Annotated in this window: 92 protein-coding genes, 2 tRNA genes and 3 pseudogenes (2 of these 97 cut by a window edge); 44 read left to right on the top strand and 53 right to left on the bottom strand. The window is 56.9% G+C overall.

The window, feature by feature from the left end; all coding sequences use genetic code 11:
• From HH216_RS16420 to HH216_RS16360, 13 genes and pseudogenes are all read left to right on the top strand, one after another.
• Window positions 1–771, top strand: the 3' portion of a protein-coding gene (locus HH216_RS16420) for a TldD/PmbA family protein (protein ID WP_169551784.1). 591 nt of this gene lie to the left of the window's left edge; 771 of the gene's 1,362 nt are visible here — the last part of the coding sequence; the start codon falls outside the window, past its left edge; the stop codon is at window positions 769–771.
• Between the two features lie 136 nt (window positions 772–907).
• Window positions 908–2,548, top strand: coding sequence for a TldD/PmbA family protein (locus HH216_RS16415; RefSeq protein ID WP_169551783.1), 1,641 nt, complete (start codon window positions 908–910; stop codon window positions 2,546–2,548).
• A gap of 112 nt (window positions 2,549–2,660) precedes the next feature.
• On the top strand, window positions 2,661–3,995 hold the full coding sequence (locus HH216_RS16410; RefSeq protein WP_169551782.1) for a TldD/PmbA family protein: 1,335 nt from the start codon (window positions 2,661–2,663) through the stop codon (window positions 3,993–3,995).
• Between the two features lie 69 nt (window positions 3,996–4,064).
• Window positions 4,065–4,736 (top strand): Uma2 family endonuclease, encoded by a 672-nt coding sequence (locus HH216_RS16405; RefSeq protein WP_169551781.1) that lies wholly within the window; start codon window positions 4,065–4,067, stop codon window positions 4,734–4,736.
• A 66-nt stretch (window positions 4,737–4,802) separates the two neighbouring features.
• Window positions 4,803–5,420 carry a DUF4159 domain-containing protein gene (locus tag HH216_RS16400; protein WP_169551780.1) on the top strand — a complete coding sequence of 206 codons (618 nt, stop codon included), beginning with the start codon at window positions 4,803–4,805 and terminating at the stop codon, window positions 5,418–5,420.
• A 48-nt stretch (window positions 5,421–5,468) separates the two neighbouring features.
• Window positions 5,469–6,457 (top strand): annotated as a pseudogene (locus tag HH216_RS16395) (AAA family ATPase).
• A gap of 90 nt (window positions 6,458–6,547) precedes the next feature.
• A complete protein-coding gene (locus tag HH216_RS16390) occupies window positions 6,548–7,402 on the top strand; it encodes a DUF58 domain-containing protein (protein WP_169551779.1) in 855 nt (284 codons plus the stop codon).
• 234 nt (window positions 7,403–7,636) lie between these two features.
• Entirely contained in the window at window positions 7,637–8,821 is a 1,185-nt protein-coding gene (locus HH216_RS16385; RefSeq protein ID WP_169551778.1) for a BatA domain-containing protein, read from the top strand.
• A complete protein-coding gene (locus HH216_RS16380; protein WP_169551777.1) occupies window positions 8,818–11,046 on the top strand; it encodes a hypothetical protein in 2,229 nt (742 codons plus the stop codon). Before HH216_RS16385 ends, HH216_RS16380 begins: the two co-directional genes overlap by 4 nt.
• 3 nt (window positions 11,047–11,049) lie before the next feature.
• Entirely contained in the window at window positions 11,050–12,702 is a 1,653-nt protein-coding gene (locus tag HH216_RS16375) for a hypothetical protein (RefSeq protein ID WP_169551776.1), read from the top strand.
• Between the two features lie 339 nt (window positions 12,703–13,041).
• A complete protein-coding gene (locus HH216_RS16370) occupies window positions 13,042–14,286 on the top strand; it encodes a hypothetical protein (protein WP_169551775.1) in 1,245 nt (414 codons plus the stop codon).
• Between the two features lie 62 nt (window positions 14,287–14,348).
• Window positions 14,349–14,720 (top strand): DUF1304 domain-containing protein, encoded by a 372-nt coding sequence (locus tag HH216_RS16365; protein WP_169551774.1) that lies wholly within the window; start codon window positions 14,349–14,351, stop codon window positions 14,718–14,720.
• 40 nt (window positions 14,721–14,760) lie between these two features.
• The gene (locus tag HH216_RS16360; RefSeq protein WP_169551773.1) at window positions 14,761–15,897 is read left to right on the top strand and encodes an acyltransferase family protein; all 1,137 of its coding nucleotides are present in this window, start codon (window positions 14,761–14,763) and stop codon (window positions 15,895–15,897) included.
• 64 nt (window positions 15,898–15,961) lie between these two features.
• On the opposite strand, the gene HH216_RS16355 is transcribed toward HH216_RS16360, so the two are convergent.
• On the bottom strand, window positions 15,962–17,563 hold the full coding sequence (locus HH216_RS16355; protein WP_169551772.1) for a SulP family inorganic anion transporter: 1,602 nt from the start codon (window positions 17,561–17,563) through the stop codon (window positions 15,962–15,964).
• A 108-nt stretch (window positions 17,564–17,671) separates the two neighbouring features.
• Here HH216_RS16355 and HH216_RS16350 point away from each other — a divergent pair, with 108 nt between their 5' ends.
• From HH216_RS16350 to HH216_RS16340, 4 genes are read left to right on the top strand one after another with little or no spacing between them, the layout of a single operon-like run.
• A complete protein-coding gene (locus HH216_RS16350) occupies window positions 17,672–18,898 on the top strand; it encodes a THUMP-like domain-containing protein (RefSeq protein ID WP_169551771.1) in 1,227 nt (408 codons plus the stop codon).
• Window positions 18,899–18,933: 35 nt separating this feature from the next.
• Window positions 18,934–19,092, top strand: coding sequence for a hypothetical protein (locus HH216_RS26070; RefSeq protein ID WP_254448467.1), 159 nt, complete (start codon window positions 18,934–18,936; stop codon window positions 19,090–19,092).
• Window positions 19,089–20,003, top strand: a complete 915-nt coding sequence (locus HH216_RS16345; RefSeq protein WP_254448838.1) for a PLP-dependent cysteine synthase family protein — start codon at window positions 19,089–19,091, stop codon at window positions 20,001–20,003. The genes HH216_RS26070 and HH216_RS16345 overlap by 4 nt, the downstream gene beginning before the upstream one ends.
• 29 nt (window positions 20,004–20,032) lie before the next feature.
• Window positions 20,033–20,701 (top strand): hypothetical protein, encoded by a 669-nt coding sequence (locus tag HH216_RS16340; RefSeq protein ID WP_169551770.1) that lies wholly within the window; start codon window positions 20,033–20,035, stop codon window positions 20,699–20,701.
• A gap of 81 nt (window positions 20,702–20,782) precedes the next feature.
• On the opposite strand, the gene HH216_RS16335 is transcribed toward HH216_RS16340, so the two are convergent.
• Window positions 20,783–21,313, bottom strand: a complete 531-nt coding sequence (locus HH216_RS16335) for a DinB family protein (protein ID WP_169551769.1) — start codon at window positions 21,311–21,313, stop codon at window positions 20,783–20,785.
• 215 nt (window positions 21,314–21,528) lie between these two features.
• Between HH216_RS16335 and HH216_RS16330 the strand changes: the two genes are divergently transcribed.
• Window positions 21,529–22,089: a Uma2 family endonuclease gene (locus HH216_RS16330; RefSeq protein ID WP_169551768.1), complete on the top strand. Its 561-nt coding sequence runs from the start codon at window positions 21,529–21,531 to the stop codon at window positions 22,087–22,089.
• Window positions 22,090–22,176: 87 nt separating this feature from the next.
• Here HH216_RS16330 and HH216_RS16325 read toward each other — a convergent pair whose 3' ends face one another.
• Window positions 22,177–24,630, bottom strand: a complete 2,454-nt coding sequence (locus HH216_RS16325; protein ID WP_169551767.1) for a bifunctional UDP-N-acetylmuramoyl-tripeptide:D-alanyl-D-alanine ligase/alanine racemase — start codon at window positions 24,628–24,630, stop codon at window positions 22,177–22,179.
• A gap of 15 nt (window positions 24,631–24,645) precedes the next feature.
• Window positions 24,646–25,767, bottom strand: a complete 1,122-nt coding sequence (gene corA / locus HH216_RS16320; RefSeq protein ID WP_169551766.1) for a magnesium/cobalt transporter CorA — start codon at window positions 25,765–25,767, stop codon at window positions 24,646–24,648.
• Window positions 25,768–26,067: 300 nt separating this feature from the next.
• Between corA and HH216_RS16315 the strand changes: the two genes are divergently transcribed.
• The 4 genes from HH216_RS16315 to HH216_RS16300 all read left to right on the top strand — a co-directional run bounded on the left by HH216_RS16315 (window position 26,068) and on the right by HH216_RS16300 (window position 34,304).
• Complete coding sequence (locus HH216_RS16315) at window positions 26,068–27,087, top strand: hypothetical protein (RefSeq protein WP_169551765.1); 1,020 nt, start codon at window positions 26,068–26,070, stop codon at window positions 27,085–27,087.
• A gap of 414 nt (window positions 27,088–27,501) precedes the next feature.
• Window positions 27,502–30,603 carry a SusC/RagA family TonB-linked outer membrane protein gene (locus HH216_RS16310; RefSeq protein ID WP_254448466.1) on the top strand — a complete coding sequence of 1,034 codons (3,102 nt, stop codon included), beginning with the start codon at window positions 27,502–27,504 and terminating at the stop codon, window positions 30,601–30,603.
• Between the two features lie 374 nt (window positions 30,604–30,977).
• Window positions 30,978–32,324, top strand: a complete 1,347-nt coding sequence (locus tag HH216_RS16305) for a RagB/SusD family nutrient uptake outer membrane protein (protein WP_254448465.1) — start codon at window positions 30,978–30,980, stop codon at window positions 32,322–32,324.
• A gap of 216 nt (window positions 32,325–32,540) precedes the next feature.
• Window positions 32,541–34,304 carry a hypothetical protein gene (locus HH216_RS16300; protein WP_169551764.1) on the top strand — a complete coding sequence of 588 codons (1,764 nt, stop codon included), beginning with the start codon at window positions 32,541–32,543 and terminating at the stop codon, window positions 34,302–34,304.
• A gap of 273 nt (window positions 34,305–34,577) precedes the next feature.
• Here HH216_RS16300 and HH216_RS16295 read toward each other — a convergent pair whose 3' ends face one another.
• Window positions 34,578–35,612 carry a LacI family DNA-binding transcriptional regulator gene (locus HH216_RS16295; RefSeq protein WP_169551763.1) on the bottom strand — a complete coding sequence of 345 codons (1,035 nt, stop codon included), beginning with the start codon at window positions 35,610–35,612 and terminating at the stop codon, window positions 34,578–34,580.
• 183 nt (window positions 35,613–35,795) lie between these two features.
• Here HH216_RS16295 and HH216_RS16290 point away from each other — a divergent pair, with 183 nt between their 5' ends.
• The 4 genes from HH216_RS16290 to HH216_RS26055 all read left to right on the top strand — a co-directional run bounded on the left by HH216_RS16290 (window position 35,796) and on the right by HH216_RS26055 (window position 40,256).
• Window positions 35,796–36,986, top strand: a complete 1,191-nt coding sequence (locus HH216_RS16290; RefSeq protein WP_169551762.1) for a hypothetical protein — start codon at window positions 35,796–35,798, stop codon at window positions 36,984–36,986.
• A 349-nt stretch (window positions 36,987–37,335) separates the two neighbouring features.
• Entirely contained in the window at window positions 37,336–37,866 is a 531-nt protein-coding gene (locus tag HH216_RS26065; protein WP_254448464.1) for a hypothetical protein, read from the top strand.
• Between the two features lie 47 nt (window positions 37,867–37,913).
• Window positions 37,914–38,549 (top strand): sensor histidine kinase, encoded by a 636-nt coding sequence (locus tag HH216_RS26060; protein ID WP_254448463.1) that lies wholly within the window; start codon window positions 37,914–37,916, stop codon window positions 38,547–38,549.
• Window positions 38,550–38,558: 9 nt separating this feature from the next.
• Window positions 38,559–40,256, top strand: coding sequence for an ATP-binding protein (locus tag HH216_RS26055; protein WP_254448462.1), 1,698 nt, complete (start codon window positions 38,559–38,561; stop codon window positions 40,254–40,256).
• A 423-nt stretch (window positions 40,257–40,679) separates the two neighbouring features.
• Here the strand turns inward: HH216_RS26055 and HH216_RS16280 are convergent, their stop codons facing one another.
• The 13 genes from HH216_RS16280 to HH216_RS16220 all read right to left on the bottom strand — a co-directional run bounded on the left by HH216_RS16280 (window position 40,680) and on the right by HH216_RS16220 (window position 51,188).
• The gene (locus tag HH216_RS16280; protein WP_169551761.1) at window positions 40,680–41,294 is read right to left on the bottom strand and encodes a hypothetical protein; all 615 of its coding nucleotides are present in this window, start codon (window positions 41,292–41,294) and stop codon (window positions 40,680–40,682) included.
• A 275-nt stretch (window positions 41,295–41,569) separates the two neighbouring features.
• Window positions 41,570–41,929 carry an NUDIX hydrolase gene (locus HH216_RS16275; RefSeq protein WP_254448461.1) on the bottom strand — a complete coding sequence of 120 codons (360 nt, stop codon included), beginning with the start codon at window positions 41,927–41,929 and terminating at the stop codon, window positions 41,570–41,572.
• A gap of 37 nt (window positions 41,930–41,966) precedes the next feature.
• A complete protein-coding gene (gene bla / locus HH216_RS16270) occupies window positions 41,967–42,722 on the bottom strand; it encodes a subclass B1 metallo-beta-lactamase (RefSeq protein ID WP_169551760.1) in 756 nt (251 codons plus the stop codon).
• A 69-nt stretch (window positions 42,723–42,791) separates the two neighbouring features.
• Window positions 42,792–43,247, bottom strand: coding sequence for a hypothetical protein (locus tag HH216_RS16265; protein ID WP_169551759.1), 456 nt, complete (start codon window positions 43,245–43,247; stop codon window positions 42,792–42,794).
• A gap of 224 nt (window positions 43,248–43,471) precedes the next feature.
• The gene (locus HH216_RS16260) at window positions 43,472–44,527 is read right to left on the bottom strand and encodes an alpha/beta hydrolase (protein ID WP_332871409.1); all 1,056 of its coding nucleotides are present in this window, start codon (window positions 44,525–44,527) and stop codon (window positions 43,472–43,474) included.
• 182 nt (window positions 44,528–44,709) lie between these two features.
• Window positions 44,710–45,567, bottom strand: a complete 858-nt coding sequence (locus HH216_RS16255) for a helix-turn-helix domain-containing protein (RefSeq protein ID WP_169551758.1) — start codon at window positions 45,565–45,567, stop codon at window positions 44,710–44,712.
• A gap of 42 nt (window positions 45,568–45,609) precedes the next feature.
• Window positions 45,610–46,644 carry a DNA polymerase III subunit delta gene (gene holA, locus HH216_RS16250; protein WP_169551757.1) on the bottom strand — a complete coding sequence of 345 codons (1,035 nt, stop codon included), beginning with the start codon at window positions 46,642–46,644 and terminating at the stop codon, window positions 45,610–45,612.
• A gap of 22 nt (window positions 46,645–46,666) precedes the next feature.
• Window positions 46,667–47,266, bottom strand: a complete 600-nt coding sequence (locus tag HH216_RS16245) for an acyl carrier protein phosphodiesterase (RefSeq protein ID WP_169551756.1) — start codon at window positions 47,264–47,266, stop codon at window positions 46,667–46,669.
• Window positions 47,263–47,784, bottom strand: coding sequence for a deoxycytidylate deaminase (locus HH216_RS16240; RefSeq protein ID WP_254448460.1), 522 nt, complete (start codon window positions 47,782–47,784; stop codon window positions 47,263–47,265). Before HH216_RS16240 ends, HH216_RS16245 begins: the two co-directional genes overlap by 4 nt.
• Window positions 47,785–48,143: 359 nt before the next feature.
• The gene (locus HH216_RS16235) at window positions 48,144–48,467 is read right to left on the bottom strand and encodes a nucleotidyltransferase domain-containing protein (RefSeq protein ID WP_169551755.1); all 324 of its coding nucleotides are present in this window, start codon (window positions 48,465–48,467) and stop codon (window positions 48,144–48,146) included.
• Complete coding sequence (locus HH216_RS16230; protein ID WP_169551754.1) at window positions 48,460–48,900, bottom strand: nucleotidyltransferase substrate binding protein; 441 nt, start codon at window positions 48,898–48,900, stop codon at window positions 48,460–48,462. Before HH216_RS16230 ends, HH216_RS16235 begins: the two co-directional genes overlap by 8 nt.
• Before the next feature lie 201 nt (window positions 48,901–49,101).
• Complete coding sequence (locus HH216_RS16225; protein WP_169551753.1) at window positions 49,102–50,430, bottom strand: ABC1 kinase family protein; 1,329 nt, start codon at window positions 50,428–50,430, stop codon at window positions 49,102–49,104.
• 77 nt (window positions 50,431–50,507) lie between these two features.
• Entirely contained in the window at window positions 50,508–51,188 is a 681-nt protein-coding gene (locus tag HH216_RS16220; RefSeq protein ID WP_169551752.1) for a TetR family transcriptional regulator C-terminal domain-containing protein, read from the bottom strand.
• Window positions 51,189–51,417: 229 nt separating this feature from the next.
• Between HH216_RS16220 and HH216_RS16215 the strand changes: the two genes are divergently transcribed.
• Entirely contained in the window at window positions 51,418–51,957 is a 540-nt protein-coding gene (locus HH216_RS16215; RefSeq protein ID WP_254448459.1) for a hypothetical protein, read from the top strand.
• Window positions 51,958–52,050: 93 nt separating this feature from the next.
• Here HH216_RS16215 and HH216_RS16210 read toward each other — a convergent pair whose 3' ends face one another.
• The 4 genes from HH216_RS16210 to HH216_RS16195 form a co-directional block, all read right to left on the bottom strand.
• On the bottom strand, window positions 52,051–54,159 hold the full coding sequence (locus HH216_RS16210) for a ComEC/Rec2 family competence protein (protein ID WP_169551751.1): 2,109 nt from the start codon (window positions 54,157–54,159) through the stop codon (window positions 52,051–52,053).
• Window positions 54,156–54,608 carry a GNAT family N-acetyltransferase gene (locus HH216_RS16205; protein WP_169551750.1) on the bottom strand — a complete coding sequence of 151 codons (453 nt, stop codon included), beginning with the start codon at window positions 54,606–54,608 and terminating at the stop codon, window positions 54,156–54,158. Before HH216_RS16205 ends, HH216_RS16210 begins: the two co-directional genes overlap by 4 nt.
• Window positions 54,609–54,775: 167 nt before the next feature.
• A complete protein-coding gene (locus HH216_RS16200) occupies window positions 54,776–56,062 on the bottom strand; it encodes a M43 family zinc metalloprotease (protein ID WP_254448458.1) in 1,287 nt (428 codons plus the stop codon).
• Between the two features lie 52 nt (window positions 56,063–56,114).
• Window positions 56,115–57,074, bottom strand: a complete 960-nt coding sequence (locus HH216_RS16195; RefSeq protein ID WP_169551749.1) for a PhoH family protein — start codon at window positions 57,072–57,074, stop codon at window positions 56,115–56,117.
• A gap of 358 nt (window positions 57,075–57,432) precedes the next feature.
• Between HH216_RS16195 and dnaB the strand changes: the two genes are divergently transcribed.
• The 9 genes from dnaB (at window position 57,433) to HH216_RS16150 (ending at window position 70,922) form a co-directional block, all read left to right on the top strand.
• Window positions 57,433–59,019, top strand: a complete 1,587-nt coding sequence (gene dnaB / locus HH216_RS16190; protein WP_169551748.1) for a replicative DNA helicase — start codon at window positions 57,433–57,435, stop codon at window positions 59,017–59,019.
• Between the two features lie 93 nt (window positions 59,020–59,112).
• The gene (locus HH216_RS16185; RefSeq protein ID WP_169551747.1) at window positions 59,113–59,340 is read left to right on the top strand and encodes a hypothetical protein; all 228 of its coding nucleotides are present in this window, start codon (window positions 59,113–59,115) and stop codon (window positions 59,338–59,340) included.
• Complete coding sequence (locus tag HH216_RS16180; protein WP_169551746.1) at window positions 59,325–59,714, top strand: type II toxin-antitoxin system VapC family toxin; 390 nt, start codon at window positions 59,325–59,327, stop codon at window positions 59,712–59,714. The genes HH216_RS16185 and HH216_RS16180 overlap by 16 nt, the downstream gene beginning before the upstream one ends.
• Before the next feature lie 196 nt (window positions 59,715–59,910).
• Window positions 59,911–60,507 carry a sigma-70 family RNA polymerase sigma factor gene (locus HH216_RS16175; RefSeq protein ID WP_169551745.1) on the top strand — a complete coding sequence of 199 codons (597 nt, stop codon included), beginning with the start codon at window positions 59,911–59,913 and terminating at the stop codon, window positions 60,505–60,507.
• Between the two features lie 253 nt (window positions 60,508–60,760).
• Entirely contained in the window at window positions 60,761–61,831 is a 1,071-nt protein-coding gene (locus HH216_RS16170; protein ID WP_169551744.1) for a FecR family protein, read from the top strand.
• Between the two features lie 122 nt (window positions 61,832–61,953).
• The gene (locus tag HH216_RS16165) at window positions 61,954–65,139 is read left to right on the top strand and encodes a SusC/RagA family TonB-linked outer membrane protein (RefSeq protein WP_169551743.1); all 3,186 of its coding nucleotides are present in this window, start codon (window positions 61,954–61,956) and stop codon (window positions 65,137–65,139) included.
• Window positions 65,140–65,158: 19 nt separating this feature from the next.
• Window positions 65,159–66,565, top strand: coding sequence for a RagB/SusD family nutrient uptake outer membrane protein (locus tag HH216_RS16160; RefSeq protein ID WP_169551742.1), 1,407 nt, complete (start codon window positions 65,159–65,161; stop codon window positions 66,563–66,565).
• A gap of 45 nt (window positions 66,566–66,610) precedes the next feature.
• Entirely contained in the window at window positions 66,611–67,516 is a 906-nt protein-coding gene (locus HH216_RS16155) for a glycerophosphodiester phosphodiesterase family protein (RefSeq protein ID WP_169551741.1), read from the top strand.
• Window positions 67,517–67,763: 247 nt separating this feature from the next.
• The gene (locus HH216_RS16150; protein WP_169551740.1) at window positions 67,764–70,922 is read left to right on the top strand and encodes a TonB-dependent receptor; all 3,159 of its coding nucleotides are present in this window, start codon (window positions 67,764–67,766) and stop codon (window positions 70,920–70,922) included.
• 70 nt (window positions 70,923–70,992) lie between these two features.
• Here HH216_RS16150 and rlmD read toward each other — a convergent pair.
• A pseudogene (rlmD, locus tag HH216_RS16145) lies at window positions 70,993–72,448 on the bottom strand (23S rRNA (uracil(1939)-C(5))-methyltransferase RlmD).
• A gap of 141 nt (window positions 72,449–72,589) precedes the next feature.
• On the opposite strand from rlmD, the gene HH216_RS16140 reads away from it, so the two are divergent.
• Entirely contained in the window at window positions 72,590–74,839 is a 2,250-nt protein-coding gene (locus HH216_RS16140) for a gliding motility-associated C-terminal domain-containing protein (protein ID WP_169551739.1), read from the top strand.
• A 27-nt stretch (window positions 74,840–74,866) separates the two neighbouring features.
• The gene (locus HH216_RS16135) at window positions 74,867–75,676 is read left to right on the top strand and encodes an SDR family oxidoreductase (protein ID WP_169551738.1); all 810 of its coding nucleotides are present in this window, start codon (window positions 74,867–74,869) and stop codon (window positions 75,674–75,676) included.
• Between the two features lie 84 nt (window positions 75,677–75,760).
• Here the strand turns inward: HH216_RS16135 and HH216_RS16130 are convergent, their stop codons facing one another.
• The gene (locus HH216_RS16130) at window positions 75,761–76,486 is read right to left on the bottom strand and encodes a hypothetical protein (protein WP_254448457.1); all 726 of its coding nucleotides are present in this window, start codon (window positions 76,484–76,486) and stop codon (window positions 75,761–75,763) included.
• Window positions 76,487–76,559: 73 nt separating this feature from the next.
• Here HH216_RS16130 and HH216_RS16125 point away from each other — a divergent pair.
• Window positions 76,560–76,632, top strand: a tRNA-Lys gene (locus HH216_RS16125).
• 45 nt (window positions 76,633–76,677) lie between these two features.
• Here HH216_RS16125 and HH216_RS16120 read toward each other — a convergent pair.
• Window positions 76,678–77,103, bottom strand: a complete 426-nt coding sequence (locus HH216_RS16120) for a DUF3127 domain-containing protein (RefSeq protein WP_169551736.1) — start codon at window positions 77,101–77,103, stop codon at window positions 76,678–76,680.
• A gap of 151 nt (window positions 77,104–77,254) precedes the next feature.
• Between HH216_RS16120 and HH216_RS16115 the strand changes: the two genes are divergently transcribed.
• From HH216_RS16115 to HH216_RS16095, 5 genes are all read left to right on the top strand, one after another.
• Window positions 77,255–77,336: transfer RNA gene (locus tag HH216_RS16115), tRNA-Leu, on the top strand.
• A 239-nt stretch (window positions 77,337–77,575) separates the two neighbouring features.
• Entirely contained in the window at window positions 77,576–78,037 is a 462-nt protein-coding gene (locus HH216_RS16110) for a hypothetical protein (protein WP_169551735.1), read from the top strand.
• 295 nt (window positions 78,038–78,332) lie between these two features.
• The gene (locus HH216_RS16105; protein WP_169551734.1) at window positions 78,333–78,701 is read left to right on the top strand and encodes a DUF7674 family protein; all 369 of its coding nucleotides are present in this window, start codon (window positions 78,333–78,335) and stop codon (window positions 78,699–78,701) included.
• A gap of 34 nt (window positions 78,702–78,735) precedes the next feature.
• A complete protein-coding gene (locus HH216_RS16100) occupies window positions 78,736–79,296 on the top strand; it encodes a GNAT family N-acetyltransferase (RefSeq protein ID WP_169551733.1) in 561 nt (186 codons plus the stop codon).
• A 41-nt stretch (window positions 79,297–79,337) separates the two neighbouring features.
• Window positions 79,338–79,523 carry a hypothetical protein gene (locus HH216_RS16095; RefSeq protein WP_169551732.1) on the top strand — a complete coding sequence of 62 codons (186 nt, stop codon included), beginning with the start codon at window positions 79,338–79,340 and terminating at the stop codon, window positions 79,521–79,523.
• 94 nt (window positions 79,524–79,617) lie between these two features.
• Here HH216_RS16095 and HH216_RS16090 read toward each other — a convergent pair whose 3' ends face one another.
• The 28 genes and pseudogenes from HH216_RS16090 to HH216_RS15975 all read right to left on the bottom strand — a co-directional run.
• Window positions 79,618–81,054, bottom strand: a complete 1,437-nt coding sequence (locus tag HH216_RS16090) for a TolC family protein (RefSeq protein WP_169551731.1) — start codon at window positions 81,052–81,054, stop codon at window positions 79,618–79,620.
• Window positions 81,047–84,211: an efflux RND transporter permease subunit gene (locus HH216_RS16085; protein ID WP_169551730.1), complete on the bottom strand. Its 3,165-nt coding sequence runs from the start codon at window positions 84,209–84,211 to the stop codon at window positions 81,047–81,049. The genes HH216_RS16090 and HH216_RS16085 overlap by 8 nt, the downstream gene beginning before the upstream one ends.
• Window positions 84,212–84,235: 24 nt before the next feature.
• Window positions 84,236–85,318, bottom strand: a complete 1,083-nt coding sequence (locus tag HH216_RS16080; protein WP_169551729.1) for an efflux RND transporter periplasmic adaptor subunit — start codon at window positions 85,316–85,318, stop codon at window positions 84,236–84,238.
• Window positions 85,319–85,412: 94 nt separating this feature from the next.
• Window positions 85,413–85,766, bottom strand: a complete 354-nt coding sequence (locus HH216_RS16075; RefSeq protein ID WP_254448456.1) for a hypothetical protein — start codon at window positions 85,764–85,766, stop codon at window positions 85,413–85,415.
• A 77-nt stretch (window positions 85,767–85,843) separates the two neighbouring features.
• Window positions 85,844–88,033, bottom strand: a complete 2,190-nt coding sequence (locus HH216_RS16070; RefSeq protein ID WP_254448455.1) for a PAS domain-containing sensor histidine kinase — start codon at window positions 88,031–88,033, stop codon at window positions 85,844–85,846.
• A 206-nt stretch (window positions 88,034–88,239) separates the two neighbouring features.
• Complete coding sequence (locus HH216_RS16065) at window positions 88,240–89,664, bottom strand: phytoene desaturase family protein (protein WP_169551728.1); 1,425 nt, start codon at window positions 89,662–89,664, stop codon at window positions 88,240–88,242.
• Window positions 89,665–89,728: 64 nt separating this feature from the next.
• Window positions 89,729–90,958 carry a sulfite dehydrogenase gene (soxC, locus tag HH216_RS16060; protein WP_169551727.1) on the bottom strand — a complete coding sequence of 410 codons (1,230 nt, stop codon included), beginning with the start codon at window positions 90,956–90,958 and terminating at the stop codon, window positions 89,729–89,731.
• Between the two features lie 130 nt (window positions 90,959–91,088).
• On the bottom strand, window positions 91,089–91,706 hold the full coding sequence (locus tag HH216_RS16055) for a c-type cytochrome (RefSeq protein WP_254448454.1): 618 nt from the start codon (window positions 91,704–91,706) through the stop codon (window positions 91,089–91,091).
• A gap of 14 nt (window positions 91,707–91,720) precedes the next feature.
• Window positions 91,721–92,598, bottom strand: a pseudogene (locus tag HH216_RS16050) (DUF1684 domain-containing protein).
• 255 nt (window positions 92,599–92,853) lie between these two features.
• Window positions 92,854–93,609 (bottom strand): hypothetical protein, encoded by a 756-nt coding sequence (locus tag HH216_RS26715; protein WP_332871408.1) that lies wholly within the window; start codon window positions 93,607–93,609, stop codon window positions 92,854–92,856.
• Between the two features lie 67 nt (window positions 93,610–93,676).
• On the bottom strand, window positions 93,677–94,453 hold the full coding sequence (locus HH216_RS26710; RefSeq protein ID WP_332871407.1) for a hypothetical protein: 777 nt from the start codon (window positions 94,451–94,453) through the stop codon (window positions 93,677–93,679).
• Between the two features lie 12 nt (window positions 94,454–94,465).
• Window positions 94,466–95,893, bottom strand: a complete 1,428-nt coding sequence (locus HH216_RS16040) for a DoxX family protein (RefSeq protein ID WP_254448453.1) — start codon at window positions 95,891–95,893, stop codon at window positions 94,466–94,468.
• Window positions 95,894–95,906: 13 nt separating this feature from the next.
• Window positions 95,907–97,187, bottom strand: a complete 1,281-nt coding sequence (locus HH216_RS16035) for an O-acetylhomoserine aminocarboxypropyltransferase/cysteine synthase family protein (protein ID WP_169551726.1) — start codon at window positions 97,185–97,187, stop codon at window positions 95,907–95,909.
• A gap of 228 nt (window positions 97,188–97,415) precedes the next feature.
• Entirely contained in the window at window positions 97,416–97,811 is a 396-nt protein-coding gene (locus HH216_RS26705; RefSeq protein WP_332871406.1) for a cyanophycinase, read from the bottom strand.
• Window positions 97,775–98,341 carry a cyanophycinase gene (locus HH216_RS26700; protein WP_332871405.1) on the bottom strand — a complete coding sequence of 189 codons (567 nt, stop codon included), beginning with the start codon at window positions 98,339–98,341 and terminating at the stop codon, window positions 97,775–97,777. The genes HH216_RS26705 and HH216_RS26700 overlap by 37 nt, the downstream gene beginning before the upstream one ends.
• A gap of 210 nt (window positions 98,342–98,551) precedes the next feature.
• Complete coding sequence (locus HH216_RS16025; protein WP_169551725.1) at window positions 98,552–99,898, bottom strand: RagB/SusD family nutrient uptake outer membrane protein; 1,347 nt, start codon at window positions 99,896–99,898, stop codon at window positions 98,552–98,554.
• Between the two features lie 179 nt (window positions 99,899–100,077).
• A complete protein-coding gene (locus HH216_RS26050) occupies window positions 100,078–101,874 on the bottom strand; it encodes a SusC/RagA family TonB-linked outer membrane protein (protein ID WP_254448452.1) in 1,797 nt (598 codons plus the stop codon).
• Complete coding sequence (locus HH216_RS26045) at window positions 101,778–102,713, bottom strand: TonB-dependent receptor plug domain-containing protein (RefSeq protein WP_254448451.1); 936 nt, start codon at window positions 102,711–102,713, stop codon at window positions 101,778–101,780. Before HH216_RS26045 ends, HH216_RS26050 begins: the two co-directional genes overlap by 97 nt.
• The gene (locus tag HH216_RS26040) at window positions 102,701–103,138 is read right to left on the bottom strand and encodes a carboxypeptidase-like regulatory domain-containing protein (RefSeq protein ID WP_254448450.1); all 438 of its coding nucleotides are present in this window, start codon (window positions 103,136–103,138) and stop codon (window positions 102,701–102,703) included. Before HH216_RS26040 ends, HH216_RS26045 begins: the two co-directional genes overlap by 13 nt.
• 157 nt (window positions 103,139–103,295) lie before the next feature.
• Window positions 103,296–104,114, bottom strand: coding sequence for a phytanoyl-CoA dioxygenase family protein (locus tag HH216_RS16015; RefSeq protein WP_169551724.1), 819 nt, complete (start codon window positions 104,112–104,114; stop codon window positions 103,296–103,298).
• A 178-nt stretch (window positions 104,115–104,292) separates the two neighbouring features.
• A complete protein-coding gene (locus tag HH216_RS16010; RefSeq protein WP_169551723.1) occupies window positions 104,293–105,519 on the bottom strand; it encodes a sterol desaturase family protein in 1,227 nt (408 codons plus the stop codon).
• A 666-nt stretch (window positions 105,520–106,185) separates the two neighbouring features.
• The gene (locus tag HH216_RS16005; protein WP_169551722.1) at window positions 106,186–106,587 is read right to left on the bottom strand and encodes a hypothetical protein; all 402 of its coding nucleotides are present in this window, start codon (window positions 106,585–106,587) and stop codon (window positions 106,186–106,188) included.
• Between the two features lie 231 nt (window positions 106,588–106,818).
• Complete coding sequence (locus HH216_RS16000; RefSeq protein ID WP_169551721.1) at window positions 106,819–107,652, bottom strand: sterol desaturase family protein; 834 nt, start codon at window positions 107,650–107,652, stop codon at window positions 106,819–106,821.
• 71 nt (window positions 107,653–107,723) lie between these two features.
• Complete coding sequence (locus HH216_RS25505; protein ID WP_174842693.1) at window positions 107,724–107,984, bottom strand: hypothetical protein; 261 nt, start codon at window positions 107,982–107,984, stop codon at window positions 107,724–107,726.
• Between the two features lie 339 nt (window positions 107,985–108,323).
• Window positions 108,324–109,685, bottom strand: a complete 1,362-nt coding sequence (locus HH216_RS15990) for an ATP-binding protein (protein WP_169551720.1) — start codon at window positions 109,683–109,685, stop codon at window positions 108,324–108,326.
• A 12-nt stretch (window positions 109,686–109,697) separates the two neighbouring features.
• Entirely contained in the window at window positions 109,698–110,369 is a 672-nt protein-coding gene (locus HH216_RS15985) for a response regulator (RefSeq protein WP_169553405.1), read from the bottom strand.
• A gap of 338 nt (window positions 110,370–110,707) precedes the next feature.
• The gene (locus HH216_RS15980; RefSeq protein WP_169551719.1) at window positions 110,708–112,435 is read right to left on the bottom strand and encodes a RagB/SusD family nutrient uptake outer membrane protein; all 1,728 of its coding nucleotides are present in this window, start codon (window positions 112,433–112,435) and stop codon (window positions 110,708–110,710) included.
• A 16-nt stretch (window positions 112,436–112,451) separates the two neighbouring features.
• Window positions 112,452–115,343, bottom strand: partial view of a SusC/RagA family TonB-linked outer membrane protein gene (locus tag HH216_RS15975; RefSeq protein WP_169551718.1) — the 3' portion only. The gene runs 417 nt beyond the window's last position; the window shows 2,892 of its 3,309 coding nt (coding positions 418–3,309); the start codon falls outside the window, past its right edge — the gene reads right to left on this strand; its stop codon occupies window positions 112,452–112,454.

Below are 115,343 nucleotides of genomic sequence, written 5' to 3'. Positions count from 1 at the left end.
CTGAACACCCGCAGCACCACCGAGATTGCCATGCAGAAAGCCTTGGCATCGGTCAACGCGCGGGCACTCGAACCGGGTAAGTACACCGTCATTCTCGAACCCACAGCATCGGTTGAACTGCTACAAAACATGGTCCGCAGCATGGACGCCCGCAGCACCGACGAAGGCCGCTCATTCCTGAGCAAAAAAGGCGGAGGAAGTCGGCTGGGCGAAAAACTATTCGACGAGCGCGTCACGATCTACACCGATCCGCTGAACGCTGACCTGCCGCTATCGCCCTTCGGCGGTGGAGGAGGTGGCGGGGGCGGTCGCTTCGGTGGGGGTGGCGGCAACGACGGCGTCCCGCAGGAAAAAGTAACCTGGATCGAGAACGGCGTGGTCAAGAACGTACCGGCGTCGCGCTACTGGGCCGACAAAAAAGGTATCAAACCGATTCCCAACCCGGCGGGGTTCATCGTGCAGGGCGGCACGCAGTCGCTGCTCGACATGATCAAGGGTACCGAAAAAGGCATCCTCGTCACGCGTCTGTGGTACATCCGCGCCGTCGACCCGCAGACGCTGCTTTACACCGGCCTGACCCGCGACGGAACGTTCTACATCGAAAACGGGCAAATCAAATTCCCCGTCAAAAACTTCCGTTTTAACGAAAGTCCGGTCATCATGCTCAACAACCTCGAAGCGTTGGGCAAGCCCGTCCGGGCGGGCGGCAACCTGATTCCGCCGATGAAAATACGCGACTTTACGTTCACCAGTTTGTCAGATGCTGTCTAGTTTTCGGTTTAAGGTTTATGCCGGGCCGCCGGGCGGTTTAACGTTTAATGTTGTTCGGGACCTGAAAGAACATTAAACGTTAAACCGCCCGGCGGCCCGGCATAAACCTTAAACTAACACACAAACCCCCACCCACTTGGATCGTCGTCAGTTTATTCAGTTATCGGGTATGGGCGCGGGCAGTCTGATGCTGCCGTCGTTGCCCGCCTTTTCCCGCGCCGTCGCGCCTGAAGCCCTGCTGGAGCCGGGTCTGGATGTCTCGGTGAAAAAACGGCTGGCCGATGCCGCCCTCAATGCCGCCAAAAGCAAGGGGGCTACCTACGCCGACGTGCGTATTGGCCGCTATCTTAATCAATTCGTCATCACCCGCGAAGACAAGGTCGAAAACCTGATCAACACTGAGTCGTATGGCGTGGGGGTCCGGGTCATCGCCGATGGCTGCTGGGGCTTTGCCGCGCTTGTCGATGCCCGGTCGGAGACGGACATGGCGAAAGCGGCCGAGAAAGCCGTTTCCATCGCCAAGGCCAACGCCACCCTGATGAAAACGCCCGTTCAACTGGCTCCGCAGAAGGGCTTTGGCGAGGTGAGCTGGAAAGCGCCCATCAAGACTAACGCCTTCGAGGTACCGATCAAGGAGAAAGCGGATTTGTTACTGACGGCTAATTCAGCGGCCCTGAAAAACGGAGCCAACTTCGTCAACTCGCTGCTGTTCATGGTGAACGAGCAGAAGTACTTTGCCTCGACCGACGGCACTTACGCCGATCAGGACGTTCACCGGATCTGGCCTACGTTCACCGTCACGGCCATCGACCCCAAAACAGGTAAGTTTGAAACCCGGCAGGCCCTGAGCGCGCCGATGGGGATGAGCTACGATTACCTACAGGCCAACCCGACCGACAAAGTAACCGGTATCACGACCCGCTACAACATGGGCTACGACATACTGGAAGACATTACCGCTGCTGCCAAACAGGCCAGGCAGAAACTGTCGGCCAAGTCGGTCGAAGCGGGCAAGTACGATCTGGTCCTCGACCCCTCGCACACCTGGCTGACTATCCACGAATCGGTGGGTCACCCGCTGGAACTCGACCGCGTGCTGGGCTACGAAGCTAACTTCGCCGGTACGTCGTTCGCGACGCTCGACAAGTGGGAGTCGAAAAACTTCAACTACGGCAGCAAGCTCGTCAACTTCTTCGCCGACAAGACGCAGCCTAACTCGTTGGGTGCTGTCGGCTGGGACGATGAAGGTGTCGAAACCCAGCGTTGGGATCTGGTGAAAGACGGCATTCTGGTCAACTACCAGGCCATCCGCGATCAGGTCCATATCATCGGCGAAAACCATTCGCAGGGCTGCTGCTACGCCGACAACTGGAGTTCGGTGCAGTTTCAGCGCATGGCCAACGTGTCGCTGGCAGCGGGTAAGACACCCCTATCCGTAGCCGAGATGATCAAAGGTGTCGAGAAAGGCATTTACATCATCGGCGACGGCTCGTTCTCCATCGATCAGCAACGCTACAACTTCCAGTTTGGTGGACAGTTGTTCTACGAGATCAAAAACGGGCAGATCGTCGGGATGCTCAAAGACATAGCCTACCAATCGAACACGCAGGAGTTCTGGAATTCCTGCGTCGCCGTCTGCGATCAGCGCGACTTCCGGCTGGGTGGTGCGTTCTTCGACGGCAAAGGCCAGCCCCCGCAGTCAAACGCCGTTTCGCACGGCAGCTCGACCGCCCGCTTCAAAGGCATCAACGTCATCAACACCGCAAGGAAAATTTAACTCTTGGTTTAAAGTTTATGGTTCAACGTTTAAGGTTACTGACGCCAGCACGGTTAGCGCTAGTGACGTTAAACATTAAACCACAAACTTTAAACGTTGAACCTGCCCGCCCATGGCTATTCTCACTGAAGCGGAGGCTAAAGCCCTGCTAACCAAAGTACTGAGTTACTCGAAAGCCGACGAATGCGAAGTTAACCTCCTGAGCGAGGAACGCGGGAACCTCCGCTACGCCCGGAATGAGGTGTCGACCAGCGGATCGGTGACCAATAAAAACGTGGCCGTTCAATCGGCGTTCGGCAAAAAAGTCGGTGTAGCAACCATCGATGAATTTGACGACGCATCGCTGGAAAAAGCGGTCCGACGGTCGGAAGAGCTGGCCCGGCTGGCCCCCGAAAACCCGGAGTATGTGGGTCTACTCGGCCCGCAACAGTACCTGAAAACAACCGGCTTCTTCGACTCGACGGCCAGCATTTCATCGGTCGACCGGGCCGCTGCCGCTGGTAAAAGCCTGTCCCTGACCCGCGACACGAACCTGGTTGGCGCGGGCTTTCTGGAAGACAATTACGGGGTTCGGGCGATGATGAATTCGAAAGGATTATTTGCCTATTACCCCAGCACCAACGTCAATTTCTCGCTAACGGTCCGCACGCCAAACGGCAAAGGATCGGGCTACGTGACCCGTGGCTACAGCGACTTCACCAAACTCGACACGGCCTCCGCGACCCGCATCGCTATGCAGAAGGCGCAGGCATCGGCTGATGCGCGGGCACTCGAACCCGGCAAATACACCGTCATTCTCGAACCAACGGCGGGTTCGGTGCTGATCGAAAACATCTACGCCGACCTCGACGCCCGCTCGGCCGACGAGGGCCGCTCCTACTTCAGCAAGGCGGGCGGCAAATCGCGGCTGGGCGACAAAATCGTGGACGACCGGATAACGATCTACTCCGACCCGACCAATCCCGAGCTACCCGCATCCCCCTGGTCGGGCGACGGGCGGCCGCAGGAGAAAACGATGTGGATCGAGAAGGGCGTAGTCAAAAATCTGGCGTACAGCCGGTACTGGGCGCAAAAGACCGGCAAGAAAGCCACACCGTACCCCAGCAACCTGATTATGATGGGCGGCAACGCGTCGCTGGAGGAGATGATCCGAACGACGCCACGCGGCATCCTCGTCACCAAGCTTTGGTACATCCGCCCGGTCGACCCGCAAACCATGCTCTACACCGGCCTAACCCGCGACGGAACATTCTACATCGAAAATGGGCGGATCAAGTTTCCCATCAAAAATTTCCGCTTCAACGAGAGTCCGATCATCATGCTCAACAATCTGGACGCGCTGGGTAAGCCGGAGCGGACGGTCAGCACGGAAACGTTCAACAACCACCTGATTCCGCCGATGAAAATCCGGGAGTTCACCTTCACGAGCCTATCCGATGCAGTATAACTGGCGGTTCCGCCGGATTCGTCGTATCTTCATCGTGTACAACGAATAACCACCGCCATTCAAATCACCATGATAAATAGCCGCGTTCACGACCTTCTTGAAGCCCCTGATGCCAAACTCGTTATTGAGCGAGTGCAGGCTATACTGGCCGATGAAGCCCAGCGTCGCCGGGCGTTCCGGGAATGGCTGCGCGACGACGTAAAGGCCGAATTCATCAACGGCGACGTCATCATGCATTCCCCCGTAAAACGCCGGCATCTGGATGCTACCAAGTATCTGGAAAATCTGCTCCTGAACTTCGTTATGCTCAACGATCTGGGCGCTGTCGATTCGGAAAAGGCACTTGTCGGGCTGAGTCGTAACGATTACGAGCCAGATATCTGCTACTGGAACAAGGAAACGGCCAGTTCATTTGTGGACGACCAAATGGAGCACCCGGCCCCGGATCTGATTGTAGAAATCCTGTCGAAAAGCACTACGGGCCGTGATCGCGGAATCAAATTTGACGACTATGCCGCGCATGGTGTCGGCGAATACTGGATCATCGACCCCGTCCGGCAATCGGTTGAACAATATCGACTCGATGACGCGACGATGGCGTTTGCCGTGGCCAACATCCTGTATAACGACGACACACTGACGGCGTTGACCGTACCCGGATTCACGATTCCGGTTCGCGCCATCTTCGATCAGGCAACTAATCTGGCCACACTTAAATCATTGATGAATACGGCAAGCTGAGGAGCCTGTCACTTTTTCTGCCTACGTACAGCGAACCCGTTTGCGGGCCTTACTCAACAAACGACCTTGAAACCCTTTTTCTTCACCCGTATTCAATACACCTCCGGCGACTGGGACACCGACCAGCGGATGCCGTCGAACCTGATGCATTCGCTGGTGGAATACACGACGCTGCCCGTCGATCAGAAGGAAAAGGTGGTACAGTTGGGCAGTCCCGATCTGTTTAAAAGTCCGTTCTGCTACCTCAGCGGGCACAAGCTGGTCGAGTTTTCGGCGAAGGAACGCGACAACTTCAAACGATACGTGCAGAACGGCGGCTTCGTCTTCGTCGACGACTGCAACCACGACGTGGACGGCCTGTTTGCCAAGTCGTTCGAGCAGGAAATGGGACGCACGTTCGGCCCCAAAGCCCTGCAAAAAATCCCGAACGACCACCCGATCTACACCTGCTTTTTCAAGTTTACCGACGGCCCGCCCACGACGTCTTTCGAGCTGAACGGCTGGGGTGACGACCTCGTACACGATTACCTCAAGGCCATACTGATCAACGGTCGCATCGGGGTTTTGTACAGCAACAAAGACTACGGCTGCGAGTGGGATTACGACTTTCGGAACAAGCGTTTTCTGGCCGAAGACAATACCCGCTTCGGCGTCAATATCGTTACCTACGCCCTGACGGCGTAACCTGTTTCAGTACGCGTACATCAACATACAACCTGAAAAATTAGCTCGTTGGAAACCGCAGACAAAACCCATTACAAAACGCTGGTGGCGAAACTGCCGCAGCTACGGAACGAAATCGGCAAGGTCATCATCGGGCAGCAGGAAGCCATCAGCGAAGTGCTTATCGCCTTGCTGGCGGGGGGCATTGCCTGCTGGAAGGCGTACCCGGCCTGGCCAAAACGCTGATGGTCAAGACCATGTCCGACGCCTTGGCGATGCGCTTCAAACGCATCCAGTTTACGCCCGACCTGATGCCCGGCGATATTGTCGGGACGGAGATTCTGGAGGACGACCACGAGACGGGCCGCAAGGTGTTTGTCTTCAATCAGGGGCCTATTTTCGCCAACGTCGTGCTGGCCGATGAGATCAACCGGACGCCCCCCAAGACGCAGGCGGCCATGCTGGAAGCCATGCAGGAATACCGCGTGACCTACGGCGGTAACGACTACCCGCTGCCGAAGCCGTTCCTGATTATTGCCACGCAGAACCCCATCGAACAGGCCGGAACCTATCCCCTACCCGAAGCGCAGCTTGACCGCTTTCTGCTGTACATCAAACTCAGCTACCCCGCCGAACACGAGGAACTGAGCGTCCTGAAGAGCACGACCGGAACGGACCGCCCGCAGCTACAGACGGTGTTGTCGGACGAAGAAATCATCGATCTGCAACACCTGACCCGGCAGGTCCACATCAGCGACGACCTCATTGCAGGTATCAACCGACTGGTACGCGCCACCCGCCCCGACGGGTCGCCCTCGGCCTATGTGAAGCAGTGGAGTCAGTGGGGGGCCGGGCCGCGCGCGGGGCAGGCACTGGTGCTGTGCGCCAAGGCCCGCGCCGTACTAAACGAACGATTCTCGGTCATTCCCGACGATATTCAGACGCTGGCGTATCCGGTGTTGCGCCACCGCATCGCCCTCAATTTCCGCGCCGACGCCGAAGGCATCACCACCGACCATGTCATCCGGCAGCTACTGACGGACGTGAAGATTGGATAATAGTTTTCGGTATACAGTTTTCGGTCCGCTGGCAGCAGTCAATCGGGCAGCTGTAAACTGTATACTGGAAACCGTACACTATATACCTGTATGCTCACGACCGAACTCATCAAACTAAACAACCTGCAACTGGCCGGGAAACTGGTCAGCGACGAGTTGTTGCTGGGTATTCAGACGAGTCAGCGGTCTGGAATCGGGACGGAGTTCGAGCAGTTTCGACACTACGTTCCCGGCGACGACCCTAAACGCATCGACTGGAAGCTGTTCGCTAAATCGAATCAGTATCTGGTGCGGGAATCGGCCACGGAAAGCAACCAGCAGATACGATTCGTACTCGATCAGTCGGGGTCGATGAACTACGCTGAGAATGGGGTTAGCCGGTTGAATTACGCGAAGATTCTGCTGGCGTCGCTGGCGTATCTGGCCAATCGGCAAAGTGATCAGATCAGCTTGTACACGCTGCACGAGGGGGCAGTTCAGCCGGTCGTTCCAGCGGGTCGAAGTGCGTTGCAAAAGATCATCGCTACGCTCGAAGGCACGACCGCGTCGGGTAGCTGGCGCAGCACGGCCACGTCGTTTCCGGAGTTTAGTCGCAAGCAAAGCGAGATGCTGGTGCTGGCGTCTGATTTTTTGCAGGTCGACGACGAGTGGGTGAACCTGATTCAGCGCGTAGCCGGACCCCGGCGGGAGATCGTCATTTTTCAGTTGCTGGGCGATCAGGAACTGGATTTCTCGCTGCGCGGCTTCTACCGGTTTCAAGACCTCGAAACCGGTCAGGAACTGGAAATCGAAGCCGACGCCGTCCGCGACACCGTCCGGCAGCGAGCTACGGAGTACCTAAACCAACTAGACGAAAAGCTACGCATCCCGCACGTCAGGCTGATCCGCACCCGCCTGAGCGATCCAATCGCGCTAGTGCTGAAGCAGTTCTTATTGGGTTCGTAGTTCGTGGTTGGCTGACGCATATGGTGTAGCCTGGACCGGTCCGCCGGTGCGGTCCACGTCCGGGTGCCCGTCAGGGCAATTATTCATGGCGGCAGCTTTTTGGCCGCTTCGCGTCCACCCGGACGTGGACGTCCAGGCTACACGCACGCGCCAGCCACCGTGCGACGAACCGCGCCACGGTGGCTGGCGTAAACTGTAAACCTTAAACGTTAAACCACAAACCTTGAACCCTCAATGAACGAGCCATATATGCTGTGGGGCGCACTGGCGGTCGTTGTGCCGATTGCCATCCATTTCTGGCACCGGAAACAGGGGAAGCTGTTGCCCTGGGCGGCTACGCTGTGGCTCGAAGAAAAGCAACAACAGCAAAGTCGCGGCCTCCGGCTCGACAATGTATGGCTGATGCTGCTGCGCTGCCTGCTGGTCGTGTCGCTGGCGGTGTTACTGGCGCAGCCGGTAATGCACCTGTTCCAGAAACCGCCCGTCGTGCAGCCGGTCCACCTCGTTCAGCCGTCGGCGGCTGTGGTCGATAACTTCCGGTTCGAGTTAAGCGAAGCTATCAAACGCAACGAGCGCGTTGTCTGGGCCACCCCTGCCCTGTCGACTGTGTCATCGGCACTGACGCCCCCCGATCAGGCCGAATACAACCCGCTGACGCTGCAAACGGCCATCACGCAGCTAAGCACCCAACCTATCAACCTGCACCTGTACGCAACCAATACACCGACGCTGGCGACCGTACCAACCATCGCCGTACCCGATCGCTTTGCCCTGCATACCCTTGTCGATTCGAATCAGCAGCCCCGGCCGTTCCTACTGGTCAAGGACAACCGACGGCTGTACATCAACCGGGTGGGTAGGCTGGTCAGCACCGCCACGCCCGACGCGTCGGTGCGGCTGGCAACCGCGCCCGCCCACACCGGACCAATCCCGACGCTGGTTAGCTACCGGAATGAGCGGGAAAAACAAACGGTACGGGCGGCTCTCGCGGCCCTGACCGACGTGTACGGCATCGCTTTCCAGATCGACAACCGATCCTCGCCCGGCCGCGTGTACACCTGGGTGCTGACCGATCAGCTTCCCGCCCAACGCAGCACATCGACGCGGTACATTGTTTCGCCCGGACGCCAGCCTGTCAGCGCGGCCAACGTTATCTATACGAATGAAGTCCTGACGCCCACGACCTCGGAGCGGGTCGAAACGGGGCAGCTACCCGAATGGCTGGGTACGCAGTTGCTGGCGCAATTCGACCTGAACACGCCCCCGGCTCCGTTGACCCAACCAGAAATACGGGGCCTGTTCACGACCGGTCAGCCGACGCCGAAGCAGGCATCGACCAACTGGCAACAGGTCTTCTTCCTGGTTTTCGTGGGTCTGGTTATTCTCGAACGCGGCATCGCACTGACCAAAAACGCATGAACGAACTCAAACGGCTCATCTCGTCGGTTACGTACCAACTGTATGCCAACGCCCTGCTCGGTAGTCTGATGCTGGCGGGGGCGGGTTATCTACTGGTTGCGGCCTTCGTGCCGGTACCCCTCGCGTGGCCGCTGCTCGCCGGACTGGCGGGTTTCGGGCTGGGCGTCTATGTCAAACGGCTGTATCAGAACAAGAAGCCGCAGGCGATTCAACTCATTCACCAGTCTATCGGCGACACCGAATACAGTCTGCCCCTGCTGACCAAGCCGCACCTCAATCTGGCCGAAGAACTCCAGCTCGACCGGTTGAGTCAACGGGCACAGCACGTCCAACCACCGACGGTCGTGTGGGCAAACATGGTCCCGTATAGTCTGGCGCTGCTGGTCGGGCTGCTCGTCTACGGGCTGTATCCTCAATTGACCCGTCGTACGCAGTCTTCTCCTAACCGAACCACAGCGACGGTGTTGATTGACAGCACCACCCATCCCACCCCGGCCCCAACGTTTGTATCGGCGCAGGTACAAGTGCAGCCCCCTGCCTACACCAACCTGCCCGAAACTCGTTCGGCTAATCTGAACGCGTCGGGCATCGTGGGTTCCGTGTTGACGTGGACAGTGCGGTTCAACGATACCCGGCGGCTGGCGCTCCGGCTGGTCAACAGTCGCGGGCAGGAATTGTCGTTTCGGCTCACGGCTGACCGTTTTGCGTATCAGGATAAGCTAATCAACTCCGGTCTGTACGCGATAAAAGCGTACTGGCAATCAGACAGCAAACGCGATTCCGTCGTCTACCAATCGGACTTTTACCGGCTGGATGCCCGGCCCGATCTGGCACCCAAGATTGAACCGACAAGCAAAGAGCTGTACCGCTATCACTACCTCAAAGACCCAAAAACGCTAACCGTGGCTGCGCGCGTGTCCGACGATTTCGCCGTGTCGCAGGCATTTCTGGTAGCGACGATAGCGCGCGGATCGGGCGAGAATATCAAGTTTCGGGAAGTGAAGATGCCGCTCACGCCCACCAACTTCCGCGACGCCCGCCTGACCAAAACACTGGACTTACGCGCGCTGGACTTTGCCCCCGGCGACGAACTGTACTACTATTGGTCGGCTTTCGACAACCGCCGTCCTGACCCAAATTTCACGAAGTCGGACACCTATTTTCTGGTTTACAAAGACACGACAAAGGTCGACGACAGCGAACTAGCCACGATGGCGATGAACGTTATGCCCGACTATTTCCGTAGTCAGCGGCAGATTATCATCGACACCGAAAAGCTGATTGCCGGGCGTAAAAGAATGGCCCCGAAGGCCCTGAACAGTCAGTCGAACGAGATTGGCTTCGATCAGAAAGCCCTGCGGCTGCGCTACGGTCAGTTTCTGGGCGAGGAGTTTGAGAACAAAATCGGGGCCGACGGTGCGCCCCCGGGGGCAGGAGCTAAAGAAGGAAGTTCGCTAGAGTCAGTCGTAGAATCGTACACACACAAGCACGACGAGGGCGAACACGAACACACGGCTGCCCCGGCGCACAACCACGACGACGGACACAACCACGGCGGGGGTGGTCATGCCGACGAGAATCAGGACCCGCTGGCCGCACTGATCGCCCAATATACCCACAACCACGACGATGCCGAAACCAACACCTTCCACGAACAATCGACGCGGTCACTGCTGAAGATGGCCCTCGAAAATATGTGGCAGTCGGAATTGCAGTTGCGGCTCTACGAACCCGAAAAAGCCCTGCCCTACGAGCAGGAAGCCTTAAAATACCTCAAGCTGTCGCAGCAGAAAGCGCGTTCGTACGTCCGCAAAACCGGCTTCACTCCGCCCGAAACGAAGGAAAAAGAAACCCGGCTGACGGGCGAATTTAAGAACGTAACCAACGCGTTTACGCAGACTCGGCAGTATACTCAACAGCAGATTGGCGCGCTGGTAGCCGGGGTTCTGGGGGCGCTCGATCAGCCGTCGCTCAGCGTGTCGCAACGGCAGCAGGCCCGCCAACTGGGTAACGCGCTGGCCAGCCGGACCATCAACAGCGGCCTGGCCAACTGGTCGATACTGGCGACGCTTCAAAAGCTGGTGGGTGGCAAAACGCTGACCGATACTGAGAAAACAAGCCTGAAAACGAAACTCTACGCCCTTACCGGCGCGTCGGAACGCACGGGGCCGTCGTACGTCAGCGACCGGTCGCTGCGGCAGGCCTTCTGGCGACACGCCCGCTAACTTATGCAACTAACTCTCAACTGGGCCGACCCGCTTACCTGGTTTAGCCTGCTGGCGCTGGCCGTTCTGCTGATCGTGCAGGGCTGGCTAATTCTTCGTAACACGTCGCTTTCTGCCACCCGCAAATCGGTACGGCTGGGCCTGAACGGGCTGCTGTGGCTGGTGCTGCTGGCCTACCTGCTGCAACCCCGCTGGCCCGTCGCCAAACCCACTACGCAGGTGCTGCTGGTGGGCGACGACGTACCCACGTCGGTAGCCCGGCGCGTACAGGACAGCCTCAACCTGCCCGACCGATTTACCAGCCGAACGCTCACCGGCTCCTACGACTCCGTTACGCTGGTCGGCAATCGATTTCGGGTGGCAACGCTGGCGCGGTTGAGTGCGTCGGCCCTGCGGCAGGTACCTTACAGCGCACCCGACGAATTGGCACGACTGAGTTGGAAAGCCGTGTTGCGACAGGGTGAAATTCAGCGCGTAACGGGGCTGGTCAACGCATCGACAGCGCAGCCGTTGCGGCTTCGCTACGGAAACAAAACCCTCGACAGCCTGAATCTGCCCGCTGGTACGCAGCCGTTCGCGCTTCAGTTTCCGGCGTTTGCGCGGGGTAAAAGCAGTGTCGAACTAGTGCTGGGCGATAACGTGCTCGATACGCTCCGTTTTTTCAGCCGTCCCATCGCTCCACTGACAGTACATTTTCTGCTTACCAGCCCCGACGTGGAAAGCAAAACGCTGGCAAACTGGCTGGGTCGGCAGGGGCACACGGTAACGGTATCGGCCACGCTGTCTAAAGACATCAGCAGCAGCGTCAGCATCAACAAACCGACGACCAAAGCCGCCAAAACGCCCGATCTGCTCATCACCGAACCTGACAACGCGGGGAATCCACAGATTCGCAAAGCCGTGGCCGACGGGCGGGCGGTACTGTTCATCAACCTGACCAACCCCGACGTCGACAGCCGGACGATCAATCAGGCAACCGGTAGTCGCTGGCAGGTTCGCCGAACAGCTGCCGACCCACAGGCACCGATCAGCAACGGCCTGACCGCACTCCCCTACCGCTTCGCCGACAACCTTAGTCAATTTGCCGTAACCGGCTTCCCGGTCTTCGTACAGCAAACCGCCGGAACAACCCAGGCAGGACGCGTCGGTGTTAGTCTGTTGAGCGAAACATATCCCCTCGCGCTCAGTGGCGACAGCCTGACCTACGCCCGGCTGTGGACCGCCGTATTAGCCCGCCTGTCAGGACCGCAACCAGACGAAGTGCAGGTCGACGCACCGCTGATACAGGGGTTTCAGCAAACCGTCGTCATCAACAATCCCACCCGCCGACTACCCACCCTACGCGTCGGCCCCGACACGCTTCGCCTGACGGATTCTCCGCTGAACGCGCAATCGGCATCGGGGCGTGGGCTGTTTTCAACGGCGGGTTGGCAACCGGTGCAGGATTCCCTCGCCCTCTACGTCGACCCCGCCCGACCTGACGATCCATTGGCCAGCCGCGCCCTGACGGCTCGTTTTGTACTGGCACATCAGCAGTTCCAATCGACCGCCGTAGCCCCGGCTTCGCCACCGGCCGCGCAACTACCCGACTGGGCCTGGTTCGCGCTTATCCTGCTCTGTTTCACCGCACTCTGGCTAGAGCCTAAACTCGGCTGAGTGTAGCCTGGACCCCGAAGCGTCGGCCCGGCCACGTTCGGGTGGACGCGAAGCGGCCTGTTAGCATTCGCCTTGCATAGTTGCCCTGACGGGCACCCGAACCTAGCGCGGTGGCCGGTCCAGGCTACACGTTGTCGGCTACACCTTCCAGGTGTGGGCGGGCGCGCCAGCGACCAACAAAGCGACCAACCCTGAACCAATTGGCCTATCGCCCACCGGACGGGGTCCCGCGACGGCGGACCGGTCTGGGCTACACCACAGAAATTTTCTTCGGCAACAGTTGCGTCGCGTGATTTTTTATTCAACTTTGCAACACAAAGTACTTTTAATTTAATCGATATGCGCGACGATATTCTGCTGAATCTGGACAATCCCCGGCAACTGGAGCACCTGTATCGCACCGACAAACCGATGTTCAAAACTGCCTTCGAATCGCTGTACCCGCAGATGCAGGGCAGCGTACTGGCGGAAGCGTGGCATCAGCGACTAACGTACAGCCGCGACCTGTCGGGCTGGGGAGCCGCCCGTGACCGGACGTTTGTGCTGCTGGCATCGCTCATAGCGGCTTTTCTGGCTAAACTGCCCGCTCTGTTTTCGCTCGACAACGAGCGCTTCTATTCGCGCAACGTGGGCTTCATCGTCTTTCCGGTGCTGCTGATCTATTTCGCCCGGAAAACTAACGTTTCCCGCCGAACAGGCATCTGGCTGGCCGGGCTTGTCGGGTTGAGCGTGGTCTACATCAACCTGCTTCCCCAAAGCCGGACCAGCGACACGCTGGTTTTAGCCTGCCTGTATAGTCCGCTGTGGCTGTGGTCGCTGCTGGGGTTTGCGTTTGGCGGAGGTACGTTCGGGAAACGCGCCGACGGGCTGGGCTTTCTGCGCTACAACGGCGATCTGGCGGTGATGTCGGCGTTGCTGCTTATCGCTGGTGGGCTGACAAGCGCCCTGACGATCAATCTGTTCAGACTAATCGGCTGGAATATCGCTGACGCCTATTTCAACTACATCGTGGTCTGCGGGCTGGCGATGGTGCCTGTCGTGGCTACGTTTCTTACGCAAGTACAACCAACTTTGGTCGGGCTGGTGTCGCCGGTTATTGCGCGGCTTTTTACGCCGGTCGTGCTCGTCATACTGCTGATCTACCTCGTCGCGATGCTGGCATCGGGCAAAGACCCGTACCACGACCGGGAGTTCCTACTGTTGTTCAATGCCCTGCTAATCGGCGTGATGGCCCTGATTTTCTTTTCCCTCACCGGCACCAACGTCGAACGCCCCGGCCTGATTCAACTCCTGATTTTACTGCTGCTGTCAATCGTGACGGTGCTGATCAACAGTATCGCGTTGTCGGCTATCCTGTTCCGCATCAGTGAATGGGGCTTTACGCCCAACCGGACGGCGGTTCTGGGAAGCAACCTGCTGATACTGGCGCATCTGCTGGTTGTGGGCGTCCGGCTCTGGCAGACCATCGCCCGGCAAACGGATCTGTCGCGGGTCAATCGGGCAATGACCGTCTTTTTGCCCGCTTATAGCGTCTGGAGTGCTATTGTTACGTTTGTATTCCCCCTGCTGTTTGGGTTTAGGTGAGGGTCGGGTTTTCTGGCGAATCTGCTACTTTCGCGGATTCTATTCCCCCAAACGATACCTCCATGCAGTTACTTTCCACCATCCTGATTGCCCTCGTGGCGCTGGAGCATCTGTACATCCTCTGGCTGGAGATGTTTGCCTGGACCACCCGTGGCCGCCAGACGTTCAAATCACTACCAGCGGAACTGTTCGAGCCAACGAAAGCACTGGCTGCAAATCAGGGGCTGTACAATGGTTTTCTGGCGGCTGGGCTGATCTGGTCGCTGCTCATCACCGATCCGCAGTGGCACACCAACGTCGCTACGTTTTTTCTGGGCTGCGTAATCGTGGCGGGTGTCTACGGGGCGCTCACCGCCCAGCGATCCATCTTTTTTGTGCAGGCGCTACCAGCCCTGATTGCGTTGCTGTTCGTGCTGATTACCCATTCCGTTTAGGAACAGACCTTACCAGCGCGTGCTATCAACGTTACGATCAATGTCGAAAAACGAACTCTCTGCTAACGCATTTGCGGATACAAAACCGCACTACCACATACTCGACGGACTGCGTGGCATAGCGGCTCTGACCGTTGTCTGTTTTCACTTGTTCGAAGCGTTCGCAACCAGTCATTTAGACCAGAAAATCAATCACGGCTATCTGGCTGTCGATTTCTTTTTTATCCTGTCCGGATTTGTTGTTGGCTACGCTTACGACGACCGGTGGCAAACGATGACCATACAGGAATTTATCAAGCGTCGTTTCATTCGTTTGCACCCCATGGTCGTCATCGGGGCCATTATTGGGGCGGTCATGTTCTATTTTCAGGGCTGCGCCACCTGGGATGTCTCGGCAGTGTCTGTACCTATGCTGCTGATAGCGACCTGTATCAATGCCTGTCTGATTCCGGCAGCGCCCGGCTTTGAAATTCGTGGCGTTGGTGAGATGTTTCCGCTGAACGGCCCGACCTGGTCATTGCTCTTCGAATACATTGGTAATGTTCTGTATGCATTCATTCTACGTACACTTTCTACCGGCGCGCTCGCTCTTCTGGTAGTACTGGCGGGGGGCGGGTTAGCCGCATTCGCCATTTGGGGGCCGCTTGGCGATATATGCGTTGGCTTTGCCCTGACGGACGAAAACCTTATCGGCGGCTTCTTACGGCTGTTGTTTTCCTTCTCAGCAGGGCTACTGCTTGCTCGTCTGTTCAAGCCTGTCGACGTCAGGGGTATCTTCTGGATCGGTGGTCTGACTATCGTTGTTTTAGCCGCAATACCCCGAATCGGCGGTCCTGAAACGCTGTGGATGAATGGTTTGTACGACACGTTCTGCGTCGTCGTTGTGTTTCCCCTGCTCGTTTACCTGGGTGCTTCAGAAAAAACGACCTCTAGAACGACTATCCGGGCCTGCAAATTTCTAGGCGATATTTCTTACCCGCTCTACATGGTACATTACCCATTTATTTACCTGTACTATGCCTGGGTCAAGAACGAAAACCTCACCTTCGCGCAGTCGTTTCCCGGCGCGCTTACGCTCGTTATCGGCTCCGTGCTGTTGGCTTTTTTGTGCCTGAAATGGTACGATGAACCTGTGCGAAAATTACTGGCAAAACGGCTGCTGCGTAGCCAGAAGTAGGATTCGCCAGGTAGCTAACCACGCACCGTCAGGTAGCCAGTCCGTTACCTGACGGTGCTGTTTTTTAGGCCACCAGCGGCTTGCGGGAGCCGCGACGCAGGGCGGGCGCCACGTTGCGAAGTTCGTAGCCGATACCCTGCACCCGCGCCGTTTCCCGGTAGTCGTACAGCATGGTTTGGATATCGTGGTCGATGAAGGGCGATTTACTACCGTCGACAATGACCTGATCGCCGGGTTGCAGGTTACCGAGAGCTTCCTTGAGCTGCGGCTTGTTCAGAAACGATACGTCTTTCTCGAACATAATCAGCACACTCCGATTGTCGCGCACGACGCGGAACGTCCGTTCGGTATTGGTGTACAGTACGAAGCCAATGCCGAATACGGCCCCCAGCGCTACACCCAGCAGCAGGTCGGTAAAAACGATACCTGCGACGGTGACGATGAACGGCACGAACTGACTCCAGCCTTCGGCATAAATCGACCGGAAGATCGCGGGTTTGGCCAGTTTATAGCCGACCACGATCAGCAGCGCGGCCAGACACGCCAGCGGAATACGATTGAGCAGGGCCGTACCCAGCCCCACGGCTACCAGCAGCAGCACGCCGTGGGTTATGGCCGACACGCGGGTGCGCGACCCACCGTAGATGTTGGCCGACGTTCTGACAACCACCGACGTAACGGGCAACCCGCCCAGCAGCCCCGAAATAATATTGCCGATACCCTGCGCCTTTAACTCCTGATTGGTCGACGAAACGCGCCGGGCCGTGTCGAGCCGGTCGGAGGCTTCCAGATTGAGCAGTGTTTCCAGGCTCGCCACCATCGCAATCGTAGCCGCGACGCCGTAAATCTTCGCATCCCGCAGGACGCTGAAGTTGGGAAAATCAAGGACCGACGTCAGCGACTGCCCCCGCGTCAGTTGCGGCACCTGTACCATGTGCTGATGCGCCGTATCGCCCAGGTACCAGTCGGGCATCCAGTACGGAAACGACTCGTTGAGCAGCACACCCACGACAACGACCAGCAGTGCCGATGGAATATTTTTGAAAAACGAGCGTGTACTGCGCCCCGCCAGCCGGTCCCAGCCAATCAGTAACGCCAGCGACACCCCACTGATCAGCAGTGCTCCCGGACTCGCCGTAACGATGGCCCGGTAGATTTCCGAAATCGTATTTTCGCCGTCGGCCAGTTGCTGAAACTCAAACTCACCTTCGTAGTCATTGTCGCGGCCGAGCGCGTGGGGTATCTGCTTGAGAATGATAACAATACCGATGGCCGAGAGCATTCCCTTGATGACACTGTCGGGGAAAAAGCTGCTGAACCGACCCGCCCGGAGCAGCCCCAATATCAGTTGCATGACACCCGCCAGCACCACGGCCGCCAGAAATGCTTCGTAAGACCCTACTTTTGCGATAGAATCGGCCACGATGACGGCCAGCCCTGCCGCCGGGCCGCTGACGCTTACCTCCGACCCCGAAAAAAAGCCAACCACGATACCGCCGATGATACCAGCCAGTAAGCCGGAAAACAGCGGTGCGCCCGACGCCAGCGCAATACCCAGGCAGAGCGGCAGGGCGACGAGGAAAACCGATACCCCGGCGGGCAGGTCGTAGCGCAGCAGCGACAGCCGGTAGTTTGATAAAGTACGAAGTGGACTAATGCGTTGCATGTCAGTAAGATACAAGTTTTGGTGGGTATAGTCGACTCAACACTTGGTCGCCTACGCAGTAAAATTAAATCCAGATTAAGAGACATACTATTTTTACTACTATTCCCAGTGAAAATCCTATCCGAAACTGACCGACTATTCATCCAGCAGCACCTAACCGACGACGTTGCCGCGCTATTGCTACGGCCACATTCGGCCGGGTCCGACGTGCGGGTGCTGGCGGCTCAGATCGCGGCCCGGCAAAAAGCCCGGTCCAAACTCCCGGCCTGGTACGCCAATGCCAGCCTGGTGTTTCCGCCTGCCCTGTCGGTTGAACAGGCGTCGTCGGAAGCCACGGCGCAGTACAAGGCATCGCTGGTGAGCGGGGGGCAACTGCTCGATCTGACGGGTGGTATGGGGGTCGACACCTGGGCTTTCGCGGGCAGCGTGGGTTCGGTCGTGTATGTCGAGCGCAACGCCGAACTGGTGGAACTGGCCGCCTACAATCTGGCCCAACTGGGCGCAACCAACGTACAGGTCGAGACGGGCGACGGGCTGGTTTTTCTGGATACGCTGACCGAACCTGCTGACTGGATTTACCTGGACCCACACCGGCGCGACGAGCGGGGTGGTAAGGTCGTATTGCTGGATGAATACGAGCCCAACGTGCTGACGTTGCTGTCTCAACTGGCGCAGAAAAGCCGGAAGCTATTGCTGAAAGTATCGCCCATGATCGACCTAAAACAAACGATCCGGCAGCTTGGTCCAGCGGAGATCCACATCGTAGCGGTACAGGGCGAAGTCAAAGAGGTGCTGCTTATCGTCGATCATACCACGCCACCGACCACCGACCCCACGTTCGTAGCCGTCAACCGACTGGCCACTCACGATGAGACGCTGCGATTTACGCTGACCGACGAGGAGCAGGCAATTGCCCCGTTCGGTGATCCGCAGGCTTACCTCTACGAACCCAACGCGGCCGTACTGAAAGCGGGGGCGTTCCGGCTGCTCGCCAGTCGGTTTGGATTAACCAAACTGGCACCAAATAGTCATTTGTACACCAGTGAGCAATTGGTGTCGGGCGTGCCGGGCCGGGCGTTTCGGGTGGACCAGCTCGTAAAGCCCGATCGCAAGTCACTGCAAGCTGTGTTGCCCGGTTTGAAGGCAAATCTGGCCGTACGCAACTTTCCGCAAACGGTGGCCGAATTACGCAGGAAGCTCAGCCTGCGCGACGGGGGCGACGCGTATCTGTTCGCCACGACCCTGCTGAACGGCGACAAACGATTGATTATTACCCACAAAGTCGATAAGTCGACGGAACCCCAGCCGGTTGATTCTGCGTTGGCTATCGATTAAGTCACCACCTTCGTTGAGGCACTTTACTCATCAGCATGCAAGCAACCACCGAACGTACTGATCTCCCCGCCCGGACGAGCGAGAAGTTTGAACACCTCTGGCATCTGGTCGGCAATACGCCCATGCTCGAACTGTTCTACACCGACCGGGGGCACCGCGCTCGCTCTACGTCAAGTGCGAGCACTACAATCTGACGGGCAGCATGAAAGACCGGATGGCACTGCACGTGCTGCATCAGGCTTATCAGCAGGGGCATATTCAGCCGGGCAACCGCATTGTGGAAGCGACCAGCGGCAGTTCGGGCATTGCGTTTGCCGCCGTGGGGCGCGCACTCGGTCACCCCGTTACGATCATCATGCCCGCCGGTATCAGTCAGGAGCGGATCGATATTATCCGCAGTCTGGGGGCCGACATTGTCTTGTTCACTAAAGAGGAAGGCGGTTTTCTGGGGGCCATTCGCCGGTCAGAAGAGTTGGCCGCCAGCGACCCGACGGTATTTCTGCCGCGCCAGTTTGCCAATCAGTACAACGCCGAAGCCCACCGCCTGACGACGGGCAAGGAAATCTGGCTGCAACTGCAAAGCGTCGACATTACGCCTGATGCGTTCGTGGCGGGCGTCGGAACGGGCGGCACGGTGATGGGTGTGGGTCGTTACCTCAAATCGCGCCGGGCTGACATTCGGATTCACCCGCTCGAACCGGCTGAGTCGCCGACGCTGTCGGTGGGTTACAAGACCGGTACGCACCGGATTCAGGGCTTTTTCGATGAGTTTATTCCCGACATTCTCAAACTGGGCGAACTTGACAAGGTAGTGCAGGCCAGCGACGGCGACTCGATTCTGATGGCGCAGCAACTGGCGATTCACCTCGGTCTGGCGGTGGGCATTTCATCGGGAGCCAACCTGATCGGGGCGATCAACCTGCAACGCGAGATGGGGCCAGATGCCCGCGTCGTAACGATTCTGTGCGACAGCAACAAGAAGTACCTGAGCACCGATCTGGTGAAGGCCGAACCGATTAAACCCGGCTACGTCTCGCCCGACATTCAGTTTACCGATTACCGCCCTATCAGCCGACTGACCATGAACCGGCCGGGCGTCTTTTAGTACTGTTTCAACTCAAACTAACCACCGCTATGCGCAACTACCTGTTTTTATTGCTCTGCGCCCTACCCGGCGCGTTACTGGCTCAGACCGTTTATTCGGGCGAAAGCACCATTGACAAAACAAAAGCGCAGGGCCTGTTTCTGACCGTACCCGGCGACGGTCGGCAGATCGAAAAAGACTGGGAAAATCAGCTAAAAAGCTACGGACGGCTCACCTCGTCGCGGGGTACGTACCGCGTCACGAACGCGGATGTTAAAGACGTGTCGTCAGAGCCAATCAACCTGATGAGTACGGTCAAAACGTCGCGCAACCAGGCCACGATCTTTGTGGCGTATGATCTGGGGGGCGGCAACTTCGTCACGACCGGAGCGCCGGGGTACTCAGCGGCCGAAAGCATGCTGAAAACGTTCGCCAGCCAGAGCCAGTACAATCAGGAGGTACGCACGGCGGAGGGCGGGTTCAACGACGCGCAGCAGACCCATCAGAAATCGGTCCGGGCGGGGGAACGGCTGCAACGCGACATTGAGCAGAACGGCAAGGAAAAGGAGCGGCTGCTGAAACGGCTGGACGAAAACGCCAAACAGCTCGAACAACTCACAAAGGACGTGGAAATAAACAAAACCGAGCAGGCCAGCGCTCTCACCGAACTCGAAAACCGCAAAACAAACGTCGAAGCGGTAAAGGCAAAGAAGCCGTAAGACCCATTTGTACTACACGGGCCTACCGTTTACAGCCATCGTGCAACGAAGTGCTGTAAACGGTAGGCCCAGAACTGATTGTTAGAACAACTTCTCCTGGGGTGGTTTGGCACCAGCCAGCCGAATGTACACCGTCGTTTGCCCGCGGTGGTGCGTCTGATGCTCAAACGCTTTGGCAAGGGCCGTTGCCTTCGTCATCTCGAAGCGGCCGAACAGTTTCGTTTGCTCCGCCAGTTGCGCGGGCGTCATTTTCTTCACCCCGTCAATAACGAAATCGTAACTGGCCAGCACCAGTTTGGTGATGTTAGCCTTCGATTTGTCGGTCGTCGCTTTTTCCAGTTCGCCCATGCCATCGGGACTTTTCTGGCCGGTGGCTCCCGCTCCAAATCCGTAGTTGGCACCAGCCAGGTGAAGCATCTGTTCGGCGAAGGACCGCATCTCCGGTGTGGGCTTGAGCGCGTAACCCGCTTCGGGCATCGCGTCCAGGTATTCTTTGGTGTAGGCTTTGGCCCGCTCCCACTCTTTTACTGTCTCGTCCGTGGTCTGCGCCTGTGCAAACTGAACGAAGCCCAACAGCAGGGCAATCATCGAAATAAGGGTAGTTTTCTTCATAGTCGATTGGTTGGTTACACAGCAGCAAAGGTGCGGGGTAATTTCGACGCTGGCAACCTGCCCTATCCACAGAACCGCCGACGTAGCACAGACAAAGATTCCAGGCAAACGATGTGAGTGGTTTGGGACAGTCTTTCAACAAGAAAGATTACCCCTATCGAACGACGCCGTTTTACCGGGCGTTTTTCGTATGTTCGTAAGCAAACAGCAACGCTATGATTCAGACAACATCGGCGGCACTTCCACATACACTCGACCAGTTTCTCGACTGGGAACCGACGGACGGTTTTAAATACGAGTGGAACGACGGGGAACTGATCCGATTTTCAGGCATGAAGAAAAAGCAATACTACATCTACGACGTACTCAACACCCTTTTCATCGAGAAGGGGTATTATACGATTGGTACGCTCATGGCTGAACCCGATGTCATGCTGACAACCATTCAGATGCGTCGGCCTGATATTGCTTATTTTACCAAAGATCAAATACAGGCTGGCCGAAACGGCGAAGACGTTATTCCGGCATTCGTCATTGAAGTTATTTCGGAAAGCGATCTGGCCTATCGAATCGAAGAAAAGATTGCGGAGTACTTCAAAGCAGGCGTACAGGTCGTCTGGAGCATTCTACCCGAACACGAGGTCGTGTACGTCTACACGTCCCGCAAGCAAGTCACGATCTGCCTCGACTACGATTTTTGTATGGCTAGCCCCGTTCTCCCCGACTTCACTATCAGCGTCAACACACTGTTTGCACCTTCTGTACCAGCCAGTTAAGATGGTTTAAGGTTTGTGGTTCAATGTTTAACGTTAGCTACACGGCTCGCGGCAGCCAACGTTAAACATTGAACTGTAAACCTTAAACTACTCCTTAAAAAACACCCGTTTGACGCGCTCGCTGACGCCGGTCAGGATTTCGTAGGGGATGGTGCCGATTTGCTTCGCCAGGCCGCTGATGGGCTGGTCGGGGCCGAAGATGACGGCATCATCGCCAGCTACGACCGGCACATTCGTCGCGTCGACCATCGTCATGTCCATGCAGACGTTGCCGACCGTGGGGCAGCGATGCCCGTTGATCCAGACCGCGCCGACGCCGTTCCCCAGCCGCCGGTCGAAGCCGTCGGCGTACCCGATGGCGATAGTGGCAATCTGCGCCGTATGGTTGAGCTGCCCGCTGCGGCTGTACCCCACCGACTCCCCTACCGGAATGGTCTTCACCTGACTTACCACCGTTTTGAGGGTTCCGACCGGCCGCACTGCCGACGACTCAATGCCGCTCGACTCAACGCCGTACAGACCGATACCCAGCCGGACCATATCGAGCCGAAAATTCGGAAAACGTACGATCCCCGCCGAATTGAGCAGGTGGCGCGTCGGGAGGTAGCCGAGTCCGGTTTGGAGCGCGTCCGTACAGCGGATAAACGTGTCGTACTGCTGCGTTGAGAAGTTGTTGAACTGCGCTTCGTCGGCCCCGGCGAGGTGGCTGAATACGGTTTCTACGTGCAATGTAGGGTGCGCCGTCAGGTAATCGATCAGGGCGGGCAGTTCGCTTTCCAAGAAGCCCAACCGGTGCATACCCGTATCAATTTTCAGGTGAATCGGCGGTACGTCACCCTTACTTTCTCCGGCAAAACGCCCCCAGTCGGTCAGTAGCGACTGACTGTAGAGTTCGGGCTGTAGCTGGTAATCGAGTAGCACCGGGAAGGTTTCGGGCGACGGGTTCATCACCATAATCGGCAGCGTCACGCCGTTTTGCCGGAGTGTCACGCCCTCGTCGGCGTAGGCCACGGCCAGGTAATCGACGCGGTGGTATTGCAGCAGCTGCGCCACTTCGGCACTCCCGCTACCGTAGGCAAACGCCTTGACCATCACCATGATTTTCGTGGCCGGACCAACCTTTTCCCGGTAGTAGTTGAGGTTGTGCGTCAGCGCGTCGAGGTCAATTTCAAGCCGGGTGCCGTGTACTTTGCGTTGCAGCCGGTTGACGATCTGCTCGAACGCATACGTCCGCGCGCCCTTTACCAGCACCACGCTTTCGTGCACCCGATCGACCGGAAACTCGGCCAGCCACTGCGCCGTCGATTCGTAGAACAGGCTGTCGGGCGGGAACAGATCGCGGTGGCGACTCAAGACGGGACCGACGCCCACAAACAAACTGATTTCGGCGTTGTGCACCTGATCGGCAATCTGCGCGTACAGGTCGTCGTCGGGCAGGCCCGATTGCAGCACGTCCGACAGAATCAGCACGCGCCGGTCGCGGCTCCGCTGCTGATTCATAAACCGCAGCGCCAGTTGCAGCCCGGCGAGGTCGTTGCTGTACGAATCGTCGATCAACACGCTGTTGCCGATACCTTCTTTCTGTTCCAGCCGCATCGACACCGGGCGCAACCGTTTCAGCCGCCGGTCGAGGGTCGAGGCCGTCAGCGGATGAATCGTTTGTACCGCCACCAGACAGTGCAGCAGGTTTTCGACCGATGCCGCATCCGTAAATGGAACATCTACCTCAATCGCAGGGCGTTCGACCTTGACCGCCGTCAGGGTCAGCCGGGTGCCGGTCAGCGTAGCGCGGTAGGTCGCGTCGTTGCCATTGAGCGACCAGGTTACGAGCCGGATGCCGGGATTTACGGCTTTGAGCAGCATCCTGACCTCGTCGGCAACGTCAGTCTGATCGGCGCAGTAAATCAGCGTGTCGGCATGGACGAACAGGCGCAGTTTTTCGGCAATCTTCTGTTTCCGACTCCGAAACCCTTCGTCGTGCGCCGGGCCGATGTTAGTAAAAATGCCGATGGTCGGCTGAATAATCGGCTCCAGCGTCTGCATCTCGTGGGGCCGCGAAATGCCCGCTTCAAAGATGCCCAGCGTATGGCGCTCGCCCAGTTCGCGCACCGACAGCGGCACGCCCAGCTGCGAGTTGTAGCTGCGCGGGCTTTTGGCAATCACGTAGTCGTCGGCCAGCAGCTGCGCCAGCCATTCCTTCACGATGGTCTTGCCGTTGCTGCCCGTAATGCCGATGACGGGCAGCGGAAACAAGCGCCGGTGCTCGGTGGCCAGTTGCTGCAACAGTGTCAGACTGCTGTCGACTTCAATAAATTCCGCATCGGCGTAACGCGTCAGTTCGGCGCGTCGGTCGGGTGTCAGCGCACTGCGTTCGATCACAAACTGCCGGACACCCCGGTCATAGAGGTTGCCGATGAACGCGTGGCCGTCGTGGTGTTCCCCCCGAATGGCAAAGAACACTGATTGGCTATTGTCGCCGGTAGCCTGCCGGGAATCGGTCAGCCAGCGCGGACGGATGTGTTGGGTTGAAAGGGTAGTCATAAACAGGACGCGTCGCTACATCCAGCCGCGCCGTTTGAAATAAATTACTTCGCCGATGGCGATAAGGATCATCAGCCCCCAGACGTAGAAATACCCGTGCGGGGACTTCAGTTCGGGCATAAACTCGAAATTCATCCCGTAAACACCCACGATAAACGTCAGTGGAATGAAAATCGCCGAGACGATGGTCAGCGTTTTCATCACGGTGTTCATGCGGTTGTTCACGATGGAGTAGTACACGTCCATCAGTCCCGACACGCCTTCCCGGTACGCGTCGAGCGTTTCGAGGGTCTGGTTGATGTGGTCGGCCAGGTCGCGCAGGTACGGTATCGTCGTCGGTTTTATCAGTTCCGAGTCTTCGCGCAGCAGCGCCCCCACGATGTCGCGCGTGGGGTTCACAACCCGGCGCATGTGGGCCAGCTCGCGCTTGAGGTTGTACAGTTCGGTTAGGGTCTGCTGCCCGGCCCGCTCCTTCACGATCACCTCCTCCAGCTTATCCATACGCTCGCCAATGTACTCGGTCAGCACCAGGTAATGGTCGACAATCAGGTCCAGCAGGGCGTAGAGCAGGTAATCGGGGCCGCTGCGCCGGGTCTTGCCCGCCGACGCCTTAATCCGGTCGATCACCGGCTCGAAAATATCCTTTGTACGCTCTTCCTGAAACGATACCAGAAAATTACGGCCCAGCACCAGACTGACGTGCTCCATGTCGACATCTGGCTGCGCCCGGTGGTGGTGCAGCATCTTCAACGTCACGAAGATCACCGGCCCGCTCCCCGGCATCGGGCTCGGGCTGGTATCGGTCATCTCATCGTAGAAGTCGATTTTGGGTTTCTGGTCCGTATTGACGACGTCTTCCAGCAGCAGCGGGTGGAGGTGATACCGCTGCCCGATACCCGACACCACCTGCGGTTCGTGAATCCCATCGACGTCGACCCAGTGAATAACCGGCGCCTGCTCGTCGGGGGGCTGGCACTGACTGAGCTTGCTGTTGTCATCGATATGATACGTATCCGTATTGTAATCGATGCGTTTGATTCGGGTCGCGTGCTGAATATCGTCGCCAACGTAAGTCAGCGTACCGGGCGAGGTGCCGAGCGTTTTCTCGGCCGAACGCATACGTCGGCGTTTGGTCATAAAGCGGACAGACGGTCAGTGGATGGTCTGCTCACAAAGATACGTCGAACACAGGGATAGGGGGCGAACCACGTGCAATTCACCCCAACGACCACCGGGCAAGACGGCCTTACCCCGCCATTACCTAAGTAATAAAAATAGTTTTACCCTAGTCACCCGATAGAAATGTTTACTGATTATCAATGTATAAAACTCCACCTCATCTTGTAACAAAATGAGCTGTACACGGTTCGTTTACTAATTCACACAAGCAATTACTTAGTTTTTTTACTCAACAATTCACCAACAATCCGTACAAAAATGGAACGTGAACCACTCTACCCAAACCCCGCCTATGGCCGGGCTGGCTTCGTCAAACGAATTTCCTGGAGCGCCGTCTTCGCCGGTGTGCTGATCGCAATCGTCCTGCAATTGCTGCTTTCGCTGCTCGGTCTGGGCATCGGCTTAGGCACCATCGACCCGATGGAAGAGCAGAACCCCACGGCCGGGCTGGGTACCGGTACGGCCATCTGGTACATCATCAGCAGCCTGCTGTCGTTGCTGGCTGGCGGCTGGGTAGCGGGTCGGCTGGCGAGTTCGCCCCGCCCCTTCGACGGCATCATCCACGGCGTACTGACCTGGGCACTGGTAACCTTGCTGACCATCTATTTCCTGACTACGACGATCGGTAGCCTCATCGGTGGCGCCGGACGGCTGGTAGGCGGAATCGTCCGCACGGCAGGGTCGGCAGCAGGTTCGGTAGCGTCGGCCGCTGGTCCAGAACTGGGTCAGGTGGTTAAAGGCCAACTGAAAGAGAACGGCATTAATCTCGACAACATCGACCTGAAAGATCTGCGCGGTGAAGTCGATAAAGTCCTGCGCCAAACCGGAAATCCGGCCCTCAACCCTGACCGGCTGGAGCGTAAGGCTGAGCAGGCTGGCAATCAGGCGGAATCGGCTGGTAAGCAGGCGGCTGAAAACCCACAGGCAGCCGACGATCTCGCTGGTGGTCTGTTCGACAAGCTGTTCAAGCAGGGTCAGGCAACGGTAAACCAGGTCGACCGGGATGATGCTGTTAACGTCGTGATGAAGCGGACGGGCAAGAGCCGGGCCGAGTCGGAGCAGATCGTCGACAACTGGATCAACACCTACAAGCAGGCTGCCGCTAAGTTTGAAGAGACGAAGAAGGAAGCCGAAGCAAAAACCCGGCAGGTGGCTGACGGTGCTGCATCGGCCGCGTCGAAGGGGGCCATCTTTGGTTTCTTCGGTCTGTTGCTGGGTATCATTGCGTCGGGCTACGGTGCTAAGCTGGGTACCGATACGAAAGAAACCCACGGCTAGGCTGACTGGCCTCATGGCATTGCGTCGACATAGCGTCGACGCACTATCACCACCACCTACACGAATAGAATCGATCCTGGCCGCACCATCTGGTGCGGCCTTTTTTTGTTTGCCCCAACTCGATCCCGCGCGGTCCTCACCAAGTCAAACGTTTGCGTAAATAAATCCCCGCTCAGGGCGGCTGTGGCCGGGTATAAACGGTCTGTGCGTTTCTTATACGGAAAGCTTATTAGTAGCAAATGGTTGTCTACCAGACTATTATCTATACTGGCAGGTTACGTTGTCCCCGGCAGCTTCCAGCTGTCGGGGACAACGTGACCGCTTACTATTAATTGGCTACGAATTCCTGTAATCATCATTCAGATTATCACTGACTTATCGACTGCGCAAATAACACTACGTAAATCCTGTACCATGAAACACCTTCTATTCGACCGAATGGCCCGACCGCTGCTCTACGGGCTGTTGCCCGGTTGCCTGCTGAGTCACGGGCTACTGGCAAACGGGCTTCCGCCAACCCCGCTGGTGCGACCCTCTGCCAGCAATCGTTCTACCTGGAAAACGCCCGTTGCCGAAGATATCACCGTAACGGGTAAGGTCTTTGCCGATGGCACCAACGAAGCCCTGCCCGGCGTCAGCATCGTGGTCGATGGTACGATAGTCGGAACCAACACCGACGCCAATGGCGAATACCGCATCAAAGCTCCCGCCACTGGCACGCTCGTGTTCAGCTACGTCGGGTACGCACCGCAGCGGGTAGCCGTCAACAACCGGTCGAGCATCAACGTGCTGATGGTGGTCGACAATAAGACGCTCAACGAAGTCGTCGTGGTCGGTTACGGTTCGCAGTCGCGCAAGAACCTGAGCAGTGCCATTACCACCATCAAACCCGAAGACCTCAACCGGGGGGCCATCGCCGACGTCGGTCAGTTGTTGCAGGGGAAGATCCCGGGATTGAATATCTCATCGAGTGGCGACCCCAACACGCCAGCCGCCGTCGTACTGCGGGGTGCGTCGACGCTTAACAGTTCGCAGGGGCCATTCTACGTCATCGACGGCGTACCGGGAGCCGATATTTCGATCATCGCCCCCGACGACGTGGCCAGTATCGACGTCCTGAAAGACGCGGCCGCAACGGCGATCTACGGCAACCGGGCCGCCAATGGCGTTATCATCGTGACGACCAAGCGGGGCAAAAAAGGCTCGATGGTCGTCAGCTACAGCGGGTACGCCGGGGTTGAGCAGGTGTCGCGCCGACTGAACATGATGAATGCCGGGCAGCTGCGCGATTTTCTGACGCGCAACAGCCTGTCGTTCTCCCCCATCGACGACAAAGGGGCCGACACCGACTGGCAACGGGCGGTGGAACGCAACAACGTCATTTCGCAGAACCACAACCTGTCGATCAGTGGCGGCACCGAGCACAGCACCTACAACGCCAGCATCAACTACTACGACAAGCCGGGCATTTTGCAGGGTAGTTCGCTGAACCGGGTTATCGCCCGCCTGTCGGTGGATCAGTACGCGTTGAACGACCGGCTGCGGTTCAGCCTCAACGTATCGAACTCGAACAGCAACGCCAACAACACGCCCCTGCGCAACAACGTGCTGTTACAAATGATTAACCACCTGCCGGTGTCGCCCATTACCAACCCCGACGGTAGTTATTTCGAGAACTACCAGAATACGGGCTATTTCAACCCGGTGGCGATGGTGGCTCACGCCAAAGACAACACGAAGTACAACAACCTCGTCGGCTCGTTCAACACCCACGTCAACCTGCCGTTCGATCTGACCTACGACCTGAACCTGTCGTACCAGAACAATACCTCGCTGCATGGCGAATCGTACGATAGCTACTACACGCAGTACAACAGTGCCAACTTTTACAACAACCCCGATCCACCGGCGACGCACACCATCCTGAACTTCGGCACCAACGGATCAGCCCTGCGTAACACCTACCAGACCACCCGCAAAGTGCTCGAAACGTTCCTGACCTGGAACCGGGCGTTCGGCGATCACTCGATCAACGCCGTGCTGGGTTACTCGTATCAGGGTTCGGTGTCGGGCGACGGCTTCCAGACGTCGAGCACTAACTTCCCCGTCGACAACATCGGCTACAACAACTTCGCGCTGAGTAACCCCTACGCCGTGTCGTCGTACCGCGTCAACTTCGGGGCCGACGGTATTTATCAGGAAACAAAGCTCATCTCCGACTTCGCCCGTCTGAACTACAACTACAAGGAGAAATACCTCTTTCAGGGATCGATCCGGCGCGACGGTTCGTCGGTGTTCGGGGCCAACAATCAGTGGGGTTACTTCCCGGCGGTGGGCGTGGCCTGGCGCGTAAGTCAGGAAGGGTTTATGGCCAATCAGTCACTGTTCAACGACCTGAAGCTACGGGCCAGCTACGGCGTCACGGGTAACTCGTCGGGCTTCAACGCTTACACGGCGCAAACCATTTCGGGTAGCCTCGGCACCTACTACTATAACGGTGTGCAGACGGCCGCTTACGGCCCGACGCAGGCATCGAACCCCAACCTGCGGTGGGAAAAAACGGCCACGGCCAACCTGGGTCTGGACTTTACGATCCTGAAAGGCCGGGTAAACGGTACGCTTGAACTGTACCAGAAAACCACGACGGGCATGATCTATTCGTACCGCGTCAACCCGGTGCTGGTACCGGTGGGCAGCATCGTCGCCAACGGGGGCGACATGCAGAACCGGGGTGTCGAACTGAGCCTGAGTGCCAACCTGATGCGGGTGGGTCGGTTTAGCTGGACGTCGAGCCTGAACCTGGCGCACAACAGCAACAAGATTCTGAGCCTGACCAACCCACTGTTCGTCGGCGGTGACTCCGTACGGATTACCCAGCCCGACGGTGGTGGCCAAACCGGTAGCACGCTCCAGATTCTGAAAGCCGGGATGCCGCTGGGCCAGTTCTTCACGCTGCAATACGCGGGTAAGAACGACAAGGGTGTATCGCAGTACCTCGACCGCAACGGCAACGTAACCACCTCACCGGTGATCGGCGCCGACTATTACTATTCGGGAAATCCGCAGCCGAAACTGCTGGCGGGCTGGACAAATACGTTCCGTTACGGCAACCTCGATCTGAACATCTTTATCCGGGGTGTGTTTGGCAACAAAATCTTCAACGCCACCCGCGCCGACCTGTTCCGCCCCAGCACGGCCCAGTACACTAACATTCTGGTCGATGCAGGCACCGAATCGATCGCTGACGTAAACTCGTACCGCTATTCAACGCGCTTCATCGAAGACGGCAGCTACGTCCGGCTCGACAACGCGACGCTGGGCTACAGCTTCAAAAAGCTGGGGCAGTACGTGAAAAACCTGCGCGTGTATGCTACGGTCAACAATGCGTTTGTCATCACGAAATACACCGGTATCGATCCCGAAGTCAATCAGGGCGGCATCGCCCCCGGCATCGACGCCAACAACTTCTACCCCAAAACCCGCACCCTGCTGCTGGGTCTGAACGTGTCGTTTTAATTGGGTTTAAGGTTTAATGTTCAACGTTTAAGGTTGCGCTTTCCCACCGGGACCGTGAGAACCTTAAACTCTAAACATTAAACCTTAAACATTAAACTTCTCAAAATGAAACAACTAGCCATACCCGGTGCGCTGATGGGGCTGCTGCTGTGCCTCGCCACCGCCTGCCATAATCTCGACGTACCCATCAATACGTCGCTCACACCCGACATTTTTCCGCAGAATGCCCAGCAGTTTATCCAGGCGTCGGGACCGCCTTACGCAGCCCTGCGCGGCCAGTTTGCACTCGATTATTTTTTCATGCAGACGCTCAGCACCGACGAAGCCATTATGCCGGCTCGGGGGGTAACTGGTACGACAACCAGAACTACCGGATGCTGCACTACCATAGCTGGACCAAGGACCACGGCAACACCAACGGGGCCTGGAGCTGGCTTTCGACCGTTATCGGCACCACCAATCAGTCGCTGTCGGTTCTGGATCAGACCATGCCGGCGTCGGCCACCAAGCAAACCAATCTGGCGGAGCTGAAAATGGTCCGGGCGATGGCGTACTTCATGCTGATGGATATGTACGGCAACGTCCCCGTCGACACGACCTACGGCGATTTCAACCCGCACCCCAACCTGCCCCGCGCGCAGGTCGTCGGTTTTATCGAGAACGAAGTAAAGAAAGCCCTGCCCTACCTGAGCCGCGCGTCGGGCCAGTCGATGTACGGCCGTGCCAACAAGTTCACGGCCTACTCGCTGCTGGCCAAGCTGTACCTGAATTCGCAGTACTACACCGGTACGCAGCGGTATAACGACGCTATCGTGGCCTGCGATAGTGTTATCAATTCGGGGCTATATAGTCTGGAAGGGCGGTCGTCGTATTTGCAGATGTTCTACCCCAACAACGGGCCGCAGATGAAGGAGTTTATCTTCGCCATTCCCTACGACCCGGCGGCTGCCAACCTGCCCGGTACCAACGGCTTCATGTACCGCGCCCGCTACGACGTACCACGCTCGGAAGCCAAAAAGTTTAGCCTACCGTTCACGCCCAGCGCGCCCGAAAGCACGTTGCCGGAGTTCTACGCCAACTTCAGCGACCCCAACGACGTCCGCAACGGCCAATGGCTGACAGGGCCGCAGTTCCTGAACGACGGCGTTACGCCCGTAACCGTAACGACCACGAAAAAGGGCTACGACCAGTTCTACACCGGTTCCGACGGCGGTGCGTCCTACACCTATCAGGTAACGCTGACGCCCCAGGTTCTGCTGCGGCAGGACGTAGCCTCGTTCGATTGTGGCAACGACGAAATCGCCTGGAACATGGGCTACCGCAACATCAAATTCTACCCCGACGCCAGTTCGACCTCGCGCAACCAGAACAACGATATTCCGCTGTTTCGCTATTCCGACATCATCCTGATGAAAGCGGAAGCGATTCTGCGGGGCGGCACACCGACGCTGGGCCACACAGCGCTTTCGCTGGTGAATCAGCTACGCGCCAACCGAACCACCTCGGCCGCGCTGACCAGCATTGACCTGGACGGTATGTTCGTTGAGCGGAGCCGCGAGTTTGCCTACGAAACCTGGCACCGCAACGACATGATCCGGTTTGGCAAATACGAAGGCAAATGGGGCTTTAAAACCGATGCCGACGTAAACCACCGCATCTTCCCCATTCCAACCAGCGCCTTCACCGTCAACCCCGCCCTGACGCAGAATCCGGGGTATTAATAGTACCCCACCTGCTGAGAAGTTGTTTGGTACAGGTATTTTGTCATCCCGACGACAGGAGGGATCTTCGCGAACAGACGGTTTTTTCTGCTCCTAGCGAACCGGGCCGCCGGAGCGGATCCCTCCCGTCGTCGGGATGACAAAGGCCCGTTTTTAATCTGAATAATGATTCCCCAAGACAACCTCTTAGGGGTTGGGATGGGGTCTTTACATAGTATGCAACCCATTTCCCGAACCGAATTTCTCCGCTACTGCCTGTCTGCCGGTGCGCTGGTAGCCCTGTCTCCCCTATCGTCAATCGCCCAGCCTGGTGCTGACGACTTTTTCAAGTCGGTCGTGGACGCCAACAATGCGGAGGTGGCTCAGCTGCTGCAAACGCTGGCGTCGCCCATCACCGACGTTCGGCGACGGCTGGGGTTCGATCTGGCGAATCTGGCAGCGGCTTATTCCGAACCGACCTCGCGCTATTACCAGCAGGCCGACCTCGTTCCGGCGATGGAGAAGATCATGCGGTTTCTGGTACAGGCCCAGCGCCCCGACGGTACCCTCGACATCGCCAACCTGGCCTCCCCGCCCGATACGGGGTTTATCCTTGAAGCCCTCTGCACCGCTGGCAAAATTCTGTTGGCTAACCAGGCACCGGCGCTGGCCGACGTGAAGGCGTTACACAAAACGTTTGTCGTCAAAGCCGGGGAAGCCCTGCGGACGGGCGGGGTGCATACGCCTAATCACCGGTGGGTGATCTCGGCGGCTCTGGCGCGCATGAATGCGCTGTATCCCAATTCGGCCTACGTCAAGCGCATTCAGGAATGGCTGGCCGAAGGCGTTTTCTGCGACAGCGACGGCAACTACCTGGAGCGGAGCATGAACTATGCAGCCGTGAACGACCGGACCCTGACCGCCATTGGTCAGTTGCAGCGCCAACCCAACCTGCTCGACAAGGTGCGCCGGAATCTGCGGCTGGTATACTACCACATGGAACCCGACGGGGAACTCGTTACGGTCGATTCGCGCCGGCAGGATCAGTACGCGCCGGTCAACATCCTGCTCTTCTACCTAGACTACCATTTCTACGCCCTGCACGACAACAACCCGGAGTGGGCCGCGCTGACGCAGTTTATCCGCACCATGCCCGGCTTCGACAAACAGGTGCGTCGCGATTTGCTGGCGTCTTACCTGGAAGACCCAATCTTTAGAAAACCGCTACCCGCGCCGAAAGCCCCGTCCGTCGACTACCGGCAGTTTTTCAAGAGCACCAACCTTGTCCGTATACGGCGCGGCAGCACGACAACCACGCTGTACGGTGGCAACGACCTGCCGCTTACCATCGCGTCGGGTCGTTCGAACAGTCCCAACTTTTTTGCGTTTCGCAAGGGTGCAGCCATCCTGAACTACATGCGCCTGTCGACCGATTTTTTCAGCACCGGCTATTTCCACAGCGAAGGCATCACGCCCGACGGCGACGCGTACATACTGCACCGTCAACAGACGTCGCCCTACTACCAGCCGCTACCCGCCAAATACCGCAAAGCCGACGGCAACTACGCCCTGACGCCCAGCACCGACGGCCGGTTCTGGAACAAAATGGACTTCGCGCACCGGCCGCAAAGCAATCTCAACACCCTGAAAACGACCATCCGCGCTACGGAGCAGAACGGGCAGAACACGCTTGCGTTCAGCATTACAGGTGTCGCGGGCATCCACGTCACGCTCGAACTGTGTTTCCGGGCGGGTGGGCAAGTAACCGGCCTGACAGCCGTTGGCGGCAGCACCGACAGTTATTTCCTCCCCGACGGCACCGGCGAATACCGCCTGGGCGACGACACGATTCAGTTCGGGCCGGGGCTGTACAAACATGACAAGATCACGAACCTGGGCGGAGAACCGTACTCATCACATTTCGGTAGTCTGCACACCGACGGAATTCACGTGTACCTAACCGGCGTCACACCGTTGACCTACACGATGAAGATTGGTTGAGAAATTGTTTTAGGGAACGAATTTTTGTCATCCCGACGCAGGAGGGATCTTCAGTAAAAGCAAACAAAACCGCCTGCTAACGAAGATCCCTCCTGGCGTCGGGATGACAAAAATTCGTTCCCCAAGCAACCTATAGTGGTGTCAGGTCCCCGACCTGACACGCTCGCGACAGCAAAATGCTTTGCCGGAAATGTGTCAGGTCGGAGACCTGACACCACGAAACCTTGAGAGTCAATCAACACAATGGTACCGCATTGCGACCGCCTTCAGGCACTACCCCACCCGCTGCGACGATTCGCGTACGATCAGTTGGGCGGGCAGCACTACGCTTTCAATGGGCGTATGGCCGGGCGTTTGTTTGTGCTGTAGAAACAGCCGGGCGGCTTCAGCGCTGAGTTTCTGCCCAGAACGGGCCACAGTGGTCAGCGACGGGCAGGTGTAGGCGGCTGTCGGTGAATCGTCGAAACCAGCAACGGCCACATCGTCGGGAATGCGTAGTCCCCGCTCCCGCAACACCCGCATCGCCCCAATCGCCACCTGATCGTTGACGCCGAAAATGGCGTCGGGGCGGGTAGGTAGGTTCAGTAGTTGCTGCGTGGGCAGGACAGCACTGTCAATTTTGAAGTTAGTCGGTAGAATCAGCTCGTCACAGATTGGCAAGCCGTGCTGCGTCAGGCAGTCGATATAACCGGCAAAGCGTTGTTCCGAAACGGTCAGTCCGGCGGGGCCACGCAGGTGGGCAATCCGTCGGCAACCCACCTGAATCAGGTGCTCGACCACCGCCCAGGCTCCGTGGTAATCGTCGGCCGTCACCCGGCTGACGGGCAGGCTGGCGTAGTCACGGTCGATCAGGACGAGCGGAAGTTGCCGCTGCGTCACCATAGCCAAATGGTCGTAGTGCCCCGAGTCGTACGTTTCCTGCGCCACCGACAGAAAGATTCCCTCGACGCGATTCGCCAGCAGCCGCAGTACATACTCCGCTTCCAGCGCCCGCGATTCGCCCGTTACACAGATCGTCAGCGAATACCCCATCGGCCGCAGGGCCGTGTGCAACCCTTCGATTACCGATGATTCGTAGCTATCGCTGATCGTCGGCACGATAATCCCCAACGTCCCCGACAGCTTATTGAGCAGACTAAGCGACACCAGATTTCGCTGATAACCCGCCTGTTGCGCATACTGTTGAATGCTCCGGCGCGTATCTTCACTGATGGTATAGTGGTCGTTCAACGCCCGCGACACCGTCGACGGCGAGCAGTTGAATTGCCGGGCGATGTCTTTAATCGTTATGGGCGGGGGAGGAATCATTGGCGATGGTACTGAGCAGATACACGTACGGTACCGTACGCCAAATATACGGGCTGTGATGCATCCTCGCGCTCATACGGTGACATAGGCGTCGCCCGACAACGTCGCCAATATTTCCGGGGAGCGCCTAAACCAATTCCGCAAATCTGGCATCTAAGGGTTAACCGACCAATCTTCCTCCCCATGAACCGCACTCCTCTTTACCTACTCGTAATCCTGCTGCTGACCGGGTGCAGCAGCGGCAAAACAGCCCTCCGCCACGGCCGTTTCGATCTGGCGGTCAAACGCGCATCCCAGCGGCTTCAGCAGGGACCGGGCCTGAGCAAACGGGGCCACGGACTGGCATCCAACGTGCTGCAACAGGCATTCGTCCTGGCTTACGAACAACGGCAAAACACAATTCGCCGACTGGCGAACAGTACCAGTCAGCCGTTTCGCTGGGAGGCCGTACTGGGCGAATACAACGCCCTGCAAACGCTCACCGACAACGCCCGGACCTGCACTGCCTGCGCCGACTGGCTTTCGGGTTACCCCGCTTCGTATCAGGATCGAATGCAGGAAACCCGCCAATTGGCCGCTGCCGACCGCTACGACGTCGCCGAGCAGGCGTACGACCTCCGCCTGACCAACCGCCTTGCCGCCAAAGACGCGTTTGTTAACTACCGCAAAGCCACCGACTGGGTACCCGATTACCGGCAGGCCCGCACCCGCGCCGACGAGGTATTCCCTTACGCCCTGCTGCGCGTGGCCATCGAGCCAATCGGCCCTACCTACGAAATCAGTGGCCACGATAATCTGGCGATACAGCGACTGATCTACAGTCGATTGAATCGCGACATGACGCCCTCAACCTTTGTGCGACTCTACACCCCGGATCAGATTCAGGCGAACATCGTTGACGGTGGGCCACTGGCCGAAGGCTTCCCGATTCATCAGGCTGTCCGGATGCAGGTGACCGACTACACGGCATATACCGATAACACCGGGTCATCGAGCACGACGATCTACAGCGACAAAGAATATAAAGTCGGTGAAAAGAAGATCAACGACTCCACGAAGGTCGACATCATGGAGAAGGTGAAGGGTACACTGACGACGTTTAAGCGCACCATCAGCACCGGCATGACCATTCGTCTGGAAGGTATCGATGTCGACGCGAACAAACCCATCTGGCACGATTCGGTCTGGGAAACACGCCGTTGGGAAACCGTGTGGGAAACGTTTTCCGGCGACGACCGCGCCCTCAACGGTCACATCCTGGCAACAGCCAGCATATTGGTACCCAGCCGCTGGCAACTCTACGATGACTTAGTCGACGAACTGGCCGGCGACGTGGCCCGGCGCATCCGCAGCAAATACAGCACCGACGAGTAGCGCCCTCCCCCCAAACGTTCAGGACCGGTACATTAGAATAGGCTACCACATAGATAATAAAACAGGGTAACTGCCTTACATGATCGACTATATTGCGTTTTAAGCCCAAAACGGGCTTAATATTGCGGTTTGGCGCTGCCGCCTTACCGGCAGTTGGTGACTAATGAATACGCGTATGGTCAGTATCGAGGCACTGGACTCCTCCGAATCGTTTCTTGCCGGGGGTGGTGAGATGGGGCAATTAATCCGCTAAAAAGACTGGTCGACCACGCCACTGGGCCCCATAGACACCTGGCCACAGAGCCTGCGCACCTCGGTAAGTCTGTGCCTCTCCTCGACCTTTCCGATTTTGATTGCTTGGGGCCCCGAAACGATTCAGCTGTACAACGACAGCTACCGACCCATTTGCGGAGCCAAGCACCCGGAGTCGATGGGGCAGAATTTCCGTATCTGCTGGGAAACCGCCCTGCCGGTGGTCGGCGACGCGTTTACTCGGGGGCAGCAGGGACAGGGTACGTATATCCAAGATCAGCGCATGTTTCTCGACCGATACGGCTACCTGGAGGAATCGTTTATGACGTTTTCCTTCGCGCCCATCCGGGACGACTCGGGGCAGGTTGGGGGCATCTTTCACCCCATCACCGAGACGACGGATAAGATGCTCAGCGCCCGGCGCACGCAGGTACTCTGCGACGTGGCAACCCGCACGGCACAGGCCAAATCGCAGCAGGCCATCTACGACAGCCTGCTGGAAGCTCAGCCGACATTCAGCCTCGATCTACCCTTTTTACTTTTCTACGAACTGGACGCCGACGGACAGCAGGCCCGGCTGGTTGGCAGTAGTGGCCTTTCGGGGGGGAGAAACTACCAGCTCATCTGAACGAATTAGTCGTCGAATCAACTCCATGGCTGGCTACTCTTAACGAGATGCAGGTCATTACCGACCTGAGCAATCAGTTGGGTCAGGTTCCGGCCGGGCCCTACCCTGAGACACCCCATACGGCCGTCCGCCTGCCCATAATGCTGCCCTCCCACCCCCAGCCTGTTGGTTTCGTACTGGCGGGGGTCAGTTCCCGGCGGGCGCTGGACGCTGATTATCAGACATTCTACGATCTACTGGGTAACACGATCAGTACGGCTTTTTCCAACGTTCACGCGTATCAGCAGGAGCAGCAGCGGGCCGAAGCACTAGCCGCCATCGACCGGGCCAAAACGGCGTTCTTCAGCAATGTCAGCCACGAATTTCGGACGCCCCTGACGCTGATGCTCGGGCCGCTCGACGAACTCCGGCAGCAGCTCGAACAGCAACCCGCCAGTATTCAGGCCCCCGTGGTAGCTGCTCACCGCAACGCACTGCGCCTGCTAAAGCTGGTCAACAACCTGCTCGATTTCAGCCGTATCGAAGCTGGCCGAACCCGCTCGCATTTTCAGCCTGTAGAACTGGCGGGGCTGACACAGGAGCTGGCCAGTAATTTTCGCTCCCTGCTGGAACGGGCCGGTTTGCAGTTGATCGTCGATTGCCAGCCGCTTCCGTCGCCGGTCTACGTAGATCGGGAAATGTGAGAAAAAATTGTGCTCAACCTGCTTTCCAACGCGTTTAAGTTCACCCTTCAGGGCTCTATTCGGGTCAGTCTTGTGGCGGAAGGCGAACAGGCCGTGTTAGCCGTCACCGATACAGGAGTGGGCATTCCGGCGGCCGAACTACCGCATATGTTCGAGCGATTTCACCGGGTCGAGAACGCGGGGGGGCGGTCGTTTGAAGGCAGCGGTATCGGCTTGTCACTGGTCCAGGAACTGGTGCAGCTGCACGGGGGTACGATCAGCGTCAGCAGCGTCGAGAAGGTCGGCAGTACATTTACCGTGCAGATTCCGCTGGGCCGTGCGCACCTACCAGCCGCGCAGGTCAGCGACGATCTGGCCGACGGGCCGCTGAGTGCGTTGGCCGATTCCTTTCTACAGGAAGCCTCGTCTATACTGGACGAGACCGCCCCGACCGCCACCGGTAATGTCGGTGACGCGGCTTTGCCGAAAGCGGACGGATATGTGCTGGTTGTCGATGACAATGCCGACATGCGGGCGTACCTGACCCGCCTGCTATCGCCCTACTTCACGGTTCATACCGCCGTTCACGGGGCCGACGCGCTGAACCAACTCCGTACGCTGACGCCCCAACTGATTCTGAGCGACGTGATGATGCCGGTCATGGACGGTAAGGAACTGATCCGGCAACTGCGGCAGAATCCGGCGACCGCGCTTATTCCGCTGATCTTTCTGTCGGCCCGCGCGGGGCAGGAAGCGCGTATCGACGGGCTGGAAGCCGGCGCGGATGATTACCTGGTCAAGCCTTTCTCGGCCGCTGAGCTGCTGACCAAAGTGCGGGCGCAGATCAGTCTCGAAGCCCTGCGTCGGTCGTCGGCTCAGGCCGTGGCTGCCAGCGAAACCCGCTACCGTCAGTTGGCCGAAGAGCTGGATGAACAGGTCCGGCAACGGACCGCCGAACTGGAAACGATGGTCGTTCGCCTGCAACGCTCCAACGAATACCTGCAACAGTTTGCCTACGTAGCCAGCCACGATATACAGGAGCCGCTACGCAAAATTCAGCAGTTCAGCGATCTGCTTCAGGGCCGACTCATGGGTGTAGCCGGGGAAAAGGAAGTGGGTTTCCTATCGCGGATACAGGTGGCCGCAGCGCGCATATCGACGCTGATCCGGGCGCTGCTGACCTACTCGCAACTCGACAACGCCGAACCCGACCGCCTGCCCGTTGCCCTGTCGGAGGCTGTCGCAACCGCCTGCGACGCGCTGGAAATTTCCCTAACCGAAGCCGATGCACGCCTGGACATGGACCCGCTACCCACTGTGTGGGGCCATTTTATCCAACTGAGTCAGTTGTTCCAGAACCTGTTGGGTAATGCACTGAAGTTCCGGCATCCCGGGCAGTCGGCTCACATTCAGATTCGCTGTACGGAGGTACCTGCGAACATGATTTCGCCCAGTGAACGCCCGCCCCAACCGGTCGATAGCTACTACCGCGTAGACGTTATCGACAACGGCATTGGCTTCGACGAAAAATACCAGTCCCGCATCTTTCAGGTTTTCCAGCGGTTACACACCAAAGGCGAGTACGAAGGAACGGGTATTGGCCTGGCCATCTGCCAGCGCATTGCGATCAATCACGGCGGGTTTATCACGGCTCATAGCCAACCCGGTCAGGGGGCCACGTTCAGCGTCTACCTCCCCGCCCAGCAACCTGTATTGCCGCCCAGCTGATTACCGTCGCGTTTCGACCGGTCTACCCGTATTACCTGACGCGAGCCCATACTTCGCTGAACGGGCCGGTCAGCGTCATCGTGTCGCCATCGACTTTTATATCGTACCGAAAGGTTTGCCCCAGCATGCCGCCGGTCGTTTCGTTGGCGACTAATGAGCCATAAAATCTGCTTATTGGGGCGTTCCTAGTACCGCCCGAACGCTACCTTACAAGCGCTTTGTGGATCTCCACACGGTGGACTCAGGGGGTTGATGGTGGGCGCAAAACTTGACCGAACGCACGGACCTGCACCTTTACACACCCGTTTGGTTGGGCTGTCTGCTTGACTTCGGGGGCGAGCAACCTGTCGCCGGAGAGCCTGCCCACGCGGAGCGAAACGTTTGAACTTATTATCTAAGGGATTGCAGAGATTACCATCGGCACTACTGTCGGTAAGTTGCTTGCAATTCCTTTCTCATTTGCAGAATCATTTTTTGGGTCAAAGCGTCATATGCCTTAGCCCGGTTTTGATTATTCATCTTTTCAAATTGCGCCTGCATATAAGCAGCGTTTTCAGGTTTGAGAACATCTAGACAACTCTGAACTTCATCAATTGTGTTTTGCGCTAGAACCCGATATTCGGTCACGTAGGTCAGCATCTGGTCGCTACAATCCAGCATCAGAGCATTGATTTCTGACTTGGCAACTAACAGTGGCGTTAATGCTTTATCCAGTTGAGCGTAAATCGCTGAGTTCATATCTGCTAACGCTTTCATAGAAGCAGCTTCATCTTCAGCCGTTAAAACATCGGCCATTTTTTCGCCAACTACCTTCAAAAGACTGGTTGGGTCGAGTCTGGCAGCCTTGGCCATGTCGTCCAACTTAGTGATAAATGTTTTGTAAGAAGTATGCCGCTTCTCAAACAATTTGTCTTTGATGTCGTGTCTTCTTTTGGCGAAATACAAGCCCAAAGCAATGACTGAGCTAACAATTGAGGTGATGAGTAAAACCCAGTGCCTTGAATCTAAACTGTTGAAAAATTCCACTAAAAATTGCATCCTTTATAGGTTTACTTTTGAGTCGCACTGCCTGTCAGCCGCAACCCGTTGAACTGACTAAACCTGTCCGACCGGGGCGTTTGGCTTGTCAGCAGGAAGCCCGAATTTAGAGCTGTGAACCTGCCCAACCGGGACGTTCAATCTGTCACCCGCGACCCGGAAATGCAGACACTTTACTGACTTCACCCAACACTTACAAGGGCGATTACAACAACTTTCTTTGCACCAACTCTTTCTCTACGCTAACAAATCGCTCTGATGCAAATAGTCGAAAATCAATTTGTCGACTCCCGCGACTTTGTTTTGTCGGCGTAGGTAAACCACGCGATTTCTTCGATTTCCGAACTTGCTTTCAGTTGCCCGTGGTATTCACCGGAGTAGCAGGTCATTTTTACCGTAACGCCTTTCGGCTGACCGTGCGCCTGTGCTTCAAAAATACCAATGTACTGTAGCGTTCTTTCGTCAATCGATACGGTTAGTTCTTCGCGTATTTCCCGGAGTAGCACCTGTTCGTCTGTCTCCCCGGCGTCCCGCTTGCCACCGGGAATATAAAACACATCTTTTCCGTAGCTTTTTGTCAGCAGGACAGTTTTGTCTTTTAACTCGATCCAGGCAAGTTTATCAATCTGTTTCATCTATATGTGGTAGAAGGAGCACATCAGGTTGCGCACGTTATCGTTGGGGCTTTGCAGCCGCGTGTTTGGAGAGCAGTTGCAACGTGTGTTCGAGGGCTTTTGTATCACCCCACTCTTCGTGGCCGGGAATGACGAGTTTGGCCGTACCGAACTGATTCATAACCCGACGAACGGAATTGCCCCACGCCGACAGGTTTGCTTCGCCAATGTAGCCCAGCCCGAACACAGACACGCTTTTGACAAAGCAGCCGCCATGCAGAATCTGCTGCTTGGGCAACCACACCACGATGTTATCGCTGGTATGTCCGGCACCGGGGAAGTACGTCCGAATCGGTACCTGACCAATGGTAAACGTCGTGTCGTTGGGGAGAATACCGTCGGGCGATTCATACCCGGCCTGCACCGTTTTCTGCGCCGTGAGTGGCGTGCTGACAACCCGGACACCCGCCTTTCGCAACGCGCCGATACCCCCTACTTTATCATCGTGGGAATGGGTGACGATGCAGAGCCGGACGGGCTGACGCAGGCTATCAGCCACCCAACGAAGTAGCTGCTGTGTATTGTCGGTGTCGTCTTTCGTATCCCAACCCGTATCGATCAGCACGATACCATCGCCCGTATTGACAATCAGGCCGTTCGACGGGACGGGTTCGCCCTTGTACATACCGTAGGTCGTGTGCACGTACACCCGATCCGCGATGGGCGTGACGACTAATTTTGGCTTCGGGCTGGGCTGCGCCGTTGATGCGTAGGCAATCAGTAAACCCAGACAGATGCAGACCAATTTTCGCATGATATGTGGTTAGGTAAAGCCAATCGAACCGCAATACGATCAGCAGCCCGGTTACTCAACGTTGAACAGTTACTTCGTAGGATGCTTACCCCATTCTTCGGGTGGATAGGCAAAGACGAACCGCAGTCGCAGATGCCCATGTTTTACGGCCCCGTGCCGGTACGTCACTTTAGCCCGGTTATCGTAGAAATCACTTCCATATATCCGGTCGACCGGGCCGGCAGACAGCTTACAATCGGCAGCCGTAGCCGGTGGCTTCGTGTACTCGATAAGCACCGAAGCGTCCGATTTATCCAGCAACCCGGTGGCCAACAGGGAAATGCGACCACTTCCTTCATGATCATTTTCAGATTTGCCGATGTAGAACGTAGTGTCGCGGTCGACCCGCCCAAGCTGTACATCGGCGTCCGGGGTTTTGGTTAGATCAAGGTAAACAAACAGGAGAATTACCAGACCGATCGCCCCGCCGATGAAAATGGCAATTACTCGTGCGATGTCTTTCAATAAACCAGTTACTCGCGACATACAAACGTGTTTCGTCGGGTGCAATATACCAAAAACCGATTCGCGCAGACTACCGGTTTCAGTCGTGGTGGGGCGTTGGCCCGGCGTATGCACCGGTAAGACACATGGTCAGCTAATGGACTGTTAATACGACAAAAGCCGACAGCCATGCTACGAGCACGGCTGTCGGCTTTTGGATATCGTTACGCTGTCAGCGCACTTGGTCAACGATGACCGGCCACGGCTTACTTTTGGGGAAACAGGGCTTTGTTGAGCACCGCAGCAGCTTCCGTGAGCGAGGTCTGCACCGCCGGAATCTTGGCCAGCGGGTTCAGCATTCCGTAGTCGTGGATAAATCCGGCATAGACGGAGATCGTGGTCGGTACACCCGCTTCGTCCAGTTTCCGGCCATAGGCGACACCTTCGTCGTGCAGAATGTCGTTTTCAGCTACCTGAACCAGTGCCGGGGGCAGACCGCTCAACTCTGTCAGCGAAGCCTGCATCGGCGACGCGTACTTGTTTTTGCGCTCGGTCGGGTTGGTGGTGTAGTTGTCCCACATCCACTTCATCAGGGGCGTGGTCAGGAAGCGTTCCTGCGCGTATTTGGTGTACGACTCACGGCTGAAGTCAGCATCCGTAACGGGCCACAACAGCAGTTGATACGCGAGTTTCGGTCCTTTTTTGTCTTTAGCCATCAGCGCCACGACAGTAGCCATGTTGCCACCGACGCTGTTACCAGCCACGGCCAGCCGCGACCCATCGACGCCGATCTCCTTGCCATGCTCAGCCACCCATTTGGTAGCGGCATATGCCTGATTGATCGCCACCGGATAGTGCGCTTCGGGTGAGGGTGTATAGTCGGGAAAGATACCGACAGCACCGCTTTTCACGGCCAGATCGCGCACCAGCCGCTTGTGGGTTGGGAAGTCGCCGAGCACCCAGCCACCGCCGTGGAAGAACATGAAAGCGGGCAAACCAGCCTTGGCTCCCTTTGGCTTTACGATGTGAAGTTTAACGGTAATGCCATCCTGCGTGATCGTTTTTTCCGACTCCTCAATGTCTGAGTAATCGAAGCTCACCGACTTCTGCGCGTTGACCAGCACCATACGGGCATCTTTGGGGGCCATCGTTTCCAGGGGCGGACCACCAGCGCTGTTCAACCCTTTCAGGAAAACGCGGATGTCTTTCAGAATGGCGGGGTCCTGCGCTGCGGGTACGGTCGACTGCGCCATGACGGTTGCATTGGCCGCGAACAGCATCGCGCCAGCCAGCAGGGCCGATTTTACGGAATTGGTTTTCATACGTTTATTGGGGTACATAACGAGTGTGTAAACTGGCTCATCGCCGGATCACCGGGTTTCACCGCTGAAACGCGCTGGTCTGATCGACTTGCCTGCACAAAAGTATTTCCCCCGTATGCGCTGAAAAATAGCAGAAAGGCAGTTTTGATTGGATATTTTTCCCGAAGCCGGGAAATGAGGCCCTACCCTTTCATTCCCTTCCTGAACCCGGCCGGAGAAGCCCCCGCTTTCTGCGTAAACAGCCGGTTGAAGTAAGCCGGATCGTCGTACCCCAGTTGAAAAGCGATCTCCTTTACGCTCTGATCGGTGTAGACTAGCAGGCGTTTGGCTTCCAGCACGATCCGGTTTTTGATGATCTCGTTGGGGTTCTCCAGATGCAGCCGGTTGAATTTATTGGCGAGTGTTTTCGGAGCGATGCCCATCAGCGTAGCATAGTCGGCCACGGTATGCTTCTCTTTGTAATGAATTTCGACCAGCTGCCCAAAGTTCCGGAAAAACTCCTTCTCAGCAGGCTCGACAAGCGGCACCAGCGTATCGAGGTGCTGTTTTTTCCACTCGCGGGTCGCCAGAATAATGATCTGCTTCAGATAGGTGCGGATCATTTCTTCCACCGACGATTCCTGCTGCTGAAGTTCGTCGGCAATGCGCGCAAACAGGCTGCTCATGGTAGCGTGGGCTGTCGGCGTCAGGTCGATTTTCGGGATTTGCAGTATGTTGTTGAACAGAAGCCCATCGCAGGCTACTTCGGCATCGTGAATCTGCACACAGTAAAAATCACGGTTGTAATGAACCATGGCAGCCGTGTCGGCAGTGCCCGACAGCATCGTCAGAAACTGGTTATGGGCCACAAAAAACAGTGTCGGCACGGTTGTTTCAAACGGGGTAAAGTCGACCGTTAGTCTGTAACCGGCTGGCAGCAGCAGTATCTTGATCGACGCACGAAACCGGTCGCTGTTCACCCAATCCAGTTGCCTGCTGTTGAAGGTGTTGTACCCCAGCCGTTTGTAGCTCGACTCGAATGTAGGATAGTACGGGTTCATGTTGTCGGTATGCGGGCACTCCCCTTTTGCTCTCTTTGATGGCTAGTGCAGCACGTCGAAAACCAGTTCGCGCAGGATGTCAGTTTCGTTCATCGTGGGGGCGTCGATGCCTTTGCTCAGGGCATCGGCTCGGCGGATAGCGTGGATGATAGCGGCTACTTTGGGCAGCGGAAATGTGCGGGCCGCCGACAGGTAATCTTTGACGAAAAACGGGTTGACACCCAATACACCCGCCAGCGCCTTCTCCGACTGATCTTTGCTCGCCTGCACCAGAATCACCTTGCTGAAGTACGCGAACAGCTGCGCCAGCACTACCACGAGCGGGTTGTCTTTGGCGTTCTTACCCAGATAGTCGACAATCTGATTCGCCTTCACCACGTCGCGGCTGACAAGGGCTTTCTGCAACTCAAACACGTTGTATTCCTTGCTGATACCCACCAGCCGCTCGACTGTCGTCGCCGAAATTTCTTCGCCAACGTGCAGGTTAATCATGATCTTGTCGATCTCACTCGCCAGCCGTTTGAGGTCGTTGCCAATGTGGTCGGCCAGGAGTTGGCAGGCTTTGGGGCTTACTTTGGTACCCTGCTCACGGCAATACTCCCCTACCCAGTCGGGCACTTTGTTGTCGTACAGCTTTTTGATACCCAGCAGCTTGCCTTTGTTGCCAAACGCTTTCACCCACGCTTTGCGCTCGTCGAGGCCGGGCTTGCCGTCTTCTTTGGTGTAGCACAGCATCAGGATCGTGCTCGACAGCGGGTTCAGCGCGTAATCTTCCAGCAGTGTCTGCGCCGATTTATCGTTGATACCGGCCAGTTGCTGCGCTTCTTTCACCAGCACCAGTTGCCGCTCGGCCATAAACGGGTACCGCCGGGCGTAGTTGATAACGGCCCCGACGTCGGCATCTTTACCAAACAGCACAAACTGGTTGAACCCCCGCTCCGCAACGGGCACGGCTACTTTCTCCAGCTCGTCAGCGACACGGTCAAGGTAGTACGGTTCGTCGCCGTGAATGAGGTAAACGGGGGCAATGCGTTTGTTACGGATGTCTTTTAGCAGGGTATCAACGGCGGCAATCAATTCGGTAGGCGGTTTGCGGTTTTCAATGGTCAGTTCCGACCCGGAAGTTAGCTACGTGGGCAACGAGTTCGGGCCAGAATCGGTTGAACTGCGCCTGAATCGGTTCGTCAAACCGGATCAGGTCTTCGACGGCCGTATCCAGCCCTGATACGTAGGGCGTCCGGTGGGAAATTCCGGTGAGCGCCCGATCGATACCGGTCGTGGTCTGATAACTCGTAATCCAGTCGTAGCGAACCATGGCGTCGAGCATTCGGCGGGCCGACACGGGTAACCGGTTGACATGCTGTTGCAGTGTCGTGTAAAAATACGCCGTAAATGCGGGTAGTGATTCACCGGTCAACGCCGAAAACTGAGTAGCCAGCATGTGATCGAAAAAGACGTCGACAGCCACACCGGCATATTTGTGGCAGCGGGGTCGCAGCAGGTCGCGCACGGCAGCCACGGCGGAGTGACTGTCGGTGAAGGCATCGATGGCGCGGTGTATCCGGACGCCCTCAACCTCACCCGCGTGCAAGCCGTGACGGGGGTTGGCCGGGTCGCCCTTGATAAAATCACCGATGAAATTACCGATCAGCCAGTCGGCGTTACGGTCCGACAGGTACGCGTGTGCGAGTATGTTCATGCCCCTTGTCGAACGACGTCGGGGTTGCCGGGGTTCCCTTCTTCGGCCATCGCCAGGCTATCCGTCGACACGTACCGCTCGACCGTCACGCCGAACCGACGCAGAAACTCCACCCCTTCATCAACACCGATGCCTTTGTATTCGGCGTACGAATTCAGGTACACGACCCGCGCGATTTTCATGCTGTAGATGATTCGGGCGCAGGCAATGCAGGGCGACAGGGTAACGTAGATAGTGGCCCCCTCGATAGCCGCACCGTTCTTGGCCGCGTACAAAATGGCGTTCTGCTCGGCATGAAGCGCCAACGAACAAGACCCTTTCGAGTCGCGGGGGCAACCCACGCCGGGAAACTCCTCGTCGCAATTGTGCGTCCCGGCGGGCGGGCCATTGTAACCAATGGAAATAATCCGGGTGTCCCGCGCCAGCACGGCTCCCACCTGGGCTTTGATGCAATGCGAACGCTTGGCCAGGTTAATGGCCAGATCCATAAAAATATCGTCGAACCGGGGACGAGCCATAGAGAATGTCTTGAATTTTCTTGAACCGCCGGGCGGCCCCGTGTGATTTTTGTAATTACGCTGATGGACTATGATTCACAAAAAGAAATCAGGGCGATCAGTGTGATCAAACGAATCATAGTTCAAAACTAATCTGAACTGTGATTAATGCTGATTGCATTGATGGACTATGATTCAAAAAAAGAAATCAGAGCAGCCAGCTAACCATAGTTCAGATCGTCTTGAACTGTGATTGACTAATTGTTCTGATGGGCTATGATTTTTCTTCTCGTTCTAAGTCAGCGAAATCACGCAATCAAACGAAACACACAGGGCCGCATGGCGGTTCAGTATTTTTTTGCGCAATCCGTGCTTCGTGTTCAGGAAGCGGTAACCGGTAGTCGGTTGTATATTGGAACACCGACGCGGTTGATATGATCGATCAGAGCAGGTTCGGCTATATTCTGTCTGTTCAGCAAATCGAACGAGTATAACAAATCGAGTTCTTCCAGTGCGTCAAGCAGGTTGACGATATCCCAGAGGCCAAGATCATCCCCTTCGATAGCGAGATCAATGTCAGAACCGGGTCGGTGTGTGCCCATCGCCCGAGATCCGAATAGTACTACGCGTGACACAGGAGGATACTGCTCGAAGATTGCGGCAATTTCAGCCAGTACGTCGTTGTCAAGCCCGTATTTATTCATCAAATATCGTTGTTTGTCGCCCGTAGCGCTCTTCTTCGAGACGTGATTCGAGGTCTTTCAATAACTGCCAGTATGTTTCGACAATTGCTTTTGCGATCTCACTGGCAGTTCCCTGATCATAGGTATGAGATGTTAACTCACGGGATTTTTTCATTGCCCTCCAGGCAGCATCTCCTTCAATGTATCCAACCAAAAATGCCTGATTCAGTACATCTTTAGGTCCTTTAAGATCGACGTACCCTTTTTCCCGGAGTAAATCCTGCAATGTCTTCCAGGCTAATTCGTACGTGTATTCAAATCGTTGAATTAGCCCCTCTTCTTCGAGATCAGACAGCTTCTCCACTGTAGCCTGCGTGGCCGCTTCGCTCAATCGCGTAAGCGCTTTCCTGTAGTTAGCGAACCGTTGCTCCCATCGAACGTCCTTGTATTCCATTAAGCAAACTAACGAAAAAACAGTCTAGCCTGCCAATTCTGTCTGAACTGTGATTTTTGTGATTACGCTGATGAACTGTGATTCAAAAAAGGAATCAGGGCAATCAACGTTCAAGACCATCTGAACGTTGATTACCCTGATTGCTCTGATGAGCTATGATTCAAGAAAGAAATCACAGTCCATCAATGCAACCAGCATTAATCACAGTTCAAGAACCTTCTGCGAACGAAGCCACTCGGGTTTGTTCGTCACCACACGAGCTTTCAACTCGTTGAGCATCGCGTACAGACCGTAGTAGGTGCGGTTGACGTACAGACCGTCCTGCGAGCCGCGCGCTACTTTCGAGCTTTTCAATTCCTCAACTTTAGCCAGCCCCTCCGCAAAAGCATACACCTTATTGAAGTACGCGTCATCGCCGAAGTCGAAGTAGTCAACCGCGAATGGTGCGCCCAGCATAAAGATCATCTGCTTGAACAGATCGGAGAAAAAGGCCCGGTCTTTGGGTGAATCCTGCGGGGTCAGGAACTCCAGATTATCAAAAATCTGCTCCGTCAGCACCATGTCTTCCAGCGTATCGGGGTTGATGAGCCGGAAGTAGTTGTCGTAGTAAAATTCGGGAATCACCTTCACGCAACCGAAGTCGATGACGCCCATCGTCCCGTCGGCCCGCATCAGGAAGTTGCCGGGGTGAGGGTCGGCGTGAACCTGCCGAAGGGTGTGAATCTGAAAATCATAGAAGTCCCACAGCGCCTGCCCAATGCGATCGCGAACCTCCTGCGACGGATTCGTTTGCAGGAATTCGCGCAGGTGCATCCCGTCGAGCCAATCCATCGTCAGGATACGCTTCGACGAAAATTCGGGGTAATATTTTGGAAATACCAGCCCCGGAATGTGCGCGCAGGCTTCCGAAATTTCGATACTCCGCCGAAGCTCGAGCGCGTAGTCCGTTTCTTCCAGCAGTTTCGACTCTACCTCACCCATGTACCGGTCGATGTCGCGCTCATTGAGGTTCAACAACCGAACGGCCAGCGGCTTGGCTATTTTCAGGTCGGAAGTGACGGCGTCGGCAACGCCGGGGTATTGCACTTTTACAGCCAGTTTCTTTCCGTCTTTCCAGGCCTGATGCACCTGCCCAATACTGGCCGCATTGACGGCTTCCATATCGAATTTATCGAACAGTTCCGACGGGCTTTTGCCAAAATACGTGCGAAACGTCTTGACAACCAGCGGCCCCGACAACGGTGGTGCCGAGTATTGCGCCATCGTGAACTTGTCGGTGTAGGCAACCGGCAGCAGTCCCCGGTCCATACTCAGCATCTGCGCCATCTTCAGCGCCGAGCCTTTCAGTTCGCTCAGTGCGTCGTAGATATCGGCAGCATTGTCTTTGTGCAATTCTTCTTTCGACAGATCAGGGTCGAGCAGTTTTTTGCTATAATGCTTGATATAGTTGCCACCAACTTTCACCCCTGCCTTCACAAACTGGCTGGCACGGGCAACTTTGGTCGTTGGAACAGATGTCTGCGTTTTCATAAGTCAATGAGTGAATTAGCGAATGAGCGATTGAGTGAATGCCTGATGTTCGCTAATTCACTCAATCGCTCATTCGCTCATTTATTCTGGTATACGAACTTGGCAAAGTCGAACAGGGTGTCGAAGGGCGAGCGGCCGATCAGGTCGAAAGCGGTGTTGACGGCTTTTTCGATGGCACTGTCGGTTTTTTCAAACCCTTTGCTGACGTCGCGCACCCAGAAATCGAGCACAAACAACGTCTGCGCCCAAAGCGCGTCAGGATAGCGGTCGGTCACAAATGGACGCGGCTCCACTTCTTTGCTTTCACGGCCTTCCGCCAGCAAATCGCGGGCGTAGTCGTAAAATGCGTCTTTGAATGGGCTGAACACCTGCCCGTTGGCCATCCCCCGGCGCGACCGCATCCGGGCTTTCTGCATGGGTGTTGCGCCGGCCATATCACCTTTCAGCCGGCCATAGCTGTAAACGACGAAGCTGCGCTGCGCTTTCAGCAGTTCAATCCAGGTGTAGTAGAATGCCAGCAGCTTCTCCCGGACGGAATAGCCCTGGTAGGTGTCGTCGGCATCGACCGTTTTACGGGCTTCATTGAACAGCCCAAGCCAGATGTCGGCTTCGATAGCGTCGAACGATGCGTAGTCGGTGTAGAAGTCGGCTTCGGCCAGTTTAAGTTTCTTCGCAAACTGGAAAACGGAGGTGGGTTGGTGGCCCGTTTCGAGCACAAACTCGACGTAGGCTTTACGGATTTTTTCGGTGGTCTCCATATACTAAGGGAACGGTGTGTTGGCGCGAAAAGTTTGAGTCGAACCGGTCAAAATAAGGCGGTTACCTATCACCCTCAACACCGGCCAGTACGCTATCTATATACGTTCTGCTTTCAACGGCCCGGCCCTGTACTCAACTGCTCGTTGAAGGAGAATTCAGGCCAATCGGCCTTAACAAAGCCAATTTTTACCGAACTTGGACCGCATAATTGATAACTGACTGTCGACTATGACCTTGTATATGCATACGTTTATGTGTGCGCTCAGCCTGACGCTGTGCGTATTCCTCACCCGCCAGAGCTTTGGTCAGTATGGTGGCTACGGGGGTGGGTACGGCGGCTACGGTGGCCGGATGGGTGGTATGGGCAGTCAGATGGGGCAGATGAGTACGCCCCGCGCCAGCATCCCCAACATCGCTGGGGATATGGCCAACAAAGAAACCAAGTGGCTCAAGGAAAATCTGGCGCTGACGAAAGATCAGGCGAAGGAGGTAAAGAACCTGAACAACGAATACGCCAAGGTTCAGCAGGACGCCATCAAGGATATTGTAGGCACCAACACGAGCGGTCGTCCTTCCCCCGAAACAATCAAGCAGATCAGGGAGTCGATGCTGATGTTCAACGAAGAAAAGGAAGATAAGCTTAAGACGATTCTGACCCCCGAACAGTGGACACAGTATCAGTCGAAGAAGGAAGCGATGCAGAAGGAGATCGGCGGCTACCGCCCCCCCGCCCCAAAATCCATGCGCCCGGATTCGACGGGACATTAGTTTAATGTTTAAGGTCTAACGTTTAAGGTTCCTCCGGTGGAAAGGCTCCGTAGAACAACCTTAAACGTTAGACCTTAAACTTTGAACCCGCCCTTAAAACTCATCCACATATGCGCCCATTTGCCGGACCGAGTGGCAGGCAATGTGGCGCATTTTTGCGTCTGCCAGCAACTGATCGGTCAGCGGGGTGCGGCTGGAATCGTCGAAGATGATATGCCGGGCCACAACACGGTTTGCCAGCTGATCCCAGTCGCGCAGGGCGTTTCGGCGAATAATCAGATAGTCGACCACGGCCGGTAGTCGCCAGTGGTGGTAATTCGACAAGCGGTTCACGAGAAGAATCGAGCGGCCCTGCCACACCAGCAGGCTATAGTCACGGCTGTAGTATGTCGTGGTGGCAGTTTTGGCGACTTCTCCCATTGACACCTGCCGAATATCGACCCGCTTCGGCTCCGGAATACCCCAGCTACCAAAGGTGTTTTTCAGGTAGAACTCGTACGACCGCTGATCCGTCGTGTCGAGGTCGGTGAGCAGCAGGCTGCGATTACCCGTTGTGAAGCTAACAGCCGTGCGATGGGGCAGAAAATGAACCGCCAGCCGACGTTGTTGCATCCGATCCGTGTCGCCCAGCACCATCAGGACAACCAGCACGAGTGCCGTTGCACTCAGCGGCCACAGCCAGTTGCGGTTACGACTTAGCAGCAGCACCCCACCGAGCAAAATAAGCGCGTAGATCAGTATCAACTCAACCGGCGACAGCCACAGGTTACCCCAGGCAGCGCCCGGCAGTTGGCCCGTCCGGCTTACAGCTTCGTTGAGCAGCCAGGCCGTTTTCTGCAACAGCCAGCCCAGACAGACGTTCAGGTACGGCACCCAGCCGAACGCCAGCGTTGCCATAGCCAGCGGCAGCAACACCATCGACAGTACCATGACGACCGGGTTAGCCAGCAGGAAATACGTCGGAAACTGGTGAAAGTAATAGACCCCCAGCGGAAACGTAACGAGTTGCGCCACCAGGGCCACCGCCGTAATCTGCCAAAGCTTGTTGGCCAATCTGTACCGAAACGTCAGCGACTGATACAGGGGCGACTGCCACGCGCCAATGCCCAGCACGGCCAGCGACGACAGTTGCAGTCCCGCCGACAACAGGGCGTAGGGGTCGTACAGGAGTATAAAAAACAGGGCGACGCTCAGCGAATGACCCGTGGGTGCCCGGCGTTGCAGCGCCTTTGCCAGCAGCAGCATCGAAAACATGGCCGCCGACCGCAGCACCGGCAGTGAGAATCCCGTGATGAGCGCGTAGAACCAGAGCACCGCCAGTTGCAGCACGATCAGCCAGACGCGATCGTCGCGCTTTCCAGCCGTTAGACCGATCAGCCACGTAAGCACGAAAAATAAAATACCGACGTGCAGCCCCGACACCGACAGGATGTGCACGGCTCCGGCGGTAGCGTAAGCCCGGTACTGTTCTGAATCAAGATCATCGCGCACGCCCAGAATCATGGCGTTAACAATGCCATATTCGGCCCGCGTACCGATCTGCCGGGTCAACACACTATCAGCCCACCGATTGACGCGTATGGCAATATCGGTCAGCGCGTTGGGTGGGTCATTACCAATCACCCGCCGTTGATACGGCCGCAGATATTGCTGATGGTAAATATTCCGCCGACTGAGGTAGGTTTTGTAGTCGAATTCACCGGGGTTGAACGGCGGATCGATTAGTCGCGGTGCCCCGTTAACGAGCCATACGTCACCATAACGCGGTACCGAACCGGCAGCCTTATCGAGGTACACGATTACGCGTCCACTCAGGGGTTTCCAGTCGACATTGGTTCCCCATTGGCCTTGCTGTACGGCCAGTTCGACGCGGTACGTTTTCGCGCGTTCTTCGGGTTGCGCCGTCACGATACCTTCATACGCCCGCAGCGTATCAGTCAGGTGAGTTAGGTTATTGGCGTCGTTGCGGGCCGTATGCAGCCAGGTCACGCCCCAACCCATCGCCATCAGCAGTCCGGTCAGGGCAACCCCCAACGCTACTCCTGCCTGCCGGAACGATTTCCGCACCAACAGCCAGCCGACGACACCGCTTCCGGCTACGGCCAGCAAAACGGGAAGCCAGTACTGATCGGGCAACCAGGTGTAGAGGAGGATACCGGCCGCCAGTCCTGCGACGGCGCGCACGAACGGCAGTACGGTCATTGCTTGGGATAGGCCGACGCGGGAAGTATCATTTTGTAGTGCGTAATGCCGCACTCATCGAACTGTGGGCCGGTTGGCACGAAACCAAACCCAGCGTAAAGCGGCATGGCCGTTACCTGCGCGTGCAGATAGATACTTTCGACCGGTTCGGGCAACTGACTAAAGACAGAGTCAAGGACCGTTTGAACCAATGCCTTTCCAACCCCTGCCCCCCGAAATTCGCTCAGCACCGCAAACCGCTCCATCTTGACGCCCTTCGACGTGCGACGCCAGCGGGCCGTACCAGCCGGTGCACCATCGACCCGCGCCAGGAAGTGCAGGCTGGTTGTTTCAAATTCATCGTATTCGTCCTCGGCGGGCACGTTTTGTTCCTCAACGAACACACGTCGACGAATCAGAAAAGCAGCATCAAGATCAGCAGGGTCGGTAATAGGGAGAACGGTAATCATACTGTCTGTAAACGGTTTACGGTACTCGGTTTGCAGTTTTCGGCATACGCTTATCAATTATGTAAACCGTATACTGAATACTGGCAACCGAAAACTGGCTAGTCAAAGCCGCAAAATAACAGCCCTTTCCGTAAACCGTACACTATAAACCGAAAACCGTACTGCCGTCAATGCACCACCAGTCGGCTGCTGACCGTTTCGTTGTCGGTTTTGACACGAACGATGTAAACACCCGACAATAACCCGACCGTCGACAGGGTCACCCGTGTGCTGGGCGAACTGGCATAGGTGTAGTACCGAACAGACCGCCCTGACGCGTCGTACAAACCGACAGTGAATGACTGGCTACCCTTTAGTTTTACTTCGACCGTCGGGTCGGCGGCTGCCGGATTGGGGTACACGTTGATGGTTAGGTTGTCGGACTCGGGCACCGTAACCAGCGAGTTAATCAACTGCTGACGACGGGGGCTCAATTGCAGCACCGCCCGCATGCGAGCCACCTGCCCGACCGTGAACAAGTTCATGCACCCATCGGGTGAGTAGTCCATGTAATCTTCCGTCAGGTCGCGCGTCCGGACGTTGTTGACGCAGGTTGAATACGTCGTGCGGCACTGCGTCGTCTGATTCGGCCCCTTGGTAGGTGGCGTGTCGTAGACGTAATCGTCAGCGCAGCCGTCGCCGTCGCCCCAGGTATGAATCAGCCCCAGCCAGTGCCCAACCTCGTGGGTAATCGTGCGGCCACAGCAGTACACCGAACTACGCACGGTACCAATCTGCCGGCCAAAGTACCGGTGATCGACCATCACGCCGTCGATTCGTTCGTTCTGCGAAGCAACCAGCCCTTTCAGTGTGTCAGCGGTGGTGGGAAACTGCCCGTAGCCGAGGTAGTTATTATCCAGCGTCGTCACCCAGATGTTCAGGTACCGGTTGCTGGGCCAGTACGCAATAGTCGACAGCAGTCCATCGTCGCTGAACACATCGAACGACGATTTCTGGGCGTAGTAATGGCGGGTGATACCGGTTGTCGCGGCCCCGTTGGGGTCCTGCGTGGCCAGGAAAAATTCGATCCCGGCGTCGGCACTGAGGGTAGTTGTGTTGGCACCGGGCGTACCCGACTGCCGCCGGTAATCTTCGTTCAGCACCTGAATCTGCGAGGCAATCTGTTCGTCAGAAATATTGCCGTTATCGGTCCCCCCGATGGCATTCGACGCGTTGCTGTGGATGACGTGAACCACCACCGGAATGCGGTAGATGGTCTGAGCCGCCGACTGACGCAGTAATTTTTGCCGGGTCTGTAACTGCTCAACCTGCTGGTTCAACGCGTCGATATTCCGCTGACGGTTGGGGTCGCGCAGCTGAAGCACCCGTTTTTCGTATTCGGTCGTACCGCACCGCTGCCGGTACGACTCTCCGCCGGATTGCGCCAGCAGCGTCGGCGCCAAAAGCAGGGACATGCAAAAACCGGCCAGTGCAGACCAGCCGGTTTTCGATAAAATGTTGCTCAGGCTATTGCCCCGCTTTTTCATACGCTGTAATAATTTCGCGCACCAGCCGGTGACGCACCACGTCGCTCCCATCCAGTTCCACAAATGCTATGCCTTTAATGGGCTTCAGGATGTCGACCGATTCGACCAGTCCCGACTTCTGCTTGTTAGGCAGGTCAATCTGCGACCGGTCGCCGGTGATGATTGCTTTCGAGGATGGCCCCATCCGGGTCAGAAACATCTTCATCTGCATAGGCGTCGTGTTCTGGGCTTCGTCGAGCAGGATAAACGCGTTGTTGAGCGTCCGGCCGCGCATGTACGCGAGTGGCGCAATCTCGATAATGCGGTTTTCCTGGTACAGCTTCAACTTCTCCGCCGGAATCATATCATCCAGCGCGTCGTAAATCGGGCGCAGGTACGGATCGATCTTTTCCTTCAGGTCGCCCGGCAGGAAGCCCAGATTTTCGCCCGCTTCAACGGCCGGGCGGGTAATGATGATTTTCTTGACCTCTTTATTCTTAAGCGCCCGTACCGCTATGGCTACGGCGGTGTAGGTTTTACCCGTTCCGGCCGGACCAATAGCAAACACCAGGTCATGCTTTTCTGCGGCTTCAACCAGTTTTTTCTGGTTGTCGGTTTTGGCCCGAACCACGACACCCCGGTTGCCATAGACCAGCACTTCGTCGTCGTCGGGCGGCACAGGCGGCACCGTTCCTGACGCAGCTACGCCATTCTGACCCAGGTAATTCTGCACATTGTCGGGCGTGACTTTGCCGTACCGTTGGTAATGCTCCAGCAACGATTCCAGAATGTCGCTGATCCGGGTGATCTCCGGCGTGGTGCCTTTGATGCGAATTTCGTTGCCGCGCGAAATGATTTTACTCATCGGGAATGCAGCTGCGATTTCCCGAATATTCGTGTTCTCTACGCCCAGAAAGTCGATGAGCGAGACGTTGTCGAGGGTGATGACTTTTTCGACCAAACGATGCGTTGCGTTTAAAATGTGATTCCGAAAAGTAAGCGATTTCTCTGCGTATATAACACCAGTTACCGAAAAATTATTCGCCCTGCTTACTTTTGTTTGAAACTGACCGATTCCGGGAAACTACTGGATTTATCCGCCGAAAACGACTACCTTCCTGACAGTCAGCCAGCTGTCTTCACCGCAGTACCAGTACGCCTGCCCCCTGCCCGACGTGGCGCAAAAGGTGATCTTTTTTTTAAACGGATAGTCGCAACATTACCAGAATGTTACGCCCGGTCCGGGTGCTATTTGCCGGTTATCTTTGTCATCGGGGTATTGCCCTGCGGGGCAGGTTTTCGTAAACTTGCAGTAGATCATGGAGAACAACCCACGCCCCAATCAGCACTTTCGGAAACAGCAAGGCTTTGCCGGTAATCGGCAACAGGCTGGTAACCAATGGCTCGATACCGGGCTGGGAAAGCTACCTCCGCAGGCACTCGATCTGGAGGAAGCGGTGCTGGGGGCACTCATGATCGAAAAGGACGCCCTCTCGTCGGTTGTCGACATTCTCAAGCCCGAGACATTCTACAAAGACGCCCATCAGCGTATCTACAACGCCATCCTGACGCTGTTCGGTAATTCCGATCCCATTGACCTGCTGACCGTTACCCAGCAGCTGCGCAAGACGGGTGAGATCGAGCTGGTCGGGGGCGGTGGCTTCGTTTCCGAGCTAACCTTCCGGGTTAACTCGGCCGCCAATATCGAGTACCACGCTCGTGTGGTATCGGAACAAGCACTGAAACGCGCCCTGATCGCGATGTCGTCAACGATCCTTCGCGATGCCTACGAGGACACGACCGATGTGTTTGAACTCCTCGACCGCACGGAACAGTCGCTCTTCAAGATTTCGGAGTCGAACATCAAGAAGAACTACGCCGACATGAGCACCATCGTGCGGCAGGCGCTTAACGAACTCGAGATAAAAAAGAATCAGGAAGGTCTCACCGGTGTCCCCTCCGGCTTCACCAACCTCGACCGCGTCACCTCCGGCTGGCAACCAACGGAACTAATCATCTTAGCCGCTAGACCAGCTATGGGAAAGACGGCATTTGTCGTTAGTGCCCTGCGGAATGCGGCTGTCGACCACGGTAAGCCGGTCGCGATTTTCTCGCTGGAGATGTCGTCGGTGCAGTTGGTGAATCGTCTGATTTCGGCGGAAGCGGAGATCGATTCGGAGAAAATCAGGAAGGGAACGCTGGCCCCGCACGAGTGGACGCAGCTTCACCACAAGATTCAGCGGCTGACCGAAGCCCCCATTTTCATCGACGATACCCCCGCCCTTTCCATTCTGGAACTGCGGGCCAAGTGCCGCCGTCTGAAAGCGCAGCACGACATCCAGATGGTCGTAATCGACTATTTGCAGCTGATGTCAGGGGATTCTTCGAACAAAGGTGGTGGTAACCGCGAACAGGAAATCGCGTCGATTTCGCGGGCGTTGAAGAACCTCGCCAAGGAACTGAACGTGCCGGTGATTGCCCTGTCGCAGCTCAGCCGGGCGGTGGAAACACGCGGTGGCGACAAAAAGCCGCAGCTTTCCGACCTTCGTGAATCGGGATCTATCGAACAGGACGCCGACATGGTTTGCTTCCTGTATCGCCCTGAATACTACAACATCACGCAGGACGAAGAAGGTAACTCAACGGTTGGTATCGGCGAAGTAATCATCGCTAAGAACCGGTCCGGTTCGCTGGATACGGTACAGTTGCGCTTTGTGGGTAAGTTCACCAAATTCTGCGACCTCGACTCGTATTTTGAGCCGGTAGCCACGCAGGGATTCAGCCCGGAAACAAACGGCCTGAGCAGCTTCGAGGCACCTCCGTCGGGCGGTAACGTGTTCCGTAGTAAAGCCAACGACCTCTCTAACTTCGGCAACGCTGACCCCAGCAAGGAAACGCCGTTTTAATTGAGTATCAGGCTGCGCCGGATGTACTGAACCAATCGTTTTCCCGGTCGTGTTTAGCGGTTGTCCATCACGTTGTACTTTTCCCCCACAGCCATGCAGCTACAGGTAGACATCAATTTCGATCAGTTGATTCAGCTAGCGAAGGGCCTGACACCAACGCAGTGGGCGACGCTGAAAACCGCCGTTGACACTGCGGACACAGCCGTAAATCAGCCTTCGGATCTGGAAGCTTTTCTGTTGACAGCACCAACGTTTACCGACGAACAAATTCAGGAGATCGCCGAAACAAGAAAGCGCATCAATCAATGGAGGACAAGCTGATACTGGTCGACACATCCATACTGATTGACTTCTTTCGGAAAACCGATAAATCGAACTCGGCGCTGATTTCTCTGGTCAGAAGAGGGTACAGCTACTGCATCTCTGCCGTTACAGAGTATGAGATTTACATCGGTGCTACCCCGGCACAAATCGACTTTTGGAATGGCTTTCTGGACCGGACAACGGTTTTGCCGTTCGACAAACTAACGGCTAACGTCGCAGTCGATCTTACCAGGACGTTGAAGCAGAATCGAAACCTTATCGACATCGCCGATCTGTTCATTGCAGCGACTGCCATAGCCAACAACCTGCCGTGTGCCACGCTGAACAGGAAACACTTCGAGCGAATTACCGGGCTGCGGATGGTAAACTAATGCAATCAGTCCGCAGCAAAGCCAACGACCCCTCTAACTTCAGCAATGCCGCCCCACTTCACAATTTGGTAAACCCACTTTATGGTGCCTGTCTTGTACCTTTGTCGTTGACATCGTACTCTAACAATAGGCTGGTACACAATGGCATACCGCTGACTGATCTGCCGTGTACTCGTCTGTATCCATCTCACCGATGATGACAGTCAACGTAGAAACAGCGTTACTTCGCGATCTATCGCAGGGGGACCTGGCTGCGTTTGACGCCCTCTACGGCCACTACCAACAACCCGTTTACGCTAACATTCTCAAGCTGGTTAAGCAGGCCGAAACGGCTGAGGACATCCTTCAGGAGGTGTTTATCGCGTTGTGGGAAAACCGGCATAAGATCGATACAACCAAATCGGTTGGTGGCTGGCTGTTCGTCGTTAGCCACAACAAAGCGTTATCAGTTGTCAGGAAAAAGGTGCGTGAATCGGTCGTCGTACAATGGGAGGCTGACTTATCCAACGTACCGGCTAATGATGACCGGCTTGACGATGAACTCTTTGGCCTCCAAATGGCCCTGATCGAAGAAGCCGTCGAGCACCTGCCCGCCCGTAAACGTGACGTATTTCGGCGGTGCCGCTTCGAGGGGCAGTCGACGGAGGAAGTAGCCCAACAGACGGGTATCTCGGTCGCGTCGGTCAACGACTACCTCAAACAGTCGACCCGCTTCATTCGTGAGTACATTCGTACCCGTACCAACCCCTCTCAACTGGCTGCTGTCGCCGGATTGTTGCTGTTTCTGGACTGACCCGTCAGCCAATCTGATAGTTCGCTGAACAGCCACCTCGACCAGTCTGGATCGTTGTCAAAATCAGGTGCCGCAGCGGGCAAACTGACAGATACCGTGCTACCTGAACCGAGCCAAAATACCCTACGAGGCTCAATTACCCCTCCGTTATCACCTGATTATCAAGGGTTAGTTTGACGAAATCAATCGTTAACAATTCCGTAATACCAGAAGCATCCCCTACGGCGCAGGGCAGGAGTATTTAGGGGTGAATATGGAGCAAAGCACCCAACAGCTACTCGACAAGTTCTGGGCTGGAACAGCGACCGACGCAGAAAAGCGGCAGCTCGTCGACGCCCTCGACGCGCCCAATGCTGACTGGCAGGCCGACCTGCGCCGGTCGTTCGATCAGCACGACCCGACCACCGCCCCCCTGACGGCGGGACAGTCGGCGCGGGTGCTGCTACGGCTCCACCGGCAGATTCAGGGCGAACAGGCCGCCCAACCCCGCCTGTCGGTATGGCGTACACCGATGCGCTGGGCGGCTGCGGCCGTAGTGCTGCTGGTAGCCGGGCTAAGCGTGTGGCTGTACACCCGCCCGGCACAGCCCGAGCCGACGCTGGCCCAGCACAAATCCAGCTCGACCTGGCAACTGACGCACCGTACCAACACCACGACGGCAGCGCAGCGCGTGAACATGGCCGACGGCTCGACCCTGACGCTGCAACCGGGTAGTTCGGTCAGTTATTACGAACCGTTCGGCAAGTCATCGCGCGATATCAGCATGAGTGGCGACGTGCTGTATGCCGTGGCGAAAGACCCGGCGCATCCGTTTACGGTATTGGCCGAGGGCATTACCACGACCGCGCTGGGAACGCAGTTTCGGGTACAGACGGTGGCCCATCATCGCGTGTCGGTGCGGCTGCTGGAAGGGCGCGTGGTGGTACGGGCCACACCAGCCAGCGGACTGACTATGGCCGATACGTACCTGACGCCCGGTCAGGAGCTGAACGTCGATACGCAGTCGGCCCGGCTGTCGGTGTCCTCTTTCCGCAATGTTGCGCCAGTATCGAAAGCCCCTCTTCAACCGGCAGGGCCACCGGTGTGGGTTGAGCGCCCGGCGCTGGTGTTTGCCAAAGAACCGCTGGAAACGGTGCTCAACCGGGTAAGCCAGCGGTATAACGTGCCCATCGACTTCGACCCGGCAGACGTGCAGGGGTTGTCGTTCTCGGGTTCATTCGCGGATAGCGATTCGTTACGGGTCGTGTTGAAAGCCGTTTGCCTAACCAACAATTTGTCGTTCAGCCAGGAAACGAACCGGGTCACCGTCAGGCGTTCTCCATAGGTCAATCCATGTAAAACCAATCCAATTTTTCTTGCCTGCTGCGTCGCTCCGGCGATGCTTACAATACCCCAAAATGGGGTAACAGGAACCGTTTTTGCCAAATTTTGTAACACAACATCCCAATGAAACAGTACTTACCCATACGATTGAACCGATTACCCGGCTGGCTGCTGCTGCTCCTGCTGTCAGTGCAGGCGATGGCTCAGACTACGGCCCAGATGCGCGGCACGGTGCTCGATGAAAAGGGCGATCCACTAGTCGGCGTTACCGTGCTGATCGACGAAACCGGCGCATCGACAGCCAGTAACCGGGGCGCTACGACCGACGCCAGCGGCCTGTTTACGTTTACGGGCCTCAAAACCAACACGCGCTATACCATTACGGCCAGCTACATCGGCTACGAAAAGCAGATTACGCCTAATTTTCTGATCAACGCAGGTGACAACAACAGCCTGCTGATTCGGATGAAACCCGAGCAGCGCACGCTCAACGACGTGGTCGTGATTGGCTACGGAGCGCAGTCGAAGGCAAAGGTGACGGGCGTGATTTCGCAGGTGAAGGGGCAGGAACTGACCCGGTACAACGGCAGTAGTTTCGCCCAGCAACTGGCCGGAAAAGCCGCCGGGGTCGTTATCAACGACGCGTCGGCGCAGCCCGGCTCCGATCCGCAGATTGTGATTCGGGGCATCGGTACGCTCACCGCCGGGCGTAACCCCCTGATCGTGGTCGACGGGTTTCCGCTGTCGGAAGGGTCGTCGCTGAACTCGGTCAACCCGCAGGACATCGAAACCATCGACATCCTGAAAGACCCCTCGTCGGCGGCTATCTACGGGTCGCGGGCAGCCAACGGCGTTGTGCTGATTACGACTAAGAAAGGCAAATCGGAGAAAATGACGGTGTCGCTCGACGCGTACACGGGCTTTCAGGAGCGGGCCGACAACGTGAAGTACGTCGATGCGTATCAGGCCGCGCTGTTTTTCACCGAAGCCCGCGACTGGGGGTACATTTCCAAAAATCCGACCGGCCGCAGCATCAGCGACGACCGCGCCACCCGCCTGAGCAAAGGGGCCAGCCTGCGCGAGTTGCGCCTGAACTACCTCAGCCCGTGGCTCAATAACCAACCGGGCTTAACCAACACCGACTGGCTGAACGAGATTTTCCGCAAAGGCCGAATCAGCAGCTACAACCTGGCGTTTTCGGGCGGTTCGGCCAGGACGAACTACTACGTGTCGGCCAACTTCTTCGACCAGCAGGGTATCGTGATCAACAACGGGCTGAAGCGATACAGCGGTACGGTAAAAATCGACTCGAAACTGTCGGACAAGTTCACGCTCGGCGTATCGGTCAACCCGTCGTACAATGTGCAGAACTTTTTCAGCAACGACGCCAACTGGTCGAACGACCCCGTAGCCAACGGCTATATCATGTACCCGATGTTCAGCCCCTACAACGCCGACGGATCGCTGGCGATCAGTACGCAGATCAATACCAATACGCCGGAAGACGGCGCGCTGGGCGAAAACGCGGTGGCGCTGGCCTATAAAATCAAGAACCAGCGCAACCTCTTCCGCACTTTCGGTAATGCGTACCTCAGCTACCAGCCCATCGAGGGACTAACCGTCAAGACGCTGCTGGGTGGCGACGTGCGGAGTAACTTCTTCGATTTCTACAACCCATCGGATGTAGGTGGCTACCGGGCGGCAGCCCCCAAACCGGCAGTAGCGACCGAATCGCGGGACTTCGTCACGAACTTCCTGACGGAGAATACGGTAACCTACAGCCGGCAATTTACCGACCATCAGCTTGACCTGCTGGGCGGCTACACCTATCAGCAGGAAAACGGAGCCAACACCGTCGTAACGGGGTCGAGCATTGCCGATAACAACATCACCAACATCGGCGGAGCCAGTGCCTTCGTAGCGACCGCCGACCGCTACACCTGGACCCAGCTTTCGTATCTGGCGCGGGCGCAGTATGCGTTCAAAAACAAGTACCTGTTCTCGGCCACCATCCGGCGCGATGGGTCGTCGCGCTTCGGTAACGACCGCAAGTGGGGCAACTTCCCGTCGGTAACGGGCGGCTGGATTATCTCGAACGAAGAATTTTTCCCGAAGAGCCGGGTCATCACGTTTGCCAAGCTGCGCGGTAGCTGGGGGCAGTCGGGTAATAACCAGATCGGTTCGTACAGCTCGAAAGCCCTCGTCAACGGCGACAACTACGTGTTTGGCAGTACGCTGGCAGCGGGCTTCGCAGCCACGACGACGGCAAATCCGAACCTGTCGTGGGAAACCAAAACCGCCACCAACGTGGGCCTGAACCTGGGGCTGGGCAACAAATTCACCGTGTCGGCCGACTATTATTTCTCGGTCACGAAAGACCTGCTTCTGAACGTACCCGTGCCGGAACAGTCGGGCTTCAGCTCGTCGATTCAGAACGTGGGCAAGATTCAGAACAGCGGTATTGAACTCGAACTGAGCGGCAACAACATCAATCTGGGGCCGGTGAAGTGGGGTTTCAGTGGCAACATCGCTACTAACCAGAACAAGGTGCTGGCGCTGGCCCCCGGTCAGGATCAGATCATTACGGGTTCGGTCAGCCAGTTTCTCACCAAAGTGGGTGGCCCTATCGCGCAGATGTACGGCTACAACATTACCGGGGTGTACAAGACGCAGGATCAGATCAATACGACACCTCACCTGGCGGGTACCCTGACAGGCGACTATATCGTGCAGGATCTCAACGGCGACGGGGTGATCGACCTCAACGACCGGCAGACCTACGGTACCTACAACCCGAAGTTTACCTACGGTTTTTCAAGCAATTTCTCGTACCAGAATTTCGACCTCAGCTTTTCGCTGATGGGTATTCAGGGCCGGAAAATTTTCGATCAGCAGCTTTCCAGTCAGGAAGAGTCGGGTGAAGGGTTTGGCGTACCGAACACGTACTACTTCAACAACCGCTACCACCCCACCGACAACCCCGACGGCTTTCTGGCGCAGCCCAACCTGGGCAACTTTTCGAGCGCCCGACGGCAGGTTCGTTCGTCGAGTATTTTCTTCAAGAATGCCGACTACCTGCGGCTGCGGAACATTCAACTCGCCTACAATCTGCCCCGCACGTGGGCATCAGCCATCAAGCTGTCGGGCGCGCGGGTGTATGTGTCGGCCAACAACCTGTTTACGCTGACCTCATTTCTGGGCTACAACCCCGACGCGACATCGACCGGCAACGTGCTGACCAACGGGTTCTCTCAGGCCAATTACCCCGTTGCCCGCTCGTACACGGCTGGCCTGAGCGTCAATTTTTAAGTCAACGACATTTCTCAAAATGAAAAAGATACTTGCATTAACTGCGCTGCTTGGTAGCTCACTGCTGACCACGTCCTGCGAAGACAAACTATTTCAGGAGCCCCAGACCTCGAAGGTACTGAGCAACTTCCTGCGCAACGAAACCGAGACGGAAGAGTACGTCAACGCAGTCTACGCCAATTTGCAGGCCAACGGGCTGTATGGCCTTTTTCTGCCCGCGTTCAGCGAAATTCAGTCCGACAACACCTACGACGAAGTACCGGCCAATGACGACGGCATCTACGGTCAGCTCGATCAGTTCACGACGATCCCGTCTAACAGCCTGATTTCGTCGGTCTGGACACAGTCGTACTCCACCATTCAGAAGGCCAACACGGTGCTGAACCGCATCGGCAACATCAGCTACGCCACCGACGCCACCCGGCAGGCCCGCGTCGGGGAAATGAAGTTTATTCGCGCCCTGCTGTACTTCAATCTGGTCCGGCTTTACGGCGACGTTCCGCTCGTGACGCAGGAAACCACCGACCCCAACGCTTATTTCGGGCAGGGCCGCACGGCTTCGTCGCAGGTGTACGACCAGGTCAAGAAAGACCTGACCGAAGCGATTTCGGTATTACCCGCGACAACATCGCAGCCGGGCCGGGTCGTGAAAACAGCCGCACAATCGCTGTTGGCGAAGGTGCATCTGACGCTGAAAAGCTATTCCGACGCGCAGACACTGCTGCAAACGGTGGTGAGTTCGGGGCAGCACACGCTCATGACCAACCCATCGGACGTGTTCAGCATCAGCAACGAAAACAACAGGGAGATCATCTTCGCGGTACAGTTCGCATCGGGCGTTAACGGCAACACCGAGGGCAGCACGATGTTCCAGCAGTTCAGCCCATCGGGAACGGTGTCGGGTGCGAAAGGCCACGACCTGCCGACCAAGAGCCTGTATGCCCTGTATGCCAGCACTGACAAGCGCAAAGGAACGTACCTGACAGCCACCTCGTCGGGCACACCCTGGACCCGAAAACTGACCCAGCCGACAACCGTCATCACCGACGGTGGCAGCGATTTCGTCGTACTGCGCTATGCCGACGTGCTGCTGATGTTGGCCGAAGTGCAGAATGAACTGGGCAACGCCAGCGGAGCCGCCACAACCCTGAATCTGATCCGTACCCGCGCCGGACTGGCCAACACCACCGCCACCACGCAGGGCGACCTGCGCACGGCCATCGACCTCGAACGCCGGTTTGAACTCGTGGGCGAAGGCCACCGCTGGTTCGACCTGCTCCGGTCGGGCAATGCCGTTTCGGTCATGAACGACTGGTTCAAAGCCAACAACATCCAGATCACGATTACAAGCAACAACCTGCTGATGCCAATTCCGCAGGGACAGATCAACACCGATCCCAGCATCAAACAGAATCCGGGCTATTGATAAACGACCCCACTAGCTGCGGCTGTGGGGTCAAACTAACGCATCATGAAACGCAGTACGTTTTTCCTGGCTGGCATCCTGCTGGCGAATCTGACACTGGCGCAGACGCGCCCCGTCGACCCGATCATCCGGCAGTTACACGACCCGAACAGTAAGCAGGTCCTTGTGGTAGCGCACCGGGGCGACTGGCGCAGCAATCCCGAGAACTCTGTTCGGGCTATCGAAAGCGCCATCGCCATGGGCGTCGACGTGGTGGAGATCGACCTGAAGAAAACCAAAGATGGTGTGCTGATTCTGATGCACGACGAAACCATCGACCGCACAACGTCGGGCCACGGCAAACCCGCCGACTACACCTGGGCTGAGCTGCAAAAGCTGACGCTTAAAAACGAGCACGGCGGCCCCACGCGCCAGCGCATTCCGACCTTCGAGCAGTGTATGAACACGGCCAAAAACCGGGTGATGATTAACATCGACAAGGGCTACGATTACTACAAAGATACTTACGACGTACTGGTCAAGACCGGCACTGTCGACCACGCCATCATCAAGTCGTACAAGACCTACGAGGAAGTAAAAGCCGAAAATGGTGATTTGCTCGGTGGCAAGCTGGCCTACATGCCGATCATCAACATGGCGAAAGCCAACGCCAAAGCCTCGATTCAATCGTACGAAACGAACCTGAAACCTGTTGCCTACGAACTGAATTTCAGCAGCGACAGCGCGCTGGTCAACTCCAACTACCAGATCATTCCGCAGACGGGCTCGAAACTGTGGTTCAACAGCCTGTGGGCTAGTCAGGACGCGGGTCACGACGATGAGCGGAGCGTGGAAGAAAGTCAGCCCAACGACGGCTGGGGCTGGCTCATCGCCCACGGCGCGACGATGATTCAGACCGACCGTCCAGCCGAACTGATCGCGTATCTCCGCCAGCGGAAACTGCACCGCTAACCCACGTTTTCTATCCCATCGTCCGGCCAGTCTGCCCCGCGCAGGCTGGCTTTTTTATGTTCTCACCTGCTTTGTGGCTGGCCGCATCCCGATCGTCAATTACCGCCCTCTCGCCGTAATACTACAAATTCACCGCCCTGTTATATCCAGCCCGGTTGGCTCCGTTTTGTTCAAATTATGGTAATGTATACGTCACGACTAGGCAATGTTGGGTAAGCACCTTTGTGGGGTAACTAACTCCCAGGTAATGCAAAAACTTTTAATGCTTATTGCTGCAATCCTCCTCATTGCAGGCCACACCGTGAATGCCCAGACGAATCTGGCGGGTATCTACGGGAAAGTAATCGATCAGGACGGGAAGCCGCTGGAAATGGCGACTGTTCAGGTCAAGAATGAATCGACCGGTTTTAAGGCCGGTACGGTAACCAACGAGAAAGGCGAATTTCGCCTGAAAGAACTGCCGCTGGGTTCGCCCTACTCCATCACCGTTCAGTTTATTGGGATGGCTACGCAGACACAGACGGGCTTTTCGCTCAATCAGGGCGATCTGCTGCGCGTCAGCTTCAAACTGGTCGACAACGCCAACGAACTGGCTACCGTCGACGTTACGGCGAACTCGCTGGCCAACAAGATTGAAAACATCGGCACCGCGACAGCCGTCACCGCCAAAGACATCAACCGGCTACCCGTAAACGGCCGGAACTTCTCGACCCTGTCGGACCTGTCGCCCCTGAGCACCGGTAACAGTCTGGGTGGACAGCTGGGATCGGCGACCAATTACACCATCGACGGTATGGCCGCGCGCAGCACCATTGCCGGTGGGCAGCCGTCGGGTGCTTATTCGATCACGATAGAGGCCGTTCGGGAATTTCAGGTCGTAACCAACCAGTACGACGTTACCTACGGAAACGCCGGTGGTGGTACGATCAGCACGGTTACCAAGTCGGGAACGAACAAGCTTACCGGAAGCGCCTTTAACTTTCTGCGGACGAGCTGGCTCTCAAGCCCATACGGGCTGAATGAGCAGCGACGGGATCTGCCCTTCAAGACGGCGCAGTACGGCTTCTCGCTGGGTGGCCCTATCATCAAAGACAAGCTTCACTTCTTCGTGGCCTGGGACCGGCAGGCCAGCACGCAGCCGCTGCTAATTGCCCCGATCCAGTCGACCGCCGACGCCCTGCGCTACAACGTTACGCAAGCCACCGAAGACCGGTTTCTGAGCATCGCCCGCAGCAAGTACGGCGTCGGTAACCAACCCCAGTTTGGGCTGTTTACCCGCTTCAAGAATACGCACGCGTTGTTTGGCCGGATCGACTGGCAGATCAACGCCAAAAACCTGCTGACGATCCGGGATAACTACATCTACGATCTGGATAACCAGTCGGACAATGATAATACGACCATCAACATGTACGAGGTGTACAGCACCCGTAAGAGCAGCAACAACAGTTTGCTGGCGTCGCTCCGGACTACGATCAGCCCGAAAGTGACCAATGAACTCAAGCTTCAGCACTTCTGGGAGTACAACCAGATGTACACCAACCCACAGTTGCCGGCAGACAACATTCCACGGGCTACCGTCGCGAACGTGGCGTCTGTTAACCCGACCGATTCGACCAAGACGTTGCTCACGAATATTCAGCTGGGCGGTCAGCGGTACGGTGGCGACTACTTCAACAACCACCTCGTTCAACTGGTCAACAACGTGTATGTCAACACCAATCAGTTCAACTTTACCTTCGGTGGCGGGCTGACGTTCAGCAATCAGAATTCGGTGTATGGTAGTGAAACAAACGGCCGGTTCTGGTACACGGGCCTGACGGCATTCGACAATCTGGCTCCCTTCCGGTTTACGCGCGACGTGTATCTGGTCAATCCGCCGAATGTGAAGTTCAACGTGATGGTGCCGACCGTGTACGCTCAGGCGCAGACGACCGTGGCCCCCGGCCTGAACGTCACGGCGGGTGTACGGGTCGACTATACCGATTACCTGACTAAACCAAACTTCAACCAGACGGTATTCAACACGCTGGGTCTGCGCACCGACAACAAGCTGGCGACGCTGCAAGTACAGCCACGCGTGCAGGCCACCTGGGATATTCGGCAGGATGGCCGGGACATTATCCGCGTTGGTGGCGGTATTCTGGGATCGGCCCTCAACCCGTATTCCATGATCAACAACATGGTTTTCGACGGTAGCCGCATCGCCAGCATCGACGTAACGGGCAATCTGGTCCCGACGCCGAACTTCCCGGCCTACCGGGCGAACCCGGCCTCGGCACCGGGGATCGATCTGATCAACAACCCCAACGTGCCCAAGCTGTACACGATCAACATGAACGGGAAAGACGCGAAAGTGCCGACCGTGTACAAGCTCAACGGGTCGTATAGCCACTTCTTCAGCCCCAACTTCCGAATGAGTATTGCGGGCTATATGTCGTTTGCGCGGAACAACTACACGTACGTCGACAAGAACATGGTCGATCAGCCTTACTTCACCCTGTCGCAGGAAGCTAACCGCCCGGTGTACGTACCCGCGTCGTCTATCCTGACGTCAAACGGGTCGCAGAACTGGACACTCGGTCGTAAAACCACCGAAGTAGGTCGGGTACTGGAGCTGGAAAGCCTGGGTCGAGTGAATCAGATGGCCGTCGTGGTCGACGGAAATTACCGGTACTTCAAAGATGGCGAGATTGCCTTCTCGTACACCTGGAACGACACGCAGGACAACACCTCGTATAACGGTAACGTGGCCAATACCGCTACGCTGGTTCAGTACACGGCTGGTGATCCCCGCACGCTGAATCAGATGAACTACTCCGACAACCAGTTCCGGACCAAGGTTGTCGTTTACGGTAATACGCCTACCTTCCACGGCTTCAACCTCGGCTTCCGCTTCTCGGGCCTGAGCGGTACGCGCTACTCGATGGTTGTGAACGGCAATATCAACGGCGACTTCGTGGAAACCAACGACCTGGCTTTCGTCTACGACCCCAACAAGGCCGAGACACCGCAGTATCTGAAAGATGGTATCAACGCGATTCTGAACAACCCCAACGTGGAAACCAGCGCGAAAGATTACATCCGGAGCAGCTTCGGGAAGATTGCCGAGCGCAACGGCGGGGTAAACCCGTTCTACGGAACCCTCGACCTGCGCCTGACCTACAAAGTCAAAACGTTCCGCAACCAGTACATCGAACTGTCGGGCGATCTGTTCAATACGGCCAATCTGCTCAACAAATCGTGGGGTGTCAACCACGCGCTGGGAGCTACTTCGCTACTGGTCAGATCGGGCTTCGATGCCACGACGAACAACTACAAGTATGCCGTGAACACCAACGCGGGTGTATCGAACCTGAGCGGTAACCCGTATCAGTTCCAGCTGGGCGTACGCTACGGTTTTTAAGCGTAGCGCTTAGCGCGAACCATCGACTATAAAAAAGGCCAGTCTGTTGAGTCAGACTGGCCTTTTTCGTTTATCGCTTCGTCAGCAGCACCACGTTTTCGACGTGGTGCGTGTGCGGAAACATATCGACGGGCTGCACGTCGGCAACGGCGTAGGCTTCGTCCAGAATACCGAGGTCGCGGGCCTGCGTGGCGGTGTTACAACTGACGTACACGATGCGGTCGGGAGCCGCTTTGAGCAGCTGGCGCGTTACGGCTTCGTCCATCCCGGCGCGGGGCGGATCGGTGATGACGACGTCGGGGCGGCCGTGCTGATCGAAGAATGCGTCGGTCAGTACGTCGCGCATGTCGCCCGCGTGGAAACTGGCGTTGGTGATGCCGTTGACCTGCGCGTTGACGCGCGCATCCGCAACGGACGCTTCAACGTACTCCACCCCTACCACTTCGCGCACCCGCCGGGCCACGAACAGGGCAATGGTGCCGGTGCCGGTGTACAGGTCATAAACGCGCTCGTTACCGGTCAGGCCGGCCCAGTCGCGGGCTACTTTGTAAAGGTTGAACGCCTGCTGCGCGTTGGTCTGGTAAAACGACTTCGGCCCGACCCGGAACGTCAGCGGGGTACCGCTGCCATCGTCCATAAACTCCTCGATGTACGCTTTGCCCGACCAGTTGATGACCGTCTGATCCTGGTAGCTGTCGTTTTTCTTGGTGTTCAGAATGTAGTTCAGCGACGTGATCTGCGGGAATTCGCGTTGCAGAAAACCCATCAGTCCAGCCAGCAGATCGGGGTTATCCTGCGCCACCTGTAGCGTTACCATCACCTGCCCCGGTGCGCCGTTCAGCCCCCCGCCGTGCGGATAATCAGCGTCCTGAGAAAGCCCACGTGCTGCTTCAGGTTGTACAGACTCATATCGTTGGCAAATACGTAGTCGGTGACGGCCTGCCGGATGGCGTTCGAGGGGTCGGGCTGGAGGTAGCAGTGGCGAATGGGCAGCACCTTGTCAAACCGGCCCGGCACGTGAAAACCCACCGCGCGAAAATCCATCGGCTCGTCGGTGGCGGCTTCAGCCTGCGTCAGCCAACGGCCATCCGCGCAGGTAAATTCCAGTTTGTTACGGTAATACTCCGTCGGGTGAGCCGCCAGAATGGGCCGGATCGCGGGCAGAGCCACCTTACCAATACGCGTCAGGTGATCGACAACCTGCTGCTGTTTGAAGCGTAGCTGTTCGTCGTACTGAATGTGCTGCCACTTACAGCCCCGCAGGTGCCGAAGTGCTCGCAGAATGGCTCGGTCCGCAGTGCCGACCGCTCCAGTACCCGCTCGGCGACGGCTTCGCGGTACTGCTTTTTCTTGTTCGTAACCCGCAGGTCGACCACGTCGCCGGGGGCAACACCCGGCCCGCCCGTGGGATTTTCCACAAAAATGACGCCCTCGTCAGTCCGTACGATACACTTGCCTTCGGCCGCCACATCGGCGACAGTTACAGCGTACAGTCGTTCAGGGGCTTTATGATTTTTTCTCCGCATACTTGTCTTAAAAACCGCTAATTTACGTAGCCTTTTGATGGGGAGTTTAAGGTTTGTGGTTCAAGGTTTAATGTTAGCAGCTATCAGCGAACCTTAAACAGTAAACCACAAACGTTAAACAGCACAGCTTAACTAGATTCTATGCTCAATATGTACCGGTTCGTATGGTGGTGGGTGAGTGCGCTGGCTGGCCTGTGGCTGGTTAGCGGTGGGGTGGCACGGGCGACGCATATTGTGGGGGGCGAACTGGAACTGCAACGGCTGACCAACAGCTCGGCCACGCACCGCATCAATCTGAATCTGTACTTCGACGTCGTCAACGGCAGTCCGCAGGCGGAAGATATTTCCGTAATGATCTTTGTTTTTCGCAAGCGCGACAACGTGCTGGTGGGCAACGTGGAGGTAGCACGGCAAAGCAGCCAAAACGTTACCTACAGCAACTCGACCTGCGCCCGCACCGACCTGCAAACGAAGCTGATCCGCTACAGTGCCGACGTCACCCTTTCCCAGAACCTCAACGACCCCGGCGGTTATTACATGAGCTGGGAACGCTGCTGCCGCAACAATGTCATCAGCAATATCACTAATCCCGGCGGAGCGGGGTCGGCCTTTTATCTGGAGTTTCCGGCTCCCTACGTCGGCACCACACCCTACACCAATTCGTCGCCCGTGTTTGGCGTGGCGAAGGGCGACTACATCTGCATCGGCCGGCCGTTTACGTTTGATTTCGGAGCCAAAGACCCCGACGGCGACAGCCTGACGTACAAGCTCGTAACACCGTACAACGGGTTCAGCACAGCGACGGTACCCAACCCCGGCCTGCCTAGTTTCGGAGCAGCCGCTATCGCCAACCCCGGCCCCTACCCCGATGTTCGCTGGATAACCGGCATCTCGACAGCCAACGAAATTCCCGGCACGGCACCCCTACAGGTCAACCCCCGGACGGGGCTGCTCAGCGTAACCGCCGACCGGGCCGGGCTGTACGTGTTTTCGGTTGAAGTCGATGAATACCGCCGGGGCGTTCGCATCGGCCGCGTCCGGCGCGACTTCCAGCTGAAAGTCATCGACTGCCCCAAAAATGAGCCGCCCCAGCTGCTGTTCAAGCTGAATGGCCAAAAGGATTTTTACCGGGAAGGCACGCTGGTGACGCTGGCCGAAAAAGACACCAATTGCCTGAGCCTGTACGTGACCGATACGGAAGCGAATCAGCGCATTACGATCACGAACATGAGCGGATCGCTGCCCGGCCTGACGCTGACGCCCGGTGTGCTGCAAACCAAAACCACCCACGACACCCTCCAGACGCAGTTCTGCTTTGGGCGGTGCGTGGGCAACGGCGGACCGGTTACGCTGCTGATCCGGGCTACCGACGAAGGTTGTCCGCAGGGCCTGAGCGACACGCTGATGATCCGGCTGCAACTCATCGGCTCGGCCAACAACAAGCCCAAAGCCACGACCAACCTGATCAACAACCGGGGCCGCGTAACGGTCGGCTCGTCGCTGAGTTTTACCGCCTTCGGGACCGACGTCGACAACGACAACATCAGCATTCAGGCCGTTGGGCGCGGCTTCACCCTGGCGCAGGCCGGTATGTCGTTCGGGTCCGCATCGGGCGTAGGCAAAGTGTCGAATCCGTTCGTGTGGAAACCCGGCTGTACCGACGCGACACGTGCCGAGTACCTGGTCGATTTCGTCGTGACCGATACCCGCTGCAACAGTACCCTGCGCGATACGGTCACGGTCAATCTGGGGGCGGTTGGTTTACCCAGTCAGCCGCCCAGCGTACGCACGTCGCTGTCGCAGCAAACGGTGACGATGCTGGTCAGTACCGATCCGCAGGCGGGGGGCAGCTCGTTTGTCGTGACCGGCGACGACCCCGACCGGGATACGCTGCTGCTGACGGGCGTCGGGCGCGGCTTCGACATGAAAGCGGCAGGCATGAATTTTACGGGCAAAACCGGCCGGGCCGCGCTGACCTCGCCGTTCGACTGGAAACCGACCTGCGAACTGCTGGGCGGCAAATCAGAAGCGACGTTTGTGGTCGACTTCACCGCCGACGACCGGTCGTGCCAGCCGCAGCATACCGCCGTTACCACTGTCACGTTCGTTATCAAAGATCAGTCGGTCAACGCTGAGATTACCGTACCGAACGTGTTTACCCCCAACGGCGACGGTATGAACGATGTGTTTACGGTGAAAAATCTGCCCGACAATGCCTGCGCCGAACAGTTCAAGAGTGTAGAAATCAGCAACCGCTACGGGCGGATCGTCTTTACCTCGCGTGATCCTAAATTCGCCTGGGACGGAGCCGACATGCCGACGGGAACTTACTATTACTTCCTCCAGACAACGAAACGCACGTTTAAAGGGCCGGTGACGCTTATCCGCTGATGCCAGAATGCGTATCTTCGCGGTACAATGAAGGATAAGATTGTACTCATCACCGGCGCGTCGTCGGGTATTGGCAAAGCGATGGCGTTTGCCTTTGGCCGCGAAGGTGCCCGCATCGTTATCTGCGCCCGCAACGCGGCTGCACTCGCCACCGTCCGCGCCGAACTTGAGCAGGCAGGCATCACCGTACTAGCCCTCACCGCCGACGTCAGCGTGGAAGCCGACGTGAAGCAGCTGATCGATCAGACCATCGCCCACTTCGGCCGACTCGACATTCTGATTAACAACGCCGGTATTTCGATGCGCTCCATGCTAATCGACACCGACCCGGCTGTGATTCAGAAAGTGATGGACATCAACTTCATGGGCACCGTTTACGCAACGCGCTACGCTCTGCCGCACATCATCCAGGCCAAAGGCTCGATCGTCGGTATTTCGTCGATTGCGGGCTTCCGGGGTCTGCCCGTCCGGGCGGGGTATTCGGCCTCGAAGTTTGCGATGAATGGCTTTCTGGAAGCCGTGCGGACGGAACTGCTGCACACGGGCGTTCACGTCCTGACGGCCTGCCCCGGCTTCACAGCCTCCAACATCCGCGTTGCCGCCCTCGACGCCCACGGACAGGCAAAGGGCGAGACGATGCGCGACGAAGAAAGCATGATGAGTGCCGAAGAGTGCGCCGACCACATTCTCCGCGCGGTAAAATCCCGCAAGCGCGAACTGATCCTGACCGGTCAGGGCAAACTCACCGTCTTCCTCAACAAACTCCTCCCCGCCTTCATGGACAAAATGGTCTACAACACCCTCGCGAAGGAAAAAGACTCACCGCTTAAACAATGATAGAGTGAAAGAATGATGGAATGAGTGAATAGGGCTGGCGCAAACCATTCATTCACTCATTCCATCATTCTCTCACTCTATCATTCATATCACCCACACCTGATCCTGGCGGACGTAGTACCACTGACTGCGCCAGCGGACGCGGAGGTAGATGTCACGGCTGCCGATGATATTGAGTTTGTTGCCCCGGCTGATCACTTCGGCAACGGGTGCTGCGGCTGAGGGGTCGGTGCGGAGCAACACCCGGTCGTGGCTGGTAATGCCAGACCGAACTCCGCGCGGCAGATTCACAAACAGCAACAGGCCTATCAGATAGATCAGCAGCACCCACTTCTGCCGGGCGGGGATGGGTTGCTGACGCAGTGATTTTGTCAGTAGTACCCCAAACGAATACATCGCCAGTGCCAGCAGGAACAGCTGGAAGTAAATACCGTACTGTTTGTAGAACAGGTAGAAATAATTGAGGTCGTCGGTTTCGTAGCCCCCCAGGTTATTGGTCCGCGCAATGTCGTTCATCCGGCGCAGCACCGCATCGTCGGGGTGGCGGTCGAAATAAATTTGCAGGTAGTATAACAGGTGCGGCACGTCGCTCTGCCGTTCGGCAGCACTGGCTAATTTCAGCAGCATGGCATCCGTCGGGATGAAGCCCCCCGACAGTACCGCTTCGTAGAGCCGGGCCGCATCCGATTGAGCATCAGCGGCAAAGAGCGAATCGGCTCGACGCAACGTGTCGGCCCGGTCAGCGGCCCACGCGCCCGACGCCATCAGCAATGAAAGAAATAGGCTTATTTTAAGGACAAAGGCTTGCATTGGACCAATTAAGGGCATACTTTTGCACCACAATCAGGGAAACGGGTTTCGTCATACGAGTCAACGACCTTCTGATCTGGTAGCTCAGCTGGTAGAGCAATACACTTTTAATGTATGGGTCCTGGGTTCGAATCCCAGCCGGATCACACGAAAAAAGCCGCTTTAAAAGCGGCTTTTTTTATTGGCTTACCTTAGAAAGGCAGGTCGTTGCTTTCGTCGTCGTCAAACGCACTGTTGAACGACGCAGCTGCTGGCTTGCTCGGTGCCGAAGCCGGCGCAGACTGTGCCGGGCGCGACGAATACCCACCGCCAGCGGGTGCTGATGGCGCTGCCGCTTCACCTTCGGCAATTTCAATGCGGAAGGCCCGCAGTTCGGTGTACCAGCGGTCGTTGTATTCCCGCGATTCAGCACTGAACGTCGCCTTCAGCGTATCGCCCGTGGCAAATTGTTTCAGGTCATTTACCTTCTCGCCCCAGGCCGTCAGACACACCTTTTTCGGGTATTGACTATCCAGCGTTTCGAGTACGAACTCCTGCTTGCTCCAGGGGCCCTTTTGGCTTTGACCCGATACTTCGGGCAGTGTTTTTATGAGTTTTCCGACTAATTCCAGTGCCATAAGACAACGTGTTTAACAGGTAATTGGAAAGATAAAAGTACGAAATTTTAGCCGGATAAGGGCTGTTCGAAACCAAAAATCCAAAAAGAAAACGGGCCGTATTTGGCAATAGAGCCACAATTCCCTATGTTTGCACCCACAATCACGGAATGGCCACGTGGTGAAATTGGTAGACACGCCATCTTGAGGGGGTGGTGCTGCAAGGCATGGTGGTTCGAGTCCACTCGTGGTCACACTTAAAGTACGAAGAAGCCCTGTAATACAAGCGATTACAGGGCTTCTTCATTTTCTGTCGAAACCGTGTACCCGCAGCTCCCCTACTCCCATCGCGACTCGATTACCAATGATCTGTTGCTTCGGCAGGTACCATAATGCACGTCAGTAGCTGACTTATACGCTACCATTACTTTTCGGCGGACTGTTACCCGCGATCTGTTGATTAGCGACAAAGGGAGCATAACTCCTTACCGCTATGCCGATCACTGTCAAAACCGAGAAATTTACCGTTGAATCGTACGAGGTGTCCGTTAGCCAGGCTACCGATGGCCTTCGCCGGACCGTCAGCCTGACCAGTCCCGACCTATCGCACGGTATCCGCTTCAATGCCGTCATCCTGTTCTTCAAGACCAATTTTGCCCAGCCCAGCGTTGGGCACGCCAACAACCTCGCCGGGGCCAACTTCGACCCGCGCTCCCTAACGCTGTGGGGCGACAATACGCTCTTCGACGGTCTTTATGCCGTGCTCAGTACGGAAGCACCACTCACCTTTGAGTTCACCTACGAAGTTGACTCTGCATTGCCCAACGAAGATCAGAAAGATGTAACCAGCTACCGGCTGTTTTCGGGCAGGGGAACGCCCGGCGACTTTGAGAAACCAACCCGGCTCAGCGTGCTCACAAATCTGCAACCCGCCCTGACGGGCGACAGTCAGTAACAGCCTATTTCTTCTATCCACACCAATCGCGATTCGGCCGTTCTGCTACCCAGGCAGGGCGGCCGAACTATGTATGGGGCGGGTATGCAGCTGAACGGGCCTGTTTCTACCGCCAGTTCACAGGGGCGAATCAGGCAACCCTACCGAAATGGAAAAGCTAGTTGACCAATATGGTAGTCTTTACGCTGCCGTCGATCACCGTCCATTTTCTACCGGTCAGATTAATAGCGCATTACCCGTTTCCTGACTGAACTGGCCTGCTGTTGGCACACGGTGTTGACAAATCAATCAGGCCATGCGTACAACCATCGATCAAACCAATTTACGGCAGCTATTAGCCGAACAAATTCCGGAGGCCGCTGCTACGTTTAAAGCGCTGCCGGGCGGAACCAGCGTGTTCGTGACCCTGCATAAGCTCTGCGAAGTCACCTCCGTGCTGGCCCACCAGAATCGATTCAGGGCCGTGAAGCACTGTTTACTTGCCGCCGAAGACCTGCTGCTTCATGCAGAACCCCGAATCAGCAATGCCGTCTGCTCGGTGTACGTCTTTCAGCTGAGCCGCCTGCTGGACAAGCGGGACGCCCGGGCGGAGGTTATTCATTATCTGCTGCCGAAGGCGCTCAGGGCCGAGTATCGTCGTCAGATCACCTCCTGTCTTCCGTAATCAGCCACGAAAAAGCCATTCAGGCTTCATTATCATGTTTACTGACTATACTATCTGCGTTGCCTCCGCTGAGCACCTGATGCAGGCCGAGTCGATCTGTCAGCAGATGCAGCTGAGTGCCCAGGACCGGGGCACCGGTATTGCCGGTCGCACGCCAGACTATATCCGGCAAAAAATGCAGGCGGGCACCGCCATTATCGCCACCCTACCCGACGGACGGTGGGTCGGCTTTACGTACCTCGACACTTGGGACAATGGTGCGTTTGTGTCGCAGTCGGGCCTGATCGTGGCCCCCGACTTCCGGCATCAGGGTGTGGCACATCGACTGAAGCAGGCACTGTTCACCCTGAGTCGTCGGCTATTTCCCGATACCAAACTGTTCAGTATCACCACCGGTCAACTCGTCATGGACCTGAACAGGGAGCTTGGCTTCCGGCCGGTAGCCTTCTCGGAACTGACCCACGATGCTCAGTTCTGGCAGCAGTGCGCCACCTGCCGGAACTGCGACATACTGGCCCGAACGGGCGGCAAATACTGCCTGTGTACGGGGATGCTGTTTGATAGTGCGGTTCCGGCTACCGGCGGGTGCGCCTAATCCCGTTGAGAAAATCCCGGTAAGCAACTGCCGATGCGATCATGACTAGGTTTCTGGTGTTGCTGGTGGGCATGGCTTGTTTGCTCGCCGTGCTGTATGGACTCTTTACCGGCTTTGCCCGGCTACCCAAACCGGGCTGGCCGGCGGGCTGGAACCTGCTGGGCAAACTCATTGGCATCCTGCTCGTTGGGCTGTTCTTCAAGCTGGTCAAACGATATACCGATTAACCGTCGGCCGGTCTCTCTCCCGCTCTCAACCGTTTATAACGACAACGCCCCCCTGTTCGATGAGCAGGGGGGCGTTGTCGTTATGCTGCACTAGTTATCGCCAGCCGCCACCGAGGGCGCGGTAGATATTGATAACAGCCATCATCTGCTGCTGCCGGGTGTCGACCTGATCGAAGCGGGCATCGAGGGCTTCCCGCTGGGTAAGCAGTACCTCCATGTAGTCGGCACGGGCGTTACCAAACAGCGTATTAGCGATGTCAGTCGACTGGGTCAGGGCCAGCACTTCCTGCGTTTTCAGGTCGTAGCTGCTTTGCAGGTTGTTGATATTCGCCAGTTGGTTGGCTACTTCAACGTACGCGTTCAGGATGGTCCGTTCGTAGTTGTAAACGGCCTGCGTCTGCCGGGCGTTGGCGCTTTGATACACCGACTTGATGCCGATCCGGTTGACCAGCGGAGCCGTTAGCCCACCCACCAGCGAATACATCAGCGACTGGGGCGTCGACAGGATGAACATCGGATTGAACGCGGCAAACCCAAGGCCGGCATTGATATCGAGCCGGGGGTAGAAATTGGCGCGGGCCACCTGTACGTCGAGTTTGGCAGCGGCCAGGTCCAGCTCAGCCCGTTTGATGTCGGGGCGGTTGGCCAGCAGCTGCGACGGGATACCCGCGTGCATGATGGCGGGCATCATCGTCGCGAACGACTGCGTCGTCCGGGCTACGGGCTGCGGATACCGACCGACGAGGAAGTTGATCCGGTTTTCCGTTTCCACGATCCGCTGCTGCACCGTAAACTGCCGCTCACGGGTGTTCAGCACCTGCGCTTCAAACCGGCGTACGGCCAGTTCGGTCACGCGGGCGGCTTCCTTCTGAATGCGAACGATGCGGAGGGCGTTGCTCTGAATCTCGATGTTTTCCTTCAGAATTACCAGCTGATTATCGTAGGCCAGCAGTTCGTAGTACGACGATGCTATTTCTCCGATCAGGTTGGTAATCATGAAGTTCCGACCTTCAGTGCTGGCCTGATACCGCAGAATAGCCGACTGCCGGGCGTTGCGCAGCCTGCGCCAGATATCGACTTCCCAGCTGGCAACACCACCGATGGCGAAGTTCGACAGCGGATCCGGGATCTTGCGATCCCGGATGGTCAGGGCTTCTTCCGTGGCCCCTTGCAGCGTGTAGCGGCCCGGCCGGTCGACACCGGCTTCGGCGCGCAGGCCCACGAAGGGCATGTATTCCCCCCGGCGGGCGTTGGCCTCGTTCTGGGCCAGCGTCAGTTCCTGCGTCGTGATGTTCAGTTCCTGGTTGTTACGCAGGGCCTGAGAAATCAGCGAATCAAGGTTTGGATCGGTGAAGAACTGCTGCCATTGCATCAGCCCGGTATTCAGCGAGTCCTCCCCGGTCCGGGTGTTGTAGTTGACCGGAACGGCGCGGTTTTCATTCTTAACGACCAGAGCCGGGGTTTTGCAGGCTGTGAAGGCAACCGACAGCCCAACAACGCCCAGACCTATTGTGGCAATTCGTTTAAACATGGTGCTCGATTTCTTCAGTTAATGGCATTTCTTCTTCACCCCGGATCAGCTTCCGGCCGTCGGCCAGGTGGGCGAATATGTAGTACAGACCGGGGATGATGACGACCCCAAAAATGGTACCGAACAACATACCCCCCAGCGCCGACGCCCCGATGGTCCGGTTACCGATGGCCCCGGCACCCGTCGCGATAATCAGCGGAATCAGACCGGCGACGAAGGCAAACGAGGTCATCAGAATCGGGCGAAAACGAACCTTTGCCCCTTCGATAGCTGCGTTGAGAATCGTGGCCCCCTCCGCTCGTTTCTGCACGGCGAATTCCACGATCAGTACGGCGTTTTTACCGAGCAGACCGATAAGCATGATCAGACCGATCTGGGCGTAGATGTTGTTTTCCAGCCCCAGCAGTTGCAGCGTGAAGAACGAACCGAAGATCCCGACCGGCAGCGAGAACAGTACCGCCAGCGGAATGATGAAGCTTTCGTACTGAGCCGCCAGTACCATGTATACGAAGGCAATCACGATCAGGAACACAACCAGCGACTCGTTGCCCCGGATGGATTCGTCGTACGACAAGCCTTCAAAAGCCACGTCGTAGCCTTTCGGCAGCGTCTTGGCCGCTACCTCCCGGATGGCCGCAATGGCATCGGCGGTGGTGTAGCCTTTGGCGGGCAAACCCTGAATAGCCGACGAGTTGTACAGGTTGAACCGGGTAATCTCGTTTGGTCCCTGCCCTTTCTTCAGCTTCATAAAGGCCGAGTACGGCACCATTTCACCCTCGTCGTTTTTCACGAACAGGTTCAGCAGGTCAGACGGTAACCGGCGGAAACTGGGGTCCGACTGCACATATACCTTGAAGAACTGGTTGTACTTGATAAACCCTTGCTCGTAGGTACTACCGATCAGGATGTTCAGGTTGTCCATCGCCTTACCGATCGACACGCCTTTCTGCATCGCCAGCTGGTTGTCGATTTCCAGTTCGTACTGCGGATAGTTGGCCGCGAAGAAGGTGAACAGACCCGTCAGCTCGGGGCGCTTGGCCAGGTTAGCCATGAACTCCTTGTTGATCTTGTCGAACTCGCTGTAGTCGGTATCCGTGTTTTTGTCGAGCAGACGCATCGAGAAACCGCCGGATGTACCAAAGCCGGGAATGGCCGGTGGCTCGAAGAACTCGATGGTCGCGCCCAGATTACGGGTTTTGCCTTCCAGCTCTTCCATGATCTCTTTCACGTTCTTATCCCGCTGCGACCACGTTTTGAGGTTGATCAGACAGGTACCGGCGTTGGAACCCCGACCCTCGGTCATGATCTCGTAACCCGCCAGCGACGATACGGACTCGATACCCGGCACTTCTTCGCAAATCTTCTGCAACCGCCGTGATACCTGGTTGGTCTGCTCCAGCGTCGAGCCCGGCGGGGTCTGGATGATGGCGTAGATCGTACTCTGGTCTTCGTTCGGGATGAAACCCGCTGGCAGCACCTGGTTTTCGAGGAAAATACCCACGCAGAAGCCGCCCAGAATCAGGAACGTCAGCACGCGCCGGCTCACGATCAGCTTCAGAATACCCACATACCAGCCGGTCAGCTTGTCGAATCGCCGGTTGAAGCCATCGATGGCGCGGGTCAGCAGGTTTTTCTTCGGCGGATGGCCGTGGTGATTTTTCAGCAGCATGGCGCACAGTACGGGCGTCAGCGTCAGGGCGATCAGGGCCGAGATAACGATCGAACTGGCCATTGTGATCGAGAACTGCCGGTAGAACGTACCGACCGGGCCGGTCATGAACGAGATCGGCAGGAATACCGACACCATGACGAGCGTGATGGCGATAATGGCTCCGCTGATTTCGCCCAGCACCTGCTTAACGGCCCCAAAGGGCGTCAGATACGGCTTTTCCTCCATCTTGGCGTGCACGGCCTCGACCACCACAATGGCATCATCGACCACGATACCGATAGCCAGTACAAGGGCGAAGAGCGTAATCAGGTTGATGGACAAACCGAACGCCTGAATCACGAAGAAGGCACCAATCAGCGACACCGGCACCGCCAGAATCGGGATGAGCGTCGACCGCCAGTCGCCCAGGAACAGGAACACGACGAGGGCCACCAGGATAAAGGCGTCGCGCAGCGTATCGATAACCTGCTCGATCGACGCGTCTAGGAAGTTCGATACGTCGTAGCTGATTTTGTAGTCGACACCCGGCGGGAACGACTCTTTCATCACTTCCAGCTTCTCTTTTACTTCGTCGATTACGTCGCTGGCGTTACTGCCGTAGTTCTGCCGCAGGACGATAGCCGCCGACGGGTGGCCGTCGAGGTTGGAGTAGATGTTGACGAATTCGCTACCCAGTTCGACGCGGGCAATGTCGCGCAGGTGAATGCTTTCCCCCGCCGAGTTGGCCCGGATAATAATGCCTTCGTACTCTTTCGGGTCGCTATACCGGCCCTTGTAGGTCAGTACGTATTCCAGCGACTGAGCCGCGATACCGGAGCTTTGCCCGAGTCGGCCCGGCCGCCCAATGATGCTTTGTTCGCCCATTGCCTTCATCACTTCCTCCACGGAAATGTTGTAGGCCCGCATCCGGTCGGGGTTCAGCCATACGCGCATAGCGTACCGGCGGCTACCCAGAATCTGCGCCCGCGCAATACCCTTCGTCCGCTGGATTTCGGGGATCATCTTCACCGTGGCGTAGTTGAACAGGAACTTTTCGTCGATGTTCTTGGCCGTCGAGAAGAGGTTGACGTACATCAGCATACTCGGCTGAATCGGGGTGATGATAACCCCTTCGCGCTGTACCAGTTCGGGCAGCAGCGGCATCACCTGGTCGACACGCGTTTTTACCCGAACGACGGCGTCGTTGGGGTCGGTGCCGGGTTCGAAGATGATCCGGAGGGTGGCTTCACCGGCACTGGTGGCGTCGGTAGCGATGTAGCGCATATCCTGCACCCCGTTGAGGGCCTGCTCCAGCGTAATCAGCGTCGATTTAACCAGTACGTCGGCGCTCGATCCGGGATAGTCAATGAAGATGTTGACCGTGGTGGGGGCAATGTCGGGAAACTGCGAAATCGGCAGTTTCTTGATCGCCAGCACCCCGACAAAGACGATCATGACCGAGATCACGATCGCGAATACGGGTCGTTTGATGAATTTTGTGAACATGTCTTCTGATTTTAGACTCGCTGATTATTCGGCGTACAGACCCAGATTCGAGATCACACTTTGTGGCTTCTCGAATTTGTAAGCGATTTTTTCATTCTCTTTCACCTGACGCAGTCCTTCCAGCAGAATCTTGTCGTCTTTGTTCAGCCCGGAGCTGATGACGAAGATGTGCGGCATTTCGGCGGCTACTTTAATCTCTCTCGACCGCACTTTATTGTCTTTGTCGATCACGTAAACGTACTTCTTCTCCAGCACCTCGAACGTGGCTTTCTGCGGGATAATCACGGCGTTTTTGATGGGCACCTTCATCTCGATGTTACCCGTTTCGCCGTGCCGCAGCAGCCCTTTGGGGTTGGGGAACGTAGCCCGGAATTCAATGTTACCGGTCGCGTTGTTGAAGTCGGCTTCGATAGTCTGCACCTTGCCCGGATATGGGAAGAGCTTGTTGTTAGCCATTTTGAGGCCAACGCTGCTCAGATTTGCCTCGCTGGTTTTGTCTTTCAGATCGAGGTATTCGGCTTCCGGCACGTTGAAATACACCCACATCTCGCTATTGTCGGACAGGGTGGTGAGCAGATCGCCTTCGTCGACGAGGCTGCCGAGCCGCACCTGAAACCGGTCCATGATACCGCTGAACGGAGCCCGGATTTTGGTAAAGCCCAGGTGCGCCTGCGCCATCGACACATCGGCTTTAGCTTTGTTGAATTTGGCGTTGGCCATCGCCAGTTCGGTCGGGGCCACGATCTTGCTGTCGGCCAGTTTTTTGGTGTTCTGGTACTCGATGTCAGCGTAGTTGGCTTCGGCTTCCGCCTTCTGCAATTCAGCTTCGTAGAGTTTGGGCATGATCTGGAACATCATCTGCCCCTGATTGACGGACTGCCCTTCGTCGACGTAGATGTTCTGAATGTAGCCCCGCTGCTGCGCCCGCATCTCGATGTGGCGGATAGCCCTGACCTGACCGACGTACTCTTTGGTAATTGTCGTGTCTTTCTGAAGTGGACTGGTTACCTGATACTCGACCGCTTCCTGCTTTTCTTCTTCTTTCTTAGCGCAACTGGCCAGGCATAGTACCATGCTCAGGCTCATCAGCACAAGGCTTTTTTTCATGATGGTTGTATGTTGAAAGGTGGACTGTACCACGGCAAAGAAATTATATTGGTTAATTGATTGATTTGAGGATGAGCCGTTGTGGCTGAACTTGTTAGCGGTTGGATGGCGGGTGCTGAACGGCAATTGCCGGACCCTGCCGGGTTTCGCCGGGGGGTGCGTTGGGTGCCTGCGCCAGGCGAAGAATAAGGCTGTCTTTCTGCTCGTTGGCCCGCCGGCATTCGGAAAGTTCCTGCTGCCAGACCATGTTGTCGATGGGCTGGTAAGCGTCGCTCAGCTCGGCCGCGCGTATGCGTTCGAGGTGGCTTTTTTCGTACAATAGAAACCCGTTGAACACCAGCGAAAGCGCCAGTGCCAGCCCAAAGCCATAAAGCAGAATGGATGCGGTCCGACGGTCGGCCGACCGCCGGACGTCGGATTGGCGAACGGGGATATTTGGGAGTTTCATAACCTTGTATCGGTGCTGAACTGATACAAAGGAACCGCCCGGTTATTAAAACGGCCTGAGAAGGAAATTAGAAGATATTAGAAAGGTCGGTGCGGACCCGCCCAGTCCAAACCGCTTTCGGATGCCCGGCAGCGCGCGGGCTCAGGCCTGCGCTGGCAGGTAAACGCTGAACGTAGCCCCTCCCCCGGCTGGCTGTGGGCCGTAATCGTACCGCCGTGATTGGCGGCTACCCGCTGGCAGATCGCCAGTCCGATGCCCGTGCCTTCGTACTCACCCTTGCCGTGCAGCCGCTGAAAAACCTGAAAAATCCGGTCGACGTATTTGGGGTCGAAACCGATCCCGTTGTCTTTCACGTCGATTCGGTAGTACGCCCGGGTCGAACGGGCCGGATGCACCCCGACGGGCAACTGATCGGCTGGCACCAGCGCCGTCTGAACCTGAAGAACGGGCGTTGTATCTGCCTTTCGGAATTTTAACGCATTGCTCAGTAGATTCTGAAATAGCTGGCTCAGCTGAGCGAAATCGCCGGAAACCGTCGGCAACTCATCCACCAGCAGCACCGCTCCTGTCTCGTTAATCGACAGTTCCAGATTCGTCCGCACTTCCGCCATGACTTCGGTGAGCGGAACCGGGTGGTTTGCTTCCTGGTGGGTATCGATCCGCGAATAGGTCAGAATATCCCGAATCAGCGTCGACATCCGGCTGGCAGCCGACTGCATCCGCTCGATATAGGCGACCGATTCGGAATCGAGCGCTTGTTTGGTCTGGCGCAGCTGGAGCAGGTTACCAAACTGCTGAATCTTGCGCAGCGGCTCCTGCAAATCGTGGCTGGCTACGTAGGCAAACTGTTGCAGATTATCGTTCGAGCGGCTCAGCAACCGGTTGGCTCCTTCCAGTTCTTCATTGATGGCCGCGTACTCTTCGTTGCTGGCGGCCAGCTCTTCATTCGCCGACGCCAGTTCGTACGTCCGGTTCTCAATCTGGTGTTCCAGATCCTGCGCCAGCTCTCGGTAGCGCGCTTCGCTCTCGGCCAGCGCCTGCTGGGCCAGCACCAGGTCGGTTACCTCGGCGGCCGTGTTCATAACCCCGTACACCTGCCCGTTCTCGTCCAGCACGGGGGTAAAGCTGTAATTGAAGTAAAAGGGCTGTAACCGCCCGTCGATAACAATATCTACCTGCTGATGGCGGGCGTGGAAAGCTACGCCCGTCTGACGAACGCCTTCTACCTGCGCGAAGATCGGCTGACTGGCCAGTTCGGGCAGAATATCCTGATAACTCTTGCCAATTACGTCGTACCCTTTCCCCCACACGTCCATAATAGACCGGTTGGCCAGCTCGATATGCATCCGTTCGCCCACGTAGAGGGCAATGGGAAAGGGCGCGCTCTCCACCAGACTCCGCAACCGCGCTTCGCTGGCAGCAATTGCTTTGCGGGTCAGCACCTGCTCGGTGACTTCATAAACCGAGCAACTGACACCGTTTATTTCGCCGGTAGCGCTGCGTAAAGCCTCGTAAACGTAGTTGTAGTAGCCAGTATAAGGCTGTCCGTAGCGGATCAGATCGAATCGCTCTTCGGTCTGATAAAACGGTTCGCCCGTCTGCCACACGGTGCGTAGGCGCTGCATCTTGTGGGTCGAACCCAGTTCCGGCAGCGCGTCCAGAAACGGCAGCCCTACAACCGATCTGTCGCGGCCCCATATCGACAGCATTGCCTCATTGGCCATGTGAACCGTCATGTCCGGCCCCATAAAGACCACATTGGCAATCGGCGAATGGTAAAACAGACTATCCGCAAAGCGCTGACTCTCCTGAAGTTGCTCGATACTCTCGACGGTCTTTGTCGTTTCGGTGCAGGTTACCAGTACGCCATTGATGTCGCCCTCGTCGTCAGTGAGGGCGCTGAAACAGTACGTCCAGTAGGCGTAGTCCATATGGCCTTCGCGGTAGATCGGCAGTTTCTGATCTTCAAACCAGACGGACTCGCCCCCGGCCATGATTGTGTCGATCATCGGCCCGATAACAGGCCAGGTTTCGGACCAGCTGATGTGACCGGGCTGACCCAGCGAAGACGGGTGTTTGCCTTCGTTGCCCAGACTGGGGCGAAAGGCATCGTTGTAAAAAGTAATCAACGCGGGGCCCCAGAAGATAAGCATGGGAAAGCGGGACGTAAGCGTCATGCGTACCACCGTGCGCAGGCTGACGGGCCACTGATCCAGTTCACCAATGGGCGTTTTGGCCCAGTCGAACTGACGAATTAATGTACTCATTTCCCCATCCGACGGAAGAAACGAGTCAGCTTTTGTATGATTAAAATTCACGAGACACTGTCGAGAAAGGAACTCATCTCGACTAAACACGAGTCGTTGGTCTGCTGTTTGCAAATGGACAAAATCTATCGTCTGACTTTTCGCAAATGGCGCGGTAAAACTATCCCTATATCATTCACGAGCCGCAGGATTACGCACCGGGCCTTCTAGCTGAACAAGTCTTTCATCGCCCGATCAGCTGCGTGGAAGCCGCACATACCATGAACACCACCACCGGGCGGGGTCGACGATGAGCAGACATAGATACCTTTCGCGGAAGTGTTGTAGGGCGACAGGGAGATGACGGGGCGCGTGAAGAGCTGCGTAATATCGAGTCGGCCGCCGTTGATATCGCCCCCGATAAAGTTCGGATTGTACGTCTCCAGCTGGGTCGTGTTCAGCGTATGGCGCGCCAGAATCTGATCGCGGAAGCCGGGCGCAAACCGTTCGATCTGCTGTTCGATGGCGTCGGTTCGGTCAACGGTCGAGCCGTTCGGGACGTGGCAATAGGCCCAGGCGGTGTGCTTCCCGGCGGGCGCGCGGCTGTCGTCGAACAGGCTTTGTTGCGCCAGCAGGACGAACGGCCGGTCGGGGTGGTTACCCGCTGCGGTCTGCTGCTCGGCCAGCCGGATTTCGTCCAGCGTACCCCCAATATGCACCGTACCCGCCTGCCGACAGGCCGATGCCGTAAAGGGAATTGGTCCGTCGAGCGCCCAGTCGATCTTAAAGACGCCCATCCCGTACTGAAACCGTTCGAGTTGCCGCCGATACAGTGTTGAAAATCGATTCCCCGCCAGCGCCAGCATCTGCCGGGGTGTTACGTCGAGCAGTACGGCGCGGGCGGGGGGTAATTCATCCAGTGACCTGACCGGCCAGTTGGTAATGATCGTACCGCCGATGGACTGGAAATACCCGGCTAATGCCTGCGCGATGGCTTCGGAGCCCCCTACCGGTACTGGCCAGTTGTGCCGGTGGCCCACGGTCATGAGCACCAGCGCAATTGCCGAGGTGGTCAGGCTGGTTAGGGGTAACGTCGCGTGAGCCGCCATCCCGGCCAGCAGTGCCTGGGCTTCGGGGGTTTTAAATCGCTTCGCCAGCAACGTGATGGGCTGAATGGCGTTCAGACCGAAGGCGGCAAAGTCGAGGGGATGATTCGGAAAACCCAGCGGCCCCAGCACGTCGGGAGCCAGACCCGGCCAGCGGTCAACCAACGGTTCCAGCAAATCGCGGTAAGTCTGTCCATCGGCTCCCAGCGACCGGGCCGTATCGCCCACCGTACCCCGCAAGGCAGCTGCCCGGCCACCGTCGAGCGGGTGTGCAGCGGCAACCGGTGGCTGTACAAAGCGCAGCCCGAAATCAGCCAGTGGTACGGATTGAAAAAATGGCGACCCGACCGCCATCGGGTGAATAGCCGAGCCGATGTCGTGCCGGAAACCGGGCAGGGTTAGTTCCGCCGATCGTAGCCCGCCCCCGACCGTTTCCTTTCCTTCGACAAGCAGTACCGACAGGCCCGTCCGCTGTAGGGTAATGGCCGCAGCCAGCCCGTTCGGTCCCGCTCCGACGACGACCGCATCGTATGTTGATTGACTCAAAATTCAAATGTTTTTAGGAGTTGTGCTGTGCTGCCGACCAGCCACACCAGCCGAGCAGACAGCGTTACCGTGTTTCGGGTCGGTGCAGCACGCGGCCGTCCCGTTTGATTTGCCAGGCGGTTATGGGGTTCATGTGGTAGCCACTGTTACCTCCCCGCGCATCGAGCAGTTGCCGGTAGGTAGGCTGCACATAACCTGTACTGTCGATAGCCCGGCTCATGATTTCGGTCTCGTCGCCGTTCCAGTGCCAGAGCAGTCGGAAGCGGGTATGTGCTTTATCGAGTACCGGCTGTTGCAGCGTGGCCACCTGCCAGCTTTTTCCCGCGTCGGTACTGACCTCAACCCGCTCGACGGTACCCCGCCCACTCCAGGCCAAGCCCCGAATCTCGATCCAGCCCCGCTGCACGGGAGCCGGATAAGCCGGAAACGTAATGATCGAGCGGGCGTCGATATCGAAGCTGAACTGGCGAATTTTGCCCTCGCCAACGGCCTCCGTGTATTTCGATGTTTCTTCACGAGTCTGCCAGGGCGCGTCGCCGAGCTCGAGTCGGCGTAGCCATTTCACGCTTGTATTTCCCTCCCAGCCCGGCAGAAACAGCCGTACCGGATAGCCCTGTTCGGGTCGTAGGGCTTCGCCGTTCTGAGCGTAGGCGACAATAGCATCGTCCCAGCCTTTCTGCACGGGTATGCTCCGCGTCATCAAAGCTGCATCGCCCCCTTCGGCCAGAAACCAGCGCGCGCCGGGTTTAATGCCCACCTCCCGAAACAGCGTTGCCAGCGATACGCCTGTCCACTCGCTTTGGCTCGTCAGGCCGCAGATGTCCTGTGGACTCAAGGTTTCCTTGCCAGTCCGGAAGTTGCCGGAGCATTCCAGAAAGGCGATGCGTGACACCGACGGAAAGCGTTTCAGATCAGCCAGGGTAAACACAAGCGGTTTGTCGACCATACCGTGAATCAACAGTTCGTGCTTCGCCGGGTCGATGGCCGGAACGCCGTTATGGTGCCGCTCGAAGTGAAGGTCAGACGGTGTCAGGATACCATGCAAATCCTGTAACGGCGTCCGCGACGAAATATCCGATGGGCTTTTCACCAGCTTCTCAAACGGCGACCGCGTCCCAACCTGACCGGGCGGAATACCTGGTGGAGCGCCACCCGGCTGCTTGGTTGGGTCATCGGCCCAGAACTGTTCTATCGGGACACCCACCTGCACCGCTTTGCCCGTAGCCGTCTGCGCAATGGCAACAGCGGCCGTAGCAGCCCCACTTAGCCATGTCCGACGATTTACTTTTTTCATAGAAAAGGGTTTTGACAGGATTGCAGGATTTCGGATGGGTCAAAGAATTGGTAGTTCAACCGGCAGCCCGACTGCAATCCTGTAAATCCGCCCGGCGGCCCGGCTGTAATCCTGTCAAAAATTTTGTCTGTTACCGGATTTCGGGGCCACCGCGTCGGTCGTCCGGGATAAATAATTTCTGGGCAGGCATCACCACCTTCGGTAAGGTCTGCGCGGTAATGACCGCTTTCTCGTCGATGATGCCATTCGCGTGGAGCAGGTAGGCGGTCAGGTGGTAAACCTCCTCGTCGGTTAGCGAACCGGGCTCGTTGAACGGCATGGCCCGGCGGACATAGTCAAAGACCGTTGTCACGTAGGGCCAGTAGTTGCCGATGGTTTTGTCGGGCCGTTTACCCACAACAGCTGTGGTGGCCGTAGTTGTCGTCACCAGGGCTCCACCGGGTCCGCCCGTTCCCCCGACACCGTGGCAGACGGCACATTTAGTCGCGAAGATAGTCTTACCTCGTACGGCCATTCCAGCCCCCGCCGGTAACCCCTTCCCGTCGGGTCGCACGTCGATGTCCAGCCGGGTTAGCTCAGCCGTTGTAGCCGGTCGACCAAAGCCAAAGCGAACGGGCGTAGGGATGGTGTCCAGTGAACGGGTTTGCGCGGAGGGGGTCAACGGAAACCTTGTCGTCGGGCGAAAACCAGCCATCAACCCAACCATACCCAGCAGGAAACCAGCACGCCAGCATGTTCTGTTCGTCATCAGCAGCGAGCGGCTTAGTGATCGCCTTTATACTGCTCACCGGCCCGGATAGCTACCGTCAGGCGGTTTTCTTTCGGCGGGGTCGGGCAGGTGGCGTAGGGCGTAAAGGCGCAGGGCGGGTTGTAGGCTTTGTTGAAATCCAGGTCGACAAGTCCGTTGGCGTCGGGTCCTTTCAGGTCCAGAAAACGCCCCCGCCATAGGTCTCGTGCCGGGTCGTCTGATCGGCGAAGACCACAAACAGATGTTCGGCGGTACCCGTCGGAATAAGCATCTGTTCTTTCCCGTCAACAGTGAACACCAGCCGACCGGGAGAGTCTTCCTGCGACGCCCGACCCGTAATGTCGACAATACCGATTTTTTCGCCGGTCGTTGGTACAAACTTCGCTTTCACGCGCCATTGCTCATTGATTGGAAACGTGGGAATGCCGGCAAACGCTTTCACCTCCGGGCTTTCCAGATCGCGCAGCCGCACCGCAAACTTGTCGCCCCGCTTGATAATGAACCAGCGCAGCGACTGATGTTCCAGCACTACCGGTTTGGTGTATGGAAATACCTCGTGCTGCGTCACCGGTTGCCCGGCCACCGAGACAGCCGCGTTAGGGGCTGCGTCGAACGTAACGGTGCCGTTCTTTAGCGTCAGCTTACCCAGTGATGCTTTGCTGTGGTCGGACGGGAAGACGATGCTGTTTTTATCGCTGCTGCCCAAGGTATTTTCACCTTCTTTCAGCCAGAACAGCCCTGCTAGATTCAGCCAGCCGTTTTCACTTTTCAGGCCTTCAATTCGTTTCTTCTGCCAGTCCCGGATACTTTCTTCGTAAGGCGTATCGGCCGTGAACGCCAGCGTTGACAAGAGCGCCAGCAGGATCGCGATTAGTTTGTGCAGTGATTTCATAGCTTGTTCGGTTGATCGATAAATGAATTACGTGTGTGAGTTTGGAGGGGTGGGATGGCCCTAACCTCACCCCCGGCCCCTCTCCTAAAACAGGAGAGGGGTTTTGTAAACGACAGACAATATTTTACCACTTACTCTCTTCAAAATAGACTAACAGTTACAGTATTGCATGCTACTAGTCACCCCTCTCCTGTTTTAGGCGGTCCGCCGTCGCGGGAGGGGCCGGGGACGGTCGGCCGCTGCCGTGAGGCCACCTCAATACGCCCCCGCATTGAGCGTGCTCTTCGACAAGGCGTAGTTGCGCTGCACACGGTCGAGCACGACCCGAATCGAGTCGTTCGTTTCGCTGACGCCCGTCAAAACTACGTGCGAACCGTCGGTGGTCTGGTAATGCAGGACCATATGCTTACGGGTACCGTCTTCCCGATCCGCTTCTGATTTGATGCCTTTCGTGCGTCGGGTACTGCGGGCCAGCGCGTCGATTTTGGCGTCTTCGTCGCCGATGCGGGCGCGGGCGTCGGCGGGTATCCAGTCAGCAGCCGGTTTCTGTTTCTTTTTAGGTTTGTCCCGCACCAGATCCGCCGACAGTCGCTCGCTCCGGTCCGACTGCGGACGGTATTTATCCTGCAAGTACAGTACGTGGTTCGTTGAATCAGCATCGTAGTAGAACATCCGTTGCCCACCGCCAACGCCCGTTAGCTCGAACGTCCGGTTGAGGTCACGCATGGGCGAGCCGCCCCCGTTCGAGAGATCCAGCGGGGTGGGCCGGTTCACCTTGAACGTTAGTGTCGACCAGTTTTCGAAGGTCGCTTCCTGCCAGCGCACCGTGTCCGACGGCGATTCCGGAACGAGCTGATTGTTTAGCCGGAATTCCGTCACGGCGTAGTTACCACGCAGTTCCGACAGTCCTTTCTGTGCGGGTTGTTTGTACGGGTCGTAGCGAAAGTTGACCCATTGTACCCAGAACAGCAGCACTAAAAAAATACCGATGGCCGCCGTTTTTAGGGTCACCCGGCTCACCTGCTGCCAACCCGAAAAACGGGGGCGAAGTAGTGCGGCACCGTTGGCCGCTCCCGGATCAGGAGGTTGTACAGATCGGGAATGTAATAGGCCAGTAGAAAGCCGGCCAGCAGTACGAAGTACGAACTATAGACATGAACGCCCCCATCGTACGCCAGATTGACGTACACGATGTCGGCCAGCGCGCCGAACAGCAGCACCGCCCCCAGAAGGTCGTTGCCCGGAAGAACAGCAGCGCCCCGGCCAGCACCTCGACTACCCCGGCGAATACCTCGTACCAGGGAACGATACCGATGGACAGCCAGTAAATTTTCTGCGCCGTCAGGTCGCCGAAGTTCGTGTTCAGCAAACCCAGCGACGGGTACGGCAACTGCGTCGGCATCAGCTTGGTAAAGCCAAAGCCGATGATACCAATGCCCGCCCGGTAGCGCACCAGCACCCGCAGCCAGTAATACAGCGTCTGGTAGTTAGCGGGCTCAGCCTTCCGCTGCCGCACGACAGCGGTCCAGAGCAGACCACCCACGACAGCAACCAGCAACAGAAACACCCACTCGCCATACCCCAGCCAGACCGGCCACCACGATACGCGGCCGAGGATGTTCGGTTGGAAACGGGCGATGTCATACAGGTCGCGGTAGTGCGGGTGCAGCCAGTCGAGGGTAAACAGGTTTTTGAACCACTCGCCCCCCGTTGGCAGGCAGACGAGCACGAAAAAAATGAGCGCGATGCGAAAGGCGATCTTCTGCGCCGATGTCCAGACGGACGATGGATCGGCCGTCGGCGCTGCCTGCGTTGGTACCGTACTGACCGGCGTATCGAGAGAGGAAGTAGCCATAGGAATGTTTTTTTACAAGGTCAGTGCGCCCCGCCGACCGGCTTTGGCGGCTTCGTCGATCAGGTACTTTTTAGCTCGCTTCTCCAGCACGACGTACACCGAATCGCGGTCTTCGTTCAGGCCCGATAGCGTGATGCCCTGGGGTGTCGGGCGGTCGTAGTGCAGGTGCAGCGTTTCACTGGCGTGGTTCGGGTTGCGGTTCGTCAGCGTCAACACGTGCCGGGTCGAATCAATCTGGTACTGGTAGTAATGGCGCCCCTGCGAGCCAGCCTGTTCATACGTCCGGTCGGCGTCGGCAGCGTGAATTTCCTCGGTATTCTGCGCATCCAGTTTAACCGGCCGGTTCGACTTTATGCTGATCGTGTTCCAGGTTTCGAATACGACATCCTGCCAGCGCACCGAGTCCTGCCGGGCGTACGGAATGGTCTGTCCGTGCAACCGAAACTCGGTCACGGTGTAGATGCCGGCCGCACCAGGTAGCCCGGCCGTTTGCGGAAACTGGTATGGGCCCGTGCGGTAAGCCGCATACGTTCGGTAGCCGTATACCCCTACCATCAGCACGATAAACGCCGTTTTGACTAGTAACCGGGCGGTGCGCTGCCAGCCGGTAAACACGGGTCGATACCGCGCTGGAGTAGCCACCATTTCCAGCGATACGAGCCGAAACAGCCGCACGGCGTCGAACGCAAACAGGGCCAGTGCGAACGTAATTAGCAGGAAACTGTAGATGTGCTCACCACCTTCATAAGCCAGGTTCGAGACAAAGACATTGCCCAGAAACGGCAGGATAATCAGCAGTCCGATCGGCGTGGTCCGGCGATTTAGTAGCAGCAAACCACCCAGAATCTCGACCAGTCCCAGAAACGATTCGTAGGACGGTACCACGCCCAGACTCAGCGAGAATAGCTTCCAGGCCGTAAAATCACCGTAGGCCGTGTTCAGGTTGCTGATCGACGGGTAGGGTGCCTGCAACGGAAACAGTTTAATGAATCCGTACGCCAGTACACCAAACGCCAGCCGGTACCGCAGCACCACCCGCAGGGCATAATACAGACCATCGTAATTGGCTTGTTTTTTTGATCGCCAGCTCCAAACCAGCGTACCCAACAGCGCAATCTGCGCCACAATAGCCCAGTCGGCGAACGTATCGGCCGCCACGCCATAGCCAAAGAACCGGGGAGCGTACCGCGATAGGTTGAACAGATCCCGGTAGAAGCCGCTACCCCAGTCCAGCGTAAGCAGATCGCGGTAGAAGCGCCAGTCAAGCGGGACGGCCTGTAGGATGAAGTACAGGAAAGCGAAGCGGAACCCGACCCGTTCTGCCGGTGTCCAGCTAGCCGGAACCGTTGATTCAGCAGCAATGGTAGGGCGTTGAATTGGCGTACGCGTTTCCCAGGCAGGGTGCCAGTCGGGCACGACGATGCTATTGAGTTTGCTCATGCGACTACGCGTTTCAGAGAGTGGCCAGCGCCTGCTCGATGTCGTCTTTGATATCGTCGATATGTTCGATGCCTACGGAAAGCCGCAGTGCCGTTGGTGCGACGCCAGCCCCCGATTGTTCTTCCTCGTTAAGCTGCGAGTGCGTCGTCGATGCGGGGTGAATGATCAGCGTTTTGGAGTCGCCCACGTTCGCCAGGTGACTGATCAGTTTCAGGCCATTCACGAATTTTTCGGCGCGTGCCTTGTCGCCTTTCAACTCGAACGACAGCACACCGCCAAAGCCGCGTTGCAGGTATTTCTTCGCCAGCGCGTGATAGGGATTGTCGGGCAGACCCAGGTAATTTACGCTGGCTACCTGCGCGTGTTGCCGTAGCCACTGCGCCAGCGCGTTTTGCGTTGTCCGTTCGATGCGCAGTGTCAGCGTCTCAAGCCCCTGCAACAGCAGAAACGAATTGAACGGACTCTGCGACGGCCCCCAGTCGCGCAGCCCCTCTACCCGCGCCCGGATGATGAACTGGATATTGCCAAACGGCCCGCCAAGGCCAAACACGTCGTTTAGCACCAGCCCATGGTAGCTCGGCGACGGCTCGGTAAACTGCGGGTAGTTGCCGTTGCCCCAGTTGTATTTCCCGGAATCGACGATAACGCCCCCGATTGTCGTCCCATGGCCACCAATCCACTTCGTTGCTGACTCTACGATGATGTGTGCCCCGTAGTCGATGGGTCGGGCAATGGCCCCAGCCGCCCCGAAGGTATTGTCGACGATCAGCGGCAGGTCGTATTTTTCGGCCAGACGGGCAAAAGCCTCGAAATCGGGCACGTTGAAGCCGGGATTGCCAATGGTTTCCAGGTACAGAAACTTCGTCCGCTCATCGATCAGCTTCTCGAAACTCTCGACCTTGTCGCCGTCGGCAAAGCGCGCTTCGACGCCGATGTTTTTGAACGAATTCTTAAACTGGTTGTACGAGCCGCCATACAGATAAGTTGTCGTGACGAAGTTGTCGCCGACGGTCGTGATGTTGTTGATGGCGATAAACTGTGCCGCGTGACCGGAAGCAACCGCCAGTGCCGCGACGCCCCCTTCCAGCTCGGCTACCCGCTTCTCGAACACCTCATTGGTGGGGTTCATGATGCGGCTGTAGATGTTGCCGAATTCTTTCAGCGCGAACAGGTTGGCACCGTGCGTCGTGTCGTTAAACGCGTAGGACGTCGTCTGATAAATGGGAACAGCTCTGGCGTTGGTGGTTGGATCAACCTGCTGACCGCCATGCAATTGAATAGTTTCGAAGCGCATAATTTGGTACGTTAAGAGGATTGTTTTTGGTGTTTCACCTCACCCCCGGCCCCTCCCGCGACGGCGGACCGCCTAAAACAGGAGAGGGGGGCAAGACAGGAAAACATAGATCATCAGACGTCTCATGTCAGCAATGTCTGCTAGTCACCCTTCTCCTGTTTTAGGCGGTCCGCCGTCGCGGGAGGGGCCGGGGACGGTCGGCCGCTGCCGTGAGGTCAGCACGGTCAGTTACTTCGCCGGTTCGTTCGGTCGCTGGGGCGCGCGCGAAAGCACCGTACGGGTTTGCAGGTCAAATTTTTGTCCCTTGCCGAGGTAGTAGAATGGCCCGCCCGTACTGTTCTGCCCCGACGGGTACTGCGCGCTGCTGGCAATCTGCTTGGCGTCGTAAATGCCGACGTACGAAGCGCCCAGTACCTCGAACGTGTTTTGCTGTACGACCACGGCTGTTCCTTCATCGATACCTAGTCCCAGCAGGTCGGGCCGATCTTTGATAACAGGAATTAGATCGAACTGCCGGTTCCGGCGCATGACGTGCTGATCGATAGTGACGTTGTGGATGAAATCCAGCCCCTGTGTGTGGTCGCCGATCATGATCGAGTTGCCTTTCGTGTCGCCACGCACCATGAACGAGCCCTGAATTGTGCCCCCGCCGACGTCCCGCCGATGACCCCGCCCCGCGCCAGCAGCGCATTGAATTCTTTGTGCGCCAGCGTGTTGAGATAAGAATCAGCCAGTCGCCAGTGTCGCCCACCCACAAACCAGATACCAGTCGCCTGTTTCAGGGGCGCAACGAAGGCTTCGGTGTTGGCAACTTTCGGATCGCGGGTATGGAGCAGCGCCAGCTTTGTTACGCCCAGTTTCTTCAGCGTTTCATATTCACGGGGCGTACCATTCGCCGACGAGTCTTCCCCCGCCGTTGGAATCACGACAATGTTGGCGGTAGTTTTACCACCGGCCAACTCAACGAAGCGGTTCCAGATGTCGGGCGTAATGGCCCCGCCCCCAACAATCACCAGCGCACCCTTTTCGGGGCCAACAAATTTGGGTTGGGCTGCTGGCGATTGTGCCGCACTGGACTGTGCCGCACTGGACTGTGCCCGGCCAGACAGGCTGATGCTTAGCAGGAAACTAATAATGAGCAGTTGCTTTTTCATGTGTTTTTGGAATTGAATGTTTTGTGGTGCTTTATGGAAGTAACCTCACCCCCGGCCCCTCTCCTAAAACAGGAGAGGGGTGACTAGCAGACACACATTATACATAAGATCGTCTTTCGGCATCAAGGTTTCCCGTCTCATCTCCCCTCTCCTGTTTTTAGGAGAGGGGAGATGAGACGGTCGGCCGCTGCCGTGAGGTCAACCCCCAACCTAATACCCCTCATTCTGCGTCAGCGCCTTATCAGCCAGCAGTTCGCTGTTCGGGATCGGGAACACATATTTTCGGGTGTCGGAGATACCCAGCACGGTAGCGACCCGGCCCGTACGAACCAGATCGAACCAGCGGTCGGTTTCGAAGGGAAATTCGACCCGACGCTCATCGCTGATGGCCGTCAGTAGGGCTTCTTTCGTGGCAGCTGTCGACGCGGGTACAGCCGCCCGGCTGCGTACGGCGTTGAGATCGGCCAGCGCGAGTGTCGTTTTGCCAAGTTGCGCCCGTGCTTCCGCCCGGATCAGGTAGAGTTCGGCGATGCGAATGACGTAGGCCGGGTCGGTGCCCAGCGGGTTGCGGTAGTACAGTTTGCCGTACCAGAGATTACCCGGCGCGGCCGTCTGCGCGATGAGTTCCTTCCGGTTACCCCCCACCGTCGCGTCGTTGAGCGATTTGACGAGCGCATCGTTGGGTGCCCACTCCCGCCGACCGCTCAACGCCGGGGGCAACCACCAGTTGTAATGCCCATTCTTGAACGAGTTGCTATACGCGATTTCAAATACCGACTCAGTCGTGGCAACAGCATTGTTGGCGAAGAACGCACTGTATGGCGACACCAGTTTGTAGTTGGTATCGTCGATGAGTTTGGTCGCGTAACTTTCCGCCTGCTCCCACTCCTGCCGGTACAGATGATACCGCGCCCGCAGCGCCCAGACCGTCTTACGGGTAAATCGGTTGCGGTTGGTCGTGTTGCTCAACAGCGGCTCGGCAGTGGTTAAATCCTTGAGTACCTGCGCGTATGTGTCGGTCAGGCTGCTGCGCGGAATACCCGTGTTGTCGGTTGGCGCATAGGTAGCTTTCAGAATCAGTTGCACGCCACCCCAGCCCCGCGCCAGATCAAAATACGACAGCGCCCGCATGGCATAGGCTTCGCCCAGTATCTGATTTTTGCGGTCGGCCGTCAACTGCGGGTCCGACAGGTTAGGGACGGTTTCGAGCAGGTAGTTGGCCGCCAGAATCGTCTGGTAGATGGCCGCCCAGGCCGACCCGACGTAGCCGTTGGTCGACGTGACGCGCCGGGCGAAGATTTCCTGCGGGGCCGTCTGCGACCCCGTCCAGTTGATGTCGCCCCCCGACAGGTACGACAGCGCCGGGAAGTTCGAGCCGTAATAACTATCGTTGCCGAGTCGGTTGTACATGCCGTTGACGGCCGCTTCGGCGGTACTGGCGTTGGTAATGGCCTGTGACTGATCGACCTGCAAGTCAGGCTGAACGTCCAGGAATTGCTGGCAACTGCTGGTGAGTAGCAGAACAGCGGGGAGTATAGAATAGACTATTTTTTTCATGGAAAGACGGAGCGCTGAGATTTTGGTTATCAGCCAGTTACCTTGCTATTTTTCTGTCATCCCGACGTAGGAGGGATCTTCGCTAAAAGGGAATTTTTAATTAGCTACTGAAGATCCCTCCTGCGTCGGGATGACAAAAAGACGTTCGTAAATTTCTGTGGACCAATAGGATGCCTAAATCAGAGCGTGATGTTCAGGCCAAACTGAGCCGTGCGCGGTTGCGGGGGTGTGCCGAGGTCGTAGCCCTGCGTGGTTGGGTTTGCCGTGACGTTTACTTCCGGGTCAGGGCCCTGGTAGCGGCTGAGCAGCCACAGGTTCGAGCCGCTGTAGTAGACGCGGGCCGACGCGATACCGATCCGGTTCAGGATCGCTTTCGGGATGGTGTAACCAATAACCAGCGAGTTCAACCGCAGAAACGAACCATCTTCCACGAAGCGGCTGATCGGACTCAGGTTGTAGTTGGTACCGATGGTCGTTACGCGGGGCACGTCGGTAATGTCGCCCGGCTTCTGCCAGCGGGTCAACTGATTTTTGTTAATGGCCCGCCGTTCATCGCGCGTACCACCCGACTCGTGGAAGAACCGGTTGCTGTTGTAGACCTTGTTGCCCGTCTGGAAATTAAAGAAGATCGACAGGTCGAAGCCCTTGTACGACAGCGTGTTGTTTAGCCCGCCAAACAGCGTCGGCAGCGCGCTGCCGTAAAACTGCCGGTCGTTGGCCGTGATCTGCCCGTCGTTGTTGACGTCCTCATAGACCGCGTTGCCGGTTTGTGGATCGACGTACAGCTGTTTGTAGACGTAAAACGCGTGGAAAGGCTGCCCCTGCTGCATCCGCTCGGCGGAGTAGCTGGCGTCGACCGGGATGGATAGCTGCTCAATCCGGTTGATGTTCGTGGCGATGTTGAAACTCGTGTTCCACTGCAACCCGCCCCGGTTGATGTTCAGCGAGTTGACGGCGAATTCAAGCCCCCGGTTGCTGACGGCCCCGTTGTTCTGGTAAATCGACGCGAAGCCCGAACTCTGCGCCAGTGGCACCTGTAACAGCAGATCGTAGGTGTACTTGTGATAGGCGTTCAGTTCCAGCCCGATGCGGTTATTAAGCAGGCCGACGTTCAGTCCGATATTGGTCTGCCGCGTAGTTTCCCATTTCAGGTCTGGGTTGGCCAGTTGCACCGGAAACGTGCCGGGACTATCCTGGTAGTTAAAGCCGCCACCCCACAGCCCGCGGGCCGCGTAGTTGTCGATACCGTTCTGATTACCGGTATAGCCCACACTCGCCCGCAGTTTCAGGTCGCTTAGAAAACCGACGTCTTTCAGAAAGTTTTCCTGCTTCAGCTGCCAGGCTACCCCCACCGACGGGAAATACCCCCAGCGATTGCCCTCGGCAAACTTCGACGACGCATCGGCCCGCAGGCTGGCTTCGAGGAAGTATTTTCGGGCAAAACTGTAGTCGACCCGCCCGAAAAACGACGTCAGGTTGTAAGCGTACCGATTCGACGAAGCCGTCGTCACCGAGGCCGACGCGATTTGCTTAAACGCGTCCGACGGGAAGTTGGTCCCCTGCGCAAACGTCTGCGTCGATACGTTGCCTTGCAGCGTGTTGCCCAGCAGGGCGCTAAATGTATGCTGCCCGCCAAACGCCTTGCGGTAGTTCAGCGTCTGCTCGTTGATCCAGATGGTATTCGTGCTGATACTCGACGTAGCCAGTCCTTTGCTGGCACTGCCTCGGTTCGTCAGCGTGTTCCAGTATTCGTATTCGTCATAATTATTGTAATCCAGACTCCAGCTACTACGCAGTTTTAGCCCCTTAGTGATTTCGTATTCGCCGTAAATGTTCCCGATGTAGCGCGTACTGATCGAATGCATATCGGTGTTGTTGATCAGCACGTCGAGATTGTCGAAGCCCGCCCATTTAGCGTAGGTACCGTCGTCGTTGAACTTGGGCAGGTAGGTCGGCGTGTGGAGAGCCGCCTGCAAAATCCCCCCTGTGGGCCATCCCCGACGCGGGCATTGGTCCGTTTCGACTGCGACAGGATATTGCTGGTTCCGATCTTGATCTTGTCGGTAATGTCCTGATCGAGGTTCACTTTGAAGCTGGCTCGGTTAAAGTCGTTGGTGCGCAACGTGGCCTGCTGACTGGTGTAGCCCCCGCCGATGTAGTAGCGCGTGTTGGCGTTGCCGCCCGCCACCGACAGATCGTAGTTCTGTAAGGCCCCCGTCCGGAAAATATCGCCCAGCCGGTCGTAGGTTGGTTGTTCCTCCGGCAGTCCCCGCCCGCCTTCGGATTTGGGCCGGAACGGGCGCGTCGCGGCCGATTTACCGTCGTTAATCCAGGCTTCGTTGATGATTGTCGCGTGTTCGGGGCCCGTCACCAGATCCCAGAGTTTGGGTGCCCACGCCTGCCCGCCTGATACGTTGAGCGACACCTTGGGTTTGGCATTGTAAGCTCCGCGTTTGGTCGTAATCAGCACAACGCCATTAGCCGCCCGTGCGCCGTAGATGGCGGTTGCTTCGGCATCTTTCAGAATCGAGATCGACTCGATATCCGCGGGATTGATGTCGGCGAGTGGGTTATTGGCCTGCCCCTGCGTCGTAATTTTTTGAAGCGACTGGTTGTTCACGAACACCCCGTCGACTACGTACAGCGGATCGTTGCTGGCGTTGATCGAGGTTGTCCCGCGAATGCGGAAGAAAATACCGTCGCCCGGCACACCCGTATTGGCGGCTACCTGCACCCCGGCGGCCCGCCCCTGCAACTGCTGATCGAAGCTGGCAACGGGCCGGTTCTTGATCTCGTCGGCGTTCACCTGCGACACCGCCCCACGAGGTCTTTCCGGTCCTGCGTACCGTACCCGACCACCACGACTTCATTCAGTTGCGAAGCCGCTTCGGTCAGTGCAACGGTAATTCTGGGCTGATTACCAACGGTAATCTCGGTCGTCTGATAGCCGATGGCCGAAATCACCAGCACATCGCCCGCTTTGGCGTCGAGCGTAAATTCACCTTTCCCATCGGTGGAGGTGCCCCGGGCTGGATTGCCCCGGGTTTGGCCTTTGAACACAACGTTGGAGCCGGGCAGCACGTCGCCGTCTTTGGCCAGAACGACGCCCGATAGTCGGCTGGCCGTAGTCGACTGAGCCTGTAGCAATTGGACACTGAGCAGCCAGAGAAATCCGCTGAGCAGCGTAAGGTCGGTGATGCGGGATTTGGCAGCAGCCCGCATACGTACACGTTTTTGCATTACTTTGTATTGGTTATGTGAACATGAGGCCTGGCAGGGCCTTATTGTAACCGGCCGGAACGGTGGCAGCCGTTCCGGCCTTTTTTTGCCCTTACCCAGTTGAATAAGGGGCTTTCAGGTTGTTGATGACAGTGTAGATCAAACACGTTTCCGCGCACTAATCCTGAATCCGCCGGGCAAAGCGGTGGTAAAACGGGGTCTTGCTATGCTGATTTTTCGGCTGGTACTCGCCCGTGATGATGGGGATGTACATGACCCGTCGCCGACTAGCCGCTCCCTCATACGGCGACTGCTCGACGCGGTGCCATAGGCTACCGTTGTGAATGGTCAGGTCGCCCGCTTCAATATCGAAGCCGACTTCGCGCGGGTCGGGGCGGTGGTCGATGAATTGCCGTTTGCGGAACAGCGTCAGTAACGGGTGTTGCTTATGTGTGCCGGGCAGTATGCGTAGCCCCCCGTTTTCCTTTGGGCAGTCGTCGAGGTGTAGCCCCACGTTCAGCATCGGCCGGATGCGGTGGCCCATGAACAGATCGCGCGGACTATCGGTATGCCAGCCCATGCGCGAAAAGTTCGAGTCGGGTGTCCGTACGTAGTGATTTACCACCAGCCCGTCTTTCTCTTCGGGGCTGATGCGCCCGTCGTAGGGCCCCAGTAGCTGCGTTAGTTGCTGCAACCGCTCGTCGGCCAGGAAATCGGTCAGGATCGGGCTGAACAGCGAGGTAAAGGCGAACCGCTGCACAATCCGCCGACCGGTTTCGTCGTGGCCGAACTTAATGGGCGTCCCGTTGATCTTGTCGACCTTTTCGGCCAGCCAGTTGGCTTCGATCCGCTGAATCTCCCGAATGAATGCTTGTACCCGCTGCCGGTCGACAAATTGTTTGATGTGAACGAAGCCGTTCGTATTGAAAAAATCAATCTGCTCACTGGTAAGCCCGTAGGCGGTGAGCTGCGTGTTAGTCTCGATCGTTCCCAGCATTTACTTTTTCAGTTAGGCACGCAGTCGGCGCGCGTTGAACATAGACAGGTACTACCTGGCCCCTTCTGCACCCCGTCCGGCAGAGCCGCAAGGAGATGACTAGAGGTACTAACTATTTACTATATAGATTTTATAGTTTTATTGCGTGCAGTATGTACACCCGATGGCAGTCAACTTTTCAGGTAGGCATGGGCTGAACGCTGCCGTACAGGTACTGGAAGTAGTACCGACTGATACGGGACTGATACGCCCACCACGACAGCCCACCGACATACGCCAGCACGATCAGCAACTGTACACCCGAAACCGCGTAAATCAGCCCCCACAGCACAACCAGCCGGGCCAGTTCGAGGTGCAGTACCCAACGGCGCTGTTCGAGCAGGGCACCCATATTGATGAGCGTCAGCAGCACGAACGTCGCTACCAGCACCTGAGCCCAGCCGGGTACGTAGCGCTCCATCAGCAGAAACGCGAACAGCAGCACCAGCACGCCCGCCAGTTGCCCAACGACGTAGCCCCGGAACTTACCCCGGTTTACGGTCGCCGGAACCTGTTGCAGAAACCGGCTTTCCAGTTCAGTCCGAATCCCCGCATCGACCCCGTCGGGGCGACCGAACAGCAGCCTGAGCTTAGCCATGATCCCGGGGGTACGACGTACCGCCACAACCAATTCGAGCAGGAAATGAAACTGCTGCCAGAGAAAACTGTAGCTGTTCAGCGGCTTGGTAAGCCCGTAAACCGGCTCTTCGTCTTCCTCGGCGAAGGTGCCGAACAGCTTATCCCAGAAAATAAATACGTCGCCGTAGTTTTTGTCGAGGTACTGCGGATTTACGGCGTGGTGAACCCGGTGGTGCGACGGCGTCACCAGCACGTATTCAAGCCAGCCCAGCTTACCCACCGTGCGGGTGTGCAGGAAGAAAGCGTATAGCCCATGCACCAGCAGAATGCTCACAACCATACCCGCCGGAAAACCAATGATGGGCAGTACGCTCCAGAATCCCGTCCGGACGATGGCCTGAAAGACCGTAATCCGGGCCGAAACGGTGTAGTTAAAATCTTCGCTTTGGTGGTGTACCACATGAGCCGCCCAAAACAGGCTGATTTCGTGCCCCAGTCGGTGATACCAGTACCACACAAAGTCTGTCAGGATCAGCAGGGCCACCCAGCTCCAGACCGTCGCCCGGATGTCGAACAGGGCGAAGCGCTGGTGTAGCCAATCGTAAAACACATAGCTGGCACCGGCGATAAACAGATCGAGCAGGCGCTCGGCGATGCCCACGTTGAGGTTGGCTACCGATTCGTTAAACCGGAAATACGTCTTTCCCTGTACCGTCGATACCCAGTACTCCAGCCCGATCAGGACCAGGAAAAGCGGTATTGCGTAAGCCAGCCAGTTGAGTTGCATAGTCGCTCGGATTAAACTAAAAACTACGATTCCGCACCCCCACCGTCAGGGCGAGGTTGCTGACGAAACCGACAGACGCGGTCCATCGAATCGTGGCCGATAAATGACTCATTTCAGGTCGTACCAGCCGGTTTTGAAACAGCCTACTCCCCGCTCCCGGAGAAAAAAACGAATAGTCCCGGTGTTAGGTAGACTATCAGTACTTTTAATCTATTGATCTAGTAGGTTTTGCAAAGAAACGGGTATTCTAATCTTCCATCCAAATAGTACAGTATAATTTTTTTGTGAATGCGCCGTTCCGTTCAACGGTCGGCAGTAGCGAGCAGTTACTACGTCTACGCGGCTTTACCGGTAGATTTTGCCCTTGCAACCGAGCCAGCAAATGGCGATTTCAGCGTCGATCAACGACGTAAAGAGGCCACAGAGCCCAGATTCAGCTTATTTCCTTACTCGGCAAGCCTGCCTGACCGGGTCGGCAGATGAAATCTCATACCCCACACCCGCGCACATCATCAAGACTTCTCATCCTGCTACCAACTGCACAATCGCCCGAGTCAATTGACTTTTACCAATAAACCGCAGCCATCGAGAATCGATAGTCTGCGGTTTGGTGACAAAGATCAAATGAATAGGGCGAGTCAGTGGGTACATTCATCGACCCGTCGTTTACTCCACTTTCAGTTGACGCTGAACCGTGGCGACTTCAACGGGGGTGCGCAGCTCGATGTACTTGACCAGCCGCCCATTGGCCGTTTTCAACTCCAGTTCATAAGCGCCATCGGCCAGTTGATCGACGTCCATTACCAGCGTCGCTCTGGTTACTTTCCGACGAACGTATTCGGTAAACACCGCGCTTTGCTGACCAACCGGCCGCAGATTGATCGTTAGGCGTTCCTGGTTCGTTTTGTCGATGGAGAGTCGAATCTTGTGGGCTTTGGTTACGTAGGCACTGGCCTCAAACGAAGTCGGTTCAGCCGGTCGATCGACGGGCGATGCTACGGGTGCAGCCAGTAACAGATGCAGGGCGATAATGGGTTTGATAAAGATGGTTGTCAGTAGCGTGTTCATACTAAAGTGAGTTGGGGATAATTGATTACGTGAATTAATCACCGTATGCCAACTACTATGCCACAACAATCAACAAGCTGATTATCAATATATTACAATCTTTTCAAACGCAACTCTTGTCCGCTCCCGTACAATAGCTAGTCCATTCCCGTACAAACCGGACGCGGGGCCGGTTTCGCTGCGCCTTCGGACGATCGTCGCGCAAACAACTCATCGATCCGCCCGGCTACGTCAGCGGCATTCCTGGTCTGTGACGGTTGCCGCATCCGTGTGGTTTTGGTGGTGGTTCTCTTTGCGGCTTTTTTCGGCAAACAGCGGGTCAAAATCGGGGCTTTCCGTACGCATCCACCGATCCCAGAACGTGAAAAACAGTCCGTAGTTGTAGCGAAACTGACTGTGGTGCAGGCTGTGATGCGTCGCGCCGATCAGCCATTTGCCCAGCCAGTGCCTGTTGAACGCGTGCGGGTAAATTTCCGTGTTCAGGTGGTTGATGGCCCCGGAGACCGTCATAATCATCAGAATCAGCACGATAGCCGTGCTGTGCAACGGCAGGATAAACGTCAGCACAGGCAGCAGAATGGCTTGCAGGGTGCTCTCGATGGGATGAAAGGAGAAGGCGGTCCAGGGAGAGGTTGTCAGGCTGTCGTGGTGGGTTTTGTGCACCCAGCGGTACACGCCCGGTTTGTGCATCCAGCGGTGGAGCCAATAGTAGTAGGTTTCCTGCAAGAGAAGCACCAGACCGATACTCAGCCCGTACCACACCAGGCCGTACTCGTGCAGGTCCGTGTAAATTCTGGTATAGCCAGCCTGAAACGCGATCAGGACACCCAGCCCGATACCGGCGAAAATGACCGAGGTAAGCGCCGACCACCCGATTTCCCGCCAGTGCTGATCTGCCTTTGGCCGACGTGCCTGAATGGGTGGGCGGGTGGGTGGCCCGTCTGTCGCTGGCTGCGGAAAGAGCCAGTTGAACGCGAGCGAAAACAGAACGTACCGGCCGAAAACGACCAGAAAGAATAGCAGCGCGGTAAGGCTGAGCGTGGCAAACGAACAAGACTGAATCATAGCCTATTTAGCAAGGTACGGCTGCCCGAAGGCAGATGGTTGGGGCGAAGGCACTGCCGCTGCCCGGTTTTTTAACGACTTCCGATCGGGCGGGGCCGCTCAGGTCGAGCTAAGTATAGCCCCAGGTATTCCCGGTTCAGGCGGGTGCTGCTTTCTAACAATACCGACGCCGGACACTCGATGGCGCAGGCCACCGTAAATGAGCAGGATCCGAAGCCTCCGAGCATTTCCAGAAACGACATATCGGAGTCTAGTCCGGCCAGTTGGTAGGCAACCAGTTTGCCGGGTGCACTCGTGCTTTTCTGACGCCATAATTTCAGCGTTACATCCATATCGGTTTGGTTTTAAAGAGTCAGGTTACAGCTAACTACGAATGGTCGGCGCAAGGGGTTACCAAGGTCTGGCAACTAATGAGACAATGGGCCAGGGCCCGTTTACCGATAGCTCACTATAGCTGACCCACCCCGAACATCGACCACCCGATGCCGTTAAGCGGACACTCTAAACCGACTGTGCTTATGTACCAATGAATTACCGGGGGCCGCAACGGGTCCGGCTGACCGACAAGCAATACCCGAAATCCTGTATCCAGAAGATGTAATGGTTCGGGTGGCGCGCTCCTGCACCCGTATGCTGGCAACGTACCCGATACGCGGGTGGGCACAGCGCGTTTACGCCTGCTCCAGCCCCGGCAGGCTGATTGTCACCGTCGTTCCCTGATCGACTTGTGAGTCGATCACCAGCTCACCCTGATGTAGTTCGATAATTTTCTGGGTGATCGCCAGACCGATACCGTAGCCGGGAACGCCCTCCACGTTGTTGCCCCGGTACAGTGGGTCGAGCACGTGAATAGAATCGGCTTTGGAGATGCCCCGCCCCTGGTCGGTGACGGTGATGTTGATCTGCTCGTTTGTCAGCGTTAGCTGAACCGATACGGCGGCCTGTGAGTATTTGCAGGCATTGTCGAGCACATTCAGAAACGCCGTTGTGAGCAGCGTCGCATTGCCCAATATGGTAAACGATGTCTCGTCTTCGGCGTCGAAATGCAGGGGCAAACTCCGGCCCGGGTACTTGGTCTGCACCTGCCCGATCGCCGTTAGCAGGCAGTCGTCGACCTGTATATCGCTCAGCGCCACACCCCCGTCGGAAACTTTAGCCAGGCTCAGCAGGCCGTTGGTCAGGCTGATGAGTTTCTTCAGTTCTTCAACGGCCACCTCCATGCTATCGCGCCAGTCGACCGGGTTCTGATCGTAGCGCAGCGAGGTTTCCAGCGTACCCAGTGTGTTGTTGAGGGGTGTCCGGAGTTCGTGCGACGCATGAGAAACAAAGCTGCGCTGCGACACAAACGCGTCTTCGAGCCGGAACAGCATCCGGTTGAATGTCATGGCTAACTGCGCGATTTCGTCCTGCCGATTGCCTTCGTTCACGCGTTTGTGCAGGTGCGTTGCCGTGATCTGTTCTACCTCATCGACAATCTGCGAGATGGGCTTGAGCACCCGACCGGCGAAATACCAACCCGCCAGCACGATCAGCGCAAAACCCAGCAGGTTGGCCAGTAGCAGGATCTGCTCCAGCGCCGTCAGTTTGGCGAAACCAATCCGGTCGTAGCCCGATGCGAAGATGTAAAACTGCTGCCCCCGGTCGCGGAACGGAATCACGATTGACTCGAAATGACCACTGCGAAACTCGAACAGCGAATTGGTCGCCAGCAGCGGAATTTTCTCTTTGTAATAGTCTGATTCTTTGAGGGTTCGGTTGGTGAAAACCAGGTTATGATTGCTGTCGTAAATACTGATCTGCTCATCAACAATCGTCAGCAGATCGGTACGAACCATGTTCTTGAAAAAGTCGTCGTGCAGGTGCCGCCGGGAGATCAGCACCCGCCCCGCCACGCGCGCTTTCGACTCCAGCCGACTGTAGAATTCTTCCTGCCGATAGAGCGAATAAAAGTAAATCACCACCAGCGACAGCGTGATCTGAATGGCGATGGCCAGCCCGGTGAAAATGATTGTCAGCCGATTCCGAATAAGCATACGTAGGCGGTGTCAGCTCTCGCGCAGCACATAGCCCATACCGACGATGGTATGCAGCAGTTTGGGCGAAAAATCTTTGTCGATCTTCTTGCGGAGGTAGCTGACGTACACGTCGATAACGTTGGTGTTGCTGTCGAAATTCAAATTCCAGACCCGTTCACTGATGTCGATGCGCGAAATAACCTTGCCTTTGTTGAGCATCAGGTATTCCATCAGAGCGTATTCGCGGGTGGTCAGGTCGATGCGTTTCCCCGACCGGGTCACGGTTTTGGTATCCAGATTCAGCTCCAGATCCGCCAGTTGCAGAATCTGTTTCGGCTTGTTGTGGTTCCGGCGGGTCAGCGCCCGAACGCGCAGCAGCAGCTCCTGAAACTCAAAAGGTTTGGCCAGATAATCGTCGGCCCCAGAATTAAAGCCATCGGCCTTGTCGGTGATGCTGTCGAGCGCGGTCAGCATCAGCACGGGTACCGATTCATTGTCGGCCCGGATCAGTTTGCAGAGGTCGAAGCCGTTGATGTGCGGCAGGTTGACGTCGAGAATAATGATGTCGTATTCGTTTTGCCGAAACAGCGACAGCCCGGTACGCCCGTCGTACGCAATCTCGACCTCGTACCCTTCCGCCGACATCCCCTTTCGGATAAAGGTGGCGGCCCGCTCTTCGTCTTCAACTACCAGAATCTTCATCGACCATTCGTTAGCATCCTTATTCGCTCCGGCGAATTCGGCCGTCACAAAAATAGCCGTTGTTATGGTAAAACGTCCTACATACCAGTTGGGCGTTTTACCGTAGCAACGGCATAGTTGGTCCCTAAATCCCCTGAAGGGCAGGGCTGTTAAGTTTTGGTCCGTTTACCCCCCAGCCCCCTGAAGGGGGAGCTGTTCATTCGCGGAATGCTCCCCCTTCAGGGGGCTGGGGGGTAAACGGACCGGAGGAAATTTGGCAATTGCTACCGGAAGTAAGATAACTTAACAGTCCTGTCTATCAGGGGATTTAGGGGTAAACGAACGGCTCCCAACAACCTCTAATACCCCGGATTTTGCTTCAGCTGCGACGACACGTTGAGCACGTTCTGACCAATCGGGAAGATAGCCGTGTGGTTATCGGCGTCGGGTTGCTTGTCCCACCAGGTGCCGGTGTTGAACACACCCCAGCGAATCAAATCCGTCCGGCGACGCCCTTCGACCAGAAATTCACGGCCCCACTCGTCCAGCATTTCCTGATCGGTCAGCTGACTGCCGTCTGTCTTGTACAGGCTCGGCGAATTAGCCGGGTAGTTCCGCGCCCGAACCGTGTTGAGTAGCGCAGCCGCACCGGCTTTGTCGCCTGCCCGGTATTTGCACTCGGCCAGCGAATAGTAAATTTCGGCCAGCCGGATCTCCGCGTAGGCCGACGAAATCTTGTTTTCGTCGCTGCTGGGGTAGTACGGGTACTTCACCGGATACAGCCCCGAATTCTGATCGGCGTGGTTCATATCCGACGTTTTGTCGGCGATGCGGGTGCCCGGTTTAGCCGCCAGGAACATGCCGACCTGATCGCGGAAGAACAACGGGTACGGCCCTTTTGTCGAGCGCACGGTGTCGACCCGGCCGCTCGAATTGGTGTACGGCAGGTAGCCCTTCAGGAACATGCCTTCCCGCTTGCTGTTGCCCAGATTCTTGTACGTTTTCAGCCGCACGTCATCGCCGTATTTGCGGAACTTGATGTACGGCTTACCCAGCGCAAAGCTGTATTCGGTGCTGTCGACGTCGCGGCCAGGCTGTATGGCGTATTTGGGGTTAGCCGTGCCGAAATCCGTAAAGCCGAAGTAGAACGTCGCATTGACGGGCAATTGCCAGAAATACATCCCGCCGTCGTACTGCCAGTGGGTCAGGCCGAAGCTGCCGGGGAAGCCAAATACCGTTTCGGGCGAAGTCGAATTCGTATAGTCGAAGGGGGCGTCCCAGCGCGATTCCAGCGCGTATTGACCGTATTTACCCGCCAGCATGTCGGTGCATACCGTCGCGCAGTCGGCGAAATGGTCGGTGCCGGTGTACACTTTCGCGTTCAGATACAGCCGGGTCAGCAGGGCCGCGGCTCCCCCCTGCGTCCAGCGGCCGATGCTGTTGGCACCCAGACTCTGGCGCGTCGGCAGGTTCGGCAGTGACTCCTTCAGTTCCTGCTCGATGTACGAGAACGCTTCTTGGGGCGACACCTGCGGACCACCCTGCGTTTCGCCCTTCACTTTCTTCACCAGCACGATATTCCGGTACATATCGAGCAGGCGGATGTTAAACCAGGCGCGCAGCGTGCGGAGTTCGGCGATCATTCCGTCGAGTTCGGCCTGCGTCATGCTGAAGCGGCTCGGGTCGGTGATGCCCTGCAAATCTTCCAGCGAGTTGGTCGCCAGCGTAACGCCCCCGTAGAGCGCGTTCCAGGCGTCGCTGGTGTAGCCGTCGTTGGGCGTCCAGGTGTGGTAATGCACGCGCTGGTACTGCCCGCCGTCGAACCAGTCGCCCTGCCGGTTGGGCGTCATCAGTTCGTCGGAGCTGTTCTCCTGCAACATATATGTCGAGCCGCCCTGTATCGACCAGTAGGCGTGCTCGAACGCCCGCAGAAAATCGCGGGTGACGTCCTGTCGGGTTTGCAGAAAGTTTTCCGACGTAATGCGGTCGTACAGGACTTCGTCGAGGTTGGTACAGCCCGCCGTCAGCAGCAGGCCAGACAGCCCCAGCGTTCGAAGCAATGTTGGAAAAAATCGATTTCGGTTCATGATATGTCGAGTGGGTTTAGAACGTGAGTTGCAGCCCCAGCAGCAGTTGGGTTGTTGATGGGAAATAATTCAGCGTGCCGACGGTATTGCCATTATCGACACGTTGATTGATACCTGGGTACAAGCCATTTGTCTGCACCAGATCAGGGTCGCCACCGGTGTATTTGGTAAACGTAGCCAGGTTGCGGGTCGTCGCGTAGATGCGGGCCGACCGTAGGTACTTGACGTTGAGCGGCTGCGTGTAGCTAAGCGTGATATTATCGACCTTCACGAAGCTACCCGGCTCCAGAAAGTAATCTGACAAGTTTGAATACGTGGCCGGGTTAGTAAGCTTCGAGTACTTACCGCCGTCGTAGGCCGACTTGAGCGTGTTGGCGTTCTGCTGCGTGGCGGGCGTACCCAGATAGAAAGCGTAGGTGTTGAAAATCTGGTAGCCGAAGGTGCCGCGCAGAAAGACCGTCAGGTCCCACTTTTTGTAGCTGAAGTTGTTCGTCAGACCACCCGTGAATTTAGGCAGACCGTTGCCGATGAACTGGCGGTCGTCGTTGTTGGCCTGATTGCCTTGCACCACAGTCCCGTCTTTTTTGTACACCAGCAGCGCCCCGTTCTCATTGACACCCGCCGACCGCAGGGCGTAGAAACTACCGATCCGGGTGTTTTCCTGCAACCGCTGCACATTGCCAGGGCTGCCCGGCGCGGGCATCCCAAGCACGTCGATGTACGTCTGCCCCTGATACGCTTCGTTGGAGAAAGCCACGAACTTGTTGCTGTTGGTAGCCCCGGCAAACGTCAGGTTGTAGCGAAAATCCTTACCCGTGATAATCGCTGCGTTCAGCTGAATCTCCAGCCCGGAGTTCTGCATCGTACCCACGTTGGCGAAAGTCGACCCCTGAATGTTGGGCGGGTTCGGCACTGTGTAACTGCCGAGCAGGTCTTTGTTGGTACGGACGTAGTAGTTCAGGCTACCCGTCAGGCGGCTGTTTTTGAACAGGTCAAAATCAAGGCCGACGTTGAAATTGATCGCTTTTTCCCAGCGCAAATCGTAGTTGGTGTTCTGGCTTGGTCCCCAGACCTGATACGACGAACCGTTGTAGAGGTAGTAGCCGTAGCCGCTGTAGGTGTCGAGCGAGAGATAATTACCGAAGTCCTGGTTACCCGTTACACCGTAGTCGGCCCGCAGTTTCAGCTCGTTCAGCCAGCCGGTGTTCTGCGCGAATTTTTCCTGCGTAATCCGCCAGCCGACTGATGCCGCCGGGAAATACCCCCACTTGTTATCGTACCCGAACTTCGACGACCCTTCCCGACGCACACTGGCCGACAGGTAGTATTTCTGATCGAAGTCGTAGTTTACGCGACCAAAGAACGCGATCAGTTTTGAGCTGTTCCGGTACGAACCGACGTTGTTGATACCCGCCTGCAAATTCCACAGACCCGTACCCAAATTGTTGTACGTCAGCGTGTTCGACGGGAAGTTTTCGTTCCCGGCGTTGAAGCCCGACGAGGTAAACAACTGGTACGAATACCCGCCCAGCAGCTTCACCGAGTGCTTACCGGCGTCGAGCGCATAGTTGCCCGTCCACTCAAAGCTTTTCTGGTCGTTCTCGTCCAGCGACTGCGAACCCGAGTTCCGGCCCGACCCGTTGACCACCGTTGTCAGCGTCGACGGGGTGAAGCCGAAGTTGCGGAAGGCCGAACTAACCTCGCCCAGCGTCACCAGCGTCGAGAGGTTGTCGAGCAGGTTCAGTTTAAACGACGCGTTGATGTCGAGGTACTTGATCTCGCTGCCCGACAGCACACTTTTTGCCTGTTCGACCGGGTTGTTAGCGAAGAAACCCGAGGTGATGTAGGCGTACTTGCCCGTATTATCGAAAATGGGCTGCGTCGGGTTAAGGGTCAGCGCGTAGTTGAAGCCGCTGTAGTCGGCGTTGCTGGTTTTGGCGTAGCGTGGGGCCGCCGAAAACGTCAGCGCGTACAGGTTGTTGGCCGACGTATGGTTAATGTTAACCCGCCCGCCGTACTCCTGCTTGGCCGACCGCAGATCGACGCCGGTCGCGTTGCGGTAGTCGAGCGAAGTGAAGTAGTTGGTCTTGCCGTTGCCGCCCGAAAACTGGAGCGTATGCTTCTGCGAGAACGCCGGGTTGCGACTGACGGCTTTCATCCAGTCGGTGTTGCCACCCAGATCAACACCCCGGTTGTTGGCCAGAAATTCGTCTTTCGACAGCACCGACAGCTTGTTGGTAATGAAATCGAACGAACTGTAGCCGTCGTAGAAAATTCGCGACTGATCGGAGCCTTTTTTTGTCGTGATGACGATGACGCCGTTGCTACCCCGCGTCCCGTAGATGGCCGATGCCGCCCCGCCTTTCAGCACATCGATCGACTCGATTTCGTTCTGATTGATGTTGTCGAGGTTGCCGCCCGGAATACCGTTGATGACAAACAGCGGCCCCAGCCCGGCACTACGCGAAGACACGCCCCGCAACTGAATGCTTGGCGTCGAGTTCGGATCACCAGCCGCCGTGTTGGTAATCGACAGACCGGCCACTTTGCCCTGCACCGCCATCAGCGGGCTGTTGCTGCCCACCCGCAGCAGATCGCCCGACGACAGGTGCGTAACCGCACTCGTCACTTCCTTGCGGTTCAGCGAACCATAGCCCACGACCACGACTTCGTTGATCGACTTGACGTCGGGCTGTAGCTGCACGCTGATCGTGCTTTGATTACTCACCGCCACCTCCTGCGACGCGTAGCCGACAAAGCTGAACACCAGCGTCTGTGGTCCGTCAGGAATCGTCAACCGGTACGTGCCCGACGCATCGGTAACGGCCCCGCGATTAGAGCCTTTCACGGCGACGGTAACACCCGGCAAGCCCGCCCCCTTCTCGTCGGACACTACCCCGGAGATGGT

The sequence above is a fragment of the Spirosoma rhododendri genome (assembly GCF_012849055.1).
In the GTDB taxonomy this organism is placed as follows: Bacteria; Bacteroidota; Bacteroidia; order Cytophagales; family Spirosomataceae; genus Spirosoma; species Spirosoma rhododendri.
Note: the sequence above shows the minus strand (reverse complement) of the source record. Positions and strands in the feature narration are given on the sequence as shown.

Bases quoted from the DNA above. Each gene is read 5' to 3' on its own strand.
- HH216_RS16410 (WP_169551782.1), top strand. From the start codon at position 2,661: ATGGCTATTCTCACTGAAGCGGAGGCTAAAGCCCTGCTAACCAAAGTA.
- HH216_RS16405 (WP_169551781.1), top strand. From the start codon at position 4,065: ATGATAAATAGCCGCGTTCACGACCTTCTTGAAGCCCCTGATGCCAAA.
- HH216_RS16390 (WP_169551779.1), top strand. From the start codon at position 6,548: ATGCTCACGACCGAACTCATCAAACTAAACAACCTGCAACTGGCCGGG.
- HH216_RS16385 (WP_169551778.1), top strand. From the start codon at position 7,637: ATGAACGAGCCATATATGCTGTGGGGCGCACTGGCGGTCGTTGTGCCG.
- HH216_RS16380 (WP_169551777.1), top strand. From the start codon at position 8,818: ATGAACGAACTCAAACGGCTCATCTCGTCGGTTACGTACCAACTGTAT.
- HH216_RS16375 (WP_169551776.1), top strand. From the start codon at position 11,050: ATGCAACTAACTCTCAACTGGGCCGACCCGCTTACCTGGTTTAGCCTG.
- HH216_RS16370 (WP_169551775.1), top strand. From the start codon at position 13,042: ATGCGCGACGATATTCTGCTGAATCTGGACAATCCCCGGCAACTGGAG.
- HH216_RS16365 (WP_169551774.1), top strand. From the start codon at position 14,349: ATGCAGTTACTTTCCACCATCCTGATTGCCCTCGTGGCGCTGGAGCAT.
- HH216_RS16360 (WP_169551773.1), top strand. From the start codon at position 14,761: ATGTCGAAAAACGAACTCTCTGCTAACGCATTTGCGGATACAAAACCG.
- HH216_RS16355 (WP_169551772.1), bottom strand. From the start codon at position 17,563: ATGCAACGCATTAGTCCACTTCGTACTTTATCAAACTACCGGCTGTCG.
- HH216_RS26070 (WP_254448467.1), top strand. From the start codon at position 18,934: ATGCAAGCAACCACCGAACGTACTGATCTCCCCGCCCGGACGAGCGAG.
- HH216_RS16340 (WP_169551770.1), top strand. From the start codon at position 20,033: ATGCGCAACTACCTGTTTTTATTGCTCTGCGCCCTACCCGGCGCGTTA.
- HH216_RS16335 (WP_169551769.1), bottom strand. From the start codon at position 21,313: ATGAAGAAAACTACCCTTATTTCGATGATTGCCCTGCTGTTGGGCTTC.
- HH216_RS16330 (WP_169551768.1), top strand. From the start codon at position 21,529: ATGATTCAGACAACATCGGCGGCACTTCCACATACACTCGACCAGTTT.
- HH216_RS16325 (WP_169551767.1), bottom strand. From the start codon at position 24,630: ATGACTACCCTTTCAACCCAACACATCCGTCCGCGCTGGCTGACCGAT.
- corA (WP_169551766.1), bottom strand. From the start codon at position 25,767: ATGACCAAACGCCGACGTATGCGTTCGGCCGAGAAAACGCTCGGCACC.
- HH216_RS16315 (WP_169551765.1), top strand. From the start codon at position 26,068: ATGGAACGTGAACCACTCTACCCAAACCCCGCCTATGGCCGGGCTGGC.
- HH216_RS16310 (WP_254448466.1), top strand. From the start codon at position 27,502: ATGAAACACCTTCTATTCGACCGAATGGCCCGACCGCTGCTCTACGGG.
- HH216_RS16305 (WP_254448465.1), top strand. From the start codon at position 30,978: ATGCTGCACTACCATAGCTGGACCAAGGACCACGGCAACACCAACGGG.
- HH216_RS16300 (WP_169551764.1), top strand. From the start codon at position 32,541: ATGCAACCCATTTCCCGAACCGAATTTCTCCGCTACTGCCTGTCTGCC.
- HH216_RS16295 (WP_169551763.1), bottom strand. From the start codon at position 35,612: ATGATTCCTCCCCCGCCCATAACGATTAAAGACATCGCCCGGCAATTC.
- HH216_RS16290 (WP_169551762.1), top strand. From the start codon at position 35,796: ATGAACCGCACTCCTCTTTACCTACTCGTAATCCTGCTGCTGACCGGG.
- HH216_RS26060 (WP_254448463.1), top strand. From the start codon at position 37,914: ATGCAGGTCATTACCGACCTGAGCAATCAGTTGGGTCAGGTTCCGGCC.
- HH216_RS16280 (WP_169551761.1), bottom strand. From the start codon at position 41,294: ATGCAATTTTTAGTGGAATTTTTCAACAGTTTAGATTCAAGGCACTGG.
- HH216_RS16275 (WP_254448461.1), bottom strand. From the start codon at position 41,929: ATGAAACAGATTGATAAACTTGCCTGGATCGAGTTAAAAGACAAAACT.
- bla (WP_169551760.1), bottom strand. From the start codon at position 42,722: ATGCGAAAATTGGTCTGCATCTGTCTGGGTTTACTGATTGCCTACGCA.
- HH216_RS16265 (WP_169551759.1), bottom strand. From the start codon at position 43,247: ATGTCGCGAGTAACTGGTTTATTGAAAGACATCGCACGAGTAATTGCC.
- HH216_RS16260 (WP_332871409.1), bottom strand. From the start codon at position 44,527: ATGAAAACCAATTCCGTAAAATCGGCCCTGCTGGCTGGCGCGATGCTG.
- HH216_RS16255 (WP_169551758.1), bottom strand. From the start codon at position 45,567: ATGAACCCGTACTATCCTACATTCGAGTCGAGCTACAAACGGCTGGGG.
- HH216_RS16245 (WP_169551756.1), bottom strand. From the start codon at position 47,266: ATGAACATACTCGCACACGCGTACCTGTCGGACCGTAACGCCGACTGG.
- HH216_RS16240 (WP_254448460.1), bottom strand. From the start codon at position 47,784: ATGGCTCGTCCCCGGTTCGACGATATTTTTATGGATCTGGCCATTAAC.
- HH216_RS16235 (WP_169551755.1), bottom strand. From the start codon at position 48,467: ATGAATAAATACGGGCTTGACAACGACGTACTGGCTGAAATTGCCGCA.
- HH216_RS16230 (WP_169551754.1), bottom strand. From the start codon at position 48,900: ATGGAATACAAGGACGTTCGATGGGAGCAACGGTTCGCTAACTACAGG.
- HH216_RS16225 (WP_169551753.1), bottom strand. From the start codon at position 50,430: ATGAAAACGCAGACATCTGTTCCAACGACCAAAGTTGCCCGTGCCAGC.
- HH216_RS16220 (WP_169551752.1), bottom strand. From the start codon at position 51,188: ATGGAGACCACCGAAAAAATCCGTAAAGCCTACGTCGAGTTTGTGCTC.
- HH216_RS16215 (WP_254448459.1), top strand. From the start codon at position 51,418: ATGACCTTGTATATGCATACGTTTATGTGTGCGCTCAGCCTGACGCTG.
- HH216_RS16210 (WP_169551751.1), bottom strand. From the start codon at position 54,159: ATGACCGTACTGCCGTTCGTGCGCGCCGTCGCAGGACTGGCGGCCGGT.
- HH216_RS16205 (WP_169551750.1), bottom strand. From the start codon at position 54,608: ATGATTACCGTTCTCCCTATTACCGACCCTGCTGATCTTGATGCTGCT.
- HH216_RS16200 (WP_254448458.1), bottom strand. From the start codon at position 56,062: ATGTCCCTGCTTTTGGCGCCGACGCTGCTGGCGCAATCCGGCGGAGAG.
- dnaB (WP_169551748.1), top strand. From the start codon at position 57,433: ATGGAGAACAACCCACGCCCCAATCAGCACTTTCGGAAACAGCAAGGC.
- HH216_RS16185 (WP_169551747.1), top strand. From the start codon at position 59,113: ATGCAGCTACAGGTAGACATCAATTTCGATCAGTTGATTCAGCTAGCG.
- HH216_RS16180 (WP_169551746.1), top strand. From the start codon at position 59,325: ATGGAGGACAAGCTGATACTGGTCGACACATCCATACTGATTGACTTC.
- HH216_RS16175 (WP_169551745.1), top strand. From the start codon at position 59,911: ATGACAGTCAACGTAGAAACAGCGTTACTTCGCGATCTATCGCAGGGG.
- HH216_RS16170 (WP_169551744.1), top strand. From the start codon at position 60,761: ATGGAGCAAAGCACCCAACAGCTACTCGACAAGTTCTGGGCTGGAACA.
- HH216_RS16165 (WP_169551743.1), top strand. From the start codon at position 61,954: ATGAAACAGTACTTACCCATACGATTGAACCGATTACCCGGCTGGCTG.
- HH216_RS16160 (WP_169551742.1), top strand. From the start codon at position 65,159: ATGAAAAAGATACTTGCATTAACTGCGCTGCTTGGTAGCTCACTGCTG.
- HH216_RS16155 (WP_169551741.1), top strand. From the start codon at position 66,611: ATGAAACGCAGTACGTTTTTCCTGGCTGGCATCCTGCTGGCGAATCTG.
- HH216_RS16150 (WP_169551740.1), top strand. From the start codon at position 67,764: ATGCAAAAACTTTTAATGCTTATTGCTGCAATCCTCCTCATTGCAGGC.
- HH216_RS16140 (WP_169551739.1), top strand. From the start codon at position 72,590: ATGCTCAATATGTACCGGTTCGTATGGTGGTGGGTGAGTGCGCTGGCT.
- HH216_RS16135 (WP_169551738.1), top strand. From the start codon at position 74,867: ATGAAGGATAAGATTGTACTCATCACCGGCGCGTCGTCGGGTATTGGC.
- HH216_RS16130 (WP_254448457.1), bottom strand. From the start codon at position 76,486: ATGCAAGCCTTTGTCCTTAAAATAAGCCTATTTCTTTCATTGCTGATG.
- HH216_RS16120 (WP_169551736.1), bottom strand. From the start codon at position 77,103: ATGGCACTGGAATTAGTCGGAAAACTCATAAAAACACTGCCCGAAGTA.
- HH216_RS16110 (WP_169551735.1), top strand. From the start codon at position 77,576: ATGCCGATCACTGTCAAAACCGAGAAATTTACCGTTGAATCGTACGAG.
- HH216_RS16105 (WP_169551734.1), top strand. From the start codon at position 78,333: ATGCGTACAACCATCGATCAAACCAATTTACGGCAGCTATTAGCCGAA.
- HH216_RS16100 (WP_169551733.1), top strand. From the start codon at position 78,736: ATGTTTACTGACTATACTATCTGCGTTGCCTCCGCTGAGCACCTGATG.
- HH216_RS16095 (WP_169551732.1), top strand. From the start codon at position 79,338: ATGACTAGGTTTCTGGTGTTGCTGGTGGGCATGGCTTGTTTGCTCGCC.
- HH216_RS16090 (WP_169551731.1), bottom strand. From the start codon at position 81,054: ATGTTTAAACGAATTGCCACAATAGGTCTGGGCGTTGTTGGGCTGTCG.
- HH216_RS16085 (WP_169551730.1), bottom strand. From the start codon at position 84,211: ATGTTCACAAAATTCATCAAACGACCCGTATTCGCGATCGTGATCTCG.
- HH216_RS16080 (WP_169551729.1), bottom strand. From the start codon at position 85,318: ATGAAAAAAAGCCTTGTGCTGATGAGCCTGAGCATGGTACTATGCCTG.
- HH216_RS16075 (WP_254448456.1), bottom strand. From the start codon at position 85,766: ATGAAACTCCCAAATATCCCCGTTCGCCAATCCGACGTCCGGCGGTCG.
- HH216_RS16070 (WP_254448455.1), bottom strand. From the start codon at position 88,033: ATGAGTACATTAATTCGTCAGTTCGACTGGGCCAAAACGCCCATTGGT.
- soxC (WP_169551727.1), bottom strand. From the start codon at position 90,958: ATGAAAAAAGTAAATCGTCGGACATGGCTAAGTGGGGCTGCTACGGCC.
- HH216_RS16055 (WP_254448454.1), bottom strand. From the start codon at position 91,706: ATGACGAACAGAACATGCTGGCGTGCTGGTTTCCTGCTGGGTATGGTT.
- HH216_RS26710 (WP_332871407.1), bottom strand. From the start codon at position 94,453: ATGGCTACTTCCTCTCTCGATACGCCGGTCAGTACGGTACCAACGCAG.
- HH216_RS16040 (WP_254448453.1), bottom strand. From the start codon at position 95,893: ATGAGCAAACTCAATAGCATCGTCGTGCCCGACTGGCACCCTGCCTGG.
- HH216_RS16035 (WP_169551726.1), bottom strand. From the start codon at position 97,187: ATGCGCTTCGAAACTATTCAATTGCATGGCGGTCAGCAGGTTGATCCA.
- HH216_RS26705 (WP_332871406.1), bottom strand. From the start codon at position 97,811: ATGGTGCGTGGCGACACGAAAGGCAACTCGATCATGATCGGCGACCAC.
- HH216_RS26700 (WP_332871405.1), bottom strand. From the start codon at position 98,341: ATGAAAAAGCAACTGCTCATTATTAGTTTCCTGCTAAGCATCAGCCTG.
- HH216_RS16025 (WP_169551725.1), bottom strand. From the start codon at position 99,898: ATGAAAAAAATAGTCTATTCTATACTCCCCGCTGTTCTGCTACTCACC.
- HH216_RS26040 (WP_254448450.1), bottom strand. From the start codon at position 103,138: ATGCAAAAACGTGTACGTATGCGGGCTGCTGCCAAATCCCGCATCACC.
- HH216_RS16015 (WP_169551724.1), bottom strand. From the start codon at position 104,114: ATGCTGGGAACGATCGAGACTAACACGCAGCTCACCGCCTACGGGCTT.
- HH216_RS16010 (WP_169551723.1), bottom strand. From the start codon at position 105,519: ATGCAACTCAACTGGCTGGCTTACGCAATACCGCTTTTCCTGGTCCTG.
- HH216_RS16005 (WP_169551722.1), bottom strand. From the start codon at position 106,587: ATGAACACGCTACTGACAACCATCTTTATCAAACCCATTATCGCCCTG.
- HH216_RS16000 (WP_169551721.1), bottom strand. From the start codon at position 107,652: ATGATTCAGTCTTGTTCGTTTGCCACGCTCAGCCTTACCGCGCTGCTA.
- HH216_RS25505 (WP_174842693.1), bottom strand. From the start codon at position 107,984: ATGGATGTAACGCTGAAATTATGGCGTCAGAAAAGCACGAGTGCACCC.
- HH216_RS15990 (WP_169551720.1), bottom strand. From the start codon at position 109,685: ATGCTTATTCGGAATCGGCTGACAATCATTTTCACCGGGCTGGCCATC.
- HH216_RS15985 (WP_169553405.1), bottom strand. From the start codon at position 110,369: ATGAAGATTCTGGTAGTTGAAGACGAAGAGCGGGCCGCCACCTTTATC.
- HH216_RS15980 (WP_169551719.1), bottom strand. From the start codon at position 112,435: ATGAACCGAAATCGATTTTTTCCAACATTGCTTCGAACGCTGGGGCTG.